This is a genomic window from Moritella sp. JT01 (assembly GCF_001574435.1).
Taxonomy (GTDB): domain Bacteria; phylum Pseudomonadota; class Gammaproteobacteria; order Enterobacterales; family Moritellaceae; genus Moritella.
The window spans coordinates 57,672-173,014 of record NZ_LOCN01000011.1 but is presented as its reverse complement, the minus strand read 5'-3'; the positions used below and the strand labels follow the sequence as shown (position 1 = coordinate 173,014).

At 41.1% G+C, this 115,343-nt stretch carries 100 protein-coding genes and 1 other RNA gene (2 of these 101 cut by a window edge); 67 read left to right on the top strand and 34 right to left on the bottom strand.

The window, feature by feature from the left end; genetic code table 11:
* From AKG98_RS11780 to tldD, 12 genes are all read left to right on the top strand, one after another.
* Positions 1-196: the final stretch of a prepilin-type N-terminal cleavage/methylation domain-containing protein gene (locus AKG98_RS11780; protein WP_228140284.1), read on the top strand. The gene continues 383 nt to the left of window position 1, outside the view; only the last 196 of its 579 coding nucleotides appear in the window; its start codon lies off the left edge, out of view; its stop codon occupies positions 194-196.
* The gene (locus tag AKG98_RS11775; RefSeq protein ID WP_067045922.1) at positions 196-1,017 is read left to right on the top strand and encodes a prepilin-type N-terminal cleavage/methylation domain-containing protein; all 822 of its coding nucleotides are present in this window, start codon (positions 196-198) and stop codon (positions 1,015-1,017) included. The genes AKG98_RS11780 and AKG98_RS11775 overlap by 1 nt, the downstream gene beginning before the upstream one ends.
* Positions 1,018-1,050: 33 nt before the next feature.
* Positions 1,051-1,464 (top strand): PilX N-terminal domain-containing pilus assembly protein, encoded by a 414-nt coding sequence (locus tag AKG98_RS11770; protein WP_228140283.1) that lies wholly within the window; start codon positions 1,051-1,053, stop codon positions 1,462-1,464.
* Entirely contained in the window at positions 1,461-4,685 is a 3,225-nt protein-coding gene (locus AKG98_RS11765; protein WP_067045920.1) for a DUF6701 domain-containing protein, read from the top strand. Before AKG98_RS11770 ends, AKG98_RS11765 begins: the two co-directional genes overlap by 4 nt.
* A gap of 101 nt (positions 4,686-4,786) precedes the next feature.
* Complete coding sequence (locus tag AKG98_RS11760) at positions 4,787-5,827, top strand: rod shape-determining protein (protein ID WP_067045918.1); 1,041 nt, start codon at positions 4,787-4,789, stop codon at positions 5,825-5,827.
* A 60-nt stretch (positions 5,828-5,887) separates the two neighbouring features.
* A complete protein-coding gene (gene mreC, locus AKG98_RS11755; RefSeq protein ID WP_067045916.1) occupies positions 5,888-6,784 on the top strand; it encodes a rod shape-determining protein MreC in 897 nt (298 codons plus the stop codon).
* Positions 6,781-7,263 (top strand): rod shape-determining protein MreD, encoded by a 483-nt coding sequence (gene mreD, locus AKG98_RS11750; protein ID WP_067045914.1) that lies wholly within the window; start codon positions 6,781-6,783, stop codon positions 7,261-7,263. The genes mreC and mreD overlap by 4 nt, the downstream gene beginning before the upstream one ends.
* A gap of 38 nt (positions 7,264-7,301) precedes the next feature.
* Positions 7,302-7,919 carry a nucleoside triphosphate pyrophosphatase gene (locus AKG98_RS11745; protein ID WP_067045912.1) on the top strand — a complete coding sequence of 206 codons (618 nt, stop codon included), beginning with the start codon at positions 7,302-7,304 and terminating at the stop codon, positions 7,917-7,919.
* Positions 7,920-7,935: 16 nt separating this feature from the next.
* Positions 7,936-9,411 carry a ribonuclease G gene (rng, locus tag AKG98_RS11740; RefSeq protein WP_198155505.1) on the top strand — a complete coding sequence of 492 codons (1,476 nt, stop codon included), beginning with the start codon at positions 7,936-7,938 and terminating at the stop codon, positions 9,409-9,411.
* Between the two features lies 1 nt (position 9,412).
* A complete protein-coding gene (locus tag AKG98_RS11735; protein ID WP_083543948.1) occupies positions 9,413-13,303 on the top strand; it encodes a YhdP family protein in 3,891 nt (1,296 codons plus the stop codon).
* Positions 13,303-14,175: a carbon-nitrogen hydrolase family protein gene (locus tag AKG98_RS11730; protein WP_067045910.1), complete on the top strand. Its 873-nt coding sequence runs from the start codon at positions 13,303-13,305 to the stop codon at positions 14,173-14,175. Before AKG98_RS11735 ends, AKG98_RS11730 begins: the two co-directional genes overlap by 1 nt.
* Before the next feature lie 8 nt (positions 14,176-14,183).
* On the top strand, positions 14,184-15,632 hold the full coding sequence (gene tldD, locus AKG98_RS11725) for a metalloprotease TldD (RefSeq protein WP_067045908.1): 1,449 nt from the start codon (positions 14,184-14,186) through the stop codon (positions 15,630-15,632).
* Between the two features lie 148 nt (positions 15,633-15,780).
* On the opposite strand, the gene yjgA is transcribed toward tldD, so the two are convergent.
* Entirely contained in the window at positions 15,781-16,332 is a 552-nt protein-coding gene (gene yjgA, locus AKG98_RS11720) for a ribosome biogenesis factor YjgA (RefSeq protein ID WP_067045906.1), read from the bottom strand.
* A gap of 125 nt (positions 16,333-16,457) precedes the next feature.
* On the opposite strand from yjgA, the gene pmbA reads away from it, so the two are divergent.
* A complete protein-coding gene (pmbA, locus tag AKG98_RS11715; protein WP_067045905.1) occupies positions 16,458-17,798 on the top strand; it encodes a metalloprotease PmbA in 1,341 nt (446 codons plus the stop codon).
* A 122-nt stretch (positions 17,799-17,920) separates the two neighbouring features.
* Here the strand turns inward: pmbA and mgtE are convergent, their stop codons facing one another.
* The 10 genes from mgtE to AKG98_RS11665 all read right to left on the bottom strand — a co-directional run bounded on the left by mgtE (position 17,921) and on the right by AKG98_RS11665 (position 26,707).
* Positions 17,921-19,279 (bottom strand): magnesium transporter, encoded by a 1,359-nt coding sequence (gene mgtE, locus AKG98_RS11710; protein ID WP_067045903.1) that lies wholly within the window; start codon positions 19,277-19,279, stop codon positions 17,921-17,923.
* A gap of 150 nt (positions 19,280-19,429) precedes the next feature.
* On the bottom strand, positions 19,430-20,290 hold the full coding sequence (gene rapZ / locus AKG98_RS11705; protein ID WP_067045901.1) for an RNase adapter RapZ: 861 nt from the start codon (positions 20,288-20,290) through the stop codon (positions 19,430-19,432).
* 202 nt (positions 20,291-20,492) lie between these two features.
* On the bottom strand, positions 20,493-20,780 hold the full coding sequence (gene hpf / locus AKG98_RS11700; protein ID WP_067045899.1) for a ribosome hibernation promoting factor: 288 nt from the start codon (positions 20,778-20,780) through the stop codon (positions 20,493-20,495).
* A gap of 31 nt (positions 20,781-20,811) precedes the next feature.
* The gene (locus AKG98_RS11695) at positions 20,812-22,329 is read right to left on the bottom strand and encodes an RNA polymerase factor sigma-54 (protein WP_067045897.1); all 1,518 of its coding nucleotides are present in this window, start codon (positions 22,327-22,329) and stop codon (positions 20,812-20,814) included.
* 49 nt (positions 22,330-22,378) lie between these two features.
* Positions 22,379-23,104 (bottom strand): LPS export ABC transporter ATP-binding protein, encoded by a 726-nt coding sequence (lptB, locus tag AKG98_RS11690; RefSeq protein WP_045112149.1) that lies wholly within the window; start codon positions 23,102-23,104, stop codon positions 22,379-22,381.
* A gap of 15 nt (positions 23,105-23,119) precedes the next feature.
* On the bottom strand, positions 23,120-23,581 hold the full coding sequence (gene lptA, locus AKG98_RS11685) for a lipopolysaccharide transport periplasmic protein LptA (RefSeq protein ID WP_228140282.1): 462 nt from the start codon (positions 23,579-23,581) through the stop codon (positions 23,120-23,122).
* A gap of 22 nt (positions 23,582-23,603) precedes the next feature.
* The gene (gene lptC, locus AKG98_RS11680; protein WP_067045893.1) at positions 23,604-24,164 is read right to left on the bottom strand and encodes an LPS export ABC transporter periplasmic protein LptC; all 561 of its coding nucleotides are present in this window, start codon (positions 24,162-24,164) and stop codon (positions 23,604-23,606) included.
* Positions 24,161-24,709, bottom strand: a complete 549-nt coding sequence (gene kdsC, locus AKG98_RS11675) for a 3-deoxy-manno-octulosonate-8-phosphatase KdsC (protein ID WP_067045891.1) — start codon at positions 24,707-24,709, stop codon at positions 24,161-24,163. The genes lptC and kdsC overlap by 4 nt, the downstream gene beginning before the upstream one ends.
* Position 24,710: 1 nt before the next feature.
* Positions 24,711-25,682 carry a KpsF/GutQ family sugar-phosphate isomerase gene (locus AKG98_RS11670; RefSeq protein WP_067045889.1) on the bottom strand — a complete coding sequence of 324 codons (972 nt, stop codon included), beginning with the start codon at positions 25,680-25,682 and terminating at the stop codon, positions 24,711-24,713.
* A gap of 56 nt (positions 25,683-25,738) precedes the next feature.
* Positions 25,739-26,707, bottom strand: coding sequence for a calcium/sodium antiporter (locus tag AKG98_RS11665; RefSeq protein WP_067045990.1), 969 nt, complete (start codon positions 26,705-26,707; stop codon positions 25,739-25,741).
* A gap of 324 nt (positions 26,708-27,031) precedes the next feature.
* Here AKG98_RS11665 and AKG98_RS11660 point away from each other — a divergent pair, with 324 nt between their 5' ends.
* Together AKG98_RS11660 and murA are read left to right on the top strand one after the other, a co-directional pair.
* Complete coding sequence (locus AKG98_RS11660) at positions 27,032-27,289, top strand: BolA family protein (RefSeq protein ID WP_067045887.1); 258 nt, start codon at positions 27,032-27,034, stop codon at positions 27,287-27,289.
* Positions 27,290-27,300: 11 nt separating this feature from the next.
* Positions 27,301-28,563 carry a UDP-N-acetylglucosamine 1-carboxyvinyltransferase gene (gene murA, locus AKG98_RS11655; RefSeq protein ID WP_067045885.1) on the top strand — a complete coding sequence of 421 codons (1,263 nt, stop codon included), beginning with the start codon at positions 27,301-27,303 and terminating at the stop codon, positions 28,561-28,563.
* Between the two features lie 111 nt (positions 28,564-28,674).
* Here the strand turns inward: murA and degS are convergent, their stop codons facing one another.
* The 3 genes from degS to AKG98_RS11640 form a co-directional block, all read right to left on the bottom strand.
* Complete coding sequence (gene degS, locus AKG98_RS11650; RefSeq protein ID WP_083543947.1) at positions 28,675-29,760, bottom strand: outer membrane-stress sensor serine endopeptidase DegS; 1,086 nt, start codon at positions 29,758-29,760, stop codon at positions 28,675-28,677.
* Between the two features lie 97 nt (positions 29,761-29,857).
* The gene (locus AKG98_RS11645; protein ID WP_067045881.1) at positions 29,858-31,219 is read right to left on the bottom strand and encodes a Do family serine endopeptidase; all 1,362 of its coding nucleotides are present in this window, start codon (positions 31,217-31,219) and stop codon (positions 29,858-29,860) included.
* A gap of 67 nt (positions 31,220-31,286) precedes the next feature.
* A complete protein-coding gene (locus tag AKG98_RS11640) occupies positions 31,287-31,658 on the bottom strand; it encodes a YhcB family protein (RefSeq protein WP_067045879.1) in 372 nt (123 codons plus the stop codon).
* Positions 31,659-31,837: 179 nt separating this feature from the next.
* Here AKG98_RS11640 and zapE point away from each other — a divergent pair, with 179 nt between their 5' ends.
* The 9 genes from zapE to sspB all read left to right on the top strand — a co-directional run bounded on the left by zapE (position 31,838) and on the right by sspB (position 39,451).
* Entirely contained in the window at positions 31,838-32,950 is a 1,113-nt protein-coding gene (gene zapE / locus AKG98_RS11635) for a cell division protein ZapE (protein ID WP_067045877.1), read from the top strand.
* A 251-nt stretch (positions 32,951-33,201) separates the two neighbouring features.
* Complete coding sequence (coaA, locus tag AKG98_RS11630; RefSeq protein ID WP_067045875.1) at positions 33,202-34,134, top strand: type I pantothenate kinase; 933 nt, start codon at positions 33,202-33,204, stop codon at positions 34,132-34,134.
* Positions 34,135-34,382: 248 nt separating this feature from the next.
* Positions 34,383-34,811: a 50S ribosomal protein L13 gene (gene rplM, locus AKG98_RS11625; RefSeq protein ID WP_067045873.1), complete on the top strand. Its 429-nt coding sequence runs from the start codon at positions 34,383-34,385 to the stop codon at positions 34,809-34,811.
* 18 nt (positions 34,812-34,829) lie between these two features.
* On the top strand, positions 34,830-35,222 hold the full coding sequence (gene rpsI, locus AKG98_RS11620) for a 30S ribosomal protein S9 (protein WP_067045872.1): 393 nt from the start codon (positions 34,830-34,832) through the stop codon (positions 35,220-35,222).
* Between the two features lie 381 nt (positions 35,223-35,603).
* Complete coding sequence (petA, locus tag AKG98_RS11615; RefSeq protein WP_067045870.1) at positions 35,604-36,194, top strand: ubiquinol-cytochrome c reductase iron-sulfur subunit; 591 nt, start codon at positions 35,604-35,606, stop codon at positions 36,192-36,194.
* On the top strand, positions 36,194-37,408 hold the full coding sequence (locus tag AKG98_RS11610) for a cytochrome bc complex cytochrome b subunit (protein ID WP_067045868.1): 1,215 nt from the start codon (positions 36,194-36,196) through the stop codon (positions 37,406-37,408). Before petA ends, AKG98_RS11610 begins: the two co-directional genes overlap by 1 nt.
* Positions 37,408-38,208 carry a cytochrome c1 gene (locus tag AKG98_RS11605; RefSeq protein ID WP_067045866.1) on the top strand — a complete coding sequence of 267 codons (801 nt, stop codon included), beginning with the start codon at positions 37,408-37,410 and terminating at the stop codon, positions 38,206-38,208. Before AKG98_RS11610 ends, AKG98_RS11605 begins: the two co-directional genes overlap by 1 nt.
* Positions 38,209-38,320: 112 nt before the next feature.
* A complete protein-coding gene (gene sspA, locus AKG98_RS11600) occupies positions 38,321-38,956 on the top strand; it encodes a stringent starvation protein SspA (RefSeq protein ID WP_006032937.1) in 636 nt (211 codons plus the stop codon).
* Between the two features lie 3 nt (positions 38,957-38,959).
* On the top strand, positions 38,960-39,451 hold the full coding sequence (sspB, locus tag AKG98_RS11595) for a ClpXP protease specificity-enhancing factor (protein WP_198155502.1): 492 nt from the start codon (positions 38,960-38,962) through the stop codon (positions 39,449-39,451).
* Between the two features lie 102 nt (positions 39,452-39,553).
* On the opposite strand, the gene AKG98_RS11590 is transcribed toward sspB, so the two are convergent.
* The 4 genes from AKG98_RS11590 to AKG98_RS11575 are packed head-to-tail and all read right to left on the bottom strand — an operon-like array spanning position 39,554 to position 42,957.
* On the bottom strand, positions 39,554-40,102 hold the full coding sequence (locus AKG98_RS11590; protein ID WP_067045861.1) for a BON domain-containing protein: 549 nt from the start codon (positions 40,100-40,102) through the stop codon (positions 39,554-39,556).
* A 2-nt stretch (positions 40,103-40,104) separates the two neighbouring features.
* A complete protein-coding gene (locus AKG98_RS11585) occupies positions 40,105-40,701 on the bottom strand; it encodes an SIS domain-containing protein (RefSeq protein WP_067045859.1) in 597 nt (198 codons plus the stop codon).
* Between the two features lie 11 nt (positions 40,702-40,712).
* Positions 40,713-41,120 carry a YraN family protein gene (locus AKG98_RS11580; RefSeq protein ID WP_083543946.1) on the bottom strand — a complete coding sequence of 136 codons (408 nt, stop codon included), beginning with the start codon at positions 41,118-41,120 and terminating at the stop codon, positions 40,713-40,715.
* Positions 41,083-42,957: a penicillin-binding protein activator gene (locus tag AKG98_RS11575; protein WP_067045858.1), complete on the bottom strand. Its 1,875-nt coding sequence runs from the start codon at positions 42,955-42,957 to the stop codon at positions 41,083-41,085. Before AKG98_RS11575 ends, AKG98_RS11580 begins: the two co-directional genes overlap by 38 nt.
* 84 nt (positions 42,958-43,041) lie before the next feature.
* Here AKG98_RS11575 and rsmI point away from each other — a divergent pair, with 84 nt between their 5' ends.
* The 20 genes from rsmI (at position 43,042) to mutT (ending at position 66,282) form a co-directional block, all read left to right on the top strand.
* On the top strand, positions 43,042-43,881 hold the full coding sequence (gene rsmI, locus AKG98_RS11570; RefSeq protein ID WP_067045856.1) for a 16S rRNA (cytidine(1402)-2'-O)-methyltransferase: 840 nt from the start codon (positions 43,042-43,044) through the stop codon (positions 43,879-43,881).
* A gap of 43 nt (positions 43,882-43,924) precedes the next feature.
* Positions 43,925-44,300, top strand: an RNA gene (rnpB, locus tag AKG98_RS11565) — RNase P RNA component class A.
* Positions 44,301-44,470: 170 nt separating this feature from the next.
* On the top strand, positions 44,471-45,412 hold the full coding sequence (rsmH, locus tag AKG98_RS11560; protein WP_067045854.1) for a 16S rRNA (cytosine(1402)-N(4))-methyltransferase RsmH: 942 nt from the start codon (positions 44,471-44,473) through the stop codon (positions 45,410-45,412).
* Between the two features lies 1 nt (position 45,413).
* A complete protein-coding gene (ftsL, locus tag AKG98_RS11555) occupies positions 45,414-45,728 on the top strand; it encodes a cell division protein FtsL (protein ID WP_067045852.1) in 315 nt (104 codons plus the stop codon).
* The gene (locus AKG98_RS11550) at positions 45,725-47,452 is read left to right on the top strand and encodes a penicillin-binding protein 2 (protein WP_067045851.1); all 1,728 of its coding nucleotides are present in this window, start codon (positions 45,725-45,727) and stop codon (positions 47,450-47,452) included. Before ftsL ends, AKG98_RS11550 begins: the two co-directional genes overlap by 4 nt.
* A gap of 87 nt (positions 47,453-47,539) precedes the next feature.
* On the top strand, positions 47,540-49,015 hold the full coding sequence (murE, locus tag AKG98_RS11545) for a UDP-N-acetylmuramoyl-L-alanyl-D-glutamate--2,6-diaminopimelate ligase (RefSeq protein WP_228140281.1): 1,476 nt from the start codon (positions 47,540-47,542) through the stop codon (positions 49,013-49,015).
* Positions 49,015-50,433, top strand: coding sequence for a UDP-N-acetylmuramoyl-tripeptide--D-alanyl-D-alanine ligase (gene murF / locus AKG98_RS11540; protein WP_067045847.1), 1,419 nt, complete (start codon positions 49,015-49,017; stop codon positions 50,431-50,433). Before murE ends, murF begins: the two co-directional genes overlap by 1 nt.
* Positions 50,427-51,509: a phospho-N-acetylmuramoyl-pentapeptide-transferase gene (gene mraY, locus AKG98_RS11535; RefSeq protein WP_067045845.1), complete on the top strand. Its 1,083-nt coding sequence runs from the start codon at positions 50,427-50,429 to the stop codon at positions 51,507-51,509. The genes murF and mraY overlap by 7 nt, the downstream gene beginning before the upstream one ends.
* Complete coding sequence (gene murD / locus AKG98_RS11530; RefSeq protein ID WP_067045844.1) at positions 51,509-52,849, top strand: UDP-N-acetylmuramoyl-L-alanine--D-glutamate ligase; 1,341 nt, start codon at positions 51,509-51,511, stop codon at positions 52,847-52,849. The genes mraY and murD overlap by 1 nt, the downstream gene beginning before the upstream one ends.
* Positions 52,849-54,030: a cell division protein FtsW gene (ftsW, locus tag AKG98_RS11525; RefSeq protein WP_067045842.1), complete on the top strand. Its 1,182-nt coding sequence runs from the start codon at positions 52,849-52,851 to the stop codon at positions 54,028-54,030. Before murD ends, ftsW begins: the two co-directional genes overlap by 1 nt.
* A gap of 68 nt (positions 54,031-54,098) precedes the next feature.
* A complete protein-coding gene (murG, locus tag AKG98_RS11520) occupies positions 54,099-55,157 on the top strand; it encodes an undecaprenyldiphospho-muramoylpentapeptide beta-N-acetylglucosaminyltransferase (RefSeq protein ID WP_067045840.1) in 1,059 nt (352 codons plus the stop codon).
* A gap of 9 nt (positions 55,158-55,166) precedes the next feature.
* On the top strand, positions 55,167-56,627 hold the full coding sequence (murC, locus tag AKG98_RS11515; protein WP_198155513.1) for a UDP-N-acetylmuramate--L-alanine ligase: 1,461 nt from the start codon (positions 55,167-55,169) through the stop codon (positions 56,625-56,627).
* Positions 56,615-57,553 (top strand): D-alanine--D-alanine ligase, encoded by a 939-nt coding sequence (locus AKG98_RS11510; protein WP_067045836.1) that lies wholly within the window; start codon positions 56,615-56,617, stop codon positions 57,551-57,553. Before murC ends, AKG98_RS11510 begins: the two co-directional genes overlap by 13 nt.
* Before the next feature lie 15 nt (positions 57,554-57,568).
* Positions 57,569-58,387: a cell division protein FtsQ/DivIB gene (locus AKG98_RS11505; RefSeq protein ID WP_067045834.1), complete on the top strand. Its 819-nt coding sequence runs from the start codon at positions 57,569-57,571 to the stop codon at positions 58,385-58,387.
* A 5-nt stretch (positions 58,388-58,392) separates the two neighbouring features.
* On the top strand, positions 58,393-59,640 hold the full coding sequence (gene ftsA, locus AKG98_RS11500; RefSeq protein WP_067045832.1) for a cell division protein FtsA: 1,248 nt from the start codon (positions 58,393-58,395) through the stop codon (positions 59,638-59,640).
* Positions 59,641-59,669: 29 nt separating this feature from the next.
* A complete protein-coding gene (gene ftsZ / locus AKG98_RS11495; protein WP_067045830.1) occupies positions 59,670-60,851 on the top strand; it encodes a cell division protein FtsZ in 1,182 nt (393 codons plus the stop codon).
* A 167-nt stretch (positions 60,852-61,018) separates the two neighbouring features.
* On the top strand, positions 61,019-61,942 hold the full coding sequence (gene lpxC / locus AKG98_RS11490) for a UDP-3-O-acyl-N-acetylglucosamine deacetylase (protein ID WP_067045828.1): 924 nt from the start codon (positions 61,019-61,021) through the stop codon (positions 61,940-61,942).
* Positions 61,943-62,080: 138 nt separating this feature from the next.
* Complete coding sequence (locus AKG98_RS11485) at positions 62,081-62,983, top strand: M23 family metallopeptidase (protein ID WP_228140280.1); 903 nt, start codon at positions 62,081-62,083, stop codon at positions 62,981-62,983.
* A gap of 46 nt (positions 62,984-63,029) precedes the next feature.
* A complete protein-coding gene (gene secA, locus AKG98_RS11480; protein WP_067045824.1) occupies positions 63,030-65,747 on the top strand; it encodes a preprotein translocase subunit SecA in 2,718 nt (905 codons plus the stop codon).
* A 142-nt stretch (positions 65,748-65,889) separates the two neighbouring features.
* On the top strand, positions 65,890-66,282 hold the full coding sequence (mutT, locus tag AKG98_RS11475; protein ID WP_067045822.1) for an 8-oxo-dGTP diphosphatase MutT: 393 nt from the start codon (positions 65,890-65,892) through the stop codon (positions 66,280-66,282).
* A 22-nt stretch (positions 66,283-66,304) separates the two neighbouring features.
* Here mutT and yacG read toward each other — a convergent pair whose 3' ends face one another.
* The 8 genes from yacG to AKG98_RS11435 form a co-directional block, all read right to left on the bottom strand.
* A complete protein-coding gene (yacG, locus tag AKG98_RS11470; RefSeq protein WP_198155511.1) occupies positions 66,305-66,496 on the bottom strand; it encodes a DNA gyrase inhibitor YacG in 192 nt (63 codons plus the stop codon).
* 26 nt (positions 66,497-66,522) lie between these two features.
* Positions 66,523-67,128 carry a dephospho-CoA kinase gene (gene coaE / locus AKG98_RS11465; RefSeq protein WP_067045818.1) on the bottom strand — a complete coding sequence of 202 codons (606 nt, stop codon included), beginning with the start codon at positions 67,126-67,128 and terminating at the stop codon, positions 66,523-66,525.
* 11 nt (positions 67,129-67,139) lie between these two features.
* On the bottom strand, positions 67,140-68,027 hold the full coding sequence (locus AKG98_RS11460; protein WP_067045816.1) for an A24 family peptidase: 888 nt from the start codon (positions 68,025-68,027) through the stop codon (positions 67,140-67,142).
* Between the two features lie 119 nt (positions 68,028-68,146).
* On the bottom strand, positions 68,147-69,397 hold the full coding sequence (locus AKG98_RS11455; RefSeq protein WP_067045815.1) for a type II secretion system F family protein: 1,251 nt from the start codon (positions 69,395-69,397) through the stop codon (positions 68,147-68,149).
* 85 nt (positions 69,398-69,482) lie between these two features.
* Positions 69,483-71,186: a type IV-A pilus assembly ATPase PilB gene (pilB, locus tag AKG98_RS11450; RefSeq protein ID WP_067045813.1), complete on the bottom strand. Its 1,704-nt coding sequence runs from the start codon at positions 71,184-71,186 to the stop codon at positions 69,483-69,485.
* Positions 71,187-71,190: 4 nt separating this feature from the next.
* Positions 71,191-71,640, bottom strand: a complete 450-nt coding sequence (locus AKG98_RS22925; protein ID WP_067045811.1) for a prepilin-type N-terminal cleavage/methylation domain-containing protein — start codon at positions 71,638-71,640, stop codon at positions 71,191-71,193.
* A 391-nt stretch (positions 71,641-72,031) separates the two neighbouring features.
* The gene (gene nadC, locus AKG98_RS11440) at positions 72,032-72,874 is read right to left on the bottom strand and encodes a carboxylating nicotinate-nucleotide diphosphorylase (RefSeq protein WP_067045809.1); all 843 of its coding nucleotides are present in this window, start codon (positions 72,872-72,874) and stop codon (positions 72,032-72,034) included.
* A 24-nt stretch (positions 72,875-72,898) separates the two neighbouring features.
* Positions 72,899-73,405, bottom strand: a complete 507-nt coding sequence (locus tag AKG98_RS11435) for a TIGR02281 family clan AA aspartic protease (RefSeq protein ID WP_067045808.1) — start codon at positions 73,403-73,405, stop codon at positions 72,899-72,901.
* Between the two features lie 144 nt (positions 73,406-73,549).
* Here AKG98_RS11435 and ampD point away from each other — a divergent pair, with 144 nt between their 5' ends.
* The 10 genes from ampD to AKG98_RS11385 all read left to right on the top strand — a co-directional run bounded on the left by ampD (position 73,550) and on the right by AKG98_RS11385 (position 88,977).
* Positions 73,550-74,122 (top strand): 1,6-anhydro-N-acetylmuramyl-L-alanine amidase AmpD, encoded by a 573-nt coding sequence (ampD, locus tag AKG98_RS11430; protein ID WP_198155499.1) that lies wholly within the window; start codon positions 73,550-73,552, stop codon positions 74,120-74,122.
* Position 74,123: 1 nt separating this feature from the next.
* The gene (gene ampE, locus AKG98_RS11425; protein ID WP_067045804.1) at positions 74,124-74,972 is read left to right on the top strand and encodes a regulatory signaling modulator protein AmpE; all 849 of its coding nucleotides are present in this window, start codon (positions 74,124-74,126) and stop codon (positions 74,970-74,972) included.
* A 541-nt stretch (positions 74,973-75,513) separates the two neighbouring features.
* Positions 75,514-76,275 (top strand): pyruvate dehydrogenase complex transcriptional repressor PdhR, encoded by a 762-nt coding sequence (pdhR, locus tag AKG98_RS11420; RefSeq protein ID WP_067045802.1) that lies wholly within the window; start codon positions 75,514-75,516, stop codon positions 76,273-76,275.
* An 85-nt stretch (positions 76,276-76,360) separates the two neighbouring features.
* Positions 76,361-79,021 carry a pyruvate dehydrogenase (acetyl-transferring), homodimeric type gene (gene aceE / locus AKG98_RS11415; RefSeq protein ID WP_067045800.1) on the top strand — a complete coding sequence of 887 codons (2,661 nt, stop codon included), beginning with the start codon at positions 76,361-76,363 and terminating at the stop codon, positions 79,019-79,021.
* A gap of 10 nt (positions 79,022-79,031) precedes the next feature.
* A complete protein-coding gene (gene aceF / locus AKG98_RS11410) occupies positions 79,032-80,612 on the top strand; it encodes a pyruvate dehydrogenase complex dihydrolipoyllysine-residue acetyltransferase (RefSeq protein ID WP_083543945.1) in 1,581 nt (526 codons plus the stop codon).
* 233 nt (positions 80,613-80,845) lie between these two features.
* Entirely contained in the window at positions 80,846-82,276 is a 1,431-nt protein-coding gene (lpdA, locus tag AKG98_RS11405; protein ID WP_067045798.1) for a dihydrolipoyl dehydrogenase, read from the top strand.
* A 166-nt stretch (positions 82,277-82,442) separates the two neighbouring features.
* Positions 82,443-84,749: a patatin-like phospholipase family protein gene (locus AKG98_RS11400; protein ID WP_067045796.1), complete on the top strand. Its 2,307-nt coding sequence runs from the start codon at positions 82,443-82,445 to the stop codon at positions 84,747-84,749.
* A 277-nt stretch (positions 84,750-85,026) separates the two neighbouring features.
* On the top strand, positions 85,027-87,606 hold the full coding sequence (acnB, locus tag AKG98_RS11395; protein WP_067045794.1) for a bifunctional aconitate hydratase 2/2-methylisocitrate dehydratase: 2,580 nt from the start codon (positions 85,027-85,029) through the stop codon (positions 87,604-87,606).
* Positions 87,607-87,816: 210 nt separating this feature from the next.
* Entirely contained in the window at positions 87,817-88,437 is a 621-nt protein-coding gene (locus AKG98_RS11390; protein WP_157534118.1) for a toxin-antitoxin system YwqK family antitoxin, read from the top strand.
* Positions 88,438-88,605: 168 nt separating this feature from the next.
* Entirely contained in the window at positions 88,606-88,977 is a 372-nt protein-coding gene (locus AKG98_RS11385) for a YacL family protein (RefSeq protein ID WP_083543944.1), read from the top strand.
* Here the strand turns inward: AKG98_RS11385 and AKG98_RS11380 are convergent.
* Complete coding sequence (locus AKG98_RS11380) at positions 88,974-89,591, bottom strand: trimeric intracellular cation channel family protein (protein WP_067045790.1); 618 nt, start codon at positions 89,589-89,591, stop codon at positions 88,974-88,976. The two genes, AKG98_RS11385 and AKG98_RS11380, sit on opposite strands and share 4 nt — an antisense overlap.
* A gap of 333 nt (positions 89,592-89,924) precedes the next feature.
* On the opposite strand from AKG98_RS11380, the gene metA reads away from it, so the two are divergent.
* Together metA and metH are read left to right on the top strand one after the other, a co-directional pair.
* Positions 89,925-90,836: a homoserine O-succinyltransferase gene (gene metA, locus AKG98_RS11375; RefSeq protein ID WP_067045788.1), complete on the top strand. Its 912-nt coding sequence runs from the start codon at positions 89,925-89,927 to the stop codon at positions 90,834-90,836.
* A gap of 95 nt (positions 90,837-90,931) precedes the next feature.
* Complete coding sequence (gene metH / locus AKG98_RS11370; protein ID WP_067045784.1) at positions 90,932-94,651, top strand: methionine synthase; 3,720 nt, start codon at positions 90,932-90,934, stop codon at positions 94,649-94,651.
* A gap of 92 nt (positions 94,652-94,743) precedes the next feature.
* Here metH and AKG98_RS11365 read toward each other — a convergent pair whose 3' ends face one another.
* Complete coding sequence (locus AKG98_RS11365) at positions 94,744-95,652, bottom strand: DMT family transporter (protein WP_067045782.1); 909 nt, start codon at positions 95,650-95,652, stop codon at positions 94,744-94,746.
* Positions 95,653-95,819: 167 nt separating this feature from the next.
* Here AKG98_RS11365 and AKG98_RS11360 point away from each other — a divergent pair, with 167 nt between their 5' ends.
* On the top strand, positions 95,820-96,734 hold the full coding sequence (locus AKG98_RS11360) for a helix-turn-helix domain-containing protein (protein ID WP_067045780.1): 915 nt from the start codon (positions 95,820-95,822) through the stop codon (positions 96,732-96,734).
* 34 nt (positions 96,735-96,768) lie between these two features.
* Here AKG98_RS11360 and rsmD read toward each other — a convergent pair whose 3' ends face one another.
* Positions 96,769-97,362, bottom strand: a complete 594-nt coding sequence (gene rsmD, locus AKG98_RS11355; protein WP_067045778.1) for a 16S rRNA (guanine(966)-N(2))-methyltransferase RsmD — start codon at positions 97,360-97,362, stop codon at positions 96,769-96,771.
* Positions 97,363-97,535: 173 nt separating this feature from the next.
* Between rsmD and ftsY the strand changes: the two genes are divergently transcribed.
* The 3 genes from ftsY (at position 97,536) to ftsX (ending at position 100,756) form a co-directional block, all read left to right on the top strand.
* Entirely contained in the window at positions 97,536-99,005 is a 1,470-nt protein-coding gene (gene ftsY / locus AKG98_RS11350) for a signal recognition particle-docking protein FtsY (protein WP_067045776.1), read from the top strand.
* Between the two features lie 118 nt (positions 99,006-99,123).
* The gene (ftsE, locus tag AKG98_RS11345) at positions 99,124-99,795 is read left to right on the top strand and encodes a cell division ATP-binding protein FtsE (RefSeq protein WP_067045774.1); all 672 of its coding nucleotides are present in this window, start codon (positions 99,124-99,126) and stop codon (positions 99,793-99,795) included.
* A gap of 1 nt (position 99,796) precedes the next feature.
* A complete protein-coding gene (ftsX, locus tag AKG98_RS11340; protein WP_067045772.1) occupies positions 99,797-100,756 on the top strand; it encodes a permease-like cell division protein FtsX in 960 nt (319 codons plus the stop codon).
* Between the two features lie 109 nt (positions 100,757-100,865).
* Here ftsX and AKG98_RS11335 read toward each other — a convergent pair whose 3' ends face one another.
* Positions 100,866-101,465 carry a LysM-like peptidoglycan-binding domain-containing protein gene (locus tag AKG98_RS11335; protein WP_067045771.1) on the bottom strand — a complete coding sequence of 200 codons (600 nt, stop codon included), beginning with the start codon at positions 101,463-101,465 and terminating at the stop codon, positions 100,866-100,868.
* 249 nt (positions 101,466-101,714) lie between these two features.
* Here AKG98_RS11335 and parC point away from each other — a divergent pair, with 249 nt between their 5' ends.
* Both parC and AKG98_RS11325 read left to right on the top strand, forming a co-directional pair.
* Positions 101,715-103,970, top strand: coding sequence for a DNA topoisomerase IV subunit A (gene parC / locus AKG98_RS11330; protein WP_067045769.1), 2,256 nt, complete (start codon positions 101,715-101,717; stop codon positions 103,968-103,970).
* Between the two features lie 68 nt (positions 103,971-104,038).
* On the top strand, positions 104,039-104,758 hold the full coding sequence (locus tag AKG98_RS11325; protein ID WP_067045767.1) for a 1-acylglycerol-3-phosphate O-acyltransferase: 720 nt from the start codon (positions 104,039-104,041) through the stop codon (positions 104,756-104,758).
* Positions 104,759-104,887: 129 nt separating this feature from the next.
* Here the strand turns inward: AKG98_RS11325 and rsmC are convergent, their stop codons facing one another.
* Entirely contained in the window at positions 104,888-105,922 is a 1,035-nt protein-coding gene (rsmC, locus tag AKG98_RS11320; protein WP_067045765.1) for a 16S rRNA (guanine(1207)-N(2))-methyltransferase RsmC, read from the bottom strand.
* A gap of 396 nt (positions 105,923-106,318) precedes the next feature.
* Here rsmC and dapA point away from each other — a divergent pair, with 396 nt between their 5' ends.
* Positions 106,319-107,236: a 4-hydroxy-tetrahydrodipicolinate synthase gene (dapA, locus tag AKG98_RS11315; RefSeq protein WP_067045763.1), complete on the top strand. Its 918-nt coding sequence runs from the start codon at positions 106,319-106,321 to the stop codon at positions 107,234-107,236.
* A 78-nt stretch (positions 107,237-107,314) separates the two neighbouring features.
* Here the strand turns inward: dapA and AKG98_RS11310 are convergent, their stop codons facing one another.
* The gene (locus tag AKG98_RS11310; protein ID WP_067045761.1) at positions 107,315-107,890 is read right to left on the bottom strand and encodes a DUF1566 domain-containing protein; all 576 of its coding nucleotides are present in this window, start codon (positions 107,888-107,890) and stop codon (positions 107,315-107,317) included.
* A gap of 11 nt (positions 107,891-107,901) precedes the next feature.
* Entirely contained in the window at positions 107,902-109,530 is a 1,629-nt protein-coding gene (locus AKG98_RS11305; protein WP_067045759.1) for a DUF1566 domain-containing protein, read from the bottom strand.
* A 298-nt stretch (positions 109,531-109,828) separates the two neighbouring features.
* Here AKG98_RS11305 and oxyR point away from each other — a divergent pair, with 298 nt between their 5' ends.
* Entirely contained in the window at positions 109,829-110,725 is an 897-nt protein-coding gene (oxyR, locus tag AKG98_RS11300) for a DNA-binding transcriptional regulator OxyR (protein WP_067045757.1), read from the top strand.
* 109 nt (positions 110,726-110,834) lie between these two features.
* On the opposite strand, the gene AKG98_RS11295 is transcribed toward oxyR, so the two are convergent.
* A complete protein-coding gene (locus tag AKG98_RS11295) occupies positions 110,835-113,408 on the bottom strand; it encodes a penicillin-binding protein 1A (protein ID WP_067045755.1) in 2,574 nt (857 codons plus the stop codon).
* 190 nt (positions 113,409-113,598) lie between these two features.
* Between AKG98_RS11295 and pilM the strand changes: the two genes are divergently transcribed.
* The 3 genes in view from pilM to AKG98_RS11280 are tightly spaced (at most 1 nt apart) and all read left to right on the top strand, a layout consistent with a single transcriptional unit that may run on beyond the window.
* Positions 113,599-114,630 (top strand): type IV pilus assembly protein PilM, encoded by a 1,032-nt coding sequence (pilM, locus tag AKG98_RS11290; protein WP_228140285.1) that lies wholly within the window; start codon positions 113,599-113,601, stop codon positions 114,628-114,630.
* The gene (locus AKG98_RS11285; protein WP_067045751.1) at positions 114,630-115,184 is read left to right on the top strand and encodes a PilN domain-containing protein; all 555 of its coding nucleotides are present in this window, start codon (positions 114,630-114,632) and stop codon (positions 115,182-115,184) included. The genes pilM and AKG98_RS11285 overlap by 1 nt, the downstream gene beginning before the upstream one ends.
* 1 nt (position 115,185) lies before the next feature.
* Positions 115,186-115,343, top strand: partial view of a type 4a pilus biogenesis protein PilO gene (locus AKG98_RS11280; RefSeq protein WP_067045749.1) — the 5' portion only. Its footprint extends 421 nt past the window's final position; 158 of the gene's 579 nt are visible here — the first part of the coding sequence; its start codon is at positions 115,186-115,188; the stop codon falls past the right edge of the window.

Genomic DNA, 115,343 nt, shown 5'->3' with positions numbered 1-115,343 from the left:
CCCTGGCGCTGCATTGGCAGCTTTTACGAATAAATACCCTGGCTACGGTTTACGAATTTGTGTGTCGTTCGCGGCAGATAAATTTGATGGGGCTCTCGCTCCGGGTGTGATTGACGTAGCGAAAAGAATCCGAGTTACGATATTAATGCCTAATGATGAAACTATTGAGTTAACGGCATTTAAGGGGAACTACTGATGATTAGGCTTAAATCGCCACAAGGTAATCATGCAGGGTTCACCTTAATCGAACTGACAATCGTGATCCTGCTATTGGGCATTGTCGGTATGTTCAGTAGCCGTTTTATCAGTTCCAATGTTGTGCTGTATCAAACATCGATTAATCAGAATGAACGCTTAAACGATGCGCGATTTATCTTTAACCGACTGGATAAAGAGCTTAACTCTGCCGTCGCGTTTAGTTTAAGAATTAATACCACAGGTAATTATTCTTGCATCGACTTTGTGCCTTTTACCGCCGCAGGACTGTATATTGGTCACGTTAGCGGTGAGTCTACTATGTCATTAATCATGGACCGTCGAACAAGGGAAAATGCAGGCAGCAATGCAAATGACTTTAGAAGTCAATATGTCAGTGTATTGACCACTAATGCGGATGATTTTTATTTATTTCCCTCGAGTACGGTTGCTGAAATAACAAGTTATGTCCCGGAAACTGGTGCTAACCCAACCCAAGCTGATTTAACGTTTGGCAGTAATTTAAGCAGAGACTCCGCTGTCTCACGGTATTTCATTGCCGAGAATAAAGTGCAATATTGCTTAATTGCTATAGGTGATTCAATGCGTTTGTTCCGAAATCAAGCGCCATTATCAGCACAAAATTATACTTTAAATAATCGAGTCTTGATGGCTGATGATCTGAGTGTTGATAGTACGGTGAGCTTGTCATCGGCCAGTCAATTTAGTCATGCAATTTTAAATCTTAATTTTGGTTTTAAATTGCGCGACGACAGTGTGCTTCGATTCGATCATCAATTGGTTATAAGCAATGTTCCATAATGATATGCCCTATAAAACAGTGAAGTTAACACTATGCAGATAAGTATCAAGCAACAACAAGGTAGTATGCTCGTTATCGCCTTATTTATTATTGTGGTTATGTCTTTATTAGCTGCAACCTTAAGTCGTGTCCTGAGCTCAACCGCTGATAGTGTCGCGAACGAAGTGTATAGCGCTAAAGCCTATTATGCGGCTGAAAGCGGAATGGATTATGGAATTTATCAGGTCTTGAGACGTAATCAAGTATGTGCCGATTTTCCTAATGTCCCCACTAATTTACAGTTTGATATCAGTAATGAAGTTGGATTGGAAAACTGCAGTGTTGCGATTACTTGCCAAAGTATTCCTGTGGATAGCAATAGCCTATTTTATCTTACCTCCACTGGCACTTGTGATGGTGGAAAAATTATTGCTGAGCATAATATTGAAGCGGAAGTGAAATTATGAAATTGAGTTTGTATTTACAAGAAAGACCAGGCTCTAAGCTGCGATTCGTTATTGCTTTTATTATTAGTTTATTATCCCCTCAATTTGTTTTTGCCGACGTAGTATTGAAAGGCAGAATGAATATTGGTGATTATACCTATAAGGCGATGGGACCTGAATATCTTGTAACGGCGGACCGTACTTGGTACGGGAACTTGAGGAACCCTAAACCTAATAATCCTGTACATTTCAACTTAACTGAAGCTATAACCCTTACCGAAATTAAGATTCATAGTGCTTCAGGTATCGGAGGACAATTATACTTTGTAATTTGGAAGGCTGGAAGTAATACACCTGTAGTCAATACTCGATCAGAACTGTATCGTTATAGTTCATCATTAGGATTATCTGTAAATTTGCCTAAAGGTGATTATGAACTCGCTATTGTTGGACAATGCTATAATAGAGATGACGACCTTATAGGTTGGAATCAATATTGTAGGGACTTTGATGATTTTAGTTTTAAGGATATAACTTTAAAGACATCTTTTGGTAATACGGATAGTTTTTCTTTTATTCAACGACGTCATATTGGTGATAATAATGGGAGCCGAGTTGGTTATGCTGGTCGTTGGTATCCAAACAAGAATGAAGGTGAACGTGTGGTATATAAATTCACACCAAGTAAAGGTTCAACCTTAAAGGACATTACGATGTATAATTATCGTGATGTGTATACACGCTACAATTCGATTCAGCTAACTTTACTTAAAAATAATCAGTATATCGATTCTACTATTTTATACACCTCGCGTTCTAATGGTGACTTCACTTGGCGTTTAAATAAAGTACTAACAGCAAATACTGAATATGAGTTACAAATAGACACAACATCTTATGGTGATTCTGATGATATGTCTTGGGATGATATTGTTATCAAGTTTGCTCCATATTCCCCACCACCAGATCCGATTAAACATTATCGGTTAACTTTCAGTGATCGCGCATTAACCTGTGAACCTGCAATTGTTAGCGTTCAAGCCTGTACCAATAATTTCCAATCAGGTAGTGCCTGTGCTGAATCGACGCGTTCGACAAGTGTCACCTTAGTCGGTAATGCAAAGCTTGGTTCTGGTTATATCTCTAAGCCAAGTGGTACTTTTACGGGTACAACCAATATTAATTTAGGTTACTTAAAAGAAGATGATTTAACTCTATCGTTAACAGGTACTAATAAGACTTATAAATGTAATGGTACGAGTAACTGCGATATTAACTTTGCTGATACCGGTTTTTTCTTTAGCTATGATAATGCTGATGGCAGTGACGATATTGCCAATCAAGTGGCGGGTGTTAACTTTTCTAAACCCATTAAACTGGATGCTTTTTATAATAAAAATGGCCAATGTAAGAACATTTTCAAAAATAATGAAATAATCCCGGTTAAGCTGGGTGTTCAATGCCAAGAGCCAAATAGTTGCTCACCTTTAAACTTCGTCACTAATACCGTGAATCTCGGTAAAAATAACGGAAATGAAGAAAACCATTACAGTGCGGTTGATTTAATATTTAGTAACAATGCCGCCCAGATTAATACTACGCAGTATCAAGATGCCGGTAAAATAAATTTAATAGCCACTTATACAATCAATGATAATCGTAATGATTTGGATGGTTTAACAATTAAGGGGCAAAGTAATCAGTTTGCAGTGAGACCCTATAAATTTAAAATTAAAGCCACGGATCATAATGGCGATATGACGGCGCAGGATAACAATGTATTAGAGCATGTACATAAAGCTGGTGATATTTTCACATTTAAGATCCAAGCGTTGAATTCAGGTGGCAGCATTACGTCTAATTATGTCCCTAATTCAAACGATCACTTACGTATAAAGTTAACCCGGTCTATGCCTACAACTGGTTTGTTTGAGGGGGGATTTCGTTATGCGACGAATAAGACTTTATTAACTTCAACGTCGGCAACGTGGGTTGGAATGCCTGGCTTGCCAACCTTTGATAAAGGCGTTTATCGCTTTGCTGACTCGACTTATAGTGAAGTAGGCGCAATTCAGATAAATGTGAAAGACACCGACTACTATGGCATGGCGTTTTCTGTTGATGATAATTTTTCGGCAAATTCTAATGGTACTGAGATAGGTCGCTTTATTCCATCGCATTTTACTTTGGTATCATCAAGTGTTGAAAACTATATAAATAAAGTGAGTGATAACCCAAGCCGTTATGATTATGCTTATCCTAAAAATATTCAAGCCTATGTTGCTGGAACGAAAGTACTATCCAAAGATGGTAATATTTATCAATGTAGACCGGAATGGGACCATTCACAATGGTGTCAGGTACCCAGCTCTCTATACGAACCGGGTATCGGCAGTGATTGGAGTGATGCTTGGATTTTCTTTGCGTCCGGAAGTATGAGCTCTGGTATAACTTACATGGATCAACCCGAGCTATCATTTGACTATCAACTCGAAGCACAAAATAGTCTGGGTGCAGTGACAAAAAACTACAATGGTGATGATAAGGCGAAGGTTAGTTTTATTGCAAACTCGGATGGCTTAGATTTATCTCATCGTCTAAAGGATTATGGCGGAGCTTGGATTAATGGTGTCTATAGACCAGGTGATATGCCGGATTATGGTTATTTTTCTCGAGATTTAGCTGGACCTGATGGACCTATGATGAATACTCTTTTTGGTATCAGCATTACTGATAAAGATGGTGTTGTTCTCAATGATTTAGATATTCCAGCGGCGCAAGCAACGGCACGCCAGTTATCTCCACAAGCGACTGAACTACGCTATGGCCGTTGGACGATTGATGATGGATATGGTCCAATATCGAATGATTTTGCCACAACCATGCGACTGGAATATTTCGATGGCGTAAACTTTATTCCTCACCGTGATGATACTAAAACGAGATTTGATGCTGCCTATGCGACGCTAACTAACATTTCTTTAGGCGGAGTGCCACCTGCCGCTGGAAATCTACCTGCGTTTTCAGGAAACGGACATTTTACCAACGGTGTCACTCAGGGATTAATCATTGCAGCGCCGAATCGAAATGGTGAGGTTAAATTTGATTATACCGTTGATAATTGGTTTAAATATAAGTGGGAAGGCAGCGACACTGGAGCTGTTCAATCACCCTCTGCAAACATCGTATTTGGCTTTTTTTCTGGCAATGATCGAGTTATTTACCGAAGAAGGTTAAATTAATAGTTTGTCGGTCATAAAGTCTGATAAACTTGCCTCATTCTTTGCGCATTGGTACAGTTAACCGATCCTGCAACATTTTACTTTTAGGAATGCCCATAGCCATGTTTAAGAAGTTAAGAGGCTTATTCTCTAGCGATTTATCAATCGATTTGGGAACAGCAAACACCCTGATTTATGTTAAAGGTCAAGGTATTGTCCTTGACGAGCCTTCTGTTGTTGCGATCCGCCAAGAGCGCGGTGCGAATAAGAGTGTTGCAGCAGTCGGTACAGCTGCAAAGCAAATGCTAGGTCGTACACCGGGTAATATTGCCGCTATCCGCCCAATGAAAGACGGTGTAATTGCCGACTTTTTCGTGACAGAAAAAATGCTGCAGCACTTTATTAAACAAGTGCATGACAATAATTTTTTCCGTCCGAGTCCACGTGTTTTAGTGTGTGTACCATGTGGTTCAACACAAGTCGAACGTCGTGCTATTCGTGAATCTGCACAGGGCGCCGGTGCGCGTGAGGTATTTTTGATTGACGAGCCTATGGCGGCTGCAATCGGTGCTGGTTTACCTGTTTCTGAAGCAACTGGCTCTATGGTTGTTGATATTGGTGGTGGTACTACCGAAGTAGCAATCATTTCATTAAATGGTGTTGTTTACTCTTCATCAGTACGTATTGGTGGTGACAAACTGGATGAAGCAATCATCAGTTATGTGCGTCGCAATTATGGTAGCTTAATTGGTGAGGCTACTGCTGAACGTATTAAGAAAGAAATTGGTTCTGCATATCCACTCGACGAAGTCGTTGAAATTGAAGTGCGTGGTCGTAACCTTGCTGAAGGTGTCCCACGTAGTTTTATCCTAAACAGCACTGAAATTCTAGAAGCCTTACAAGAACCATTATCGGGTGTTGTGAGTGCTGTAATGACAGCGTTAGAACAGTCTCCACCAGAGTTAGCGTCGGATATTGCTGAACGTGGCATGGTGCTAACGGGTGGCGGCGCGTTAATCCGTGGCCTTGACCGTTTATTACTTGAAGAAACCGGTATTCCTGTTGTTATCGCTGAAGATCCACTTACCTGTGTGGCTCGTGGCGGCGGTACAGCATTAGAAATGATTGATATGCACGGTGGTGATCTGTTCACTTACGATTAAGCACCTGATTCAATAATCCTATAGGGTGGCGGGCGCGCCATCCTTTGAGAACTTCACTTAATGAAACCTATTTTTGCTACCTCTACATCGTTACAACTGCGCTTATTCTTTGCAGTTATCGCTTCTTTCTCATTAATTATTTTTGATTCTAAATTTGATTCATTTTCAAATGTACGTGTCTATTTAAATACCGCGGTATCACCACTCATCTATGCGGCCGATATACCCAGTGAAATGCTGAAAGGTGTATCCAATACTGTTGTTACTCGCCGAGATTTAAAGAAACAAGTTCAAGAACAGCGAAAAAAACTATTTATTCAACAAGTTCAGCTGCTTGAATTTAAACACTTGAAAGAAGAAAATAAACGCCTACGTGCTTTACTTAACTCACCCGTTCATGCCGATCAGCGTAAATTAGTGGCTGAAATTATCACCGTTAATTCAGATCCTTTTTCCTTGCAAGTGGTGATTAACAAGGGCGCGATAGACGGTATTTATATTGGTCAACCGATATTAAACGAACAAGGTGTTGTTGGCCAAATTGTCGATGTGTCTGCGACATACAGCCGTGTATTACTGATTGCTGATATTACTCATGGCATTCCGGTTCGAGTACAGCGTAATGACATTCGTGCGATTGCCAATGGCAGCGGTGAATTAAACAGTCTTACACTACCTTATGTTCCGCACAGTACCGATATTCAAGTTGGTGATGTGTTAGTCACCTCTGGCCTTGGTGGCGTATTCCCTGAAGGTTATCCTGTCGCTACAATCACTGATTTCACTTATCAAATGGGCCAACCTTATGCGCAAGTAGAAGCAAAACCGATTGTGGCATTAGAGCGGATCCGCTATGTATTACTTATTTGGGACGATAAAGAAAATACGGCTGACAATAGCACTGAAAATAATAATGTTGAATCGACGACAAACGCTGACAAGGAAGGGACATTATGACATATGCTAACGGTCGTTTTAAAATAATTTTGACCTTAATCATCGCGTTATTACTCACGGTATTACCTGTACCAGAGCCTTTAAATAACTTCCGTCCTGATTGGCTGTTTTTGGTATTGGGTTATTGGTGTATGGCACTGCCGTATCGCGTCAATATTGGTTATGCCTGGATCACGGGATTAGTGCTCGATCTGTTATTAGGTGCGCCGCTCGGCATTCATTCTTTAGCACTGTCGATTGTCATCTATATTATTGCCATGAATCATCGTTTGATCCGTAATCTATCATTATGGCAACAAGCATTAGTTGTCGGCTTTTTAGCAGGCTTAAACAAGCTGGTGGTATTTTGGGCTGAAAAATTACTTTTTGATATAACAATAACACCGATGTACTTATGGTCAATCCTAACCACAATGTTAATATGGCCATGGATATTCTTGATTTTACGTAAAATTCGCCGTCAGTTTGCTATTAGTTAGTGGGCATAAGATAGCTTAATCGTGCAGAAGATAATAAGATGAAACAGATAAACATGTACTTAGCATCACAGTCGCCGCGTCGCCGTGAATTACTGACGCAAATTGGTGTCGAATTTTCGGTGTTAGCCGTTGAGGTCGAAGAGCAGCAACAATCGGGCGAACTTGCTGCTGATTATGTTGCTCGATTAGCACGCGATAAAGCCCAAGCTGGTACTGTGGTTCTCGAAAATGCTAACGCCGTGCAGGCAAACACTAACGCAGCTGCTGAATATGTAGTGTTAGGTGCCGATACCATCGTGGTATATGCAGGACAAGTGTTAGAAAAACCGGTTGATGAAGCAGATTCGAAACGTATGTTGAGTTTATTATCAGGTCATGAACATGAAGTGATGACCGCCATTGCACTTGCCGATACCAGCCGTTGCTGGGTTGAAGTTGTGACTACTCTGGTACAGTTTAGAGAAATATCAGCCACTGAAATGCATGATTACTGGTGCACCGGTGAACCCACCGATAAAGCGGGTAGTTATGCGATCCAAGGTATTGCAGGTAAATTTGTTAGCCATATGAGCGGCAGCTATAGCGCTGTTGTCGGCTTACCATTAATGCAAACAGAGCAGTTAATTCAAGCCTTTAAGGCAGAACAGAATAAGTAATGAAGGGCTAAATAATATGGGTATAACGACAGAGTTATTAGTAAATGTTACCCCGAGCGAAACTCGTGTTGCCTTGATTGAAAATGGCATATTACAAGAAATACATGTAGAACGTGAAGCGAAACGTGGCATCGTGGGTAATATTTATAAAGGTAAAGTAAGTCGGGTATTACCGGGCATGCAAGCAGCATTTATTGATATTGGTCTTGATAAAGCGGCATTCTTACATGCATCGGATATTGTCCCGCATACCGAGTGTGTTGCCGCGGGTGAAAAAAAGCATTTTAAAGTCGCAGATATTTCTCAGTTAGTGCGTCAAGGCCAGGATATCACTGTACAAGTGGTGAAAGATCCGATGGGAACTAAAGGTGCACGTCTCACCACCGATATTACGTTACCCTCTCGCTATTTAGTCTTTATGCCGGGCAGTTCTCATGTGGGTGTCTCACAACGTATTGATTGTGAAGAAGAGCGTAGTCGCTTAAAACGTGTTACCGAAGCCCAGATTGATGAATTGGGTGGTTATATCATTCGTACGGCAGCAGATGGCGTCCGTGATAAAGAAATAGAACAAGACATTGCTTACTTAAAACGTTTATGGAGCAAAGTGCTACAGCGTCAGAGAAGTAATCCAAGTGCGAGTATGTTGTATCAAGATCCGTCATTAGCATTCCGTATTATTCGTGATTTTGTTGGTTCGCCATTGGATAAGATTCGTGTCGATTCTCGTCTTGCTTATACTGAGTTATGTGAATTCACGGAATCCTATGTGCCTGAATTAGTCAGCGCGTTAGAACTCTATACGGGTGAGCGTCCTATCTTTGAAATGTACGATGTTGAAAATGAATCGCAGCGTGCTTTAGAGCGAAAAGTAACTTTAAAGTCAGGTGGTTATTTAATTATTGATCAAACAGAAGCGATGACGACGATTGATATTAATACCGGTGCTTTTGTCGGACATCGTAATCTTGAAGATACTATTTTTAATACCAATGTGGAATCAACCCAAGCGATTGCACGACAACTGAGATTACGTAATCTGGGTGGCATTATCATTATCGATTTTATTGATATGCAAAGTTCTGAGCATCGCCGACGGGTGATGGAATGTTTAGAGGCCGCATTAAGTCATGATCGCGCTAAAACTAATACTCATGATTTCTCGGCGTTAGGGTTAGTCGAAATGACCCGTAAACGTACCCGCGAATCATTAGAACACGTGTTATGTTCGGATTGTCCAACGTGTGATGGCCGTGGTTCGGTGAAAACAGTTGAAACGGTATGTTATGAGATCTTCCGTGAAGTAACCCGTGTTAATCGTGCTTATGATGCGGATCAGTTTAACGTTTATGCCTCTGTCACTGTTGCTGAGTACATTGAAAAAGAAGAGTCACACAGTATTGCTGAATTGGAATTGTTTATGGGTAAACAGGTCAAGATCAAACCTGAACCGCTATATTTGCAAGAGCAATTTGATGTGGTAATGATGTAGCGTGACAGCGAAACGCAATTGGCTAAGAAGGTGTGGTAAAGCATGCCTCTATACTTTCGCCTGCTTAGCTGTTTTTTCTGCTGTCTCAATTAGCCTATTGCGGGCGAGTTTACCCTACCTGAATCAATATCATGATCAGGTGATTGATTGGTTGCTGGCGGATCAATCGGTAAGTATTGAAGTAGAAAGTATTGATGCGGGCTGGTATAAATTCGGCCCGGTATTAATTATTAATACCTTAGACGTCAAGTTTGATGAGTCATTGCCGTATGACTTTGGCTTTGACGTTGAGCGTATCAAGATCAGCATTGATTTTTGGAACAGCTTATTAGAGCGGAAATTACTACTCAATAATCTAATTTTAGATGGTGTCCAGATCAAACTTCCGATCTCTCCTTTCGAACGCTCCGCCGAACAAGACACTAAGCTTGCTACCCCTGAATTAACCCGTTTACTGGATGTTTTTTTCCGTCAGCTCAAAAATTTCGAATTAACCAACAGTAATTTACGGGTATTAACGCCTGCCGGCGAAGAAAAAGTCATTCATATCCGTGAATTTGCTTGGTTAAACCAAGGTCGTCGTCACCGTGGTGAAGGTTGGGCATACATTAATGATGATGTTGCCGATAATAATTTACGCATTATGGTCGATGTGACGAGTGCCAAAAATGATTTAACCAATGTCAGTGGTCAAGTGTATGTTCAGGCTGAGAACATGAGTTTGTCGCATTGGTTTGAAAAGGTATTATTTAAACGCGAAGGCTTAAAGCAAGGCGCATTAAGTTTTGAAAGCTGGATTGATATTGTTAATAACAAACCGACATCGGCGTTATTACAATTACAACCGTCAACCTTTACTTGGCAAAATGGAACGCGACAACAAAGTTTGAATATCTGGGGCGGCTATTTACAATGGCAATTAACTGATTCAGGCTGGCAATTAGATAGTCATGATCTGGCGTTAGTTACCAATGGTATTGTGTGGCCGCAACTTGATATACAAGTGAGGTTGCAACAAGATGAGATATTAGCCGCTGTAAATCAACTGGAACTGTCTAAGTTAGCCCCGATTGTGGCATTGTCTCGTCATGTTGATGAAGCCTTGTTCAAAGACCTTAAAACCCTATATCCACATGGTTTAGTGCATGACATCAAGGTTAAAGTACCCCTGCTAGATTGGACTCAATTAAGTTATCAATTGAAGGTTGATGGTCTACAGTTACAAAGCTGGCAGGATTTTCCTAGTATTGAGAATGTCGATATTGCACTAACGGGTAATTTAGAGGCTGGCAAGGTCAGCATTGACATGAATGATGCGGTATTAGATCTTAACCAGTACCTAGAGCATCCTATTCGGGTTAATCAATTTTCGACAGACTTTACTTGGCGTCGTTACAGCAATACTGATGCCGTTGATAACAAGAATAGCAGTGGTATTGAGATCATTGCCGATAAAATTATTCTTGATACCCCTGAGCTTGTCCTCGATAGTCAATTCTTATTAGATATCCCCACGGATGCCAATGTTTTCTTAAGCCTTGCGGGTGATCTCAAATTACGTGATGCCAGTAAAGTCTTCTATTATTACCCAAGCGAATATATGGGTGAAGCCTTAATTGATTATTTGCGGGGCGCGTTAAAGCAAGGCTATGCCGATAATGGTCAGTTATTGTGGTTTGGTGAGTTTGCTAATTATCCTTATGCTAAAAATGACGGCGTATTCCAAACTAAGCTGAATGTCGTCGATGCCGTGTTTGCATTTGATCCGCAATGGCCAAGTTTAACTGAATTACAGCTTGAGTTATTATTTCAAAACGATGATTTATTTATGTCATCTCGAAAAGGTAACTTGGATCAAGTTGCGATCTCTCGTGTGGACGTGCAACTGCCTCGTTTAGGCGATGTGAAAGCACTTGGTATTCAAGCGCAATTTAAGACAACGGGCGCACAAGCCAAATCCCTTATTGATTCTAGTCCGTTACCGGAAGTGACGAATGCGTTAAACAGCCTCCAAGTTTCTGGTGATATTAATGGGAAAATAGATATTGTTATTCCATTTACCGAAGATGATCCAGTGGTGCTAAAAGGGGACATAGACTTAGTTAATGACCGTATGTATTTACCTGCGCTTGATTTGACCTTGACTGATGTTAACGGCAGTTTCACATTTGACGATGATGGTTTGTTATCGACGCCGTTAACGGCAAAATTGCTCGGCGAACCACTTGATATTCGTTTTCGTAGTGCGCAAGACAATGCGCATTATCAGGTAAATGTTGAACTTGCTGGTCAGTGGGAAAGTAACAATATTGTGGCTCAGTTAATGCCACAGTATCAGCAATATGTCTCTGGTGGTATTGACTGGAAAGGCTCATTAAACATGGTGTTTCCTGAACAAGGATTTAACTATGAATTTGATGTGCAGAGTGACTTACAAAACCTAACGCTCGATTTACCTATGCCATTAGCAAAAAGAGCAACTCAGGATTGGCCAACTGATATTTCTGTGGTTGGTAATGATAAGCAAGCGAATATTCAATTAACCGCCAGTGATGTGATGTATTTTTCTGGGCAGGTTAATTACGCTAAGGAACAGCTAGAGCTCATTCAATCATTAGTGCAAATTGGAAATGTTGATGCACTGCTGATAAGTGATTCGGCCAATGCTATCGTTGTTAATGTTGATGAGCTTGATATCGCCGAGTGGCTATTATGGTATGGCGGTTTACCTGACAGTGAATTTGATGTGAGTAGTGCGGTAGAGCCCTTATCCTCAATTAAGGTAGCGGTAGCAAATACGACTTACTATCAACAACCCTTGAACGATTTAACTATAACGGCGACAAAAGGTTATCGTAACTGGGGTATTGAGCTTAAAGCGAGTGAGTTTAATGGTTCGGTTGTTATTCCGGATATCGGCAATATAAATATCGACTTTGATTATCTTTATTTTCCTGATCTGGTATTGCCGTCAGATGTAGCACAAGAAGCCAAATCAACAACACTCGTCTGGCAAGATGTCCCAGGTTTCAACTTCAATTGTGGAGCCTGTATTCTGGGCAAAATTAATTTAGGGAGTACGTCTGCAGAAGTGATAAAAAGCACGTCTGGCTTAACACTTAAAGCACTCGATATTGATATGGAACATTCAACGGTCGCCATGACTGGCCGTTGGTTCACTGATAAACAAGGTAACCAGTCGACCCAATTACAGGGTGAGTTAAAAACAAAGAGTGTTGAAGAATTCATGACGGGCTTAGGATTAATTAGCCCGTTAGCGGAAACGCCTGCCGATGTGGATTTTCGTCTTGCTTGGCAAGATCACCCTTTTAATATTGATGGCGACTCGTTAAGTGGTAACGCGACGATAAAAACGAAAGCAGGGCGGATCTCTAATGTCAGTGATAGAGGTACTCGTTTTTTAAGTGTATTAAGTTTGCAGTCATTAGTGAAACGACTCAGTTTAGATTTTAGTGACGTGTATAATGATGGCTTTCCGTATTCATCTATGGAAGCTTCACTACAGATTGCTGATGGCGCGATTAATAATCGCGATTTTTTGCTGAATTCAAGCAGCGGTAAGATTACCGGCAGCGGCTACCTTGATTTAGTAACTCGCACCATTAATTATAATTTAAGCTTCTTTCCAGATGTGACGTCGAGTTTACCGCTATTGACTGCGTTTGCGGTAACGCCAACAACGGGATTGGCTGTATTTGCCTTATCGAAGATTTTCGAGCCAGTGCTCGAAGTGATCACTGAGCTTAAATTTAATCTCAGCGGCGATTTTGACAATCCGGTATTTTCGGAAGTAAAACGGAATAAAAAACAGATTGCAGTACCCGATAAATTAATCAACGCTGCAGAGTCAGAAACCACAAGGAATAAGTGATGCAATTAGTGGCAATTCAAATGACCTCTGGTGCTGATATTGCAGCAAACTTAGCGTATGTAGCCTCGCAACTTAGGCTGATTAATACTGGCGTTGAACCGACCTTAATATTATTGCCGGAAAATTTTGCATTATTTTCTAATCGAGACGATTATTTCGCTCATGCAGAGCTCTTAGGCCAAGGGCCTGTACAACAGCAGCTTGCAGACTGGGCTAAGCAATATCAATGTTGGCTGGTGGCGGGTTCTTTCCCTATTCTTAGTCACAGTAACGAGCGTATTTATACCACCAGTTTAGTATTTGACCCGAATGGGGAATTGGTGCAACATTATAACAAGATCCACTTGTTTGATGCCCATGTACCTACAGTATTAACCGCCACGAGTGATAATCAAGAGAAGACCGTCATAAACGTTCAAGCGTATAAAGAGTCGGATAGTTTCATACCTGGCGACAGTGTTGCCACCTTTATCGCTGGTGATATTAAGTTTGGCATGGCTATCTGTTATGACTTACGCTTCCCTGAGCTATTTAGGGTACTCAGTGTCGCCAAGGTTGATGTGTTATTATTACCCGCCGCATTCACTTATGCGACAGGTAAAGCGCACTGGTTACCCCTGCTACAAGCCCGAGCGATAGAAAATCAATGTTATGTGTTGGCGGCGAATCAGGTGGGTGACCATGGCCAAAATCGCCATACTTGGGGGCATTCTGTTATTTTAGACCCTTGGGGTGAAATACTGGCGCAACAAACCTTTGCGTGTGGCATAAGCTGTGCAGTTTTAGACAAAAAAAAGTTAGTACAAGTACGTACTGATATACCTATTTTACAACACGCGCGCTTTACGGCGAGCTTGAAAAATAAAGAGTAACAACTCAGATGATATTTGAACAAGTCGAAAATTCAATTTTACTGCCAGCCGATTTAAATATCGATAAGCTGCAGAGTACACTGTCATTATTGATGGGCAATCAGCTTGATTATGGTGATCTTTATTTCCAAGCTTGCAAACATGAATCTTGGGGTTTAGAAGACGGCATCGTCAAAGAAGGTTCGTTTAATATCGAGAGGGGTGTTGGTGTACGTGCAGTATCCGGTGAAAAAACTGGTTTTGCTTATTCTGATGACATTAATCTACAAGCATTAATCCAGTCAGCGAAAGCGGCACGAGGTATTGCAGCTAGCGGTGGTGAAGGTAAAGTTAAAGCGTGGAGTAAACCCCAAGGCAGTGAAATATATCAGCCGTTAGATCCATTAGCGAGTATGGATAAGCAACGTAAAATTGCCTTGTTACATGAAGTAGATGTGTACGCCCGCTCATTAGATTCACATGTTACACAAGTAAGTGTGAGCTTGTCGGCTGTATATGAAGAGATCTTGGTAGCCGCAACAGATGGCACACTCGCGGCTGATATTCGTCCATTAGTACGCATGAACTGTTCGGTGTTGATTGAGAAAAATGGCAAGCGTGAACGGGGCGGGGCTGGTGGCGGTGGCCGTTATGGTTTTGATTACTTCTTAGATGATGTAGATGGTATGCAACGTGCATTTAGCTATGCCAAAGATGCAGTGCGCCAAGCATTAGTTAATATTGATGCGATCGATGCACCTGCTGGCCCTATGCCTGTGGTGCTTGGTCCGGGTTGGCCGGGTGTATTACTACACGAAGCGGTAGGTCATGGTCTCGAAGGTGATTTTAACCGCAAAGGCACGTCTGCTTATGCGGGTAAAATTGGCGAAAAAGTTGCATCTTCACTGTGCACAATTGTTGATAATGGCACGCTAGCTAATCGTCGTGGTTCATTGAATATTGATGACGAAGGCACGGTAACACAAAATACCATGTTGATTGAAAAGGGTATTTTGAAAGGTTACATGCAAGACAAACTTAACGCACGCTTGATGGGTGTGGAGTCTACGGGTAACGGTCGTCGTGAATCATTCGCACATTTACCGATGCCGCGCATGACTAATACGTACATGCTACCTGGTGAGCATACACCAGAAGAGATCATTAGCACGGTTGAGAAGGGCATTTATGCCCCTAATTTCGGTGGTGGTCAAGTTGATATTACTTCGGGTAAATTTGTATTCTCTGCATCTGAAGCGTATTTAATTGAGAACGGTAAAATCACCACGCCAATTAAAGGGGCAACCTTGATCGGTAATGGTCATGAAGCAATGCAGCACATTTCAATGGTTGGTAACGACCTAGAATTAGATAAAGGTGTGGGTATTTGTGGTAAAGAAGGTCAGAGTATCCCAGTAGGTGTTGGTCAGCCTACACTGAAACTAGATAGTATGACGGTGGGTGGTACTGGTAGCTAATTTGCTATTTGTACTGTGTTGTAGTGTATTGTAGTAATGTGCAGTGCAGTGGATAAAAATAAAGCCCTAGCAAGTGTATGAATGACTTGTTAGGGCTTTATTGTTTGTACAGGTTAAACATTAATACTGCCGAAATGGCTAATTAATATTATATACCCGCAATATCACGTAGGTGTTTAAAGATTTCTTTGCTTGGTTTTGCTGCTTTAAGCGGCTTTTCAGCTTTGATTTCTTTATTTACTTGGCGGATCAGTAGGCGTAATTTCTGACGGTCAGCATTTGGATAGGTTTCCAATAATGCTGTGATCGCTTCATCACCACCGGCAATCAAATCATCACGAACCATTTCTAGTTTCGCTAATTCAATCGTTGCTTGGTTATACTTATTGGTGATCTTATCGTATGCCATTTGGATTGGCTCAAGACCGTTGCTACGCATGATTTTGCACATGTACGATAGATGTCTGCTGTAAGCATCTGTACGTACAGCAATTTTTCTTGCTGTGACGATTGCAGCAAGCATCTCTTCTGAAAAACCCATCTTGGCAATTTCTGCTTTACTCAATAAAGAGATCGCGCCAGCGAGTTTCAGTGTCTTGGCAATTTCAATTTTGTTTTCTGCACGACTTTGATATAACTCGTCGTCTTCAGCACGTCGGTAAGACTTTTCACTGGTAATATTTCGTTCTTTTACGCTCATAATATTCTTTTTCAAAACGATTGATATGTTAATTGTATCAGTTTATTGCTAATTGCGCAGTTGCTGCAGGAATTTTTATCGCAACATGGTATGCTTAATCTAGTATAACTTATTGAAACGAGCCCATGAACTTAAAACAGCAAATTACATTAGAACAAAATAAATTGGAATTAGCCGTTACTCAAGCACTCGATTTTGCTAAAAAGGCAGGTGCGACGGATGCTGAAGTAGCTATTTCACGACAAACGGGTTTGTCTGTGAGTACACGCATGGGCGAAGTTGAAAATGTTGAATTCAACCATGATGGCGCGTTAGGTATCTGTGTATACCGCGGCCAACGTAAAGGTAATGCATCAACCTCTGATTTAAGTGAAGCGGCAATTCAAAGTACCGTTGCTGCGGCGTTAGATATTGCATTACATACTGCAGAAGATGAATTTGCTGGTCTTGCTGATCGTGACTTGATGGCGTTTGAACCAGAAGACTTGGATTTATGTCATCCAATTGAAATTGAACCTGAGTATGCGATTGAGCAAGCTTGTCTCACCGAGCGTTTAGCTTTAGCGAAAGATTCACGTATCGTCAATAGTGAAGGTTCGTTTACCAGTCATAGTAGCATTAAAGTCTATGGTAACAGTCATGGTCTTGTGAATGGCTATGCAAGTACCCGTCACAGCATGAGCTCGGTATTGATTGCAGAACTAGATGGCGCCATGGAACGTGATTATGGTTACTCAATGGCGCGTGACGTAAGTAAATTATGGACCCCTGAACAGATCGCTACCGAAGCTGTTAATCGTACTGTAGACCGTTTAGGTGCGCGTAAAATCGATACCTGTAATGTACCGGTTATTTTCCATCATGATGTAGCAAGTAGTTTAATGGGTCAGTTGGTAATGGGTATTAGCGGTGGTAGCTTATACCGTAAGTCATCATTCTTATTAGATAAGCTAGGTGAACAAATTTTCCCTGACTGGCTAAACATCCAAGAACGTCCGCATATTAAAGGTGGTTTAGCCTCATCTATGTATGATGCTGAAGGTGTGCGTACTAAAGATTTAAATGTTGTAGAGCAAGGTATTTTAAAGAGCTACCTATTAACAAGTTACAGCGGCCGTAAATTGGGTATGCAAACAACCGGTCATGCTGGTGGTATCCATAACTGGAACGTCACAGGTAAAGGCGAAACATTAGATCAACTGTGTCGTCAAATGGGCACTGGTTTATTGGTGACAGAGCTGATGGGGCAGGGTGTGAATATTGTGACGGGCGATTACAGCCGTGGCGCGTCAGGTTTCTGGGTTGAAAATGGTGAGCTGCAGTATCCAGTCCATGAGATCACGATCGCAGGTAATTTAACGGATATGTTCAAAAATATCGTTGCCGTCGGTAACGATATCGATATTCGTAGCAGTATCCTAATGGGCTCAACACTATTAGAGTCAATGCAGATCGCAGGTAATTAATTACTTCCTAACATTGAATGTTAAGTGATTAGATTTACTGAGTATCGAATATATTATCAAAAGCCTGTGTCATCAAACACAGGCTTTTGACGTTCATGAGTTATCTATTTTCGCAAAACTTGTTAACCGTAGACCAGTGTTGCCATGCCTAAGAAGGCAAATAGACCGACGACATCGGTAACAGTTGTGAGTGCCATGCCGCCAGCTAAGGCAGGATCGATATTGTATTTCCTCATTGCTAGTGGAATGACCACGCCAGCAAGTCCGCCCATCGCCATGTTGATAAACATGGCGCCACCAATGATCAGACCCAGAGATGGGTCACCTTTCCATAATGATACTATAATAGCAATAGATATTGCCCAGATAGCACCGTTCAGTGCGCCCACCATGGCTTCTTTACCAATTAACCAACGGCTATTGTCGTCATTAATATGACCAACCGCCATACCACGAATAACCAGTGCGAGGGTTTGATTACCGGCAATACCGCCCATGCTTGGCACAATGGTCATTAAAATAGCCAGTGTAGCGAGTTGTTCTAAGGTCGCTTCAAACATGTTGGAGACGGATGCAGCAGTCAGTGCGGCAATTAAATTAACGCCAAGCCAGAGTGTTCGACGTTTGGTACTTTGTATCACTGGCGCGAAGGTATCTTCATCGTCATCCATACCGGCCATACCCATCATGTCATGCTCGGCATTTTCACGAATAATATCAACCACGTCATCGATGGTAATACGTCCGAGTAGTTTGCCTGAGTCATCAAGTACTGGCGCTGAGATCCAGTCATGACGTTCAAACAGCTTGGCAACCTCTGAGGTATCCATATTGGCTGGTAAGGTTTCTGCTTCGCGATCCATAATGGTGCTAATAACACTGTTTGGATCTGTTGTTAATAACATGGCTAAGGGCACATCGCCAATTAAGCGATCATCTTTATCAACCACGTATAAAGTATCTGTGGCATCGGGTAATTCACCGCGTAAACGGATATAACGTAAGATCACATCGACAGTCACATCTGGTCTTAAAGTAATGGTATCTGTGTCCATTATACTGCCAGCAGTGTCTTCTGGATACGCCATCGCTGTTTCTAAACGTTGACGATCTTGGGTATCCATTTGGGTGATAACTTCTTGATAGATACTGTCTGGCAGGCTACGGAGAATATTGGCTAAATCATCCGTATCAAGCCCTTCTGTCGCAGCAACAAGGGATTCCGTGTCCATCAGTTTGAGAATACTGGTTTTGGCATCTTCATTAAGTTCGTCAAGGATTTCACCTTGCATTTCAGAGTCGGTCAAACGCCACAGTACTTTACGACCTGCTGGTGGCGATGATTCCAGTAATAATGCAATATCACAAGGGGGCGTTTGGTAGAGCATTCGTTTAACGTGAATAAACATACCACTATCAAGTGCTTCGTTCACTTCGCTTAAACGTAGGTGTGTGCTGTCATGCTCCATCTTTTCTGGCATATGTCGTCCCCATTCTTATTATTCTTCTGCAAAACCTTGCTCGCTGGTGCTGCGTAATTCTAGCTTAATCTGTATTTATAATCAGCATTAACAATAAAGTATAATAATTAACTGTATAGATCGTTAATGCCATTGAAAATGAGTATCTAGCTAATTTTTATGTTTGTTTTTTTCTAAGGTTTGATGGCGAGTTTGTACCACACGATTTTGTAGTTTAAAGCTCTTTGCTAATTGTTCAGCAATGAATACCGAGCGATGTTGGCCGCCTGTACAACCGATAGCAACGGTGACATAACTGCGGTTGTTCTTTTCTAACATTGGCAACCAAGTCGTGAGTAAGTTTTCAATTTGTTGTGAAAAGCTCATGACATCAGGCTGTTGGCTCAGGTATTTAATGACTGGTTCATCAAGACCTGTGTAAGGTTTTAATTCTGGGATCCAATGGGGATTTGGTAGAAAACGGACATCAAATACATAATCGGCATCCATAGGTAGGCCATGTTTAAAACCAAATGATTGAAATACTAAGACAAGTTGGTTGTTTTTCTTTCCTAAAATACGTTCTTTAATCTGTTCACTGAGTTCATGAATATTGAGTTCAGTGGTATCGATTTTTAAATCAGCAAGCAACGCTAAAGGGCTTAATCGTTTTTTTTCTATTTCAATCGCTTGAGATAGAGATAGCTCATCTTTTGTTAACGGATGAAGGCGTCTGGTTTCACTATAACGTTTGATAAGGACTGACTGGTTAGTATCAAGGAATAAACTAGTCAGGTCGGTGCTCGCTCTTAACTCTGTAATTATGTCGTTTAATTCTTTTTTTTCTGTTGGTAAGTTACGGACATCAATACTCACTGCTACTTTTTCGGTTTGGTCATTCAAGGTTTGCAGCAGTTGTGGTAGTAATTTTACAGGTAGGTTATCTACGCAATAGTAGCCTAGATCTTCAAGCACGCGTAATGCAATTGATTTACCGGATCCTGACTGGCCGCTGACTATTATTAATTTCATCTTTTATCCTCACATCTGCGCAGCAAATATATCGTGACCAGAGTTAACACTAGGTTGCTAATTTAAAACTCACAGCGATATAAAATAATGGGTTCATTATCCCGCAATTGATTTGGATATGATATGTTTTAATTATGTCAGAAGCATTAATACCTAAAGGAAAAGGTGGTTTTCCTTTAGGTTATCTGTGGCGAGGTTAAAATTAATGACGAATCAACTTCTCTTTATGCTTAATCACTTGGCGATCGAGCTTATCCAGTAAACCATCAATTGCGGCATACATGTCATTATGTTCATGCACGGCAAAGATCTCACCCCCATTTAAGTGTATTTTTGCTTCTGCAATTTGGAGTAATTTTTCGACATTTAAAATCACATGGATATTGTTTATATGATCAAAATGCCGTTCTAATTTGGAAAACTTGCTATCAACGTAATCTTTCAGTGAGTCTGTAATGTTTACATGTCTACCGGTTAAATTAATTTGCATATATGTCTCCCCTATGAAGGTTGGATTAGCCCTATAACAGGCTTTTACGCTGATTAGACGGTGGTATACTTAGAGCCTCTCGATATTTTGCAATCGTACGTCTAGCCACTTTGATACCTTGATCAGCAAGTAAATCAGCAATCTTGCTGTCACTTAATGGTTTAATGGCATTTTCTGCCGCGACCAATTTTTTTATTAATGCTCGAATAGCGGTTGATGAACATTCTCCGCCATTATCCGTACTTACATGGCTTGAAAAGAAAAATTTAAGTTCAAAAATACCACGTGGTGTATGCATAAATTTCTGCGTTGTTACCCGTGAAATAGTTGACTCGTGCATTTCCACTTCTTCGGCAATATCATTTAAAACCATAGGTTTCATGGCTTCATCGCCATATTCAAAAAAATCAATTTGTCGTTGAACAATACTTTTCGTTACTTTTAGTAAGGTTTCATTACGGCTTTCTAAGCTTTTAATAAACCATTTCGCTTCTTGTACATGCGTTCGAATAAACTGCCCATCGCTGCTATTACGATTGCCTGTCGACAAGTTTGAATATTCATTGTTCACTTTTAATCTTGGCACAATGTCAGGATTTAACTCGACTACCCACTGATTATTTTTTTTCTTTACTAAAACATCGGGAATAACATACAGACCTTCAGTCTGATCGATTACATTGCCAGGCCTGGGTTCTAGACTCTGAATTAATTGCATGATCTCTTTAAGTTGTGGCTCTTTTAATTTTGTCTTACGGCTTAATTGACGGTAGTCGCGATTGCCCAATAAATCCATGTGAGACTGAATTATTTGCTGACATTCTGTTAACCAAGGTGTGTTTTTAGGTAGATGCTGGAGTTGGATCAATAAACATTCTTGTAATGAACGCGCTGCAACGCCGATGGGATCGAAATGTTGAATACGCTTCAATACTGCTTCTATTTCGTCTAATTCAACCTGTTCTTCGCTATTTTCGCTACTGCTGTCGCTAAGTTCTTGGTGACCGCTATTGACGCTAGACAGGATATCTTCACAAGTCTGATTAAGGTAGCCATGATCATCAATGCCATCAATAATCGCGACCGCAATAGCATGATCAGTGTCAGAAAAGGGGGTTAATTCCATTTGCCACATGAGATGCTCGTATAAGCCTTCGCTGGTCTCACCTTGATAGACTTGGTCTAAACCATCAATACTGCCCCCCGCACTGCTGTGAGTCTGTATTTGAGGGGTGTAGACATCATCCCAATTACTGTCATTAGGCAGTTCATCTGGCATCGCTTCACTGGCGAGCGCATCACTCACTTCTATTTGGCTGGCATCGATAACGGCGTCGTTATTATCCGGATTATGCTCATCACTACTTTCTGCATCATTTGGCTGAGCTGTGTTGGGGTCTTCTTGTTCCAGTAGCGGATTACTGTCTAATGCTTCTTGAATCTCTAGTTGTAACTCCAAGGTCGATAATTGTAATAATCGAATCGCTTGTTGTAACTGTGGCGTCATTGCCAGAGATTGACTCATACGAAGTTGTAATGATGGCTTCATCTAACGACTACTCTCTCTTCCTTAAATGCGGTAACGTATCAATATCAAACTATAGTCGGAATTGATCTCCAAGGTATACTTCTTTTACTTTTTCGTTGGATAAAATCTCTTCAGAAGTACCAGATGCGATCAAATGTCCATGGCTCACAATATAAGAGTGTTCACATACATCGAGTGTCTCACGTACGTTATGGTCGGTAATTAATACCCCTAAACCACGATCGCGCAGATGTTGAATAATTTTTTTAATATCACCGACCGAGATTGGATCAACGCCAGCAAAAGGTTCATCTAATAAAATAAACTTTGGATCTGCCGCGAGCGCGCGGGCAATCTCAACACGGCGGCGTTCACCACCCGATAAGCTCATTCCTAAACTATCGCGAATATGGGTGATATGAAACTCTTCTAATAATTCTTCTAACTTTTCTTCACGTTCGAAACGCGTGAGTTCAGTTCGTAACTCTAAGATTGCCATGATATTTTTCGTTACAGATAAACGACGAAAAATAGACGCTTCTTGGGGTAAGTAACCAATACCTTGTTGTGCACGAATGTGCATTGGTTCATGCGTTAATTCTTGGTCATCAATGAAGATTTGTCCATGATCTCGCTTAACCAAGCCAACTACCATATAAAATGTAGTGGTTTTACCTGCGCCATTAGGCCCGAGTAAACCAACAATTTGGCCTGATTCAACTTCGAGACTCACATCTGACACAACTTTTCGCTTGTTATAACTTTTTGCTAAGTGTGATACTTTTAAACGTGCCATATGAATTCATCTACTCTAATTAGTTTTGTTGTCTTCAGGAGTGAAAGTAGTGATCACTCGATCGGATTCATGCTTGCCGCTTTCGGCTATCATTTCTTGTTTGTCAATTTGGTAGATAATCTTGTCACTTTTAACTTCGCTATCAGCTTGGCGTACCCGTGCATTTTTTGACAAAATTAAGCGTTTTTTACCTAGCTCGTAGCGGATCTCATTTGATTCGGCATTAATTTTTTTACCGTCATCAAGCTCTTGATAAAAAGTGGCTGGCGACCCTATGGCAATCATGACTTCCGTGCCTTTTCCGCCAGGGCTTAAGACCGTGAGTTTATCGGCATGAATTAATATCGTCCCTTGAGTCACCACTACACTATCATAAAATATGACTCGGTTCTCTTTAATAAACACTTCTTGACGTTTGGCATTAACGACAACATCCTCTTCAAAATCAGACTCTAATGCGAGGGCTGAATTGCTCATGAATAGTGTTAATAGTAAAACTTTATATTTTTTCATCATTAGTATAAATCGCTTCAACTTGCTTAAGGATAGTCATGTATTCTTGCTTTAAATCACCTTCAAGTCCGACACCTGTTTGATGAAATAAGTCCCCTGAAATGGTAATTAATTGATCGCTGTGCACCAAATTCTCGGCAAGTTCTAATTGTAAATAACTGGTAGTAATGACATCAATATAATCATTTTTTTTCATATTTTTGATGACAACATCGTTTCGTAGTGTTGCTACATCGTCACTACTGAAGTTACCTTCTTTCGCTTTGATCTTCCATGTCGCTTGCGCATTTTCATCATAAATAATAATAACGGGGTTCGTAAACATTGTCATGCCTAACTCACCATAATGCTCCATGCTATCTGCAAAAATGCGACGTATAATTTTTCCTTCAATACTAAACTCAACGCTACGTAGAACTTGAGCAGTGAAATCAGGCTGATATTTGGTTGACGGTGCCGTTGTAGACTCGTCATCAGGCGAAAAAAAACGCCAAATACCAAGTGCACAAAGAAAGAGAATCACAATCCCTATGTTTTGACGACTCATACAGAGGTGCCCTGTGCTTGGTCTAAGATCCCCTTGGCCAATAGGATTAGATCTGCTAATTCTCTTACTGCACCAAAGCCACCACGAATCGAGGTGCTAAAGTCGGCACTTTTTTTAACAAGCGGGTGGGCATCGGCAACGGCAACACTGAGTCCGCAAAGATTCATTACCGGTAAATCAATGACGTCATCACCAATATAAGCCACATGCTCTGGCGATATTTTTAGTTCTTCAAGCAGCATATTAAATGCGTTCACTTTGTTGTCTTGGCCTTGATAGATATGTTTAACACCTAAACCTTGCATACGGTTAGCAACAATTGTGGATTGACGGCCAGTGATCACGGCAACTTCGATATCGGCATTAAGGAGTGATTTTACGCCAAAACCATCGCGAGTGTGAAAGGCTTTTAGTTCTTCACCGTCGTTACCCATGTATACGCGGCCGTCAGAAAAAACCCCATCTATATCACAAATGAGTAGTTTTAATGTTTTTGCTTTGGTTAAGATGTCTTGTGGAATTGGACCGTATAATGTATTGATCATTTTATAGTACACCTGCGCGTAGTAAGTCATGCATGTTGAAGGCGCCGACGGGCTCTTGTTGTTCATTGACGACAATTAAGCCGTTAACTTTTTTGTTTTCCATGACGGCAAGGGCTTCTGCAGCCAAGATATGTCCATTAATAGTAACACATCTTTGTGTCATTACTTCACTGATTGGGGTTTGATGAATATCTATACGTGCATCAAGGATACGGCGTAAATCACCATCCGTGAAAATACCAACCAGCTTAGTCCCGTCATTAACAGCCGTCATACCAAGACCTTTGCGAGAGACTTCTAATAGCGCGTCAGAGATAGTCTCGGTTTGTTGTACGCTTGGTACGTCGTTACCTTTATGCATAATGTCTGAAATACGTAATAATAATTTTCTGCCTAAGCTACCGCCGGGATGAGACAGTGCAAAATCATCAGCGGTAAACCCTTTTGCTTCAAGTAAGGCTACCGCAATAGCATCACCCATCACCAGGCTTGCTGTGGTGCTCGATGTCGGTGCTAATCCCAGCGGGCAAGCTTCTTTATCAACTTTAATACATAAACTAATTTTTGCTTCGCGCGCCATGGTTGAATTAGCATTACCTGTCATCGCAATAATGGGAATACTTAAACGTTTAAGCACTGGGTATAACGCTAAAATTTCATCTGATTCACCTGAATTAGATAATGCAATAACCACATCACCACGTTCAATCATGCCAAGATCACCATGGCTTGCTTCGGCAGGATGCACAAAGAACGCAGGGGTACCAGTACTGGCTAATGTCGCGGCAATTTTATTGGCGATATGCCCTGATTTACCCATGCCTGTTACAATGACCTTGCCTTTAGATTCGATTAATAATTCACAAGTTGCGGTAAACGTGGCATCAATATATTGGCTTAATTGAGAAATTGCTGACGCTTCCGTGTTAATGACATTAAGCGCGCTTTGGCAATAGTTAAACTGACTCGACATGGTTATTCCCTAATGAAAATACTGTTTAATACTTAGCTTAAAAATATTAAGCACTGTTAAATGCTACTAAATACAATAAATTGATACGCTACAAAACCAGCGAGTAAAATGGCACCTTCAACACGAGTTATACGTCCTGGACGGCCTCTAAAGCCCATTGCCATCACCAGCATTAACACCGTTGCGCCAAGCATATAATAGAAATCACGACTAATAATCGCCGGATCAATCATGCCTGGAGCTAAAATACCGGGTAGTGATAATACAGCTAAGATGTTGAATATATTAGAACCAATGATATTACCAATAGCAAGATCATCTTCACCTTTAAGTACACCAGTTACGGATGCGGCGAGTTCAGGTAAGCTAGTACCAACTGCAATAATAGTCAGACCGATCACTAAATCACTCATACCAAAATGTTGTGCAATAACAACGGCTGAGCCAACAAGGAAATGTGAACTGACAGGCAATGCAATCATACCTACGACAAGCCACGACACCGCTTTCCAGGTTGGCACTCCTTCAGGTACTTCATCGTCATGTTCTTGGGTAAGCGGATCATTGCTTGGACGTTTTAATGCTAGGATAGTTAAGGTAAGGATAGTAATGAAGAAGAGTAATAATAAAATCACGCCTTCGTACATCTCCAATTTTAAATCCCACAGCACAACACCCGCCAATAGTGTGGTAATTAATACCATCGGGATCTCACGACGGATCGTTGCTGAGCCTACGAGCAATGGTTTTATTAACGCGGTGATACCTAATACTAAGGTGATGTTGGTAATGTTAGAACCAATCGCATTACCAATGGCAGTGTTCGGTGAACCATTAAGTGATGCCGATACCGCGACCATCATTTCTGGCGCGGACGAACCCATCGCGACAATTGTCAGACCAATAACCAGTGGTGAAATACCTAAGTTTCTTGCTAAACCTGCGGCACCATATACGAATCTATCGGCACTGATGACTAGGCCAATAAATCCAAGAATTAAAATAATAATATTTGTAGTTAACATCGACACAGTTTAAACATTGATAAGAAAGAACACTATTTTCGGTCTTTTTGCACTGAAAGAAAAGGTAAATTGTTAAATCTTGTTTAGTATTCAAGATTGAAGGGGAAAAATCCTCACACAGTTATGCTTTTATGATTGTGTATTATACAGATTACTTTTAGAATACTGGGTTATTTTAATACTTTAGTTTTAAGCGCAATTATTTCAGCTAGATCGCCATTCACTTAAAACTAAACGTGCAGTTAAGGGTCTATTACAATAACGCTAGCGGCATGTACGGTTTTAACTACGCTTAGAATGGCGACATCATAGGATTTAAGTATTATGGATATTAACGAATTACAAACATTGCTGGAGAGTGCATACACGTTCCAGGAATTACACGTTAAAGGTGAAGGCAGCCATTATGAAGTTATCGCTGTCGCCGAAATGTTTGTCGGTATGAACCGTGTAAAAAAACAACAAGCTATTTATGCGCCATTAAATGAACAAATTGCATCAAATAGTATTCATGCGTTAACCATCAAGGCATATACACCTGAAGAATGGGTTCGCGAACGTAAATTCATATTACCTTCTTAGGCTGGATTAGAATGGATAAGTTTTTAATTAAAGGTCCTTGTCAGTTAAATGGCGATGTGACTATTTCGGGTGCTAAAAATGCTGCACTACCGATTTTATTTGCCACATTGCTAAGTGATGAAACGATCACTCTTAAGAATGTTCCTGAATTAAGAGATATTAAGACCACGTTGCAATTATTACGTGAGCTTGGTGCACAGGCGGAACGCAACGCAGAAGGTGATGTTGTTATTACTGCTGGCTCTGTGAACTGTCAAAAAGCGCCTTATGAATTAGTTAAAACGATGCGTGCGTCAATTTTAGCATTAGGTCCTTTGACGGCTAAATTTTCGACTGCCGACGTTTCTTTACCGGGTGGTTGTGCAATCGGTGCTCGCCCTGTGAATCTACATATTCATGGTTTAGAAATGATGCAAGCAGACATCCGCGTTGAAGAAGGCTACATTAAAGCCCGCGTTGATGGTCGTTTAAAAGGTGCGCGTATCTTAATGGACATGGTCAGCGTAACCGGTACTGAAAATCTATTAATGGCCGCGGTACTTGCAGACGGAACAACCACGATTGAGAATGCAGCAAGAGAACCAGAAGTGGTTGATTTAGCGAATTTCTTAAATTCACTTGGTGCTAAGATTAGTGGTATTGGTTCTGACGTATTAATCATTGAAGGTGTTGAAGCGCTTCATGGTGGTACCTATAAAGTGCAACCTGATCGTATCGAAACGGGTACTTTCCTTGTTGCTGCGGCTGTCACTGGTGGTAAAATTAAATGCCACAAAACAGACCCTTCATTACTTGATGCAGTATTACTCAAGCTTGAAGAAGCAGGTGCCACGATTGAAACGGGTGATGATTGGATCACACTTGATATGCAAGGCCGTGAGTTAAAAGCGGTAAATATCAAAACGGTACCTTATCCTGGTTTCCCAACAGATATGCAAGCACAGTTCACGGTATTAAATACAGTGGCGAAAGGTACGTCGACTATCATTGAAACGATTTTTGAAAACCGTTTCATGCACGTGCCTGAATTAGCACGTATGGGCGCAGACATTGAACTGGAAGGTAATACGGCTATTTGTCGCGATACTGACCGTTTGACTGGCGCACAAGTGATGGCAACAGACTTACGCGCTTCTGCAAGTCTTGTTATTGCGGGTTTCCTCGCGACAGGCGAAACAACGGTAGAGCGTATTTATCACATTGACCGTGGTTATGAGTTTATTGAAGATAAGCTACAAGGCTTAGGCGGTAACATTACGCGTATTAAAGGTTAATATTCGTCTGACATTGTGTCGTTTGAATAACAGTTAATAACGTGTAAGTATTTGTAATAAATAAAAAGGGCGCATTGATATGCGCCCTTTTTATGTCTACGTTTTGTTATGTTATGGCTGTAGTGCTTGCAGCTCACCCAGCTTGACTGAGATGTCAAACTGCTTACCTTCACGTATTACCGTTAAGTTGATTTTTGAGCCAGGACGCTGCTCCGCTACCACATCCATTAACCAGATTACATTATCAATTTCAGTACCATTGAATTTGATTACCACATCACCCGCGATTAACCCTGCTTTCTCTGCTGGCGAGTTTGGTGCGGTATTTTGTATGACAATACCTTGATTGGCTTTCAAACCGAGTAACTTTGCCATCACGGCATTTATTGACGTACCTTCAATACCGATATAACCACGGATCACGCGACCATTGGCAATCAATGCATCCATAATTTTAACCGCGAGCGGATAGGGAATCGCAAAGCTGATACCCATGGTTTCAACATTTTCGACCAATTGAAATGATGCCGTATTAATACCGACTAATTCACCTAGACTATTTACAAGCGCACCACCCGAGTTACCTTCGTTAATTGCGGCGTCCGTTTGTAAGAAATTCTGATGGCCAGTGGTGCTCATACCAATACGACCACGGGCACTAATAATACCTTGGGTGATAGTTTGACCTAAGTTGTATGGATTACCAATGGCGAGTACCACATCACCAATATTGGTCTGCTCATGTTTACTTTGTGGGATACTGGGTAAATTTTTGGCGTCGATGTTTAACACTGCAAGGTCGGTATATTCATCAAAACCAATTAACTCTGCGGTGAAAAACCGTCCGTCTTGGAGCGCAACAATTATTTGATCTGCATTGGCAATAACGTGATAGTTTGTGAGTAAATAACCCTTCTTATTCATGATCACGCCAGAGCCAAGGCTTTGCGGACGTAATGTCGGTTTACTATTAATGGTTGATTTTTGGTAGGTACGTGTATAAATATTGACAACTGAAGGCGCTGCGCGTTTAACGGCGGCAGAAAAACTCATTTGCTCATTAAGACCGAGTGAAAATGGTTGAGTGAGTGCTAAACCTTGTTTGTTTTTTAATTGTGGTAATACTAAAAGCAATATCGTTGCGACAGCGATACCGAGTAAGATACTTTTTGAAATATATGACAACAAACCTTGCACTGAGATATCCCTACGTTACCCATCAAAAATAGCAACGTAGAGAATAGCATCTCTTTCTAGGAGAATGTAGGAAATAACTTGTAAAGTGATGTAAGTGCTAACGTAATACTAAGAACAAATGTTGGTTACTCCGCTTGATATTAAGTGCCAATGTAGATTTTTCTGCGGTGAGCAATTCACGTAACTGGGCTAAATTTGTCACTTTATCTTTATTCACCCCAATAATAATATCACCTTCCTCTAAGCCTGATGTTGCCGCTATTGAACGTGGTTCGACTTTCGCAATCAGCACACCTTGATTGTTGTCTGCACTGACTAATGCAGCGCCTTCCAGTCCTGGATGTAAATTACTGGCATTTGCTAGCTCATTATCAGTGGGTTTTAACGTTGCGATTAGACGTTCTTCTTTACCGTCTCTGATCACGCCTAAAGTGATTTTTTTATCTGCGCCTAAGGTACCAATTCTGGCTCTTAATTCACTGAAACTGCGGATGTTATTATTATTGACACTGACAATAATGTCACCGGCCATTAACCCCGCTTCTTCTGCGGCAGAATTTGCTGTGACTTGGTTAATGAATGCACCATATTGCAGATCAATATCAAACGCCTTCGCTAGATCAGCCGTTAATTCTTGGCCTGTAACACCTAATACGCCACGGCGAACTTCACCATGTTCGATAATTTGCTGTATCAGGTTATTGGCCATATTAGCGGGTATCGCAAAACCGATACCTACGTTGCCGCCGTTTGGCCCTAATATCGCCGTGTTAATACCGATTAATTCGCCACGTAAATTAATTAACGCGCCGCCGGAATTACCGCTATTAATCGCCGCATCGGTTTGGATGAAGTTTTCCAGGTTCTCTAACTGAAGCCCGGTTCGGCCTAATGCACTGACAATACCGGATGTCACGGTTTGGCCTAAGCCGAATGGGTTACCAATGGCGATCGTAAAATCGCCGACACGTAATTTATCTGAGTCGGCGAATTTAATCTCGGTTAAGTTTTTTGCTTTAATTTGTAAGAGGGCTATGTCACTACTTTTATCCGCACCGATGAGTTTGGCATCATATTCATGACCATCTTTTAACATCACCTGGATCTTGTCGGCATCAGCTATTACATGGTTGTTAGTAAGGATGTAGCCTTGTTCGGCATCGATGATCACACCAGAACCGAGACCTTGAAAAGGCCTAGTTTGTTGTTGATAACCTGGGCCTTCAGGGCCAAAAAAATAGCGAAATGCTTCTGGGATACGCTGTTGCGAAACCTTAGTACCAGACACTGATATATTTACCACGGCAGGGGTGACTTGTTCTAATATCGGCGCAAGACTGGGTAAGGCTTGTCCTGCAACAGCGGGAGGGAAAGCTGCTGTTGCAGGTAAACTTACTAACCCCATTGCTGTACTTAATGCTAAAGCAGTGAGTGTTTTGAAGTGTAATTTAGGTTTCATAACAGTTTAAGCCTTTAAAAATTAGAAGCACAAACAGTTAGGTGTGGCTGAAAGCTAAAAGTTCAAGTTATTTGTTCAGTAACCCCGAACTCGTACTTGAATAATCTTTTGGTTGCCCTTCTATTGGTTCTGCAGGGTCAACGATTTCTTTGGTCTGAAAAGGAATATCTTTAACGGCAACATTATCTAATAAATGCTTGGCGTTGCTGGCTAAATGCTGTTGCATTTCTACATAGGTATCAGACAATTTCATTAATAATGCTTCGGTGCTGGTGAAGTGTTCATTAACATCATGTTTGTATTGTTCAATTTCAGCTTCTTTGGCGAGTAGCTTACCCTTAAACTTACCTGTTTGATCTTTTGTGTTGGTTATCTTCGCAATAGCAAAACCGATAATAATACCGATAACCAAACTAATTAATATTTCAAGATAGGGCATATACACCTCGTTAAATGGTAATTTGTATTCTACTAATACGGAACACTCATTTTGATACTCTAATATAAGCTCCTTAGTTTTAAAATAGTGTATTTCAAAAGAATACAACATGGTAGCATTGATTATTATTAATGCGTGGTGAGTAAGGCGTTAGAAACAGTAAAGGATTAGCAATTATAATGACCCCAATAGAAAAATATCAGCTTGATTTAAAGCGCCCTGACTTTATGTTTGATGCGGCACAAGAGAATGCAGTAATAGCATTACAACGGCTGTTTGATGAATTATTAGCTGTACCAGACAAACCCGTAAAACGCAGTTTCTTAGCCAAGTTGAAAGGGTTAACAACAAAGCCAACACCGTTGCTAATAAATCCAGTTAAAGGTATTTATTTCTGGGGTGGGGTAGGAAGAGGTAAGACCTATTTAGTTGATACTTTCTACGATTGTCTCCCGTTTGAGAATAAAACCCGTATTCACTTTCATCGTTTTATGCATCGAATCCATAAGGAACTGAAAGGATTAGCGCAACAAAAAGATCCATTGAAAGTGATCGCAAAGAAGTTAGCTAACGAAACACGCGTCATTTGTTTTGATGAGTTTTTTGTTTCGGATATTACTGATGCGATGATTTTAGGCACATTATTTGAAGAGTTATTTTCTCATCAAGTTATCTTGGTTGCTACATCAAATATTATTCCTGATGAGCTTTACCGTAATGGCTTGCAGCGTGCGCGTTTTTTACCTGCCATTCATTTGATTAATCAAAATTGCGACATCATTAATGTGGATAGTGGCGTTGATTATCGGTTACGTACTTTAGAGCAAGCAGAAATTTATCATTGTCCATTAGATGGTGCGGCTCAGAAAAATTTAGACCAATACTTTCAACAATTATCTTGTGACCCCCGTCAGTATAATCAGTCGATAGAAATTGAAAACCGCCAGATACAAACATTAGCGGAAGCGGATAGTGTGTTGATGATTGATTTTTCGGAGTTATGTGGAGGGCCGCGTAGTCAGGTTGATTACATGGAAATTTCACGTATTTATCACACCGTATTATTAGCAAATGTGAAACAAATGGGGCGATTAAGGGATGACATTGCCCGTCGTTTTATTGCCATGGTAGATGAGTTTTATGAGCGTAACGTTACCTTAATTATTTCGGCCGAGTTTGAAATGTCAGCCTTGTATAGTACTGGTTTACTCGATTTTGAATTTCGCCGTTGTTTATCACGTTTACAAGAAATGCAATCCCATGAATATTTGGCGCGTGAACATTTACCTTAGGTTAACAACGACGAAAATACGCCTACTTTTAGCACTAAGTAGGTAGTTTTTGTGCGCGTTATTAAAATAAATACTGTAATAAACATATTTATTGATTGAGTTACGGTGAGTATATAGGCTATTGTTTCGGCGGACATGGACTGACAAAGTGACGTTAATAGTGTTATTACGTCATTAAATCCATTGCAAAGGCTTGCTTCTAGATACATGAAGTAAGTGATTATTATGGCATTAAGTAGGTTTTTAGTTTAATGAATTACTCACCATATCAAGTGTTTGACAGGGAATATTGGGCTGAACTGAGAGAGTCAGTACCTTTGACCTTATCAGCCCTAGAGTTAAAACAGTTACAAGGTATTAATGAACGTGTTTCTATTGAAGAAGTGTGTGATATTTACCTGCCGTTGTCACGTTTGCTTAACTTATATGTCACGAATCGAATTCAACGCCGTCTTGTTCGCGATCAATTCTTGGGCCGTAAAGTGGCTAAAGTACCTTACATTATTAGCCTCGCGGGCAGTGTTGCTGTCGGTAAAAGTACCACCGCCAGGATCTTGCAAGCATTATTACAATGCTGGAGCGAACATCCGAAGGTTGCGTTAATCACCACTGATGGCTTTCTTTATCCAAATGCGTATTTAAAAGAGCATGGTTTGATGAAGCGTAAAGGCTTTCCTGAAAGTTATGACATTAATACCTTAGTGAAATTTGTAGCTGATATTAAGTCGGGTCATGATCGTGTCACGGCGCCCGTTTATTCACATTTTTCTTATGATATCGAAACAGACCAAGAAATGGTCGTTGAACAACCTGATATCGTTATTCTTGAAGGCTTAAATGTCTTACAATCGGGATTAGAATACCCCAATGATCCGCATCGGGTATTTGTTTCTGATTTTGTCGATTTTTCTATTTATGTGGATGCTGACACTGAAAACCTCGAGAACTGGTATGTGCAACGTTTTTTGCAACTACGAGAAAGTGCTTTTACCGATTCAAGTTCATATTTCCATCATTACGCCAAACTGGGTGAGGATGAAGCAAAAGATGTGGCATTGAACATTTGGCGTACAATTAATGGTAAAAACTTAGTAGAAAATATCTTACCAACGCGAGAACGTGCTAACCTCATTCTAACTAAAGGCCTAAATCATCAAGTGCATCAAGTTAAATTGCGGAAATAATCTTAATTTCAGTCATTTTCTTGGTCTTATTCTGATGTTTTTTGAGATTAATCCTATTTTTTTAAAAATATAGGTGAAATTTCGCTCATTTCTCTTTATAATACGCGCTGCCCACGAACAAGGTGCTGTGGTGGTTCCTTGTCCTAATGACGCCATGTACTTATTCGAAGGGATGAGCAAGGTATATAGTTCACGTATAGATAACTGTATGTGATAGTTTAAACAAATTTTATTGGGTTCAATATAAAATGAAAACTTTTGTTGCTACACCAAGCACGATCAAACGTGAATGGTTCGTTGTTGACGCTGAAGGTAAAACTTTAGGCCGTCTTGCGACTGAAATCGCTACTCGCTTACGTGGTAAGCACAAGCCTGAGTACACTCCTCATGCTGATACTGGCGATTACATCATCGTTGTAAACTGTGAAAAAATCGTTGTAACTGGTAACAAAGCGAAAGGTAAAATTTACTACTCGCACACAGGTTACATTGGCGGCATAAAATCAATTAGCTTTGAAAAGCTTATTGAAAAAGCTCCAGAGCGCGTTATCCAGTCTGCGGTTAAAGGTATGTTGCCAAAAGGTCCTCTAGGCCGTGCAATGTTCCGTAAGATGAAAGTATACGCAGGTCCTGAGCACAATCATGCTGCTCAACAACCACAAGTTCTAGACATCTAATTTACGGAATTTAAGCAAATGGCAGAAAATCAATACTACGGCACTGGTCGTCGTAAAAGTTCAACAGCTCGTGTATTCATGAAAGCTGGTACTGGTCAACTAACTATCAATAAACGTTCTTTAGAAGTTTATTTTGGTCGTGAAACAGCTCGTATGGTTGTTCGTCAAGCACTAGAATTAGTTGAACTACAAGACAAATTCGACCTAAACATCACTGTTTCTGGTGGTGGTACTACTGGTCAAGCTGGCGCAATCCGTCACGGTATCACTCGCGCACTTATGGAATATGACGAAACTCTTCGTCCTGCTCTACGTGCAGCTGGTTTTGTTACTCGTGATGCTCGTCAAGTTGAACGTAAGAAAGTTGGTCTTAGAAAAGCACGTAAACGTCCACAGTTCTCAAAACGTTAATCCGTTTTTTGGTGGTTCGCTTTATTGCGACGAAAGCCTGGCATATGCCAGGCTTTTTTTTGTCTTTTTTTTGTCTTTTTTTATTTAACTAGGTTGCATCTTTGTTAAATATAATACTGTTTCTGACTTGCGTGACTGTACTTAACACAGAAACAGAGCGACTTGGTCTGTTTACTGGGTCATAAGCGACAGATATTGACTTAATCACTGAAAATCCATGATTAATGTCTCATTGTCCTTGTAAAAATGTAACCAATTAATTAAAATTCAACGGCATTTATGTAACTTTTTTAGCTAATAAAAAGTTATCTTTTTTGAAATGGTATTCACTGCAAGATAATAACAATAATTTGCGCTGAGTCCGAATGGGAGAATAATTGGATGAGCAATGCGCCTGTTGATTCTGGTCGTCGTCGCTTTTTGACCGCTGCTACATGTGTAGTAGGTGGTGTTGGAGCTGTCGGCGCAGCCGTACCTTTTATCAAATCTTGGAATCCGAGTGCTAAAGCTAAAGCAGCTGGCGCTCCGGTTGAAGTTGATATTAGTAAAATTGAACCTGGCCAGTTAATTCGCGTTGAATGGCGAGGCAAACCTGTATGGATTGTATCTCGTACAGAAAGCGTGTTAAACGAACTTGAACAGCATGATGGTTCGTTACGCGATCCGGCATCAGAACAAGAACAACAACCAAATTACGCACAAAACAAATATCGCTCGATTAAATCAGACTTATTTGTAGCCGTTGGTATTTGTACCCACTTAGGGTGCTCTCCAACTTATCTGCCGGATAGCTTTGGCGAACAAGTCGAAGGTGTTTCTTCTGGTTTCTTCTGTCCATGTCATGGTTCTAAATTTGATATGGCTGGTCGTGTATTCCAAGGCGTACCTGCACCGTTGAATCTAGTCATACCACCGCATTATTATATTGATAAAACGACGATTCTAATCGGTGTAGATAAGGGAGCTACCTAATGCTTGGTAAATTAGTCAATTGGATTGATGAACGTATCCCAATGACGGATACGTGGAATAAACACGCTGGTCAATATCCAGCGCCGAAAAACTTTAACTTCTGGTATTACTTTGGCATTTTAGCTACGGTTGTGTTTGTTAATCAGATCCTAACGGGTATCTGGTTAACGATGAATTATAACCCATCTGGTGACGGTGCTTTTGCTTCAATTGAATACATCATGCGTGATGTTGAATTTGGCTGGTTGTTACGTTATATGCATTCGACGGGTGCTTCAGCATTCTTTGTGGTTGTGTATCTGCACATGTTCCGTGGTTTGATGTACGGTTCATACCAAAAACCACGTGAATTATTGTGGGTCTTTGGTTGCTTAATCTTCTTAGCACTGATGGCTGAAGCTTTCATGGGTTATCTACTACCATGGGGTCAAATGTCATTCTGGGGTGCACAGGTTATTATCTCTTTATTTGGTGCAATTCCAGTAATTGGTGATGATTTAACACTTTGGATCCGTGGTGATTATGTTATCTCGGGTGCGACACTAAACCGCTTCTTTGCGCTACACGTTATTGCTGTGCCATTAGTACTTGTGGTACTGGTGTTCTTACACATCGTTGCACTGCATCACGTTGGTTCTAATAACCCAGACGGTATTGAAATCAAAGAAAACAAAGATGAAAATGGTTGGCCGAAAGATGCTATTCCATTCCATCCTTACTACTCAGTGCACGATGCTGTTGCGGTAGTCGTGATGCTTATCTTATGTAGTATTGTGATCTTCTTTATGCCTGAAGGTGGTGGTTACTTCTTAGAAGCGCCAAACTTTGAAGCGGCAAACCCATTGAAAACACCTGATCATATTGCGCCAGTGTGGTACTTCACTCCGTTTTACGCCATTTTACGTGCGGTTCCGGACAAACTTGGTGGTGTGATCATGATGGGCCTTTCTATTGTGATGCTATTCTTAGTGCCTTGGATTGATCGCGGGAAAGTGAAATCAATCCGTTACCGTAGTGTTTGGCATAAACTTAATTTATCTCAGTTTGTTATTTGTTTCATTATTCTGGGTGTATTAGGAACATTAGCACCAACACCTGGCCGTACATTATTGTCGCAAATTACCACACTAGGTTACTTTGGTTATTTCGCACTGCTGTGGTTCTACAGTAAGAATGAAACCACTAAACCATTACCAAAAAGGGTGACAATGTAATGAAAAAATTATTTATCGCGTTACTTACCCTATTGCCTATGGCTGCATTTGCATCTGGTAATGCTGCGCATTTAGATGAAGCCAATTATGATTTAAGAGACAAAGCATCACTGCAAAATGGTGCTAAAATCTTCATGAATTATTGCTCTACTTGTCACTCTACGCAATATCAACGTTATTCACGTGTTGCTGATGATCTGGGTATCGATCGTGAAATCATGTCTGAAAACCTGGTATTTACCGGGGTGAAAGTTGGCTCATTAATGAAAACCGCAATGCCTGCTGAAAGTGGTGCTAAATGGTTTGGTGCTACACCACCAGACCTAACACTTGAAGCGCGTTTACGTGGTGCAGATTGGGTTTATACTTATTTGCGTTCTTTCTATATTGACGAAACACGCCCATTTGGTGTGAATAATGTGGTATTCCCAAGCGTGGGTATGCCGCATGTACTTGAAGAACTGCAAGGTACAGCGCGTCTTTTAGAAATAAAACATAACGAAGAAGAGCTAGATCTGCCGGAAGGTGCTAGAATTGTTAAAGAAACCGCAGTTGTTGACGCTAATGGTGTTGCAACAGGTGAAATTCTGACTAGCTACCTAAGTCCCGATGGAAACGGTGAGTTATCAGCAGAAGAGTTTGATGAAGCAATGTTAGATTTGGTAAACTTCTTAGTTTACTCGGCAGAGCCTAATCAGCTTGAACGTCAAGAAATGGGCTTCTGGGTTATTGGATTCTTACTTATTCTACTTGTATTTACTTGGTTCCTGAACCGCGAATACTGGCGTGATATCCACTAATCACTGATATGTTGCCGCATTACTTGTAAAGTTGCTGGTAAAAGAATTACGTACCGCCAATGCTAGTTTAGGCTATCATTGGCGTTTGTGTTTACAATTTATTGGAGGTGGCATGGCATTAGCTGCTAATAAACGTTCAGTTATGGTGTTATATTCGGAGCCGACTGATCTATATAGTCATCAAGTCCGAATCGTCTTAGCTGAAAAAGGCGTAAGTGTTGATATTCATCAGGTTGATCGTAATAACCTACCTGAAGATCTAATTGATTTGAATCCATATCAGACAGTACCAACATTAATCGACCGTGAACTGACATTATATAACTCACGTATCATCATGGAATATCTGGATGAGCGTTTTCCGCATCCACCTTTGATGCCGGTTTATCCTGTGTCTCGTGGTAGCAGTCGTTTAATGATGCACCGTATCGAGAACGATTGGTATTCATTAGTGACGAAGATCATGAAAGGCTCTGTTGAAGAAGCTGCTGTAGCGCGCAAGCAACTACAAGAAGCATTAATGAGTATCAGCCCAATTTTTGCTGAATACCCATATTTCATGAGTGAAGAGTTCAGCTTAGTTGATTGCTATATGGCTCCGTTATTATGGCGTTTACCTGAACTCGGTATTGATCTTCCAGGTCAAGCTGCAAGTGAGTTAAAGAACTATATGCTTCGTGTATTTGATCGTGAATCATTCCAAGCATCTTTAACTGAACAAGAACGTGAAATGAGAATGTTAATGTAAGTTATGGATAAAATGACCCCAATTCGTCCCTATTTATTACGTAGCCACTATGAGTGGTTACTTGATAATGACTTAACACCACATATTGTTGTTGATGCACATATTGCTGGTGTTTATGTACCGCAGCAGTTTGTTCAAGATGGCCAAATTGTGTTGAATATTGCCCCAACAGCTGTTGTAGCTTTTGAGCTGAACAACACCGCGCTGAGCTTTAATGCTCGTTTCGGTGGTGTGCCATTTGATGTTTATGTACCGATTTCGGCTATTACAGCTATCTACGCGCGTGAGAATGGCGCAGGTAGTATGTTTGAACCGGAACAGGCATATATCGATCAAGCAGAGCAAGAGAGCGCTGACGCGGCTGTTGAGCCAAGTGAAGAGAGAAGTGCGCCGGCTCTAGTGAGTGCGCCTGCTGTTAGCTCTGATGATGAGAGCGAAACACCTGAGCGTCCAAAACCTGCTAAAGGTAGACCCTCTTTGCGGGTCATTAAGTAACATAACACTTAATTAACGAATCGATGCAGTACTTGAATTTGTCGACGGACATCATTCAGTACTGCATTTTTTTTATGTTCGATTTACAGCATAGTTCGCTGATTAGCGATAATCAAATACTTTAATTACTTTATCCACACCAACGACATAACGTGCCGCTTCGGCAACTTTATCGCCTTCTGCTTTTGTTACTCGTCCAATTAAGAATACTTCGGCATTCTCAGTGATCACTTTAATTCCCAGCGGTTCAACATTTTTTAAATTAAGAATACTGGTTTTCACTTTTGTGGTTAGCCAAGCATCCTTACTGGCTCGTTCAAATGAGATTGGTGTACCTAAACGGATCTGGTTATATACTTGCTGCACAGACGTTGTGTTTGCGGCAATATCGACGATTTGCTTGCGCTCAGCTTCGGTTCTAACTTGACCTGATAGTAATACTTTAGTGCGATTGGTTAAAATATGCAGGTTGTTATTTAACAGTAGTTGTTTGTTGGCATCATTAAGCGCTGCTGTGATATCCAAGGTAATTGTTTCATCATCAATTAACTGGCTAAAACTACCTGTGTTACTGCAGCCTTGTATCACAGCAAAGCTCAGTATTGTGATACTGATAGTCAGCCAATATTTAAGTTTTCTTGCTACTGTCATGCTCATTCTTCGTACTCTTGTTGTGGGAATAAGGTTTGATCGATAATGTCACAAAGACAGTTAATGATCAGAGCATGTACTTCTTGTATTCTTGCTTCCCGGCGTGACGGTACGCGGATTTCGGCATCGTGTGGACCTAATAACCCAGATATTTCCCCCCCGTCTTTACCGGTTAAAGCGACAATTGTCATATTGCGTGTTAGTGCTGCTTCAATCGCTTTAATGACATTACGGCTGTGGCCGCCTGCAGAGATGACCACCAGAATGTCACCGTCATTTCCCAAGGCGCGCACTTGTTTAGAATAAACCATATCAAAGCTGGTGTCGGTGCCAATGGCTGTCATTAGCGTACAGTCTGGGGTTAATGCCAATGCTGGTAAGCTTGGGCGTTCGGTTTCGTAACGGTTTAATAATGATGCAGAAAAATTTTGTGCCAAGCTAGCTGATGCACCATTACCACAAATTAATATCTTGTTACCGTTTAATAAGCATTGTGCCATCATCATGGCTGAGTTTTGAATGTATTCGGGTAACGCCTCGGCTGCGGCGATCTTGGTTTGAATACTCTCAGTAAAATTTTCTTTAATTAGCTCTAACATGGGTATCTACTCTAAAAAGCATTGGTTATCCATTGAATATTATCACTGGAACCTTCAATGGCAATCACATCGAAACGGCAAGGGGTGTAGTTTTCATTTATTCCGTGGCGCACCATATAATATTGCGCCGTATAACGCAATTTTCGTTGTTTCGCGACCGGAATTGCTGAAATAGCACCGCCGTAATGGGTGTATTGCCGATATTTTACCTCGACAAATACTAAGGTGGGTAGTGTTGTTGTAAATTTTATGTCACAGCTTGCACCGTGCTGGCAAATTAAATCTATTTCACCTTGGCGGCAAGCGAAATTTCGCGCCAAGATAATTAATCCTTGGCGCTGTAAAAAATCAGCTGCTATACCTTCAAAATATTCACCGCGTTTACGGGGTTGTTTTGGTTTCAGCGTTCGTGTCCTCAAGTCTTATCTTGCCTGAGCGATATTTAGCCCAACTAAATTCGCGTTCGATAATGCCGTTTTCATTAATATAAAGAATGCCAGTCTGGCCAGCTAGGCGTAAGTTAGGAAAATTACGTAGCTGTAGCAGGTTTGGAATTAATTTAAATGAATCGTAGCCCATCGCAAAAAGATTTTGCTGGATTTTCGACATATTTGGCCACAGTGCCAAAGTTTGCTGTTTAAGTTCGCGATCTGGGTTCAACAACCAAGGCATATCACTAAATATTAAACCATTAAGGTCACGATTTTGGCTTTTAGAAAGATTATTACCATGGGTACGTGAACTCGCATACAGGGCAACCTGTGGCGCATAAGGGTTCTGGGTTGTAATGATGTAAGGAATTGCTAACATGGCTTCGGAAGGCGTGGCAATAATATAAATGGCATCAATATCACGACGACTACGGGTTTTAGCTTTAATATTAGCACCGACTAGATTTTTCATTAAGTTAATACGCTGATTACTCGACGTCACTGAAAATAGTGAGGTTACTGTGTTTTGCATATCACTGCGGCTTTTATACTTATAAGTATCACTTGTACCCTGCGTGAGTAATAGCCATTGCTTGCTGAATTCTGTGGCTAAACGGTTACCGACCCGGTTATTTGGTGCGAGCACTAATGGTTGTTTAATCCCGTCTTTTTGCATTTTTCTAGCGGCCGCAATCGCTTCATCATTCGAACTTAATGAGAAATAAAAGATATTTTCTGTTGTTGGCGCTTCAGCCAGTTTATTTAATGAAATTATTGGTACTTCTTTTACTAGAGGCAATACTTTGGTTAAATTTGATTTTAATAATGGACCAACAACAAAGTCAGCCCCATCATCAATGGCTTGCAAGTACAGTTCATCTGCACTTGTTGCTGCCGTATCATAGAAACGTAAGTTAATTCTATCGGCTTCTTCATCTTGATAGTAAGCACTTAGCATCCCATCTCTGATTGCTTCACCTGCGACTGCGCGTTTACCCGTTAAAGGGGCCAGTACCGCGATTTGACTTGGCGCATAAGGCGTTATTGCCATTGCTTTTACCAGTTCGACAGGGAAAGCACTCAATGCAGGGTGTTGTGGGTATTCTGTTTTCCATGCTTGTAAATTTTGAATGAGTAATTGTGGTTCGGTACGATATTGTTGTGCGGCCATCGCCAAATGATACCAACCTGACAGCGTTGGGTTTTCAGTGTCAAATTGCTGTGTTAGCGGGTATAACTCTGACGCTGGTATTACCGTGACTAACTCCCATATACGCGTATTATTGGTGCTATGCAGTTTTGCATCGAGGAAGTCATTTAACGCGACGCGGTATTCAACCGCTTTCGCATTATTATTCATAAGTTCGGAAATAGTGGCGTTTAATAAATAGTAACGTTGCCAATGTGCGAGTTCCAGTGTACTTAGTGTCGAGCTAAAGTGTAACGCTGTGGCTGCATCTTGATAGCGTTTTTCTAATAGATAGGCTTCTGATTTGACTAACGCGACTTCAAATAATTGCTGTGTTGATAATGGATTTCTCTCTACCGATGATAATATATCAAGCGCAGGTTGGGGATGACCTTCTGCAATCAAAGCACGTGCGGATAATAACTGCCAAGAGATAGTTTGTGGTTTATTCGCTAATGCTATCTTATCAATGTAGTATTGCGCCGGTTGATCTATTTGCGTGAGTACGTCTGGCGCACCCATTAGCTGAGGTTTCGATGTTGCTTTTTCAGATGTTGTGGTACTTGAACACGCACTGAGCAGTAAACTCAAACTAAAAAACATAATCAAGCGGGAATAACTGTGCTTAAATTCCATTGGTGTATTATCCTGCAAAAGAGATTTATAATACCCCTATACTAAAGCATCATCGCTTAACAAAAAACTACCCATGAGAATGAAATGTCTGAACAAGCAACTTTATTTATCGTTCCAACCCCGATTGGCAACCTTTCTGATATCACAGAGCGTGGTTTAGAGATACTAAGAAGTGTTGATTTAATTGCTGCAGAAGATACCCGCCATACTGGGAAACTGCTAAGCCATTATCAAATCAAGACTAAAACATTTGCTTTGCATGATCACAATGAACAGCAAAAAGCAGAATATTTAGTATCAAAACTACAATCTGGTATCAGCATAGCGCTGGTTTCAGATGCCGGTACGCCGTTGATCAGTGATCCTGGTTACCATTTGGTAAATACCTGTCGTGCACATGGTGTTAAAGTGGTTCCACTACCCGGTCCTTGCGCTGCAGTAACAGCAATGAGTGGTTCTGGTCTCCCATCAGATCGTTTCTCGTTTGAAGGTTTTTTACCCTCGAAAGAAAAAGCCCGTAATGATAAAATCACCGAGCTGAAAGAAGAAACCCGTACGATGATTTTTTATGAATCACCACGTCGCTTGCAATATACCTTAGATGCCTTAACGGCGATCATGGGTCCTGAGCGTGAAGTGTGTGTTGCACGCGAAATAACCAAAGCATTTGAAAGTATTACTACTATGCCAGTGGGTGAGTTAGCAGTATGGGTAGCGGAAGACAGTAACCGTAGCCGTGGTGAAATTGTACTCTTAGTTGCGGGTTTCAAACCTACAGGCCTTGAGATTCCAGCTAAGGTTTTGAATACATTGAAATTATTAAATAAAGAGTTACCATTAAAAAAAGCAGCGGCATTAACGGCAGAAATTCACAGTTGCAAAAAGAACGCCTTGTATAAATGGGGTTTAGAAAATTTTAATTAATCGCTGGATTTTCTGTCTTAGATTATGTACTATCCTTCGCCTTGGAGTTGGTCAGACAATCGCCGCTTTATGACTCGGTATTTATATCGAGGTTATAGAGGGGAGGAAAGTCCGGGCTCCACAGGGCAGGGTGCCAGGTAACGCCTGGGAGGCGCAAGCCTACGACAAGTGCAGCAGAGAGAAGACCGCCGATGGCTTTTTCGGAAGCACAGGTAAGGCTGAAAGGGTGCGGTAAGAGCGCACCGGACGACTAGTAATAGTTCGTTGCAGGGTAAACTCCACCCGGAGCAAGACCAAATAGGCTTTCTATAGGCGTGGCCCACGCTGAAAGCGGGTAGGTTGCTTGAGTCTGTGAGCGATTGCAGACCTAGAGGAATGATTGTCCACGACAAAACCCGGCTTATCGACCAACTCCAAGAACTTATCTATATCTTCTTTAATTATAGATAAGTTCTTGTTTATTTTTTCCCTCAGATTATCTGCATCACTTGCAATCCGTTTTACCCCTCCCTAAACTAGACCTTTTACGTTACAATAACCATTTTAGCACTTGCTATAATTTTAAGTATTTTTAAGAGCTTTCATCGACATGACACAAGAATTTGCACACGTATCCGTTTTACTTAACGAAACCGTAGCCGGACTCGACTTAAAACCGGACGGAATTTACATTGACGGTACTTTTGGTCGCGGTGGTCACTCTCGCTTTATTTTGTCTCAACTCGGTGAAAACGGGCGTTTGATCGCAATCGATCGTGACCCTGAAGCGATTGCGGTTGGTGAAGCATTAAAATTAGAAGACCCGCGTTTTGATATTGTTCACGGTCAATTTTCTGGTATTGCTGAATACATGGAAAACAAAGGGCTAACAGGACAAATTGACGGTGTACTACTCGATCTAGGAGTTTCGTCTCCACAACTTGATGATGCATCACGTGGTTTCAGTTTTTTACGTGATGGACCGTTGGACATGCGTATGGACCCAACATCCGGTCTTACTGCGGCGAAATGGCTAGCAACAGCAGATTACGATGATATCGTGTGGGTATTGAAAGTATTTGGTGAAGAAAAATTTGCCCGTAAAATTGCCCGTGCAGTGGTATTTGATCGTGACGGTACGCCATTTGAAACCACAACTCAGTTAGCAAGTCTAATCTGTCGTGTTGTGCCAAAATCGAAAAAAGAAACCAAGCATCCGGCAACTCGCTCATTCCAAGCTATTCGTATTTACATCAACAGTGAATTAGAAGAAATAGAACGTGCATTAGCAGGCGCATTAAAATGCCTTAAATCTGGTGGTCGTTTATCTGTGATCAGCTTCCATTCGTTAGAAGATCGCATTGTTAAACAATTTATTCGTAAACAAGCGCGTGGTAAAGAAGTGCCATACGGTTTACCTATCATGCAAGAAGAAATTGATAAAACGCGTACCATGAAGGCGGTCGGTAAAATGCTCAAACCTTCGGAACAAGAATTAGAATTAAACCCTCGAGCGCGTAGTTCTGTATTACGCGTAGCGGAAAAGTTGTAATATGTTCGGCATTAAGTGGGATTTAGGTAAGGTTATCATGACTGACATCGGCCAGCATAAGCGAGTCGTTAGTTTGTTGTTTGTCATCTTAATTTCCGCTTTTGCCGTGATCATGCTAACGCATGAAACCCGTTTACTCACTAATAATAAAGAGCAGTTACTAACTCAGCGTGACTTTGCCGATATTGAATGGCGTAACTTATTGTTAGAGCAAAGTACGCTAGAAGAACACAGTAAAATTGAATACACCGCAAAACATAAACTCGGTATGTATCGACCTAGTACTGCAGAAGAGAAATTGGTGAAACAGCAGTGACAAATCGTAGAAATATTGCCCACGAAGAACCTGCCAATTTTATCCTATGGCGTTATCATTTAGTCGCGGCCACGGTCGTTATTATTTTTTTAAGCTTACTCGCCCGTACTGCTTACATCCAGGTAATCAATCCTGAACATCTGCGTAAACAAGCCGATATGCGTTCTCTACGGGTGACGTCACAGCAAGTTCAACGCGGTATTATCACCGATCGTAATGGGGTTGAATTGGCGGTGAGTGTTCCGGTGATGGCCATTCATGTTGATCCGCGCACCATTAAGAATAAAAATAGTTTTGATAACAAACGCGCATGGCAAGCTTTTGCCGAAATCTTAGATCTAAATCTTGCTGATCTGCAAGCAAAGATCATGGCATCTAATAGTCGTTTTATGTATATCAAGCGTCAAATTAGTCCTGCGGTCGCTAAGTATGTAGATGAATTAAAATTAGTCGGCGTGAGTCAGGCTCCAGAGTCGCGCCGTTTCTATCCTACGGGTGAAGTAAGCGCCCAGCTTGTCGGCATGACCAATATTGATGATAAAGGAATTGAAGGCGTTGAAAAGGCTTATGATGATTTCCTTACTGGCACCCCAGGTAAACGAATTGTCCGTAAAGACCGGTTAGGGAATGTCATTGAAGATATCTCTGTCATTCAGGAGAGTGAACAAGCCAACAATATCCAGCTCAGTATCGATCAACGGATCCAATCATTAGCTTATCAGCGCTTGAAAAAAGCGGTTAAATACAATGGTGCAGTGTCGGGTTCATTGGTCATGATTGATGTCAAAACCGGGGAAATATTAGCGATGGTAAATAGTCCATCGTTTAACCCCAATAATCGCAGTAAATATGACAGTTATAAGTTAAAGAACCGTGCGATCACGGATAGCTACGAACCCGGCTCCACCATTAAACCGTTAGTGATTGCCAGTGGTTTAGATAATGGCATTATTGCCGCCGATTCTATCATTGATACCAACCCCGGACGTATGCGTTTAGGTGGCCGTTTAGTACAAGATACCCGCAACCGTGGTGACATTACACTGGGCGATATTCTACGTTATTCATCGAACATGGGTGTGAGTAAAATAGCGTTGAAATTAGGTCATCAACGTTTGTTGGATACTTATTATCAATTTGGCTTTGGTAATGAAAGTAGCTTGATCTTAAATGGTGAAAGTAGAGGTTATATGCCACGACGTTCACGCTGGTCAGAGTTTGAGAACGCAACGTTATCCTTTGGTTATGGCTTGCAGGCAACGACATTACAGCTTGCTCATGCTTATGCCACGATTGCTTCTGGCGGCTTATATCGTCCACTGACGATCAGAAAACAAGAAACCATGCCATTGTCAGAACGGGTGTTATCTGAACATCACGCGCAAGAGCTATTACTCATGATGGAAAGCGTGGTAACAAAAGGCGGTACGGGTCAGAGAGCTAGCATTGATGGTTATCGTGTTGCAGGTAAAACTGGTACTTCTCGTAAGGCGATTGCGGGTGGTTATGGCGACGATTATGTTGCACTATTTGCTGGTGTCGCACCTGTGTCTAATCCGCGCTTTGCATTAGCGGTGGTGATTGACTCTCCAAGTGGTGATCGTTATTACGGCGGTGTGATCGCGGCGCCAGTATTTGCGGAAGTAATGGAAAGAACATTGCAAATGTTGAATGTAACACCAGATAAAAAACAATCATTAACGATAACAGCAAAAGACTCTTAAGAAGTTAAACGGCGCTCAGGCGTTTAAGGATTGTTTGATGCTAAGGATTGTTAAATGCTACGGGCTTTAAATATTAAGGGTTTGGAAATGAATTCGTCATGTCGAGTCTTATCTCTACAAACGTGGAATATTGATCTTGAATTAGCGGTTAACGCGTTGATCATTGATAGTCGGAAAGTACAAGTGGGCGACTGTTTTGTCGCGATAAATGGTCATGCCCTTGATGGTCGTCGATTTATTGGTAATGCATTACAATGTGGTGCGATATTGGTATTGAAAGATGCTGATATTCAGGCTGAACATGGTCATATTGAATATGTTGATGGCATCCCTATTGTCGCTTTTTTTGGTCTTAATCAGGCCTTATCCGCATTAGCCGATAGTTTTTATCAATTCCCTTCGCAGCAATTAAAACTTGTCGGTGTTACAGGCACTAATGGTAAAAGCACGATCACGCAGATTATTGCCAATTGGGTTACTTTATTAAACGGTAAAGCTGGCGTGATGGGGACTATCGGTAATGGCTTATTCGATCAATTAGTGCAAACAGAAAATACCACAGGTAGCGGCTTAGATGTACAAGCTGAAATAGCGAACCAAGTGCAACAAGGTGCAGAATTGTGTGCTATGGAAGTATCCTCACACGGCTTGATCCAAGGACGTGTGAATTCTCTCGATTTTGATGTGGCATTATTTACCAATCTAACCCGTGATCATCTTGATTATCATGGCGATATGGATACTTATGCCAATGCCAAAAAAATCTTATTTCAAGGTGCTGTGAAACATAAGATCCTTAACGTTGATGATGCTTATGGTAAAGCGTGGTCACAGCAATGGCCTGATGCTATTCAATTTTCAGTTCAGCAAGATTTATCAGCCTATTCTGGCGCCTTTTTATGTTGTCGTGATTTGAACTTTGATACCGGTGGTTTTAGCTGCGAGTTAAAAACCAGCTGGGGTGAAGGTACACTGCGATGTGGTTTAATTGGCGAGTTTAACGCGTCTAATGTGGTGGCCGCTTGCGCGAGCTTGTTAGCACTCGGTTATGATTTGGATGATTTATTACAGGTAGCACCAAAATTAACCGCTGTATGTGGCCGTATGGAATTATTCAAACAAGCAGGGCAAGCTGCTTGCGTTGTCGATTATGCACATACACCTGACGCATTAGAAAAAGCATTACAAGCATTACGTGTGCATTGTGAAGGCAAACTTTGGTGCATTTATGGCTGTGGTGGTGACCGAGATACAGGTAAAAGACCATTAATGGCACAAGTCGCTGAACAATTTTCAGATATGGCTGTCATTACTGATGATAACCCGCGCACAGAGTCTGCCTCTTCGATTGTAGCTGATATGCTAAAAGGTCTTGCTAACCCCGATGCGATGCAAGTTATTCACGATCGCCGTCGTGCTATTCATTGGGCGATGGAACAAAGTCGTGCTGATGATATTATTTTAGTGGCAGGTAAAGGCCATGAAGATTATCAAATTATCGGTGTAGATAAACACCATTATAGTGATCGAGAGACGATCACAGAGATGTTGGGTAACAAATAATGATTAGTTTAGCGTTAAGTGCAATTGCGACACAACTCAATGGCAAGTACCAAGGTGATGATGTCGTCATTACTCAGGTTTCAACAGATACACGCACGATTAAAGCCGGTGATTTGTTCGTCGCGTTAAGTGGTGATAATTTTGATGCCAATCGTTTTGTTGCCAAAGCGGCAGAGCAAGGTGCTATCGCGGCTATCGTTACAAAAAAGCAAGCGGTGGATATCCCGCAAATTCTGGTAAAAGATAGCCGTATTGCGTTAGGTTTGTTAGGTAAAATGGTGCGTGAACAAGTTAATCCTAAAGTTGCAGCGCTTACAGGCAGTAATGGTAAAACCACGACGAAAGAAATGTTGGCAGCGATTTTAAAGCAAGTCGCCCCAACATTAGCAACGGCAGGCAATTTTAATAACGATATTGGTGTCCCACTGACATTATTACGCTTACAGCAAGAAGACCAATTTGCGGTGATGGAGCTTGGTGCTAATCACAAAAAAGAAATTGCTTATACCACGGGATTGGTATTGCCAGATGTGGTGTTAATTAATAATGTTGATGCGGCACACTTAGAAGGCTTTGGTGATCTACAGGGCATCGCATTGGCTAAAAGTGAGATATTATCAGGGGTTAAGCAACAAGGCATGGCGGTACTAAACCGCGATGATAAGTTTTATCCATACTGGTTACGTAAAGTTGATTCACAGCGACATGTTAACTTTTCGGTTGTTGATGAGAGAGCTGATTATTTTGCAGCTAATATTGAATTTGATGGTTCGGGTAACCCGACGTTTAGATTATGTACGCCAGATAGTGACTGTACGATTAACTTAGGTGTTGCAGGTCGTCATAATGTCGCTAATGCATTAGCTGCCGCTGCAATGGCAAGTTGTTTTGGTATTGATATTAAAACCATTAAGTTAGGCCTTGAATCTATGGTTAATGTACAGGGTCGATTGAAAATATCACAATTAGTCCCACGTATTCGAATTATTGATGATAGCTATAATGCCAATATTGCCTCAGTAAAGGCGGCCATTGACGTATTAACCCATTTCAAATCAACAAATGTATTAGTCATGGGCGATATGGGTGAACTGGGCGTTAGTACTGCTGATATGCATCAACAAGTTGGGCATTATGCTCAGCAGCAACAGGTTGATCATGTTTATACTTGTGGTGTCGTTAGTCGTGAAGCTGCATTAACAGCTGGTGTTATTGGTCGTGCCTTTTTAGCTCAGCCAGCACTGGTTGATGCGTTAGTTGACTTAATCACAACTGCTCCTAAAGAGCAGATGTTTACTTTATTATTTAAAGGTTCTCGTAGTGCTAAAATGGAGCAGGCAATCAGTTTGTTAACCACAAAGCTCGCTGAGAACACTAAATTTTTAGTTGGAAATACAGTAAAGGAAATAAAATGTTAGTTTGGTTGTTCGAATCTTTAAGTGAGCATTTCTCGCTATTTAGAGTTTTTTCATATCTCACTTTTCGTGCAATTATCACGATAATTACGTCGCTATTACTGACATTATGGATGGGGCCTAAACTTATCCGCTATTTGCAAGATATGCAGATTGGTCAAGTGGTTCGTGATGATGGCCCTGAATCGCATTTCAGTAAACGTGGTACACCAACAATGGGTGGCGTGATGATCCTCGTTGCAATTTTAGTATCAACGCTATTATGGGCAAGATTAGATAATGCCTATGTTTGGATCATGATGTTTGTGTTTGTCGCATTTGGTGCGATTGGTTTTGTGGATGACTATCGCAAAGTGATCCGTAAAGATACCGATGGCCTGATTGCGCGTTGGAAATATTTCTGGCAGTCAGCGGTCGCAATTGGTATCGCTGTGTATCTCTATGCAACGGCAGGTTCGGCGGCAGAAACGACATTAGTTGTGCCTTTCTTTAAAGAGTACATGCCAGAACTTGGATTATTATTCATTGTATTAACTTATTTTGTGATTGTGGGGAGTAGTAATGCGGTTAACTTAACCGATGGTTTGGATGGTTTAGCTATCTTACCAACGGTATTAGTGGCGGGTGCATTTATGCTCGTGGCTTACTTAACAGGTAATGTTAAATTTGCTGAATATCTGTTTATTCCTTACATCCCACAAGCCAGTGAATTAGTGATTGTGTGTGCCGCGATGGTTGGTGCCGGACTTGGTTTCTTATGGTTTAACACGTATCCAGCACAAGTATTTATGGGCGATGTTGGTTCATTAGCGTTAGGTGCGGGTTTAGGTACGCTAGCGGTATTAGTTCGCCAAGAGTTCATGTTGGTGATCATGGGCGGTGTTTTTGTTATGGAAACAGTATCGGTTATCTTACAAGTTGGCTCTTATAAGTTACGTGGTCAACGCATCTTCAGAATGGCGCCGATTCATCACCATTATGAACTAAAAGGTTGGCCTGAACCCCGTGTGATTGTGCGCTTTTGGATCATTACTATTATTTTAGTGCTTATTGGCTTAGCAACGTTGAAGGTACGCTAATGACACAATTATCTGAGCAAAATATGGCTTCGCCTATCGTTATTGTTGGTTTAGGCCAAACCGGTCTGTCTTGTGTTCGTTATTTTCTAAAACAAGGTATAGTTCCTGTTGTTGTTGATAGTCGTGATGCACCGCCGGGACAAGATGAGTTGCCAGCTCAGGTAACCTTATATAAGGGTGGCTTACACCCTGAGATCTTATTACAAGCTCAACAATTAATTGTCAGTCCTGGTATTGCCATTGCAACGCCTGCGATCGCCGCTGCGCAACAAAATGGTGTTGAAGTGATTGGCGATATTGAATTGTTTGTTAGAGCTGCAAAAGCACCAATTATTGCTATCACTGGCTCAAACGGTAAATCAACCGTGACCACACTGGTTGGTGAAATGGCGAATGCGGCAGGCGTTAAAACGGCAATCGGTGGCAATATTGGCATCCCAGCATTAGACCTGCTGGATGTAGCCGATTCTTATCAGCTATATGTGCTCGAACTTTCAAGTTTTCAATTAGAAACTACCTACAGTCTTAAGGCTATCGCTGCGACCGTATTGAATGTAACTGATGACCATCTTGATCGTTATCCTGATTTTGAAGCCTATCGTCAAGCCAAATTATCAATTTATCAGCATGCGCAAACTGTGGTAACAAATCGTGATGATGTATTAACGGCTTGTCCTGCACAAGATAATACGCTCAATGCGGTTAAGTGTAGCTTTGGTGAAGATGATGCTGATTATGGCTTGATCCAACAACAAGGTAGTACTTGGCTTGCTCATCAAGGTGAGGGCATTATCAGCGCCGATGATTTACAGATCACCGGTGTACATAATTTAATGAATGCATTATCTGCCATTGCCCTGCTTGATGCAGCTGGTGTGGATAGAGCGAAAACGTTACCGGGCTTGCGCCAATTTCCGGGGTTAGCGCATCGCTGTGAGTTTATTCGTGAGCTCAATGGAGTAATGTGGATTAATGATACGAAGGCCACGAATGTCGGCGCCACGCTAGCGGCGCTGGCGGGGTTGAAAAGCAGTGTTAAAGGACGTCTATACCTGATTGCTGGCGGTGATGGCAAAGGCGCTGATTTTAGTCCTTTAGTCTCCGCATTACGTGATGACATTGCGTTGACGTATTGCTTTGGTAAAGATGGCGAACGTTTTTTTGCGTTAACGGAGAATACGAAACTGGTCCCTGACCTGGCCGTTGCGATTGCTGAAATTAGTGAGATTGTACAACCGGGCGACTGGGTTTTGTTGTCACCTGCATGTGCGAGTATCGATATGTACGCTAATTTTATGGCACGAGGTGACCACTTTAGAGCGTTAGTGAAGGCATTATAATGGAATTTCTAACACGGACGAAAGCCTATTTATTAGGTGCTGAAGAGCAGCGCGCTGCGGTTTATGATCGCCAGTTATTATTATTAGCGATTATCTTAATGATGGTTGGTTTGGTGATGGTGGCATCGGCATCCTTACCTGAAGGTATTGCGCTGGGTGATGATCCCTTCATGTTTGTGAAAAAGCATTTAGTCTTTCTGATCGTGTCCTTGTGTGCCGCAATTTGTGTGTTGAATGTACCGATTGCTTTTTTTGAGCGTAATAGCGTGCGGTTTTTATTTGTCGCTATTACTTTATTGATCGTGGTATTAGTCATTGGTCGTACGGTTAATGGCAGTACCCGTTGGCTCTCGTTTGGCCCCTTGAATATGCAGCCCGCCGAGTTTGCTAAATTTGCCCTCTTTATTTATTTTTCAGGTTATTTAGTCCGTCAAAAAAGCTTATTACAAGAAAGCTATAAAGGTTTTGTGAATGGCTTACTGGTGATCGCGGTTATCTCTATATTGCTTCTTTTTCAACCTGATTTCGGCTCTGTGATGGTTATTTTAACCACCAGTGTAGCACTGTTATTTATCGGTGGTGCAAAGTTGGTGCACTTCATGGCACTATGTGTTGTGGCTATTTTACTGGGTGTATTAGCGGTGATATTATCGCCGTATCGAATGCGACGGATAACCTCTTTTCTTGACCCTTGGGATGATCCATTTGGTAGTGGTTATCAACTTACCCAATCCTTAATGGCATTTGGCCGTGGTAGTTTTAGCGGCGAAGGGCTTGGTAACTCGATTCAAAAATTAGAGTATTTACCAGAAGCTCATACCGATTTTGTATTTGCAATTCTTGCTGAAGAATTAGGTTTTATTGGCGTGTTCATCGTCTTGATGCTACAGATGTTATTGGTATTTAAAGCGCTACAAATTGGTCGTCGTAGTCTGGAAATAGATGCGTCGTTTGCTGGATTCTTAGCAATTAGCATTGGTGTTTGGTTTTGTTTTCAAACCTTGGTTAACGTTGGTGCAGCCTCCGGATTATTACCAACGAAAGGGTTAACATTGCCCCTCGTGAGTTATGGTGGGTCGAGCTTATTAATTATGAGTTGTGCCGTGGCGGTGTTACTGCGGATCGATTATGAATATCGTGCACAAAAAGTGTCGATGTCAAATAATACAACCCCCAGTTAGTTATCATATGTATAAGCAAATTACGCCTTAATAACTGATTAAATCTTATTACAATGAAAGATAATATTATGACAAAACGTTTATTAGTGATGGCTGGTGGTACTGGCGGTCACGTATTTCCTGGTATTGCGGTAGCAAAATATTTAGAACAGCAGGGCTGGGCGATTCATTGGATTGGTACTGCGGATCGTATGGAAGCCGATTTAGTCCCACAACATGGTTTTGATATTTCATTCATTGATATTTCAGGGGTGCGTGGTAACGGGTTTAAGCGTTTATGCCTTGCTCCATTTCGAATTTTAAAATCCGTGTTACAGGCACGTAAAGTGATGAAAAACTTCAAACCTGATGTTGTTTTAGGGATGGGTGGTTTTGCTAGTGGGCCGGGTGGCGTAGCGGCTTGGTTACAAGGTATTCCTGTTGTATTGCATGAGCAAAATGCGGCGGCAGGTCTCACTAACCGCCTATTAGCTAAAATTGCTAAACGTGTACTAATGGCCTTTCCTGGTGCGTTTGCTCAGGGTCTGTTGGTTGGCAATCCAGTACGTGAAGATGTGCTGGCTTTACATGCACAACCACACGTGAGCACAGATAAGCTGACGGTATTGGTTGTTGGTGGTAGCTTAGGTGCAAAAGTATTAAATGAAACGTTACCGGCAGCACTGGCGCTATTACCCCAAGATAAAATTAGTATCCGCCATCAGGTGGGTAAAAATAATAGTACTGCGGTGAATGTTGCTTATCAGTCCGTAGGTGTTACAGCTGACATTAAAGTCACTGATTTTATTGATGACATGGCGCAAGCTTATCATCAAGCTGATGTGGTAGTGTGTCGTGCTGGCGCGTTGACGGTGTCAGAGGTGGCAGTTGCAGGGCTACCCGCTATTTTTATTCCATTACCACATGCAGTGGATGATCATCAGACTAAAAATGCCCAATCATTGGTACAAGCAGGTGGCGCGGTATTGATACCACAAAGCCAATTAAATGCCGTGGATTTAGCCAAATTATTACAGCAATGGATTGACGATGAAGTACAACTTGTTGCTATGTCAAATGCAGCCAAAAGTACTGCCATTCTAGATGCAACTGAGCAGGTCGCAAATGCCTGTTCAGCGTTAAGTTAAGAGAGATAGATAATGCCTGAACAAAAGATCGCACAACTAAGAACGATAGTGCCAGAGATGCGTCGAGTGAAAACTATTCATTTTGTTGGCATCGGTGGTGCTGGCATGGGTGGGATCGCCGAAGTATTAGCGAACGAAGGTTACCAGATCACGGGTTCTGACCTCGCGCCTAATCCAGTGACTGAACGTTTAGTAAAATTAGGTGCAAAAATTAATTTTGAGCATAAAGCGGAAAATGTACTTAATGCTAGCGTAGTGGTGGTCTCAACGGCTATCGACCTCTCTAATCCTGAAATTATGGCTGCACATGAAAATCGTATTCCTGTGATTAAACGTGCTGAAATGCTAGCTGAATTAATGCGTTTTCGTCATGGTATTGCGATTTCTGGTACGCATGGTAAAACATCGACTACAGCGTTAGTGACAGGTATTTATCATCAAGCAGGCTTAGATCCTACATTTGTTAATGGTGGATTAGTGAAGAGCACTGGCACTAATGCGGGTTTAGGAAAAAGTCGCTATCTGATTGCTGAAGCAGATGAAAGTGATGCATCATTCTTATTACTGCAGCCGATGGTTGCCGTCGTGACGAACATCGAAGCTGACCATATGGATACGTATGGTGGTGACTTTGCTAGATTAGAAAAAACCTTTATGGATTTTCTGCATAATTTGCCATTTTACGGTTTAGCTGTGATGTGCGCCGATGATGCTGTTATTGAAAAGTTGATCCCAGACATAGGTCGTCAGGTCGTGACTTATGGTTTCTCTGAAAATGCCGATGTACGTATTATTGATTATGTGCAGAAAGGCCATAAAAGTCACTTTACTATTTGTCGTAAAGATCGCAATGATTTACGTGTTAGCTTGAATTCTCCGGGTCAGCATAATGCCTTAAATGCGACAGCTGCAGTAGCCGTCGCAACTGAAGATGGCATTGATGATAGCGCTATTATTACCGCGCTCGCTAACTTTGCGGGTACTGGTCGACGTTTTGATCATCTTGGTGAATTTGATTCAGGTGCAGGTAATGTGATGTTGGTTGATGATTATGGTCATCACCCGACCGAGGTTGATGTTACTATTACTGCCGCACGTGCAGGTTGGCCTGAAAAACGTTTGGTTTCGGTATTCCAACCACATCGTTATACCCGTACCCGTGATTTGTATGAAGATTTTGCAAACGTGTTATCAAAGGTTGATCTGTTATTTTTATTAGAAGTATATCCGGCAGGTGAAGAACCCATTCCTGGTGCTGATAGTCGCTCATTATGTCGTAGTATTAGACAACGTGGCAATATTGAACCAATTTTTGTTTCTAGTCCTGATGAAATTCCAGCCATTTTAGCTGAGCATTTACAAGACGGTGACTTGGTATTAACCCAAGGTGCTGGTAATGTGGGTACGCTTGCTAAGGAACTGGCGGCAATGGAAATGAATATTAGTACGATGAAAAAATGGAAGAAGTAATCATGAGCGTAACAAGTACTAAAAAAGTAGCGGTATTATTTGGTGGACATTCTGCCGAACGTGAAGTTTCACTAAGATCGGGTATCGCAGTCACAGCAGGTTTACAACGTGCAGGTGTTGATGCGCATGCTTTAGATACCGCTGAATACGATGTTAGTCAACTGAGAGGTGATGGTTTCACCCATGCGTTTATTGCACTACATGGCCGCGGTGGCGAAGACGGTGTGATGCAAGGTGCGTTAGAGCAGCTTGCCATTCCTTATACCGGTAGCCGGGTTTTAGGCGCGGCATTAGCGATGGATAAGATCCGTACTAAACAAATTTGGCAGTCTCAAGGTTTACCGACGGCGCTTTATCGCATTGTTACACCAAATCATTTTGATAATGCGATAGCAAGCGATATTATTGCGGATCTTGGTTCTCCGGTAATGATTAAACCAGCGAAAGAAGGCTCTAGTATCGGGATGGCAAAAGTGCATAACGTAGCGGAATTAGAAACGGCAGTCATGGCTGCGTTTGAGTATGATAATGAGATCTTAATTGAGCAATGGATTGAAGGAGCTGAATTCACCGTTGCGATCTTAGGTGATGAAGTGTTGCCAGTTATTCAGCTTAAAACGCCAAATACGTTTTATGATTACCAAGCGAAGTACCAATCAAATACCACTGAATACTTGTGTCCAGCCCCCATTACAGATGAACAACGCCAGCAACTCCAAGCTTATGCATTAAAAGCATTTCGTGCAGTATCCGCAGAGGGGTGGGGTCGTGTTGATGCAATGTTGGATGCACAGGGCCAGTTTCAATTATTGGAAGTTAATACAGTACCGGGCATGACTGAAAAAAGTTTAGTGCCAATGGCAGCCAACGCTGCTGGGTATAACTTCGAGAGTTTAGTTTCTAAAGTATTAGCGCTCGCGCATTAATAAACGTATCTTGATATGACTGCTGTTATTCCAACACCGAAACATGACGCCGTAGAGGATAGTATCTACGCGCTTACCGAACTTGAGATTCAAGCGGATGAATCCTGCGCCGAAGAATTAGACCCGTCACACTTAAAACGAGGTTTAGGTCTATTTTTCTTTTTTATGGTGGTAGTATTTTTTAGTTGGATGTTTAGCAGTATGGAAGCATACCTGACCGATGCTAGTAAAATGCCAATGTCAGCACTTATTATTCAAGGTGAACGTGATTATGTCAGTGATGATGATATTCGCGTTGTATTGTTACAAAAACCGGCAATAGAAAATTATTTTTCGGTGAATGTTGATGATATTCAAAAGAAAATTGAATCTTTACCTTGGGTTTATCATGCGTCGATACGTAAAAGTTGGCCGGATTTATTACGTGTGTATATTCAAGAACAACCCGTCGTTGCAGTGTGGAATGATACGCAGTTATTGAACGAAGATGGGATAGTGTTTGATGCAGATATCAATCGTGCACCAAAATCATTAGTGAAACTTTATAGCCCGAGTGATAGAATCAAACAAGCATTGGCTAAATATAACGAATTCAATGGATTGCTGCAGCTTAATAATTATCAAATAGATGCGATGACGCTGAATTTACGTAATGCAATAACGGTTGTATTAAGTAATGGTATAATGCTGCGTTTAGGACGAGAAAATGCGATATCACGGATTCAGCGCTATATCGATTACGTTGCAGTATTAGACAAAGAAAAAATAGCCTATATAGATTTACGTTACGATACAGGTTTCTCAGTTGGCTGGAAAAATGACAAGAAAGAGTAATGATAATGACTAAGTCGATGGAACGAAGATTAATTGTAGGTTTAGATGTCGGCACATCAAAAATTGCCGTTGTTGTTGGTGAGTTATTACCTGACGGTGAACTGAACATTATCGGTTTAGGAACAAGTGCATCGAGAGGAATGGATAAAGGGGGTGTAAACGACCTAGAGTCTGTTGTTAAAGCCGTTCAACGTGCAAAACAAGAAGCCGAAATGATGGCGGATATGAAAATATCTTCTGTCTACCTGAGTATTTCAGGTAAACATATTAGCAGCCAAGATGAAATTGGCATGGTGGCAATCTCTGAAGATGAAGTCACACAAGATGATGTAGATAATGTGATCTACACCGCAAGGTCTGTGCGAATTCGTGATGAACATCGAATTCTACATGTAATTCCGCAAGAATATGCTATTGATTATCAAGAACGCATTAAAAATCCTGTTGGTTTATCCGGTGTTAGGATGAAAGCAAAGGTACATTTGATCACCTGTCACAATGATATGGCAAAAAATATTGTAAAATGTGCTGAGCGTTGTGAACTGCAAGTGGATAAATTAATTTTTTCTGCTCTAGCATCAAGTTATGCCGTTGTTACCGATGATGAAAAAGAACTCGGTGTATGTGTTGTCGATATTGGCGGTGGCACGATTGATATCGCCGTATTTTATGATGGTTCATTACGTCATACATCGGTATTTTCGTATGCAGGTAATGCAGTTACTAGTGATATTGCGTATGCATTTGGTACCCCTCCTGCAGACGCAGAAGAGATTAAAGTTAACTTTGGTTGTGCGCATGCTAAGTTGTTACAACGTGATGATACCATCGAAGTTGCAAGTGTCGGTGGACGACCATCGCGTACTTTACAGCGACAAACACTTGCAGAAGTGATCGAACCTCGATATTCTGAACTATTCGGGATGGTTGAAGCTGAATTAAAAACTATTTTAGAGACATTAAAACTGGAAAAATTGGCGGCGGGCATTGTTCTTACTGGTGGCGCGGCACAAATTGAAGGTTTAGTTGAATGTGCAGAAAGCGTATTTAACTCACAAGTTAGAATAGGTATCCCATTAAATATAAATGGATTAACTGAATATGTAAATACACCAGTGTATTCAACAGCGGTTGGCTTACTTCAGTTTGGTAAAGAACAGCAGTTCGAACCAACAACAGACGTAGTCGTAGAACGGAACAATTGTAATCAGTTACTTAAAAAAATAATGAGCTGGTTCAAAGGCGGGTTTTAAAACCCTATAAGATTTTTGGAGAAATTACCATGTTTGAACTACTAGATGATAGTCACGATGAAGCTGTCATTAAAGTCATTGGTGTTGGTGGTGGCGGCGGTAACGCTGTTGATCACATGGTCAGTGAAACAATTGAAGGTGTTGAATTCATAGTCGTCAATACGGATGCACAAGCATTACGTAATTCAGCCGCTGGATCTGTTATTCAAATCGGTAACACTATCACTAAAGGCTTAGGCGCGGGCGCAAACCCAACGGTAGGTCGTGAAGCTGCAATGGAAGATCGCGATACTATTCGTGAACACCTGCAAGGTTCTGATATGATCTTTATTGCTGCGGGTATGGGCGGTGGTACAGGTACAGGTGCAGCTCCGGTTGTTGCTGAAATTGCTAAAGAATTGGGGATTTTAACGGTAGCTGTAGTCACTAAACCTTTTTCGTTTGAAGGTAAGCGTCGCTTGAATTATGCACAAGCTGGTATCGATGCATTAAGTGAACAAGTTGATTCTTTGATTACAATACCTAACGACAAATTATTGAAAGTATTGGGTCGTGGTGTCAGTTTATTAGATGCATTTAAAGCGGCCAATAACGTATTACTTGGTGCTGTACAAGGTATTGCGGAACTCATTACGCGTCCGGGTCTAATCAACGTGGATTTCGCCGATGTTCGCACAGTCATGAGTGAAATGGGTACTGCAATGATGGGTACCGGTGTTGCTTCTGGTGAAGATCGAGCTGCAGAAGCCGCAGAAGCTGCTATCTCAAGCCCGTTACTTGATGATGTCGATTTAGCGGGTGCTCGGGGTATTCTGGTTAATATTACTGCTGGCCTCGATATCAACATCGAAGAATTCGAAACAGTGGGTAATTCAATTAAAGCGTTTGCTTCTGATAATGCAACGGTTGTTGTGGGTGCGGTAATTGACCCTGAAATGACGGATGAATTGCGTGTAACTGTAGTTGTTACGGGTATCGGCGCTGAAAACAAACCCGATATTACTTTAGTTCCAACACCAGCTAAAAAAGCAGAAGAAGCGAAAGCTGAATCGATACGCGTTGAAGAAACCGTTAAAGCGACAGTGATGTCTGCCGATAACCAAGTAGATGTGCAGAAAGTTGCTGTTGGTGAAAGTAATACGACAACCGCAATGAAAAGTGAACCGGATTATTTAGATATTCCAGCGTTCTTACGTCGCCAAGCTGACTAATACTTTATTGTATTATAGCTAGAATATGATTCAGTCTTACGGTTTTTTTAGCGTAAAGACTGAATTATATAAGAAGTGTTTGGACTGGTGATTTTGCATTTCCAGTAGGGCTGTGGTAAATTACCCGGCCTCGCGTTGGAGTGTGGGATTTAAATAGGGTAACATTAATGATTAAGCAAAGAACATTAAAACAAGCAGTACGTGGTACCGGCATCGGTCTGCATTCTGGCAACAAGGTTACCCTTAATCTTCGTCCAGCGGCAGCGAATACCGGTATTATTTATCGTCGTATCGATCTTGATCCAGTTGTTGATTTCAAAGCATCTGCAGACATGGTGAAAGACACGATGTTATGTACTTGTCTAATCAACGAAGATGGTCACCGTATTTCGACCGTAGAGCATCTAAATGCGGCCTTAGCAGGTCTCGGCATTGATAATATTATTATTGAAGTCGATGCGGCTGAAATTCCAATTATGGATGGCAGTGCAAGTCCTTTTATTTTCTTACTGCAAAGTGCGGGAATCGAAGAGCTAAACTGCGCTAAGAAATTTATTAAGATCAAACAAGCTATACGTGTTGAAGATGGTGATAAATGGGCTGAATTTTTACCGTCGAACCATGGTTTTATTATGGATTTACGTATTGAATTTGATCATCCTGTATTTGAAGGTCAAAACCAACATATTCGAGCAGATTTTTCGGGTGATTGGTTCCATCAAGAAATCAGCCGAGCACGTACTTTTGGCTTTATGAAAGACATTGAATATCTTCAATCACAAAACCTTGCACTGGGCGGTAGCCTAGAGAACGCCATTGTGATCGATGAGTTCCGTATTTTAAATGATGACGGTTTACGTTATGAAGATGAATTCGTGAAACATAAAGTACTTGATGCTGTCGGTGACCTGTACTTATCAGGTCATTCAATCCTAGGTGAGTTTAGAGCATTTAAAACTGGCCACGGCATGAATAATTTATTGCTAAGAGCATTACTTGCTAATCAAGAAGCATGGGAATTCACCACTGTAGCTGAAGCCCAAGATGCGCCAATTCGTTGGTTAGAACCAAGTTTAGAACTGGCGTTATAATCTAATCAAATCGGTTTGGTATCTCGGAACTGAGTGAGTTAGTTCGCTCTGAGATAAATACAGATAGAATTTTGGCATCAAATTGTTTATATTTAGTGTCACAAATTCATCAGTTAATAAAAGATTATGAGCGTTACAGTGACTTACTCGAATGGTAAACATAACCATTCTAAATTATTTAACATCTACTTTTTAATATTTGCATTAATAGCTGTTATTGCCATCTCGATCACGTCTTCTTGGTTTCTCTATTCAAATTTCTCTTCCCAAGCTATACAACTTAAGATTGCGAAAACGCAACAGAAATATCAGCAACAAGCAGATGAAGTTCTTGCGCTACGTCAAGAAACTGATTTGAAAATCGCCGTATTTGCGAGTAAAGTTGGCATGATGCAAGCCGAGGTTAACCGTTTGAGTTTATTAGGTGATGAATTGGCTAAAAATGCCAGTTTAACGCGTGGTGAATTTGATTTTAACCTAAAACCTGCAATCGGCGGTCCGATTGATACAGATTCAAGTTATGCTGTTGATTTACAAGCCTTGCTCGAAGAGATGGATTTATTGTCGTTTGAAGTAAATAATCGCTCCCAACAACTATCGCTACTTGAAACTATGCTATTGAATCACAATATAACTGATGAGGCTGTTTTATCTGGACGTCCAGTTATTCAACGTGGTTCTTGGTTATCGTCCAATTACGGCGTGCGTAAAGACCCTTTTACAGGGCGAGCGACTATGCATAAGGGGATTGATTTTGCAGGCAATAATGGCATGCATATTATTGCAACGGGTGCTGGAGTGGTAACCTGGTCTGGAAGACGTTCGGGTTATGGGCTATTAATCGAAATTAACCACGGAAATGGTCTGTCGTCACGTTATGCCCATGCTAAAGAGCTCATCGCAAAAGAAGGCGATGTTGTTGGCAAGGGGCAAACTATTGCTATTATGGGGAGTTCAGGGCGCTCTACTGGACCTCATGTGCACTACGAAGTGCTAAAATCGGGACGACAAGTCGATCCTAAACGCTATGTTTATCGCTAAAATGCTTTAAATTTCAAATAGATTCACAATAACTTTTGGTCATAAAATGTTAACTAATATAATTACAAAAATAGTCGGTAGCCGCAATGACCGCATTTTAAAAAAATTGCATAAAGTTGTAAAACAGGTCAATCAATTAGAAGCTGATTTTGAAGTATTATCAGATGCAGAATTAAAAGCAAAAACAGTTGATTTTCAACAGCGTGTAGCTGCCGGTGAATCACTTGATAGCATTTTAGCTGAAGCATTCGCGGTTGTTCGTGAAGGTTCTAAACGTGTATTTGGCATGCGCCATTTCGATGTGCAGTTACTTGGTGGTATGGTTTTAAATAATAATCAGATTGCCGAAATGCGTACGGGTGAAGGTAAAACTCTAACCGCTACATTACCAGCCTATTTAAATGCATTAACAGGTAAAGGTGTACATATTATTACGGTGAATGATTACCTTGCTGCACGTGATGCGGAATGGAATCGTGAACTGTTTGAATTTTTAGGTCTAACCGTTGGCCTTAACGTTTCAGGCATGGATAACATGGCTAAACGTGACGCGTATGCTGCAGATGTTACTTACGGCACCAATAATGAATTTGGGTTTGATTATCTGCGTGACAACATGGCGTTTGAACCGCAACAGCGTGTTATGCGTCCGTTATATTACGCAGTAATCGATGAAGTGGATTCAATCTTAATTGATGAAGCGCGTACCCCGCTTATCATTTCTGGTCCTGCAGACGATAGTTCAGAGCTATATACTAAGATCAACACCATCATTCCACTGCTAGAGCAGCAAGAACAAGAAGATACCGAAGAATATACCGGTGATGGTCATTTCACAGTCGATGAAAAAAACAAACAAGTATTACTGACTGAAAATGGTCAGATTAAAGTTGAAGAAATGCTTAAAGAGCGTGGCTTATTAAGCGAAGAGGACAATTTATTCTCTGCGGCAAATATTTCATTACTACATCACATTAATGCGGCATTACGTGCACATACGTTATTTGAAAAAGACGTTGATTATATTGTGAGTGATGAAGGCGAGATTGTTATTGTTGACGAACATACGGGCCGTACTATGCCTGGACGTCGCTGGTCTGAAGGTTTACATCAAGCGGTAGAAGCGCGCGAAGGTGTTAAAATTCAAAATGAAAACCAAACATTAGCCTCTATTACGTTCCAGAATTACTTCCGTATGTATGAAAAACTATCGGGTATGACTGGTACGGCTGATACTGAAGCATTTGAATTCCAATCTATCTATAGCCTCGAAACAGTGGTAGTGCCAACCAATAAACCAATGACTCGTAAAGACTTTGGTGATCTGGTTTATCTGACGGCTGGTGAGAAGCATGTTGCGATCATTGAAGATATCAAAGATTGTGTTGAAAGACAGCAACCCGTGCTAGTGGGTACTGTATCCATCGAGAGCTCTGAACTACTTTCTAAATTATTGAAAAAAGACAAAATTAAACATAACGTATTGAATGCTAAGTTCCATGAACGTGAAGCTGAAATTGTTGCAGATGCAGGCCGTTCAGGTGCCGTTACTATTGCAACGAATATGGCCGGTCGTGGTACCGATATCGTGTTAGGTGGTAACTGGCAGACAGACATTGATAAGCTGAAAAACCCAACTGAAGCGCAAATTGCACATATCAAATCGGAATGGCAAGGTCGCCATGATGCGGTATTGACTGCGGGTGGTTTACATATTATTGGTACAGAACGTCATGAATCACGTCGTATTGATAATCAATTACGTGGTCGTTCTGGTCGTCAAGGTGATGCGGGTTCTACACGTTTCTATCTGTCAATGACCGATCCGCTAATGCGTATTTTTACATCAGACCGTATTACGGGGATGATGAAAAAACTGGGTATGGAAGAAGGCGAAGCGATTGAGCATAAGTGGGTAACACGCGCGATCGAAAACGCACAACGTAAAGTTGAAGGCCGTAACTTCGATATTCGTAAATCGTTACTTGAATTCGATGACGTCGCTAATGACCAGCGTAAAGTGGTTTATGAGCAACGTAATGAATTAATGGAAGCGGAAGATATCAGCGAAACGATGGTTGTGATCCGTGAGGACGTGATCAACGCGGTAATGGATGCTTATATTCCACCACAATCATTACATGAAATGTGGGATATTTCAGGTTTAGAGCAGCGTTTACGTGCTGATTTCATGCTTGAACTGCCAATCCAGCAATGGTTAGATGATGATACTAAGTTATACGAAGAGAAGATTCGTGAACGTATCATGACTGCAGCTAAAGAAGCTTACACAGCGAAAGAAGATGCAGTTGGCGCGCAAGTGATCCGTCAGTTTGAAAAAGCAGTGATGCTACAAACGTTGGATAGCTTATGGAAAGAGCATTTAGCGGCGATGGACCATTTACGTCAAGGTATTCACTTACGTGGTTATGCACAGAAAAATCCGAAACAAGAATACAAGCGTGAATCGTTTGAACTGTTTACGGAAATGTTAGAAAATCTAAAATCAGATGTGGTGGGCGTTATTTCTAAAGTGCAGGTACAAGCACCAGAAGACGTTGAAGCCGTTGAAGCACAGCGTCGTCGTAGTGAATCATTACCACACAATATGAGTCATGCAACCGCTGAAAACCAGCTTGCTGGTGCATCGGCAACGCCAGATGCTGAAACATTTGTGCGTCAAGGCCAAAAAGTAGGCCGTAATGATCCTTGTCCTTGTGGCTCAGGCGCTAAGTTCAAACAGTGTCATGGTAAATTAACTTAATAGCGATATATTACGATTAGCTATTGTTAACACTGGTTATTAATTAAGATTGAAAGCGCTAGAGCAGTAATGTTTTAGCGCTTTTTGTTAAGTGCGATTAATTACTATTTTTTAAGTTCGCTAGAAAGAAGAGAAAACATCAATGAAAGTCGTTCATGTCGCCGCCGGTATTATCGTTCGTGGCCAACAAGTATTTATCAGTAAGCGTAGCTCAGCGCAGCACCAAGGTGATAAGTGGGAATTTCCGGGTGGTAAGGTAGAGTCTGGTGAATCTGTGCTTGAGGCGTTAACCAGAGAGCTGAAAGAAGAAGTTAACCTTGATGTGATTAATGCGCAGGCATTTCACCAGTTAGAATTTGATTATGGTGATAAAATCGTGCAATTAGATTTCTATCTTGTCGATAAGTTTGAGGGTGTAGGTAAAGGACTTGAAGGGCAACAAACGGCTTGGGTAAATATGAGTGAGTTAGCGGATTATAATTTCCCCGCGGCGAATCAAGTGATAGTTGAAATGTTAATGACTCAGTTTGCCTGAGCCATTACGGTAAGGTCACGACTTAATCGAATTCGTAACCTTTAGGCTGTAATTCTTGTGGCGCTACATCGTCACCTGGAATGGCGCGTTCTTGATTTGCCCATTCGCCAAGATCAATCAGTTTGCAGCGTTCACAACAAAACGGGCGAAATTCGCTAGTGGCAACCCATTCAACAGGCTTTTGACAGGTTGGGCAATTTACTTGCATAGTGATTTCCTAAATATACAGAGCTTAAGGCTTTAGTCTGCCATGGCTGCAGTGGCTAACTCAAGAAATTTCTGATGTAAGACGCCAACATCCTGCACAAGCTGTTGGCGATCGTTATTCACTACCACCGAATCTGCTGCTGCTAGGCGCTGCTCACGAGTAGCCTGTGATTTTAATATCGCATGCGCTTGTTGTAGTGATACCTTATCCCTCGCCATCGTACGGTCGATTTGCACTTGTTCTTCCACATCAACAACCAGAACGTGATTGCATAACGTGGTGAGGTTGTTTTCAATTAATAATGGCACCACTAACAAAGTATAAGGTGATTTACTGGCGGCTAGCTGCGCTAATAATTCAGCGCGGATCATGGGATGTAATAAGTTATTTAACCATTGCTTATTGGCGTTATCAGAAAATATTTTTTCACGTAATAAGGCGCGATTTAAACTGCCATCATCCAGTAATATCTGTTCACCAAAATGAGCGCTAATCTGTTTTAATCCATTACTGCCAATTGCCACCACTTCCCTGGCAACGATATCTGCATCGACTAAATTAATCCCTTCGCTCTCGATTAGATCGGCAACGGTTGTTTTACCTGATGCGATACCGCCTGTTAATCCAACTACATACATGAATCTCTACCTTAATAAATAAAATTGGATAGATAGAAATCAACGAGTTGATCACCCCAAATAAGATACAGCCAACCTGCAATCGCCAGATAAGGACCAAATGGAATAGGGTTACCTTGGGTATGTTTTTTTAACAGGATTTGACTAATACCTATGATAGCGCCAGCAAATGATGAGAGTAATACAATCGCTAAAATTGACTGCCAGCCGAACCATGCGCCAAAAGCGGCTAATAGTTTGAAGTCACCATAACCCATACCTTCTTTACCGGTCAGTAATTTAAATCCCCAATAAACAGTCCAGAGAGATAGATAACCAACGATAGCACCGATGATCGCATCAGAAGGGGTGACCCAAGCGTAGTTGACGTTGAGCAGTAAGCCTAACCATAACAAGGGTAATGTCATTTGATCGGGTAGTAACATTTTATCGATATCGATAAAAGTTAGCGCGACTAAACACCAAGTCAGTAATAATGCTCCCGCTAATTGGATACCGTAGGGAATGTATAAGGCCACAACAAGAGATAGCAAACCGGTTAGTAGTTCAATACTGGGATAACGCGCCGAAATGGGGTTCGCACAACTGCTGCACTTTCCGCGCAATACTAACCAGCTGATCACGGGAATGTTTTCTAATGCGGTTATTTGATGATCACATTTAGGACAAGCAGAGCGGGGTAATAATAAATTGAATTTAGTTGTTTCAGGCTCTGGTTTTGCTGTCTTGCATTCTTCATCAAAGTAAACTGTGCATTCTTGCTTCCATTCACGCTCCATCATGATAGGTAAACGGTAAATGACCACATTTAAGAAACTACCAACGAGTAGGCCAAGTAAGGTAGCGAATAACCATAATAGCCAAGGATAGAGTTGAAAGAGAAGCGCTAAGTCTTGCATGTAAATTACCTGTACCGAATCAAATTGATAGATAAATATTAATTGAAATAAGATGATAACAAACCCACCACAGAAAAGCTGTTAAAGCTTGCTATCAAAATAACACGGGTCGATATTTACTACATAATACTGCCCATTTCAAAGATAGGTAAATACATGGCAATAACGAGGCCGCCGATGACTACACCTAATACCACCATTATCATGGGTTCGATTAAACTGGTTAAGCCATCGACCGCATCATCGACTTGTTGTTCATAAATATGGGCGACTTTCGCCAACATATCATCAAGCGAGCCTGACTCTTCACCGATCATCACCATTTGCGTAACCATATCAGGAAATAAATTGGTTGAGCGCATGGCGATATGCATTTGTAATCCGGCGATCACTTCATTACGCATATTCATCACCGCATTTTTATACACAATATTACCCGATGCACCAGCTGCTGACGTTAATGAATCGACAAGTGGAATACCGGCGGCAAAGGTTGTTGAAAGGGTTCTAGCAAAACGCGCCATCGCCCCTTTGTGTATAATTGGCCCAATGGCTGGTATGTTGAGAATACTACGTTCAGTCATGTGCTTAACTTTGATTGAGCGTTTATTGGCTCTAAGGTAAATAAACGGTAATCCAAATAATATCCCGATCACCAAATACCAAAATTGGCTAACAAAGTCAGAAATAGACAAGACGAACAGTGTGAAAGGGGGAAGCTCTGCTCCAAAACCAGCGAAAATACTTTTAAATTGCGGGATCACATAGAGTAATAAAATAAGTGTCACGACAGCTGCCACGGCGAGTACCATAGTTGGATATAACATGGCTTTTTTAATCTTAGATTTGAGAGCTTCGGATTTTTCTTTATAAGTCGCGATACGATCATAAATACTGTCTAATGAACCAGATTGCTCACCGGCGCTAATAAGATCACAATATAAGTCATCAAAATAAAGAGGGTGTTTACGTAATGCATCAGAAAGCGGAGTACCCGTCGCTACTTCCGCTGCAACCTCACCAATTAACGCGCGCATGGAAGCGTTATCATTACTGCGAGCTATAATCTCTAAACTCTGTACGAGCGGTACGCCAGCGCTAAGCATGGTTGAAATTTGTCGTGAAATAACCGCAATGTCCATCGGTTTTATTTTAGCCGTGGCTTTGGAAAATAAGCCCGTTGATTTGCGATTGGCTTTTAATACATTAATGCCTTGGCGGCGTAACTCAACTTTTAAGTTACTGATGCTTTCTGCTTGCATTTCACCGCGGACTTTTTTACCTTTGCGGTTAACGCCTTGCCAGTTATAGGGATAGCGTTTTTTGACTGTCGATGTGCTGCGATTGGCTTTTTTAGTTACTGCGACCATGATGCTATCCTTAGCTGATGGTGTGAGATACGATCCTTTTTATACAGAGGACTATTTTTTATTACTGATCGTGAGTCATTGAGCTCTAATGATTAGTGATACGTTCAACCTCAAGTAAACTGGTCACGCCGTCGATCACTTTTTTCAAGGCCGATTGGCGTAATGTATTCATGCCTTCTTGCTGCGCTTGTTCGCTGAGTTCAAGCGAGTTACTGCCAGTTAATATCATACGTGCGATCTTATCTGACATTGGCATGACTTCGTAGATCCCCACACGCCCTTTATAACCTTTAGTACATTGGTTACAACCGATGGCTTTAAATGAAGTGATCCCATCATTGATTTGTTGCTGGCTAAAACCGAGTTTGGCTAATTCGATAGCGGGTATGTCTTCGGGCTGCTTACACTCACTGCAAAGGCGACGACCAAGCCGTTGGGCGATGATCAAGCTGACGGATGAGGCAATATTATAAGCGGGAACTCCCATGTTGGATAACCGTGTGAGGGTCTCTGCCGCGGAGTTGGTATGCAGTGTTGATAATACTAAATGACCCGTTTGGGCTGCCTTGATCGAAATTTCGGCTGTTTCTATATCGCGGATCTCACCAACCATGACCACATCCGGGTCTTGGCGTAAGAATGATCGCAGTGCAGTGGGGAAAGTCAGTCCTGCTTTCAGATTGATCTGGACTTGATTGATACCAGTTAAATTGATCTCGATAGGATCTTCGGCTGTGGAGATGTTGCGTTCCACGGTATTGAGAATATTGAGGCCACTGTATAAAGACACTGTTTTACCACTGCCTGTTGGGCCAGTGATCAAGATCATGCCCTGTGGTTTTTGTAAGGCTTTAAGGTAAAGTTCTTTTTGTTTATCATCATAACCGAGAATATCAATGTTAAGACTCGCTTGGTTAGAATCTAAGATCCGCATCACCACCTTTTCACCCCACATGGTGGGCAGGGTGCTAACACGTAGATCAATGGACTTGTTTTTGGATAATTTTAATTTGATACGGCCATCTTGTGGCACTCTACGCTCGGCAATATCTAATTGCGCCATGACTTTTAAGCGCGCAGAAAAACGCATGGCTAAGTTAACAGGTGGCGATACCATCTCATGTAAGATACCGTCGATACGAAAACGCACTCGGTATTTGAATTCATACGGTTCGAAATGAATATCCGATGCGCCTTTTTTAATTGCATCGAGTAAGATCTTATTGACGAATTTAACAATCGGGGCGTCGTCAGCACCGTTGTTATTTTCTTGTTCTAGGCGTGATTCGTTGTTATCAACTTCTAAATCATCAATGCTGGCATCATTCAGATCACCAAGGGCATCAATATCACTTTCGAGTACAATCTCTAAGGCTTTTTGTAATTGCACTTCATCAACTAAGAGTACTTCGGTATGCAGACTGAAGCTAAAAGAGAACTCCTCTAATGCGGTGACATTGGTTGGATCTGACATCGCCAGATATAAAGTTTGTCCCTGCACGTAGATAGGTAACGCATGGTGTTTCTCGATTAATTTGCCATTCAGCAGGTTATCGGGAATTTCTTCCAGTTTAAAGGTATCTAAATCGAGTAGGGGAACGCCGTATTCGCGCTCTAGTAATTGCGCTAAGGTTTGGCTGTCGATGATGTTATTGTCGACGAGATAGGTAGTGAAGGCTTTACCTTCCTGTTTGGCGCTTTGCAGAAGTTGTTGAATCTCTTCTGTGGCGAGGTATGAATGTGCGACCAGGCTGTGAGCCAGGCCGCTAGCGTTATGCTTGTGTGGCATTAAATTAACATAATGCAGCTGCTACACATGTAGAGCTTTCATCTAACTTCCAAGTGACAAGTCCGGTGCTAAGTTCTGTTCCAACCATAGCATGCGTTACTCCTTTGAAAACAGAACCCACAGTTGTGGTTGTGGTAACTGTTACTGTTTTCAGTGGTGTTTCAGTAAAGGTAGTTTCAACTTTATCGATTATAGCTGTATCAAATGAATTGAGTAGAATGGCATCGGCTTGGCTTGCACAGACTTCAGCTGTTCGATTTGTTGTTTGGAAGCATTCGACCACTTGATCTTTTGGTAGTCCTGTTGTACTAACAACTTCTACAAATTGCGCTTTAGCCATATATTTTTGGTAAGAGGGTATGCCTACGCCAGCTAAAATAGCCACAATCGCGACTACGATCATCAATTCAATTAACGTAAAACCTTGTTGTTGTGCTTTCTGTTGTACTCTCATTTTTTATATCCTTATAAAATTAGCTAATAGTCCTTTAGTCATCAAATGGTATGAGATACCCGATGAGTTGATTTATTTAAACCTCTATTTAACATTTTGTATACAAGTATTTAACGATCGAGATCAAGTTATAAGACAACACGTCAAAATAACCTATTGATTTATTGATATATAATTATCTTGTACTAAGGGTTTTGTAGTTGGAATTAAGTAATTTAAAAGCTATTTATAGATGAATAACTAAAATGAGGGTTATTATGCAGTGGTTAATTTTATTCTACTTGGCTCTACTAGAAAATAAAAAAGCACTACCCTAATGAGATAGTGCTTAGAGGCTTAATTGGGACTTTGTCATTAATTCTATTATTTAGTGATTATTATGTAGTAACGGCTATTTAATAAAACGCATCGACAGGTCGGTTGCTTGTACGTGTTTTGTTAGTGCCCCTACCGAGATAAAATCAACACCGGTTGCGGCAAAGCTTGCAAGCGTCGCAATGGTTACATTACCAGAGACTTCTAATTTTGCTTTACCTTGGTTTAATTCAACCGCTGCACGCATCATTGGAATATCAAAGTTATCGAGCATCACGATGTCAGCACCGGCATCTAACGCTTGTTGCAATTCCGCCAGACTTTCGGTTTCAACTTCAACAGGTTTACCTGGTTGCAACTCTTTAGCTTTAGCGATGGCGTTTTCAATACCGCCACAGGCCATGATGTGGTTTTCTTTAATCAGGTAAGCATCGAACAGACCGATACGGTGGTTTTTACCGCCGCCACACGTGACTGCGTATTTTTGAGCGAAGCGTAAACCCGGAATCGTTTTACGGGTATCGAGTAACTGGCATTGAGTACCAGCAAGTTGGTCTACATATTCTTTGGTTAATGTGGCAACACCAGATAATGTTTGTACAAAGTTGAGTGCATTACGCTCACCCGTTAATAATGTACGGGCAGGACCTTCTAGCGTAAATAGTGTTTGATCTGCAGCGACTAAGTCTCCATCAGCAACAAACCAAGTGACAGTCACTGTGTCACCCAGCTGGTGGAATACTTCATCAACCCAGGCTTTACCACAAAATACCGCTTGTTCACGGCTGATCACTTTGGCTTTAGCTTGTGTTTCTGCTGCGATTAAGTTTGCCGTGATATCACCTTCCGCCACACTTTGACCACCAAGGTCTTCTGCTAATGCAGTGCTGACTGCGCGGCGTATTTCTTGTTGTAACATAATAATTCCTAGGTCGATTAAAAACTAATACTCACTTAAGGTGAGGGTTTTGCCTTGCTGGACTAATTTAACTTGTTTTAATGCATTCATACCAAGCAGAATAGTATCACCTTGCATGTAGGGATTGATATTCGCACTGAGGTCATAGAGCGTAAGTTCACCCACAGATAAGCTGTCGAGACGTGTCGAAAATACTTCAATCACGCCATTAGCAGTATTCACTGATTGACTATAACCCGCGGTAAGCCCGATCTGTTTCGCGATTGCTGCTGGTATCGAAACCTGTGTGGCGCCCGTATCGAGTAAAAATTTTACCTGATAACCATTTATATAACCATTAGTAACATAGTGGCCAGCACGATTTTGTTGCAGCATGACGACTGCATTGCCATTTTTTTTATAGCTTTCTGGTCGGGTATTGGGATTTTCTTGCTTGGCTAAATAATTATTAAAAAATAGAGTCATAATGATTAACCCACTGATCCAGGCGATGTAAGTCATGGTTTTGGCGATTTTTTGATTTCCATCCATTGTCTTTCTCCGTGATGAGTGTGTTAATTTATTCGTTTTGTATTTTACTGGCTCTGCTATGTTATTGCTAACGATATCATTGTAAAGTGGAGCAATTGTGAAGAGTCGTCTTGAATAGCAGTCACTCGATTATAGTCAGAAGGTATGAACAGCGTGACAAACAGGCAATCAAGCTCAGGGTTATTGGCAAGTGCACATTTTTTGTCATCACCGCATTTTGATGATCGTCCGCCGAAGGCTGATATTGATTTACTGGTTATTCATTGTATCAGTTTACCACCGGAACAATACGGTGCAGAGTATGTCGAAGATTTTTTTCTTGGTAAACTCGATTGTAGCTTACACCCTTATTTTCAACAGTTAGAATCAGTGCAGGTATCGGCGCATGTATATATTAAGCGTGATGGCCAATTGATTCAGTTTGTGCCTTTGGATAAACGCGCTTGGCACGCTGGATTATCTGAGTTTGCAGGTAAATCGCGGTGTAATGATTTCTCTATTGGTATTGAACTGGAAGGGGATGTTAATCATCTTTATACACCTGCGCAGTATCAGTGTTTAGCGACCGTCACAGCGGACATCCAGCAACGTTACCCTTTAATTACCTTGGACCGCATTACTGGTCATAGCGATATAGCCCCTGTGCGTAAAGATGATCCCGGTCCGAATTTTGACTGGCAGCATTATTTTGCATGTTTAAATTCGAAGGATAATTAATATGGCTTTAATATCTTTGCTGCTCGCATTACTCATTGAACGTGTGGTGCATTTGAGTGCTAAGTTACAATTGGATAATGTCTTGCAGCGCTACCTTTATCCTTTATTACCCTCATTTATTAACCAAGGTCTGTTTGGAACCTTAGTTATTATTACGTTGCCGACAGCGGTTATGTATAGCTTATTAGATGCTATTTCAGGTTTATATTATGGTGCTTTTACGGTACTCGCTTGGCTTATACTGTTATTAATGAGCTTTGGTGGCAGTGACTATCGCCGTGATTATCGTCAGTACTTAAAAGCATTAAGTCGTAATGATTTAGAAGCGAAAGGTATGTATGCCGGATGTTTGGATGTAAATAGCGAACGTTTTTGCGCAAAATTACTGACAGAAGCGGTTGCCCAACAACTAGTCTGGATTAATTATCGTTTTTATTTTGCCGTGATCTTTTATTTTGTGGTGGCAGGTCCCGTAGGTTTAACTATGTATGTAGTGGCTCGTAGTTATCATAAATATATTATTCAGCATCATAGTAAGCAATTAAACCGTAGTGGTATTCACCGCGTTATGCGTGTCGTTGATTGGTTACCAGCACGCTTAACCATGTTTGGTTATGCAGTGGTCGCAGAAGAGCAGGCTGCTTTACCTCAGAGCTTACGTAGTTGGCGTGATTTATCAACACCGGAGTTTGATTTGCTAGGGAAAGTCGTTTGCCTAGCGAGTAAAGCGAACGTGACAACAGATAAGTGTTATGACTATACCTGTTATTTAGTGCAACTGGCCAAACGTAACATTATCTTTTTTTTGACCATCATTTCTCTCCTTACCATTAACGGTACGCTTTACTAGCTGAGGCATGGTACTTAAGCAAAGTTATTAACGAGTCTTAGTTTTGACAGATACGTTAATGACTTTGATTACACTATGTCGTTTGTTTTCTTCTTTCCTTCACATTATTTTTCATGGCATATGTATCGGCGGCGTATCAGTATTTAACTGTTTACCAAGATGCTCTTATCTCGTTTAATCCTTGTTATATCTTTATTTTTCATTTTATCCTTGGGCTTTTTTAGACCGGCTATTTAAGAGCTAAAGAGCCGTATTATGTGGTAAGACCAATGTGTCATCTGTATTACTTTTGGGGTACTGAATTACCTGCTAATATTGAGCTGGTAGTTATTTAAACTGCCTTGAATACGTATTCCCATGTCTTTATGCTTTGTTTATCCGGTTACTCAGATGGATTTATACTGCCTATTTTGATTTAAACTCTATAAATACGAACAAAACTGTCTATTTTTAATGACAATCGAACGTGGTTTTGGTAAATTGTCATGACTTAATATTAAATTGGTCAGACCAATTTACCACTGGTCATTTTGAGGTTCACATGGTCTATCGAAAAATTCAGCCGCCGAAGTTGTCCGATGCGATTGCAGAGCAACTAGAGCAAATGATTTTGGAAGGTAGTTTAGAATCCGGCCAGCGCTTATCTTCAGAGCGTGATTTAGCCCTACAGCTAGGGGTATCTCGCCCGACTGTACGCGATGCAATTTTACGGTTAGAAAGCAAAGGTTTATTGGAGCGTCGTCAAGGACGTGGTACATGGGTGAAAAAGGTCATGGACCAAACGCTGATGGAACCACTGTTTCAATTATTGACGACACACCCAGAAGCGCAATTAGACCTATTAGAATTTCGTCATGCGTTGGAAGGTATTTCAGCGTATTACGCGGCGTTGCGTGGTACTGAAACCGACTTTCAACAATTACGCGTTGCGCTTGATGCAGTGACAGCGTCTGAATTAGCACATGACCCGCAGCTACAGGCGCAAGCAGTCAGTGCGTTTAATATTGCGGTCACCGCTGCATCACACAATATAGTGTTGTTACATCTTCTGCGTGGGTTGAATCCATTATTAGAAGATAACATCTGCCAAAATTTTAGGTTGTTGGAAAAGCGTCAAGGTGTAGTTGAACAAATTAGCCAACACCGTGGTGATATGCTCACTGCAATTCTTAACCGACAACCAGAAACCGCCAGAGAAGCATGTCATGCCCATCTGGCTTATATCGAGCAAGCATTGCTCGATATTGGGCGTGAGGATAGTCGTATCAGCCGAGCGACACGCCGCATAAAACAGGCTAAATAGTATTAATAATGAATATGCTTAAACATAAAATATGTTTAAGAATATTTCTTTAATGTTGTAGAGATCTAATAGTAAGGAATCTCAAATGTCCGACATCTTAAAGCATGATATAGATCCTATCGAAACGAATGAATGGTTTGAGTCAATTGAATCAGTTATCCGTGAAGAAGGTCTTGAGCGCGCACAGTATTTGTTAGAAAAAGTAATTGCAAAAGCACATCAAGAAGGTATTGAAATAGGTCAAGGTGGTATCACTACCGATTATATCAATAGCATCCGTACTGAAGACCAGCCTGCATATCCAGGTGACGAAAAACTAGAACGTCGTATCCGTTCGATTATCCGCTGGAATGCGTTAATGATCGTACTGCGTGCGTCGAAAAAAGAATTAGATTTGGGTGGCCATATGGCGTCATTCCAATCATCTGCTGCACTTTATGATGTATGTTTCAATCACTTTTTCCGTGCACCTACTGAAAAAGATGGTGGTGATTTAATTTATTACCAAGGTCATATTTCTCCTGGTATTTACGCGCGTTCATTTGTTGAAGGTCGTCTAACTGCAGAACAGCTAGATAATTTCCGTCAAGAAGTGGATGGTAAAGGTATCCCGTCATACCCACATCCTAAGTTGATGCCTGAATACTGGCAGTTCCCTACAGTATCTATGGGTCTTGGTCCATTTTCTGCTATCTATCAAGCACGTTTCTTGAAATACCTAGATGGCCGTGGTCTAAAACAAACTGAAGATCAAACTGTATACGCTTTCCTAGGTGATGGCGAGATGGATGAACCTGAGTCACGCGGCGCATTATCATTTGCTGCTCGTGAAGGTTTAGACAACTTAGTATTCGTTATTAACTGTAACCTACAGCGCCTAGACGGTCCTGTTATGGGTAACGGTAAGATCATTCAAGAGCTTGAAGGCGTGTTTAAAGGCGCAGGCTGGAATGTGATTAAAGTTATCTGGGGTGAAGAGTGGGATGAACTTCTTGCTAAAGACACGTCTGGTAAACTTCTACAGTTAATGAATGAAACTGTGGATGGTGATTACCAAACGCTGAAAGCTAAAGGTGGCGCTTATGTACGTGAGCAATTCTTTGGTCGTTACCCTGAAACTGCTGAATTAGTTAAAGACATGACTGATGATGAGATCTACGCACTTAAGCGTGGTGGTCATTCTACCAGTAAACTTTACGCTGCATATGCACAAGCACAAGCGACAGTTGGTAAGCCTACTGTGATCCTAGCTAAAACTGTAAAAGGTTATGGTATGGGTGAAGCTGCAGAAGGTAAAAATATCGCGCACGGCGTGAAAAAAATGAAATCGGATGTACTTAAGCAGTTCCGTGATCGTTTCGATGTACCAGTTGCAGATGAAGACTTATTAAATCTTCCATATGTGACGATAGAAGAAGGTACGCCTGAGCATGAGTATCTGCATGCTCGTCGTAAAGAACTGAATGGTTATTTACCACAGCGTAAGCCAACTTTCTCTGGTGAACTAGTAATTCCTGAAGTTGATGATTTTGCAGCACTACTCGGTGCTCAAAAGCGTGAAATTTCTACAACGATGGCTTATGTTCGTGCATTGAACGTGTTACTTAAGCATAAAGGTATTGGCAAAAATGTAGTACCTATTATTGCTGATGAAGCGCGTACATTTGGTATGGAAGGTCTATTCCGTCAAGTGGGTATCTATAATCCGAAAGGCCAGATATATACACCTCAAGACAGAGACCTTGTTTCTTATTATAAAGAATCAACGAGTGGTCAAGTACTACAAGAAGGTATCAACGAACTTGGTGCAATGTCTTCTTGGGTTGCGGCTGCAACATCATACAGTACCAATGATCTACCGATGATCCCATTCTACATCTATTATTCAATGTTTGGTTTCCAACGTATCGGTGACACAGCATGGATGGCAGGTGATCAACAGTCTCGTGGTTTCCTATTAGGTGCTACAGCTGGTCGTACAACATTGAATGGTGAAGGTCTTCAACATGAAGATGGTCACAGCTTAATTCAAGCAGGTCTAGTACCTAACTGTGTGGCATATGACCCAACATTCGCTTACGAAGTAGCTATTATCTTACAAGACGGTATCCGTCGTATGTATGGTAAAGATCAAGAAAACATCTTCTACTATGTAACGCTAATGAACGAAAACTATGCGCATCCTGCTATGCCTGAAGGTGCCGAAGACGGTATCCGTAAAGGTATGTATAAGCTAGAAACTTATACTGGCGATAAAGCAAAAGTACAATTATTAAGTTCAGGTACTATCATGATACAAGTTCGCGAAGCGGCTCGTATCTTAAGTGAAGACTATGGTATTGGTTCTGATGTTTTCGCTGTAACTTCATTTAATGAACTTGCTCGTGATGGTCAAGATGTTGAACGTTTCAACATGTTACATCCGGAAGCTGAGAAAAAAGTACCTTATATCACTAGCTTAATGGGTGATGCTCCAGCGATTGCTGCGACTGACTACATGAAGAGTTATTCTGATCAAGTACGTGCTTATGTTCCAACGTCATACAAAGTACTTGGTACTGACGGTTTTGGTCGTTCAGACAGCCGTGCAAACTTACGTCGTCATTTCGAAGTTAACGCGCAATACGTAGTTGTTGCAGCATTATCTGAATTAGTGAAGAAAGGCGAACTTGAAAATCAAGTTGTTGTTGATGCAATTGCAAAATATGACATCGACGCTGATAAATTAAACCCTCTATACGCATAAGGCATAAATAATGAGTATTGAAATTTTCGTTCCAGACATTGGTGATGATGAAGTAGAAGTAACTGAGATTTCCGTTCAAATCGGCGATACAGTTGCAGAAGAAGATACTTTGCTTACTGTTGAGGGTGACAAAGCGTCTATGGAAGTACCTGCACCACAAGCAGGTGTAGTACAAGAAATTCGTGTAAACATTGGTGATACGGTTAAAACTGGCTCATTAGTATTTATCTTTGCTGCTGAAGCGAGTGCTGCAGCACCTGTTGCGGAAGCAGAAGTAGTTGTTGAAGCTGCTCCTGTTGCTGCCGCTGCTGCACAAGTACTAGACGTTAACATCCCTGATATCGGCGATGATGAAGTTGAAGTAACTGAAATTTCAGTTAACGTTGGCGACACTGTTGCAGAAGAAGACACGTTAATGACTGTTGAAGGCGATAAAGCTTCAATGGAAGTACCTGCACCGTTTGCTGGTGTAGTGAAAGAAATTAAAGTAAATGTTGGCGACAATGTTAAAACTGGTTCTTTCATCATGACATTTGAAGTTGCTGGCGCTGGCGCAGCACCTGCTGTTGTTGCTGTCGCTGCTCCTGTGGCTGCTGCAAAAGTTGAAGCACCGAAAGCTGCTCCAGCTGCTGCAAAAGCACCTGAAGTAACTGGCTTTGTTGAAAACGATGCTTACCACCATGCATCACCAGTAGTTCGTCGTCTAGCACGCGAATTCGGTGTTAACTTAGATAAAGTTGGCGCAACGGGTCGTAAAGGTCGCATTGCAAAAGAAGACGTACAAACTTACGTTAAAAATGCAGTTAAACGTTTAGAATCTGGCGCGACTGGCGGCAATGGTTCTGGTATGGACGTACTTGCATGGCCGAAAGTTGATTTTGCTAAATTCGGTGAAATCGAAGTAGTTAAGATGACTCGCATCCAGAAAATCTCTGGTCCGAATCTGCACCGTAACTGGGTTAAAATCCCACACGTTACACAGTTCGACGAAGCAGACATCACTGAACTAGAAGCGTTCCGTAAAGTTGAGAACAACAAACTTGTTAAGCAAGATAAAGGCTTCAAGATCTCTCCACTTATCTTCATCGTGAAAGCAGTAGCTAAAGCGTTAGCTGATTATCCGAAGTTCAATACTTCAATCGGCGAAGATGGCGCAACTATCATTCAGAAGAAATACATCAACATTGGTGTTGCTGTTGATACGCCAAACGGTCTAGTTGTTCCGGTTATCCGTAACGTTGACCAGAAAGGTATTTACGAGCTTAGCCAAGATCTTGCTGTTATTTCTAAGAAAGCACGTTCTGGTAAGCTAACATCTTCTGACATGCAAGGCGGTTGTTTCACAATTTCTAGCCTTGGCGGTATCGGTGGTACTCAATTTACACCAATCGTTAATGCGCCAGAAGTTGCAATTTTAGGCGTGTCACGCTCTGAAATTAAACCTAAGTGGGATGGCAAAGACTTTGCTCCTCGTCTTATGTTACCAATGGCACTTTCATATGATCACCGCGTGATCGATGGTGCTGACGGTGCTCGTTTTGTTACAGCATTAAACGGATATCTTTCAGATCTTCGTAAACTAGTACTTTAATTTTAATTAAGTAATAGTTTTAGTATTTAGTTAAAGAGAAGTTTGAGTATTTATTAAGTAGAGTTATCGCATTTTTGCAATGTTTTAACTCTTTTTACTCTTTTTACTTCTCATTTATTTAACATATATGTAAAATTATCTGGAATCGAACATCATTACTCAGAAGCGTTAAAATAGAGCCTCTGAGTGAGGTAACCCGCCATTCCAGATAATTAAATGACAACGAGGTCATAATGAGTAATGAAGTTAAAGCTCAGGTAGTAGTACTAGGTGCTGGTCCTGCAGGTTATTCTGCTGCATTCCGTGCGGCAGATCTAGGTTTAGAAACTGTAATCATCGAACGTTACAACACCCTAGGTGGTGTTTGTCTTAACGTTGGTTGTATCCCTTCAAAAGCTTTACTACATGTAGCTAAAGTAATTGAAGAAGCAAAATCATTAGCAGATCACGGTATCGTGTTCGGCGAACCACAAACTGACATCACTAAAATCCGTGCATGGAAAGAAAAAGTGGTTGGTCAATTAACTGGTGGTCTTGGCGGTATGGCTAAGATGCGTAAAGTTAAAGTGGTTGAAGGTTTAGCACAATTTACTGGCGCTAACACTATTGAAGCAACAGACAGTGACGGTAACGTTACAACTGTTACATTTGATAATGCAATCATTGCAGCGGGTTCACGTCCAGTTAAACTACCATTCATCCCGCATGAAGATCCACGCGTTTGGGATTCAACTGATGCACTAGAGCTGAAAGAAGTTCCTGGTAAATTACTTGTACTTGGTGGTGGTATCATCGGTCTAGAAATGGGTACTGTGTACTCTGCACTAGGTTCTGATATTGACGTTGTTGAGTTTGCAGATCAATTAGTACCTGCAGCGGATAAAGACATCGTTAAAATTTATGCTAAAGCAGTTAAAAACAAATTTAACGTAATGCTAAGCACAAAAGTAACCGCTGTTGACGCAAAAGAAGACGGCCTATATGTTACGTTTGAAGGCAAAAAAGCGCCTGCTGAACCAGTACGTTATGACGCTGTTCTTGTTGCTGTTGGTCGAGTACCAAACGGTCTAGGCTTAAATGCTGAAAAAGCAGGTATTACTGTAACTGAACGTGGTTTTATTGAAACAAATAAAACCATGAGCACGAACGTTCCACACATCTATGCAATCGGCGATATCGTTGGTCAACCTATGTTGGCGCATAAAGGTGTGCATGAAGGTCACGTTGCTGCAGAAAATATTGCTGGCAAGAAACACTTCTTCGACCCTAAAGTTATTCCTTCAATTGCTTACACTGAGCCAGAAATGGCGTGGGCTGGTCTAACTGAAAAAGAAGCGAAAGAGCAAGGCGTAAACTACGAAGCTGCTGTATTCCCTTGGGCTGCATCAGGTCGTGCGATCGCTTCTGACGCATCTAACGGTATGACTAAGTTATTATTCAACAAAGACACTAACCGTATTATCGGTGGTGCTATGGTTGGTACTAACGCTGGTGAATTACTAGGTGAAGTTTGTCTAGCAATTGAAATGGGTTGTGATGCAGAAGATATCGCATTAACAATTCATGCGCACCCAACGTTACACGAATCAGTTGGTATGGCTGCAGAAATTTATGAAGGTTCTATTACTGACCTTCCTAATGCTAAAGCGATAAAGAAAAAATAATTTAACGCGTTAATCGTTAATATTAGAGAGCGACCTTAGGGTCGCTTTTTTTATACCTGAAATTAGGTTTTTTAAAACAGGTGCTGCTAATATAGTTAAGTTATATGCAATATAACCAGTGTTCCACTGGATGGGATGGATTGGTTTTTAGGATCATAGTCAAGATATGGTACAGATTAAACGGATTTTTGGTTCTTTATTTAACATGCTGAATGGGTTATTACTCGCTTTCATTAGCCTGCATTTACATACTGCTATTGCCGCAGAAACAGCTTCAGATAGTGGCAATAACAATGAACAGCAACGGCCTAAAATTGGTCTTGCCTTGAGTGGCGGTGGGGCTAAAGGTGCTGCGCATTTAGGGGTCATCAAATATTTAGAAAAAAATAATATCCCTGTCGATTATATAGCGGGTACCAGTATGGGTTCGTTTATAGGTGGCATGTATGCGATGGGACGTTCAACGGAACAAATCGAAACCATATTATCGGAGTATGACTGGAGCCAAGGTTACAATGATGACGTACCACGTGATGCACTCTCGGTAAGAGAAAAGCAGCGTCAAGATTCCTTTCAATTACAAACCAATATTGGCTTTGATGGCACCAGTGTGGAATACCCATCTGGTTTTGTCCAAGGGCAAGGCATGGCAAAGTTATTACGTTTATCAACGAATAGTTTACCTTATGTACGTCATTTTGACTTATTACCGATCCCTTATCGTGCGGTCGCTACGAATATTGAAACCATGAGCGAAGTGGTATTAGAACGTGGTGATTTGTCCAAAGTGATGCAGGCTAGTATGTCTATCCCGGGTGCGTTAACCCCTGTTTTTATTGAAGGTCAGTATCTTGTTGATGGCGGCATGGTGAACAATTTACCTATATCGGTATTACAAGATATGGGTGCGGATATTATTATTGCGGTTGATATTGGCTCTCAGCTTTATCGCGAAGAGGAGATCACCAGTGCTTTCCTTATCTTTGATCAGCTATCGAGTTCGATGACACGTACGAGTGCCAATGAACAGATATTGAAACTATCCGAGCAAGATATTTTGCTCAGTCCTGAAATTGACGGTATTGGCACTGCAGATTTTGATTTGATGTTAGATGCAGTGGACCGTGGTGAAAAGTCTGCGCAGAGTGCGAGTACTAAATTAAAGGCTCTGTCATTGTCTGATGACGACTATGCATTATACCAACAACAAAAATTATATAAAAAACAACAGTTGGCACAAATTGATGTTATTCAAATCAATGATATCGACATCACCACTGATACCCGTTTAAGTCCCAAGGTGATTGAAAATAAATTAAACTTAAAGCGTGGAGATAAGATTACTGTTGCTGAATTAGAGACGCAAATTGATGTGCTTTATGCCTTAAATTTATTTCAAAAAGTCGATTACAGCATTACTGAAAAAGAGGGTGTCCATGACCTACATATCAACGTAGTAGAGAAAAGTTGGGGGCCAGGCTATGTTGATTTTAAATTCAATATTCAAGAGTCAACTACCAGTGATGATCGTCAGCAAATTGGCTTGCAATACATACTAACGGATTTAAACCGATTGGGTGCGGAATGGCGTTCTGAGTTAGTGTATGGCACGGATTCTAATATCAGTACCGAATTTTATTCACCGATTGATTATAACCAAAACTTCTTTTTTAAAGCGGGGATAAGACTAGAAGACTATGAAAGTAAGTTATACCTAAGCTCAATAAATGATCCTGAACTCAAGCCTGTTAATTCTAATTTTGAATATTTTGTTGTGACCACAGAACAAATCAATGTTTATGCAGAGCTCGGTGTTATTCCTTTTGATTGGGCGCAAATTGCGATTGGTAGTTATTATCAAACTGGTAATGCAGACATCGAGGGTTCGAGTATCAATACCAAATTTGATAGTCAGGGCTGGTATTTACAGACGCGCTTAGATTCATTCGATAATATATCTTTTCCAACTAAGGGCTTTAAGCTCGACGCTGATATATACATAGATACAAGTGACTACTTTGATAGTAGTGAAAACAATGTGTTCTTCAGCTTAGATTGGCGTAATGCAATGTCATTTAATCGCTCGACCTTTGAATTTAAGGCATCGATGGCGAGTTATGATGGCCCTCCTATTTCACCAACATTTGAAGTGGGGCTCGGTGGTTTCCAAAACCTCTCGGGTTATGGCATTAACGAGATCACCGGTAATTATAAAGCTTTGGTTGCTCTCATTTATCGACATCGTTTATTGGATAACAATTTTGGCGCATTCTCATTCCCGCTTTATCTGGGCGCGTCCATCGAACGAGGGAATGTTTGGAATGATAAAGATGACATCAGCTTTGATTCAACCATTTCTGCGGGTAGTGTATTTATCGCCTTAGATACTGGCATAGGTCCTGTGATGTTGTCTTACGGTTATGCTGAAGGTGGACATGCTTCTGGTTATCTCTTTATTGGTAATAATTTCTAAATACGCGTTAGAACTATTCATATGAATTAACTCTTCTTTTTACATCATAAGTTTGATGAATGTTGAGTATTGATGTAAAAAGCCTTCTGCACTTGCTGCTTTAATTTTAATTTTAGGTTAAAAATGTTATATTTGTGAACACTCTGCAAGAGGCCTTAACTTTTATATTGCTGAATTCACATCAATAACCGTTGAATTCACATAACAAATGAGTAGGTTAGGGTTACATATAACAAGGATGTCCACCATGGGTGGCATAAACTAAGAGGAATGAGTCGTGTTAGAAGCTTATCGTAAACATGTCGAAGAACGTGCCGCTGATGGGGTTGTACCTAAACCTCTTGATGCTGAACAAGTTGCAGGTCTAGTTGAATTGGTGAAAAGCCCAATTGCTGGCGAAGAAGAAGTTATTTTAGATCTTTTAACTAATCGCGTGCCACCAGGTGTGGATGAAGCTGCTTATGTAAAAGCAGGCTTTTTAACTGCGATTGTTAAAGGCGAAGCGACATCACCTATCTTATCTGCAGAACGTGCTACTGAACTACTTGGCACGATGCAAGGTGGTTACAACATCGAAACATTGGTTGAATTACTGGATGTTGATGCACTTGCTCCAATTGCTGCAAAAGCCTTATCTCACACATTATTAATGTTCGATGCTTTCTATACTGTTGAAGAAAAAGCAAAAGCGGGTAATAAATTCGCACAACAAGTATTGCAGTCTTGGGCAGATGCAGAATGGTTCTTAAGCAAACCAGAAGTTGCTGAGAAACTGACTGTTACTGTATTTAAAGTACCTGGCGAAACCAATACCGATGATTTATCTCCTGCACCCGATGCATGGTCTCGTCCAGATATTCCACTGCATGCACTTGCAATGCTTAAAAATGAGCGTGAAGGTGTTTCTGCAAACCCACTACAAACGATTGAAGATTTAAAACAAAAAGGTCATCAAGTTGCTTACGTTGGTGATGTTGTTGGTACGGGTTCTTCGCGTAAATCAGCAACTAACTCTGTGTTATGGTGCATGGGTGATGATATCCCATTCGTACCGAACAAACGTGGTGGTGGTATTTGTATTGGTTCTAAAATCGCCCCTATTTTCTTCAATACAATGGAAGATTCAGGTGCACTACCACTCGAATTTGATGTAACTAGCTTAAGCACTGGCGACGTTATCGATATCTTCCCATATGAAGGTGTTGTTAAAACTCACGAAACTGGTGCAGTGATCACTGAGTTCAAGATAAAAACTGATGTGATTCTTGATGAAGTGCGTGCTGGTGGTCGTATCCCACTTATTATCGGTCGTGGTTTAACGACGCGTGCGCGTACAGCATTAGGTCTTGAAGATTCAACGGTATTCCGTCTACCTGCAGATGTTGCTGCTTCAAGCAAAGGTTATACCTTAGCGCAGAAGATGGTTGGTAAAGCATGTGGTGTAGCAGGCGTTCGTCCTAACCAATATTGCGAACCAAAAATGACCACTGTTGGTTCTCAAGATACCACGGGCCCAATGACACGTGATGAGCTGAAAGATTTAGCTTGTCTTGGTTTCTCTGCTGACTTAGTGATGCAGTCTTTCTGCCATACTGCGGCTTATCCAAAACCAGTGGATGTTGAAACTCACCACACACTACCTGATTTTATCCGTAACCGTGCGGGTGTTTCTTTACGTCCAGGTGATGGTGTTATTCACTCTTGGTTAAACCGTATGTTATTACCAGATACAGTCGGTACTGGTGGTGATTCACATACCCGTTTCCCATTAGGTATTTCTTTCCCTGCGGGTTCTGGTTTAGTTGCATTCGCAGCAGCAACCGGTGTTATGCCACTGGATATGCCAGAATCTATCCTGATTCGCTTTAAAGGTGAATTACAACCGGGTATCACACTACGTGACCTCGTTAATGCTATTCCTTACTATGCGATTAAAAAAGGTCTACTGACTGTTGAGAAAGCAGGTAAAATCAATGCATTCTCTGGTCGTGTACTGGAAATTGAAGGCCTACCAGATCTTAAAGTTGAGCAAGCATTCGAATTATCTGATGCATCAGCAGAACGTTCTGCGGCAGGTTGTTCAATCAAGCTTAACGAAGCCCCAATCATTGAATATCTAGAGTCTAACATCGTGATGTTAAACTGGATGATTGCTGAAGGTTATGGCGATTCGAAGACGATTGCTCGTCGTGTTGCTGAAATGAAAGCGTGGATTGCAGATCCACAATTACTTGAAGCTGACGCGGATGCAGAATACGCTGAAATTATCGAAATCGATTTAGCTGACGTGAAAGAACCTATCCTAGCTTGTCCAAACGATCCTGATGATGTGAAACTATTATCTGATGTTGCGGGTGTTAAAATTGACGAAGTATTCGTTGGTTCATGTATGACTAATATCGGTCACTTCCGTGCAGCGGGTAAACTACTTGAGAAATTCAATGGTACGCTACCAACACGTATGTGGGTAGTACCACCAACGCGTATGGACGCTGCACAATTAAGTGACGAGGGTTATTATTCAATCTTCGGCAAAGCGGGGGCTCGTACCGAAATGCCAGGTTGTTCACTGTGTATGGGTAACCAAGCACGTGTTGGTGATAATACCACTGTTGTTTCTACTTCAACGCGTAATTTCCCGAACCGTTTAGGTAATGGTGCTAACGTTTACCTCAGTTCTGCTGAAGTTGCTGCAGTAGCGGCGATTAAAGGTAAGATCCCTACGGTTGCTGAGTACATGGAACTCGCGTCTGAGATTGATGCAACGGCGGCGGATACCTACCGTTACTTAAACTTCGATCAAATCGCGTCTTACATTGAGAAAGCGAACGAAGTTATCGTACAAGAAGCAGTTTAACCTTCATAAACAAGAGCAAACATTTACTTGTGTTTGTTCTTGTTCTTGTTTAGTCCTTCACTTATCCCCCATTCTGTTAACGCCTATATCCCCTTTACTCGTTGAACATTAAAGCAATGTAAATATATTCATAGTATTGTAAAGATAGTTATTAAGTTGGAACTCAATCGTCTATATACCGTCTTACAGTCATATTTATTTTGAAAAATAATGAGGTTTCATATGAAAAATAATCTTTCAATTGCTGTATTACTTGTTGCTTCTTCTTTTACTTCTATTGCGTATGCCTCTACGGTAGAAAAGGACAAAACGGTTGATTACTTACAATTTAGAAATGGTGTTGTTTACCAGGTTAATCACACAGATGCATATACTGGAACTTTCTTATCTAAATATTCAAATGGACAGAATAAATTAACGGTTAAATTTACTAAGGGTCAGCCCGTCGGAGTCTCTACACGTTGGTATCCTAGCGGTCAAAAAGAAAAGGTCGTTAATTATGCCGATGGTGTTAAAGCTGGCCAAGTGACTACTTGGTACCCTAATGGTCAAAAATCGAGTGAAGTTACATACAAAGAAGGCTCTGTAGACGGTAATCTAACTGAATGGTACAGCAATGGACAAGTCTCTGAAAAGACAGCATTCACCAATGACGTCCGCAATGGTCAATCAACGATGTGGTATGATAATGGACAAAAATCATATGCCGCGAATTTTAAAGAGGGTAAAAAAGTGGGCGACTTAACTGAATGGTCTGAAACCGGTCATAAATATCTCTCTACCACTTACAAAAATGGCAATCTCGTCGCTCGTACAGAGTGGTTTAACTAATACACATTATTGAAATAATTTTAATGTAGAACACAGGCGCTTCTCTTTAATGGGTAAGTGTCGGTGTTGTTTTCAAACCGGAATAATATCTTGATATTATGGTGGTGGATAACTTGTTATAATGCTCGTTCAATATTTTAAAATATAATTTGATAAAGTGAGCCATTAGTGGATTTTGAATTTCGAAAAGATACCCTTACTGATACCTACCGCGTGATAATATCAATGGAACAGACAGCGCTAGGTAATTGGATCCAAGGCACTTTAGGCACGGATAAAGCCACCATCGCATTGATTCAAGCAGAGATCGACTTATTAAAAGCACGTAAAAAACAAGAATATCGTTTAATTGGTGATGAAATGACATTAACCCTGACACAGGAAGATGTGTGTGCCTGTGCGAATTCAGAGTTGATTGATTTTGGTGAAGAGTTAGATGACGATATGAATTTTTATGATGCGGAAACCGTTGCCGTTTGTGGCTTGGAAGATTTTGAGATCATACTCCAAGCCTGGTTAGCATTTTTTAGTCAGCGTTAATCCCATTCTTCCGAGGTGTAGTTAAATGTTGGTAATGACCATTTCCAATAAATAGCACACAGGCGCAGTGAAACACCAACACAGAAGGCCACAATAAGATTGATATTGTGGTCAATCCCCAGCGTTTCCAAGCCCAGATAAAGTACCGCGACTAATAATGAAATACCCGCGTAGATCTCTTTACAGAATACCACCGGGGTACGATTGCAGAGTAGATCACGTATTACCCCGCCACAAATGCCCGTTATCATACCTGCCATAATAATCACGGTTGGGTGGTAACCGAGTGTCATCGCTACATTACAACCAATGATGGTAAATGCAATTAAGCCAAGCGCATCTAGCACCAAGAATAAACGGCGTAAATGATTCATGTGCTTAGCGATCAGAATAGTAAACAAACCTGCACATATGGTGATATAGACATAGTGGGGATGTTGGGTCCAAGAGATTGGGAAATTACCTAATAATAGATCACGCACTGTTCCACCACCAAGCGCGGTAACAAATGCGATAACAGCTACACCGAAGATGTCCATATTACGGCGACCCGCCATCAATGCACCCGACATAGCTTCGGCAGTGATCGCAATTAAATAGATATAAGTGAGCATTGTTTGCAAACCTTTAAATTAAGAGTAGGTAAGTTATATACGCAATCTACTTTAAGATGCTGACATAGAATCTTGAAGTAACTTGGGCATCAATCCATTTAAAATACGCCTCGCTCCCTGCAAGCAGGCGATACTATACATAAACACTATTTTTTTCAACAGAAACTGAATAGGAAGATAGGGTCAATATAAATTAACCCTGAGGTCAGGAAGTGCGTGAGGAAAACGTTGTAAATAGTTTTATATGAGATTAAATGAGTTTGAACACTTACAAAGGCTAGATAATTAAGGTAGACTTCTGGACGGCTAATGTATTACTTAAGGATGGGAATAATGCCAATTAGAATTAAAGACGGGCTACCGGCTGCAGAAATATTAGGTAATGAAAATATTTTTGTGATGCTAGAGTCACGCGCAACCAAGCAAGAAATTAGACCACTGCAGGTTGTTGTTCTTAACCTTATGCCGAAGAAAATTGAGACTGAAAATCAAATTTTACGGCTATTATCAAATACGCCACTGCAAGTAAATGTAGAGTTATTGCGGATTGATTATCGTGCCTCTAAAAATACCCCCCAAGAACATATTGATGAGTTCTATCACGACTTTGAACGTATTCGTCATAATAATTACGATGGTTTGATCATCACGGGTGCACCATTAGGTTTAGTCGGTCATGATGAAGTGGTGTATTGGCCACAAATCGAAGAGATTATTAACTGGTCTAAAACCCACGTGGTATCCACTCTGTTCTTATGCTGGGCTGCACAAGCGGCATTAAAAGTCTTGCATGGCATTGATAAAAAAGTCCATGAGAAGAAATTTTCCGGTGTCTATCCACAGCAAACGTTCCACCGTCATAACCCATTAGTACGCGGATTTGATGATGAATTTTCCGTGCCGATGTCGCGTTATGCAAATTTCTCTGAAGAAATTTTTGCTGGTACAGAGCTAAATATTTTAGCCGCCAATGATGAAACGGGGGTGTATTTAGCCGCCTCTAAGGACTTCCGTCAGGTATTTGTTACCGGTCATCCGGAGTACAGTGCAGATACTTTACACCAAGAATATATGCGTGATATCGCTGATGGTGTTAAGGCTGAAGTACCAGCTAATTATTATAAAGGTAATGATGCTGAAAATGCCCCTCGTGTTACTTGGCGAAGTCATGGTAATCTGCTTTATAGCAATTGGTTAAACTATTATGTTTATCAACAAACGCCATATGACTTAAACGATCTATAAATGCAATGATCTATAGACGTAGCTAACACGTGTAGATACGTATCAAAATAATAAGACTCAGGATTGAGTCTGCAGTAAATTAAACGAGGGATCTTGTGGCTACTATAAAAAATAAACAGCAACTGGAACAGCAATTAAAAAAACGTATCATGCTTATCGATGGCGGCATGGGTACGATGATCCAAGACTATAAATTAGAAGAAGCTGATTACCGTGGTGAACGCTTTGCTGACTGGCATTGCGATGTTAAAGGTAACAATGATTTATTGGTATTAAGTAAGCCACAGCTCATTGCTGATATTCATAAAGAGTACCTCGACGCGGGTGCCGATATTCTTGAAACCAATACGTTCAATGCGACTACTATCGCGATGGCTGATTATGATATGGAATCATTATCGGCAGAGATTAACCGCGAAGCTGCACGCATTGCACGTCAAGTTGCCGATGAAAAAACCGCAGAAAACCCTGACCGCCCACGTTTTGTTGCTGGTGTATTAGGACCAACCAACCGTACTTGTTCTATTTCTCCTGACGTAAACGATCCCGCTTTCCGTAATACTTCATTTGACCTTATGGTTGAAGCCTATATCGAATCAACCAAAGCGTTAATCGAAGGCGGTTCAGATATTATTCTTATCGAAACTATCTTTGATACCTTGAACGCCAAAGCGGCGGTATTTGCGGTGAAGACGGTATACGAAGAACTCGGTTACGAATTACCGATTATGATCTCAGGTACCATTACCGATGCCTCAGGTCGTACATTGACAGGGCAAACCACTGAAGCATTTTATAATTCATTACGCCATGCAGAGCCGATCACCTTCGGTCTTAACTGTGCATTAGGGCCTGATGAATTACGTCAATATGTTGATGAACTGTCACGTATCTCAGAAAGCTATGTCACTGCGCATCCAAATGCGGGTTTACCTAATGCGTTCGGTGAATATGATTTAAGCCCGGAAGACATGGCTGTGCATATTAAGGAATGGGCTGAAGCCGGTTTCTTAAATATGGTTGGTGGTTGTTGTGGTACCACGCCAGAACATATTAAGGCTATGGCTGATGCCGTTGAAGGTGTTAAACCGCGTCAATTACCTGAAATCGAAATCGCCTGTCGTTTAAGTGGACTTGAGCCATTAACGATAAATAAAGACAGCTTGTTTATTAACGTTGGTGAACGTACCAACGTTACCGGTTCGGCACGGTTCAAACGTCTGATTAAAGAAGAAAACTACGACGAAGCCCTGCATGTTGCCCAACAGCAAGTTGAATCCGGTGCGCAGATCATCGATATCAATATGGATGAAGGAATGCTGGATTCGTTGCATTGTATGCAGCGGTTTTTAAATCTAGTTGCGTCAGAACCCGACATTTCGAAAGTGCCAATCATGATCGATTCGTCGAAATGGGAAATTCTTGAAGCGGGCCTGAAATGCGTACAGGGCAAAGCGATTGTTAACTCAATCTCGCTTAAAGAGGGTGAAGATAACTTCCGCCATCAAGCTAAATTAATCCGTCGTTACGGTGCAGCTATGATTGTTATGGCCTTCGATGAAGATGGCCAAGCGGATACCCAAGAACGTAAATTTCAAATTTGTAAGCGTTCTTACGACATCCTAGTGAATGAAATTAATTTCCCGCCTGAAGATATTATTTTCGATCCAAATATTTTTGCCGTTGCGACGGGTATTGATGAGCATAATAATTATGCCGTTGATTTCATTGAAGCAGTGAAAGACATTAAACGTGAATTGCCCCATGCCATGATCTCGGGTGGTGTTTCTAACGTATCCTTCTCGTTCCGTGGTAACAATCCGTTACGTGAAGCGATCCATGCCGTGTTCTTGTACTACTGTATCCGTGAAGGCATGGATATGGGTATTGTGAATGCGGGGCAGTTGGCTATTTATGATGATCTGCCGAAAGAACTGTTGGATGGTGTGGAAGATGTGATCCTTAATCGCAATGATAATGCCACGGAAGCGTTGCTCGTTCTTGCCGAGAAGTACCGCGATTCAGGTGTTGAAGTCGAAGCTGAAACCCAAGAGTGGCGCAGCTTTGAGGTGAATAAACGTTTAGAGTACGCCTTAATTAAAGGTATTACAGAATTTATCGAAGAAGATACCGAAGAAGCACGCCAACAAGCAACCTTGCCATTAGAAGTGATTGAAGGTCCATTGATGGATGGCATGAATGCGGTTGGTGATTTATTTGGTGCCGGTAAAATGTTCTTACCCCAGGTGGTTAAATCTGCGCGGGTAATGAAACGCGCGGTATCTTACTTAAATCCTTACATTGAAGCATCAAAACAAAAAAGTTCGTCAAACGGTAGAATATTATTAGCCACCGTAAAAGGTGATGTCCACGATATTGGTAAGAATATCGTCGGTGTAGTGCTGCAGTGTAATAACTATGAGATCGTTGATATGGGCGTGATGGTCTCTTGTGATGATATTCTCAAAAAAGCAGTGGAAGAAAACTGTGACATTATCGGTCTATCCGGTTTGATCACCCCGTCACTCGATGAAATGGTGCATGTGGCGAAAGAATGTCAGCGTAAAGGTTTTAAACTGCCGATTCTGATTGGTGGTGCAACGACATCTAAAGCGCATACCGCGGTTAAGATTGAGCAAAACTATGACGAACCGGTTATCTATGTTTCCAATGCATCACGTGCAGTGGGTGTGGTTGCTGCATTATTGTCAGAAACCAAGAAACCTGAACTTGTCGCTAGAATGGCGAAAGAATACGAGGTGGCGCGTGAGCAACATGCCCGTAAACGACCTCGCAGCGCACCGGTAACACTTGACGTCGCACGTGCCAATAAAGCGCCAATTGATTGGGTTAACTATACGCCGCCAGTACCGAAAACATTAGGTGTGCAGAAATACATTAGCTACTCGATTGCGGAATTGCGTAAATACATCGATTGGACACCATTTTTCATGACCTGGACTTTGGCGGGTAAATACCCGCGTATCCTCACCGATGAAGTTGTTGGTGTAGAAGCGACGAACTTATTCAATGATGCAAACGACATGCTTGACCGTTTAGAAGAAGGTGGCGCTGGGCTTGAAGGCGTGCCTGACGATTATAAAATATCTGTAAATGGCGTGATTGGTTTATTCCCTGCAAACACAGTGAACGACGACACCATCGAAGTGTATACCGATGAAACGCGGTCACAGGTATTAACCCGACTTGAGCACTTACGTCAGCAAACCAAGAAAAAACCAGGACAGTACAATCATAGCCTTGCTGATTTTGTTGCGCCGAAAGATTCAGGTAAGTTTGATTATATTGGCGCATTTGCCGTTACTGGTGGTATTGGTGAAGATGACGTAGCGAATTACTTCAAAGGTATTGAAGATGATTACAACGCCATTCTTATCCAGTCTGTGTGTGACCGTTTGGCGGAAGCCATGGCCGAGCGTTTACATGAACTAGTGCGTAAAGAAGAATGGGGCTTCACGCCGACCGAAGAGTGGAACAACGATGATTTGATCCGTGAGAAATACCAAGGAATTCGTCCAGCGCCGGGTTATGCGGCATGTCCTGAGCATACTGAGAAAGGTACTATTTGGGAATTGCTAGATCCAGACAGTATTGGTATGAAGCTAACCTCTTCTTATGCTATGTGGCCGGGTGCCGCGGTATCAGGGTTGATATTCTCCCATCCTGAATCACGTTATTTTGCGGTTGCCTCTATTCAAGAAGACCAAGTGAAAGATTATGCGGAACGTAAAAACATGACGCTTGAAGAAGCCGAACGTTGGTTAGGGCCTAACTTAGGGTATGCGCCTGACTAACGTTACGTATTGATTAAAAAATGCCCGTATAGTTAATTAACTATACGGGCATTTTTATATCTCATTATCAATCATACACGTAGCTATACTTATTAACGCACCTGTAATAGCTGCACTTTAGTGCGTGCCAGCAAGGGAGTCTTACATTGGGTCAATACATTGCCTAATATCACAAATACCAGTCCCAGCGTTGAATACAGCGTCCAATGATAATCTTCAAATACCGCAGAAACACTCAAGGCTACAACCGGAGTGATAACTAAAATATACGCGGCGTTACTGGCACCTAAACGATCTACCAAGATAAGGTAAAACGTAAAACCAAGTACCGATGCCGGAATGGCCAGATACAATAAGCTGCCGATATATTGTGTCGACATCGTAAATTCAAACGAGATTCCACGGACTAAAATAATCAATAATAAGGCAACGCAGCCATAAACCATGGCATAGCTGGTGGCGGTGAAGGGCTGCACATTATTCTTGGTATTACGTATACTCAGCATATTGCCAATCGAGAAACACCAAGTGCCAAGTAGGGCAAATAACAGACCGTACAAAGTATCTTGTGACCAATCTGTTTGCAGTAAATCACCTGCAAACAACAAGCTAATACCAGCAAGCCCAAGTATGGCACCTAACCAGAAATTAGCATTGGTTTGGGTTTTGTAAAACAGCTTACTGTGAAAGGCATTGAATACCGGGGCGCTAGCCATAAATACCGCAACTAAGCCACTGGGAATATACAAAGTCGCACTGTAAAAGGCGAGGAAATTACAACAGAATAAACACACGCCTTGCAATGCCAAAAAAGCATGGTCTTTACGTTTTACGGGTTGTAGTTTGCCCCAAAGTTTACCGACAACAAACATGACCGCTGCCGCAATTGCAAAGCGGTAAAAGATTGAGACTTCCATTGGCACATCACCGTGTTGCCACTTGATTGATATCCACGAAAAACCCCAAATAAATATCATTGAAACATAGAGTAGTGCTGACATAGCGGATCCTTCTTTATTACGCCCACAATTAATTAGTCTGCATTATGAAAGTATTCTGATGTTGGAAATATCACGATGTCGGTAAAACTAACACAATATTGCGGTTTAATTATTAGCATGATCACGGTATCAGTTGAGCAATCTGACATTAATGGTAGTATTTTGTTATGCCTTTAATAAAGCCAACAATGGACCAGCTGGATATTGTCTTACCTCAACTTGAGGCCAGTGCAACTAGCTTTGAACAATCGCCCAGTAAGATCTGTTTACGACAAACGTCATTAACGGATGCACTGTCGTGGGCGCATTATCAAAATGAACATGACCGCTTATATTATGTGAATAATAAGCAGCATACTTTGAGTCTGTACATGTCTGGTGGTTATGAAACCCATCGTACCGATGTTGACTCGGGATTTGGTGCGCCTGGTAAATTTTGTTTAATGCCGAAAGATTCTGAAAGCCATTGGCAACTGGGGCAAACGCAGCAATTCATGCACTTATATTTCAGTGATGATTATCTTAAGCAATTAGCCTTGAAAGTGTTTGATATTGATCCGCGTATGTTACAACTGCCGGAATTAACCTTTACCGATGATGCGGCAACCGAAGCTTTGTTTCGTCATTGTATGGCAACCAGCGATTGGTTTAATGGTGATAATCACCTTGCTATGGAACAAGTGACGAACACAATTTTAGTGTCAATGTTGCAGAATATGGGCATCACTAAACTTACCGCACCGGTAAAAGGGGGCTTGTCGCCAAAGGTTGCAGTCTTAGTATGTGATTACATGCAGGCTAATTTTAATCGTCAGATCTATCTTGCTGAGTTAGCTGAACTTGCACAACTGAGTGAATATCATTTTTGCCGGATGTTTAAACAAAGCATGGCGCAAACACCCCAAGCGTATTTGTTAGCTATTCGGATAGAGCAAGCGAAGTTAAGTATACGTACTGGGCAGGCTAGTATGGCTGATATTGCGTTGCAGTGTGGCTTTGCTAACCAAAGCCACATGGGGCGCTACTTTAAAAAGCTGGTGGGTATATCACCACGCCAGTATCGACAGCTAACGGTAGGTTAACCGCGAGTTAATATTTATTCACGGTTACTGGTCGTTATTGTTGACGCTGATACAATTCAAAACAAACTTGTCCCGCTTGTTTTTCTTTTAATATTGTCCAATTAGCTGGTAGCTTAACTTGATTAAGTTCTTTTTCGCGCTCGATATAAATCACTGCATCGGCACTTAACCAATTGTTTTCTTCCAGCTTAGCACAACACTCTTCCAACAAAGCTTGACGAAAAGGCGGGTCAATAAACACGAGGTCGTAGCGCTGTGCTGGTACCTTGGTTAATAACTGCAGTGTATCACCACGTACTAACTGGGCATTCTCTGCTTTTAACAAATTAATGTTTTGTTGTAACTGTGCCGCCGCGTCAGCGTCTTTTTCAAACAGTAGACCCGTTTCAGCATAGCGGGATAAGGCTTCAAAGATTAATCCACCACTTCCAGCAAAAAGATCCAAGCAATGGCTGTCACGGACATAAGGTGATAACCAGTTAAACACGGTTTCTTTCACCCTGTCTGTGGTGGGCCGTAGACCAATAACATCTTTAACGGGGAGTTTTCGACCGCGCCATTGGCCACTGATGATCCGAATTTGTCCAGAAGGACGTTGATTTTGTTGTTTGCTGCTAGATTTTGCCATAGTAATTCTTTGTCTGGACAGAATAATGGTAATATACTCAAGCAACTTAGAAATGCAAGTTTCAGTGCTCGGGCTGATACCGGATCACACTGTCACTTGTAGGTGAAGTTTAATTATATCGATATTGAGTCATTGTAGCAGGTCAATGCTGCTGAAAGTAAGGTTTTCCGAAAATGGCAAAGAAAGGCATGAAAAATTGGTTTGGCTTCGGTAAAAAAGAAGCAGAAGACACACATGAAAATGAAGTGTTAGTAAATAATGACGATATTCAACAGGATAACGTAATTGACAGTATTCAAACTGACAGCGCTCAAGTTAACAATACTGCGATAACTGAAACAGAGGTTGAGGTGGTAGAAACTGCGACTATTGATAACGCTGAAGAACGTGTTATTGACGCGGCTAGCGCTGAAACGACAGAGACTGACAGTGTGGATGTTGACGCTCCAAAGTGGTACCAGTTTGGTAAAAAGAAACAATTAAAACAGGACACTGAACAAGCCGAGGCGCAACCGCAACAAACGATAGACGAAATCGATGAACAAGTAACAGACATTGTCGCTACGCCAGCGGCTATTGAGATTACAGATGAGGTTCAAACAACGGCAACGGTTATCGAGACAGCTCCTGTTGTCGACACTGAAAGTGCGCCTGTAACTGAAGTTCCCGGTGTTATTGATGATCGCGCAGATGATGTGGTTGATGAAGAACCAAAAGATAAATTCTTTACCCGCTTAAAACGTGGTTTATCACGTACTAAAGGTAATATCGGTAGTGGTTTTAAAAACTTCTTCCGCGGTAAGCATATCGATGATGAGTTATTCGAAGAACTTGAAGAGCTGCTATTGATTGCCGATCTTGGTGTCGCGACAACGACTCGCATCATTGATAACTTAACGCAGCAAGCCTCGCGTAAAGAATTAAAAAATGCTGAAGCCTTGTACGATATCTTGAAAAAAGATATGGCGGAAATGTTGCAAAAAGTTGAGCAGCCGTTAGAAATCGACAGTAACAACAAACCACACGTGATCTTAATGGTCGGTGTTAATGGTGTGGGTAAAACCACGACTATCGGTAAAATGGCGAAGAAATTCCAAGGCGAAGGTAAATCTGTGATGCTAGCGGCAGGTGATACATTCCGTGCCGCAGCGGTTGAGCAATTACAAGTATGGGGTGATCGTAACGGCATCCCTGTTGTTGCACAACATACTGGTGCGGATAGTGCTTCGGTACTATTTGATGCCATGCAATCGGCAACTGCAAAAGACGTAGATGTACTGATCGCGGATACCGCTGGTCGTTTGCAAAACAAAGCGCATCTAATGGAAGAGCTGAAGAAAGTTGTGCGGGTTATGAAAAAACACGACGCGACTGCGCCGCACGAGATTATGTTAACGATTGATGCTGGTACTGGTCAAAATGCCTTAAGCCAAGCGGAACTATTTAAAGAAGCCGTAGGTCTTACTGGCATTACTTTAACTAAGTTAGATGGTACTGCGAAAGGTGGTGTTATCTTTGCGGTAGCAGATAAATTCCAGATCCCAATTCGCTTTATCGGTATTGGTGAAGGTATTGATGATTTACGTACCTTTAATTCTGAAGAGTTTATTGATGCACTCTTTAGTACTGAAGGACAAAAATAATAAGGTTTATAGCAGGTGTAGTTAATCATATGCTAACCAAATACTCATCGTTCATACGATGAGTATTTGGTTTCATTATTCTAATGTTCATACAAAACATACCAAGGACACGGTCATCATGATTCGGTTTGATAATGTATCTAAAGTTTATCCAGGCAGCCTTAGTGCACTACAAAAGGTAAATTTTCATCTTGAAAAAGGTGAAATGGCTTTTTTAACGGGTCCATCGGGTGCCGGTAAAAGTACCTTATTAAAACTAATCAGCATGTTAGAACGGCCAACCGCTGGTGAGATCACCTTAAATGGTCGTAATGTCACTAAAATTAGCAAATCTGAGATCCCCTTTTTACGCCGAGATATTGGTATTATTTTTCAAGAACATCGCTTATTAGTCGATCGAACCGTGTTTGACAATGTTGCATTGCCCCTGATTATCAAAGGTTATACTGCCAAACAAGTTAAAAATAGAGTGTTGGCGGCATTAGATAAAGTAGGTCTATACAATAAAGCTAAATGTTATCCGCCCATGCTTTCTGGTGGTGAGCAACAACGTGTGGGTATTGCCCGTGCTATTATTTCTCGTCCTAAATTGTTGTTAGCCGATGAACCTACTGGTAATTTGGATCCGCAATTATCAATGGAAATTATCAAGCTGTTTGAAGAGTTCAATCGCACTGGCACTTCGGTATTGATAGCGACTCATGATTTGGGCTTGATTGCTAAAATGCGCTATCGCACCTTACGTATTAGGCGTGGTGAGATGTGTAATGACGAGTTACAAGGGATCTAACATGAATAAGCAATCCAACCGACCTGATGCATCATTTATTAAACGTATCCAAATTCGTTGCCAACAGCATATTCACCAAGCCATATCGAGTTTGACTGATGTGTGGCGCACGCCCATCGCATCCTTAATGACGATGCTGGTACTTGGCGTCAGTTTAGCCTTGCCGAGCACCTTGTACGTCGTATTAAAAAATAGTCAAACAGTCAGTGAAGGCTGGACGAGCCCGACCGATATAAATCTATTTTTGAAGAAAAATTTACCTGAATCGCGTTATAAAAATTTATTGCATCGGTTAAAAACTTACAAAGAAGTCGATACTTTTGAGTACATTTCCAAAGAACAAGGCATGGAAGAATTTAAGCGTTCTTCTGGGTTAGTTTCGGCATTGACACTATTAGATCATAACCCATTACCTGCTGTTGTAGTGGTGACTCCTAAACCTTATTACCGCACCTCAATTGCCGCTCAAGAGCTATTAGCGAAGTTAGAGCGCGAACCCGAAGTTCAACAAGGCAAGTTGGATATTATGTGGTTAGCACGCCTAGAAGGTATTATCTCGATCTTCAGTGACGCGGTATTAGTGGTATCAGTACTATTATTAAGTTCAGTGTTATTAATTACCGGTAATACCATACGGTTAAACATCTTATCTAATCGAGCCGAAATTGAAGTATTAAAATTGGTGGGTGCCACGAATGCATTTGTGCAACGGCCATTTTTATATACCGGATTTTGGTATGGTGCTATCGGAGGGATTCTAGCTTGGTTAGTGACTATATTTATGGTGTATTGGATGGAAGATACTGTCCTTAATCTTGCTCAGTTATATAACACTGAATTTACGATTGAAGGATTAGTTTTTAGCGAGGTAATGTTGTTGTTCATGACTGCTATTGGCATGGGGTTAATCTCAGCCGCTATTTCTGTTAATTATTATATTGCTAAAATTGAACCGAGCTAAGACTGAATTCAGCGCGAGTGCCAGAGGATTAAGAGGAAAGTGTAGAAGAATCAGGCGTAATCAAGTGTGTGCTTGAGTTACCCTGTTCTTTTATTATCTATATAGGATGTTACTGATAAATATAACTGCCATCTTCGCGTAACGAAAATAGCACAGCCTCACTATCTACATCACTAATGCGAAGCTGTATTAGCTTGCCAGCCGTCGAGATATAAAATGACATGATCTGTCCCGGTTTCACTTGCGTAATGTATCGCGCTGGTGTGCGCAATGCGATCAAATCATGGAGTACAGCAGAGGGAATATCATACTGACGAAAAATCCGGTAAACAGAATCGCCTTTGCGAATGACATGCGCGCGCCATTCTCCGTCGATATTTTCAGGATCGAGCACTTTAATTTGTACTGGTGGCGGGGAATCAGAGGTTTGACTCTGTCCTAGGCCCGCTTTATTTGCTACATTTTGTGTCGCTGTGATCGTTAGTTCGATTGACTTGCGTTCGTTGCTCGTATCTTCACTATTCGTCGCGTCATCTGATATTGGAATAATGAGTAACACGATTACTGCCAGTGATAAGATGGGCAGTAATTTTCGGTGAACTCTGGGTAGGGTCTGATATGTACTACGTAACGCATTCACGCGTGTTGTCAATGATGGAAATAATAATTTAGTTTTTTCGATAAGAGAATATAATGCACTGCTCCCCATGATTAATTTCCTGTCATTTTTGTTTTTAATCGGATTTTGAGCTAATTAAATCACTTTAGATAATCACAATATTGGCGCGTTATAGTTGAAATAACTATCTATAACGGCACTAAACAATACAATTTTTTGTTATTATCTAAGATAATTTTATTGCGCGTTTTATCATAGTATAAATGCTGAAAAATAGCATATGTTGTTTTCGCCTTTGAATGTGAAATTTTTACTTTATTCTAAATAACAGGAATCTTGATGACTGACGTTATTGATATGAGCTTAGAGGGTGTCGAAGAGCAACCGCTAAGGGAATTTACTGAGCAAGCATATTTGAATTATTCCATGTATGTGATTATGGATCGTGCCTTGCCTCATATTGGTGACGGGTTAAAGCCAGTACAACGACGTATTACTTACGCCATGTCAGAACTGGGGTTACACGCAGGGGCTAAATATAAGAAATCAGCACGTACTGTTGGTGACGTACTCGGTAAGTACCATCCGCATGGCGATAGTGCTTGTTATGAAGCCATGGTGCTTATGGCGCAACCTTTCTCTTATCGTTATCCATTAGTCGATGGTCAGGGGAACTGGGGTGCACCGGATGATCCGAAATCATTTGCGGCAATGCGTTATACCGAAGCTAAATTATCTAAGTTTGCGGAAGTATTACTCGGTGAAGTCGGGTTAGGTACCGTTGACTGGTCACCTAACTTTGATGGCACGATGAAAGAGCCTCAATTATTACCGGCACGTTTACCGCATATCTTACTCAATGGAGTAACGGGTATTGCGGTTGGTATGGCAACTGATATTCCACCACATAACGTGCGTGAAGTGACGAATGCATGCTTGCATTTGATTGATAATCCAAAAGCTGAACTGTCAGAATTGATGGCGTATGTGAAAGGTCCCGATTACCCGACTGAAGCAGAAATTATCACCCCAGAAAAAGATATCGCTAAGATCTACGAAACTGGTAAGGGTAGCATTAAAATGCGTGCGGTATTCAGCATTGAAAGTGGCGATATCGTGATTAGCGCGCTGCCTCATCAAGTGTCTGGTGGTAAAATTTTAGAACAAATCGCGGCGCAAATGCAGGCTAAGAAGTTGCCGATGGTGGCAGACTTACGTGATGAATCGGATCATGAAAACCCAACACGTCTCGTCATTATTCCTCGCTCTAACCGTATTGATATCGAGCAGTTAATGGCGCATTTATTTGCCAGTACTGATCTTGAGAAAAACTTCCGCGTTAACTTAAATATGATCGGTTTGAATGAGAAACCACAAGTTAAAGGCTTAAAGAAAATATTATCTGAATGGTTGGTATTCCGCCACAGCACGGTGCGTCGCCGTCTGCAATTCCGCTTGGATAAAGTACTTTCACGTTTGCACATGCTTGATGGTTTATTGATTGCATTCTTAAATATCGATGAAGTAATTGATATTATTCGTAATTATGATGATCCAAAAACGGAATTAATTAGTCGCTTTGATTTATCGGTTAAACAAGCAGAAGCGGTATTAGAACTAAAATTACGCCACTTAGCGAAACTAGAAGAAATGCGTATTCGTGGCGAACAAGGTGAGTTAAATACCGAACGTCACAAGCTTGAACAACTATTAAGTTCAGATCGCCGTTTAGCGACATTAGTGAAAAAAGAGTTAATCGCAGATGCAGAGAAATTTGGTGATGAACGTCGTTCACCGATCATCGAGCGTAAAGAAGCGAAAGCGTTAACCGAAAAAGAATTAATGCCAAATGAAGCCGTGACGGTGGTGTTATCACAACAAGGTTGGGCACGTTGTGCCAAGGGTCATGATGTGGATGCTAAAGGACTCAGCTATAAAGCCAGTGATGGTTATAAAGATGCCGCAGAAGGACGCAGTAACTGTCCTGCGGTATTTATTGATTCAAGTGGTCGTTCGTTTGCACTTGATGCACACACATTACCATCTGCGCGTAGTCAGGGAGAACCATTAACGACCCGCTTTACGTTAGCAGCCGGGAAAACCTTTGCCCACGCTATCATGGCTGAAGATAACCAACAGTTCTTACTGAGTTCTGATGCAGGTTATGGTTTCATTGGTAAGTTTAGTGACATGGTGAGTCGTAATAAAAACGGTAAAGCGTTATTAACCTTGCCTATTGGCGGTTTGGTGATTGAACCACAAGCAGTGACAGATATAACGACGGATCAATGTTTAATTATTTCTAACGAAGGGCGGATGTTGATTTTCCCTCTATCATCATTACCGCTATTATCGAAAGGTAAAGGGAATAAGTTAATGAATATTCCGTCAGCACGCGTAAAAAGTCGTGAAGAATTTGTACAAATGTTGACGATAGTTCCCGATGGGCAATCGGTAACGCTTTATGCTGGTAAGCGTAAATTAACGTTAAAACCCGCTGATTTAGAACACTATAAAGGTGAACGTGGACGTCGTGGGTTTAAGTTACCACGTGGATTACAGCGTGTTGATACGTTAGACATCGTGGATGAATGATTCAGCTAACGCTTGTACACTGAGTATCGGCTCGGTATACTCAGTGCCATGTTATAAGAGGGTTACAAATGTTATTCATTAGTCGTTTAGTCTTGGTCATGCTATTTATGATCTATTTATTGATCATGAGTGTATTGCGCTTTAGCTTACAACCTAGAAATCCAAAACACGTGGCATGTGTGGCGCGAAACTTCTCTCGTTTGGCACGACTTATGGGCGTTAAGCTGATTGTACGGAAACCTGCAGATTTGAATGATGGTGGTCCGTATGTATTTGTTGGCAACCATCAAAATAATTTTGATTTGATGACCATGACTGCTGCAGTACAACCTGGGACAGTATCAGTCGGTAAGAAAAGCTTAGTTTGGGTGCCTATTTTTGGTTTTGTGTATTGGTTATCGGGTAATATTTTGATTGACCGTAATAACAAAAGTAAAGCGGTCGGTACTATTTCTGCGGTAGCGGATCGTATTCGTAAAGGTCACTTGAGTATTTGGATGTTTGCCGAAGGTACGCGTAGCCGTGGCCGTGGTTTATTACCGTTTAAAACTGGCGCATTCCACACTGCAATTCAAGCGGAAGTACCGATTGTGCCAGTGTGTTGCTCAAATACGCATAACAAAATCAAATTAAACCGCTGGGATAATGGCGAAGTGATTATTGAGATCATGGCACCGATTCCAACGGTGGGATTAGAACGTCGTTCGGTAAGAAAATTATCAACGGACGTACACGCGATTATGAAAAAACGTATTGACGAGCTATCTGCAGAAGCAAGAGACGCTTAATTAAAGATACCTTAGCTGAATTGAAGGTTCATAATAAAAACGCCCATCACAATCGCATTGTGATGGGCGTTTTTATTTATGCTATTTATGAACGCAATGCGTTATTAGCGTAACTATTTATTCGCGGACTTATTTATTAGCGTAATACACAGCGAATTTAGATGATTTTATTTGTAGTAAGCAATGCCCAAAACTTGCTTCGATAATTTCTGGGTATTTAAGGAAGCTATTTGCCACTAAGACTAAATGGCCGCGTGGGTTGATGTAACTATTGGCTTCTTTTAAGAATGTTTCAGTGCTTGCGTAGTGCGTTTTTAAACCAGCATGGAACGGTGGGTTTGAAATAATATAATCAAACTTACCACTAATATCAGAATACACATCAGAAAGGTAAGCTTTACCCGCTAATTCATTCGCCGCTAATGTTAATTGACTTGATTTAACAGCAAGCGCGCTAACATCTGTCATTTCAACGTTACTTGCAGGGAAACGTTTCGCGATATAACTACCGATAATACCCGCACCACAACCCAGATCAAGCACACGACCTGATGGTTTTTTATGTAGGTTATTAAGTAGAATATTACTGCCTGTATCTAGTTTACCGTGGCTAAATACCCCCGGTAATGTACATACGGTTAGCTCGATCCCTTTCACTGTCATTGGGAATGTCGTGATCCAATCATCTTGCACAAATTTAGCGACAGGTTTATTTAATTGAGTTACAAACAGTGAGCTACGACGTGCTGCATCGAGTTTGTTACAAATATCGCCATACGGGGCAAAGAATTTATTGGCACTGCGAATACCTGCATTATTTTCACCAACCATGAAGATCATAGCGTCATCTTCAAGATGCTCTGTAATGTTGGCTAATAGGTATGCTACCTCAGCTTTTGATTTTGACATATAAATCAAAGCGACTTGGTGTTTTTTAACTGCTTGATATTCTGTAGAGCAATGATTATCAATATTGCTGACATTGTCATAATGTAGTTTAGCAGAGTAATCGTAGCTGAATAACGTTACTTTTTTCGCTATTTTAGCTAATTCAGTAGGGTATGTATCTTCAATGTAACCCGCAATCAACAGGTCTTTATCTTCAAAATGTGCTGTATTACGTTCGAGTAATTGACTTGCTGGGGTATAGCTATTGCTGATCATGGGTCTGGACTCTTTACTTAATTTGGTCGAAGATTTGGCCGGAGAGTATATACCCAAACTACTTCAATATCCTCTCCTTTCGGTGTGCTGATTGTCCATCCAGACGTTGCTGGGTATCGCTTTACTTCGAAGGCTAGTCAGGTTTGATTTTTCTTATGCATTATCCTGCTTGACATTTTGCGGTGAATGAAGAATTATTAAACGATAAATAATAAACGTTTGAATGTTTTTTTCATCAAAATGAGAATACCACATGCTTAATTTAAAACGAAAACAAGATAAACAAGGCAAATTAAAGCCCACGTAGCATGTGATTCGAGAACATATAAATCCCTATAGAAACCTCGACCGCAATTTATGTAATCGAGGTTTTTTTATAACCGAAATGGAGCTTCTATGAGTGTTAACTCAACGGTCACCGATAAATCAGCAATGAAAAAATTACTTAAAGGCTCAATTGTTGCTTTGGTTACCCCGTTTAAAAATAATAAAATTGATGAACCAGCATTACGTAACCTCGTTGACTGGCATGTCGAGCAGGGTACGCATGGTATTGTTGCAGTAGGCACAACGGGTGAATGCCCAACGCTGTCATTAGAAGAGCATTGCCAGATCCTGGATATCGTGGTGAGCCAAGCGGCTGGTCGTTTACCGGTTATTGCCGGCGCGGGTTCAAATAATCCAACCGACGCGATCATGTTATCTAATCATGCACAAGCTGCTGGTGCTATTGCAACTTTGCATGTTGCGGGTTATTACAACCGACCTTGCCAGGAAGGTTTATATCAACATTTTAAAGCAATTAATGATAACAATGACTTACCTATTATTGTTTATAACATTCCAGGCCGTGCAATTGTTGATATCCAACCAGAAACGTTAGCACGTATGGCGGAATTGGAAAATGTTGTCGGTATTAAAGATGCAACGGGGGATCTGTCGCGCCCTTGGTTAGAGCGTCAATTGATTAAAGGTGACTTCTCTTTCCTATCTGGCGATGATTGCACAACGGTCGCTTATAATGTGTCTGGTGGTAATGGCTTAATTTCGGTGTCTGCTAATGTGGCGCCAAAACTGTATGCAGAAGTGCAGGAATTAACGTTTGCGGGTAAATATGTAGAAGCGAGAGAACTGCAAGATCGTTTGATTACGCTACATAACTTAATGTTTAAAGAAACAAGCCCAGCAGGTGTTAAGTATGCCGTGTCATTATTAGGCTTGTGTGAACCTGAGTGCCGTTTACCTGTGATTGAACTGACCCAAGGTACCAAAGATGAAATTCGTGCCGCCATGGTCGAATTAGCGCTTATTTAACTTTGTAGACATCACTGTTAGTATTAAATGAAAACGGCGAGCTAAGCTCGCCGTTTTTGATCTTAAATAATTTAAAGTTTAGTTATAACCGCCCTTTACAGCACGCACTACATAGCTGGTGTTCGAACTTTCTGGTGTCGTTAGCGGCATTTCTGTACCATCAGAAAAATTAATGACTCGCGATACAAGATGGGCATAATTTGCATCAACACTACTGCCTTTGAATGGTGTACTTGAGTAATAAATACTGGATACAGTATTCGGAAACAGCGTTAAGTTAATTGTTGGTGCAGCGCAACTGCGATCAACCAAGGAACCTAACTCTTTAATATTGGGCATACGCCAGTCCGAAATATTATTTACTTCATAAGATGCCGCGGCTGATAGCGCATCTCCCCAGTCTAGATAATTTTCAGCACCCGCACTTGAGCAAGAGTTTGTGCTTAAAATATAAGTTTGACCAAGGGTACATTTGGCCCAGATAAGGCTGGTCCGTAAATCTGTCACTGTACCATTAAGATTATCAATGAATTCGAATGTTGAATATTCCTGATCTAATAGAGGGTCACAGTTTAAGTTAACGGGATCCGATGCAGCAAAAGTACTTGCAGCAAATAAAGTGGTACTAATAAGTAATAATTTTGACTTCTTCATATTATTTGCTCCTATTCTGCTGAATCATTAGTGGTCGTTATAGAGGTAAAGAACTCGGTTGGAACATTGCTACTGACTACTAATACTCGATGATATTCACGTTTATGACACTTGTTCACGCTACCTGTCTGTAGGTTCACACACCATGCTAGCTGCTCTGAGCTTTTGACTTGATTTGATGTCCAATAAACTGGGTCTGGATTATCACTTATTAGTGGCACACAATGAGAAGTTGGATTGCCATTTATATCTAAAACAACATCGTCATTTTCATCAATAACAAAAAAGCATTCGGTAATATAGTTTTTTTCTATAACGCAATTATTCGTGCTTTTACAATCAAAGAAAGCATTATCAAGTGCATGATTTTGTATGCCAGTAATTGCTGAGTAATCAACTACGTCATTATAATTGAGGATACTGCGTAATTGTTCGACACTCGGTATAACCCAATTTGTTTTACCACAAACGCCGAGTCGATTAACTTCGTCTGCATAGCTGCCTGTTGAGCAAGTTAAGGTAAGCCCCTCGACATCTGAACCATTACGCCCCTCATTTGGATAACCACATGCTTGGTTTGCATAATGCGCCCCTTCTTCGGCGCCTTCATCTAATGCTGCTTTATTTAGGCCCAAATACCACCCTAGTCCTTCAGTACCTAATTTTGATGCTTGCCAAGGATATTGAAAGTTAGATGCTTTATAATTTTGAACATCGGCCATTGTATAAACGTCTGGATCATCAGGAGCAGATTTTGATTCATGGGTAATAATGTTCTGAGGGCCTTTTACCTGCCAAGTTAATCCTGTTACTTCATCTGTCACACATTCATAACTCGTGCTATCTGCAACAACAGGCGTACCATTATTTGTTATTTTAACGAAGCGGAACCCAGCTTTGCCTTTATATTCTGAATCACTTGGATTTACGTCAAATGCGTTTTTATAAAGTTGTTTTTGATCATCTTTCTTATCACCTGTATCAGGTTCTGTTGCGGCTGAATTAATGATGATATCAAGACCATAAGCTGCATCTTGTTGCTTATATTTATCATTAGCTTGAGTCTGTATATCGAAAGAGCTGCCGTCAGAGTAAGTTGTAATACCAGTATCATTAAGATAAACATTACCTGAGATGAGGAGATTAATTGTTGCGGGTTCACCGGTATTACCAGTAAGCGTTAATGACAGGGTTCGCGCATCGTATATATCATCTTTTTGATAGGTGGTGATAGTGAGGCTTGTTGTAGTTGAGCCTTTAGCAAAGGTAAGGGTTGAAGCATTACTGATGGTGTAATCTTGGTTTGTACCTTGGATAGCGGTGCCGACAATGTCAATATCGTAAATAATGGCAGCATCAGGTGTTTTATCTAAGTAATAGTTGAAAGTAAATGTTTGCCCGCGTTGGATAATTTTTGGTGTGAAATTACCACTGGCAGTGTAAACACTATCTTCGTTACTACCGTTATCAGTATCGCCACCGGAGTCACCATTATCACCAGAGTCTGTATCAGTTGTATCAGTACCAGAGCTTGAATCACCAGAGCCACTTGTAACTGCGTCTAAGTTATCACTACCACAGCCTGCTAAGCCGAGAGATAGCAGTAAAATAGTTAAGAAACTTAACTTTTTTAAGTGCATATAAAATCCTTATTATTGCTACAACAGTAATCCGTTACTGAATAAGTGTGCTTTATTCTCTAAATTAACACTAAGTTGAATGTTGCCATTGTGTTAATTAAAAGTAAGTTTATGATAATACCTATAATTTTAACGCCTGAGAAGTGTCAATTGTCACAAATGGTTATAATATTTTTATTTATGATCAATTTACTGTGTGTTTTTGGTGATAAAGGGTGTGGTAATTAATATTTTATTGATAGTATATACAAATCGTTTTTAGTTATTTAATTGTTATTACCGTTCAAGTTGGATCGATATGAACTTAAGAGATTTAGAATACCTTGTCGCGTTACAAGAGTTAAAGCACTTTAGAAAAGCCGCTGAAAAATGCTTTGTTAGTCAACCTACACTCAGTGGCCAGATCCGAAAGTTAGAAGATGAGCTGGATGTTATTTTAATTGAGCGTACATCAAGAAAGGTATTGTTTACGCCTGCTGGAGATCAAATTGCGGATCAAGCTCGTACGGTATTATTAGAATCGAAAGCCATTAAAGAAATAGCGAAGAGCTACGCAAGCCCGACCGCAGGGGCCATTCATATAGGCTTAATCCCAACCGTTGCACCGTATTTATTACCGTTAATCGTACCGTCGATGAAGAAAAAATTTCCAGATCTGGATATGTTTTTACATGAAAATAAAACGAATGAATTATTAAAACAACTTGATGAAGGTGAGTTGGATTGTTTGCTATTGGCTTATTTACCGGGTATGGAAAAGTACGGTCATATTGAGTTATATAAAGAACCATTAGAGCTTATTGTTCCAAGTTCACATCGCTTTAAGGGTCGTGACCGTGTTGATTTATCGGAGTTACGTGGCGAGCATATTTTAATGTTGGAAGATGGCCATTGTTTACGTGATCAGGCTATGGACTATTGCTTTACCGCAGGCGCAAAAGAAGATCCGAGTTTTAAAGCGACAAGTTTGGAAACGCTGCGTCACATGATTGCAGCAGAAGCTGGGATTACTTTATTACCGCATCTTGCGATACCTCGCAACCGCTTTACCGAAGGTGTTGAATATATAAAATTGACTGAACCTGAGCCTATTCGACCTATTGTTTTATTATACCGTAAGGGCTCGGTAAGACGCCCTTGTTTTAACGATATTGCGCAAGTGATTAATAAACAAGTGACTGCAACCATCGTTTAATATAAACCCTGCTTATTAGTGAGCTGTGGCTAGAATTTTGATATAAAAATGGCGCTACTTTTAAAATAAAGCAGCGCCATTTTTAGTTATTTATTTAATGCAATCGGTATTAAAACAAGTCATCCAGTGATTCGTCTGCTTCATCACTGTTTTCACCGACGCGATCAAATGAAGAGTCAGCATCTTGATTGTTAACATATTCTGTTGGTTCCGTACCTTGAATAAAGTATTCAAAACGCGAAGTATAATCAGACTTATACGTTAACAAGCCTGATTTACGATCAATACGGACTTGCACAATGTTTTCAGGTAGTACATTCGGGCGCTCTGGGATCCCTTTTAGCGCAGATTTCATGAACGCAATCCAAGCTGGCTGGGCTGTTTTTGCACCCGCTTCACCACCGATAATCTGATGTTTATCCAAATTAATATTACGGCTTACACGACCTAACTCACGGCGATGATCATCAAAACCAATCCAGCTTGTTGCTGATAGATCTGGATTAAAGCCAGAGAACCAAGCATCTTTCGCTTCATTGGTTGTACCTGTTTTACCACCAAGATCATGGCGTTTTAGTGCAGCTGCTGCACGCCAACCTGTCCCATTCCAGCCTGTTTTATGACGCCAACTACCTCCGCCCCAAATCACACTCGCCATCATTTGACGCATTAAGAAGGCATTCTGTTCAGTAATAATACGCGGAGCCACTTGTAGGGCTCCGTAAGGCGCGATATCACAGAGTGCGTGTGCATCCCCTTCAATGGTTGACCAATATTCAGGATCATCAGTGTTTAACGCAATCTGTTTTTCACACGTTAGGCAGGCTTGCTTTGGTGTTGCTTGGTAAATGAGTTCACCATTGGCACTTTCAATACGGTCAATAAAGTAGGGTTCAACTTTAAAACCACCGTTAGCAAATGTTGCGAAAGCAACAGCAACTTCAAGCGGAGTTAAAGATGCTGACCCCAATGCTAATGATTCATTACGTGGTAGTTTACTTTTATCAAAACCGAATCTGGCCATGTAATTAATAGCGTTAGTCAAACCGACTTGACGGAATAAACGTACTGACATTACATTTTTTGATTGTGCTAAACCTAAGCGTAATCGCGTTGGACCATTATATGTTGGCGGCGAATTTTTTGGTCGCCATGCGGTACCAGCTCGTGGGTCCCATTGATTAATCGGTGCATCATTGATAAGACTTGCGAGTGTCGCGCCTTGTGCGAGACCGGCCGAATAAACAAATGGTTTGATGTTTGACCCAATTTGACGCTCAGCTTGCGTCACGCGGTTAAACTTGCTTTGTTGATAATTAAAGCCACCCACTAAGGCTTCAATGGCTCCGTCATTATTATTAATGGCAATGAATGCTGAACTTACATCTGGGAGCTGACCTAACATCCACTGCTCGTGCTTATTGTTCATTGACATTGGACGTAATAGTACGATGTCACCAGCGTTGACGATCGCATCTGCAGTTTGTGGTGCTGGACCTTGTTTTTTATCAGAAATGAATGGGCGAGCCCATTTTAATCCATCCCAACTCACGGTAACTTGATCACCATTGGCAAGTAAGGCTTCAACTTGTTTCTCTTTTACAACCATGATAACGGCAGGCTGTAGTGGTTTATAACTTGGCTTATCTTTAAGTAATAACAAGATATCTTCATTGCTTAGCACTTCATCATTAGTCCAAGCCTGACCAAGTGGTCCACGGTAACCATGGCGTAAATCATAATTGAGTAGGTTATTTATCAATGCAGTCGTAGCTGCTGCTTGGCGATCGCTGTGTACAGTCGTATAAACGTTCAAGCCTTGTGTATAGGCTTTTTCTTCACCATAGCGTGAAATAATTTCACTACGTACCATTTCAGCTAAATAAGGTGCCGACAAGTCAATTTCTGCACCGTGGTATTCACCTGTGATAGGGGCATTGTTAGCTTCTTCAAATTGCGTTTGAGTAATATAGTTTTCGTCTAGCATGCGTAATAAAACAGTGTGACGACGTGCTTTGGCGCGCGTTGGTGAACGGATTGGATTTAATGCAGAAGGCGCTTTTGGTAATCCGGCAATGACCGCAATTTGGGCTAGGGTTAACTCATCTAACGTTTTACCGTAATAAACTTGTGCTGCGGAACCAATACCAAACGAGCGGTAACCGAGAGGGATCTTATTAAGATATAGGGTTAGAATTTCATTTTTAGTGAGATTTTGTTCGATATGCCACGCTAAAAAAATTTCTTTAATCTTACGAATAAACGTTTTTTCTCGGGTTAAAAAGAAATTTCGAGCAACCTGTTGGGTGATGGTACTCGCCCCTTGTTTACGTTCACCCGTCATAATCATGACGCTGGCTGCACGTACGATACCAATCGGATCAATCCCTGGATGTTCATAGAAACGATTATCTTCAGTGGCGAGAAAAGCTTTGATCATTAACGGCGGGACCTCGTCAATGGTGATCGGAATTCGGCGTTTTTCACCAAATTGCGAGATCAGTTTACCATCTTGGCTATAGACCTTCATTGGTGTTTGCAGTTGTACCGTTTTTAAGCTACTAACATCAGGTAGTTCGGGTTTAATATAGAAATAAAGCGCAAAAATACTCGCTATTCCTAATAACCCACTAATCAGTATAAATACGGATAATCGTTTAGCCCATTTCACAATAATTTCCACAATAATTTACCAAGGATTAACCATTATATCTTTGTTTTGTGAAATAGTACGAGTTCTTTATGATAGACCTAATACATTTAAGACTGTATGCTTTATTTGTAACAAATAATTAACAAGTGAAATTCATTGTTATTACATAGAGTTGAAGGTCATCATGCTAAAGCTGTTTAAAAGGAATCAGACAGTGGCAATGATCGGAGTTGATTTTGGATCATCTTCCGTAAAAGCCCTAGCGCTGTCTAAGCGATCAGAGCATTATGTGGTAGATATGGTATCAGAGGTTGCAACGCCAAAAGGATGTGTCGTTGATCACCAATTGCAAGATATAGAAGCATTAACAAATGTGTTGCAACAAGTGCGTCAAGATTTTCCTTTCCGTTATAAACAAGCTGCTACTGCCGTATCTGGTACGAATGTTATTACAAAAATTATCTATGTTGATACAGACCTTTCTGGCCCAGAGCTTGAAATGCATATCGAACTGGAAGCGGAGAGTTTAATTCCTTTTCCACTTGACGAAATCAGCCTAGATTTTGAAATATTAGGAGTTAATGACAATAATCCTAGCAAGAATAATGTGTTGTTGAGCGCCACTCGTACCGAAAGCGTTACTTCATTAGCGGGCTGTTTAGAAGAAAATGACTTTATCCCTCAAATTGTCGATGTAGCTGCACATGCGTTAGCACGATCTCATGATCTGTATTTACGTTTGGCTGAATTACAAGATGATAGCAAGGTGGTTGCTGCGATAGATATTGGCACCAATATGACTATTTTTTCAATGTTGCATCAGGGGGAGTCGATTTATTCTCGTGTGCAAAATTTTGGTGGTGAAAATTATACGCGAACAATCAGCGAGCATTATAGTTTAAAGCGTGACGAAGCAGAGAAAATGAAGATCGCTCAAAACTTGCCATTGGATTACGACATTGATGTTCTCGCCCCTTATATAACGGCATGTATCCAACAAATCCGTCGTAATGTGCAATTGTTTACTAACTCAGGATCGTTACAAAAGATTGACATGATCACATTGAGTGGTGGTTCTGCATTAATCATCGAGTTGGCTCAACAAGTTGAAATCGAGCTGGGGATTACTACTCGGGTCGCGAATCCTTTTGCACAATTTGATTACTCTGAAGATGTCGAAGATAAAGCGCGTTTAATCGCCAATGGTCCTCGTTATATGGTGGCACTTGGTTTAGCGATGAGGGCTTTATAATGTCAAATATTAATCTTCTTCCGTGGCGAGAAGCCGATAAAAAGTCCCGGCAGCAGCGTTTCTTTACCTTAAGTGGGATGAGTCTAGGTGCTACTTTGTTGGTTATGATTATGTTGAATATGGTGGTTGGTGGTTACATCAGTAATCAAAAACAACGTAATGCTTTGTTGATGCAAGAGATGCAAGTTATCGATGTCAAACTCGGCAAAATTAAAGAGTTACGTGGGCGTAAAGATAAACTACAAGAGCGTATTGATTTAATTCAAAGTTTACAGCGTAGTCGCAATACTCCGACACAGTTAATGAACACCTTGCCGCAATTGGTACCAGCCGGTGTCAATCTCGCAACTCTCACGTTTAAAAATGACATAATCAAAATACATGGCACCAGTGATTCGAATACACGTCTCGCGGTATTACTGCGGAATATTGAGGAATCAACTTGGCTCAGAGATGGTAATTTAGACTCTATTATTGCTTTGTCAGAAGCAGAAGGAAATCGTTTTGAAATGCGGTTTTCGGTAACGCCAATGATGACAGACGAGGAGATCTAAAATGAATTTACAGGAACTCAATGAACTTGATCTTGAAGATCTTGGTAATTGGCCTAAGCCCGCTAAAATAGCCATTAATATTATATTTTCAGTATTAATGGCTGCGTTATTTTATTGGGTGTTTATTTCCACTTCACTACAAACGCTCGATAATATTGA

Bases quoted from the DNA above. Each gene is read 5' to 3' on its own strand.
- murF (WP_067045847.1), top strand. From the start codon at position 49,015: ATGATTAGTTTAGCGTTAAGTGCAATTGCGACACAACTCAATGGCAAG.
- sspB (WP_198155502.1), top strand. From the start codon at position 38,960: ATGGATAAAATGACCCCAATTCGTCCCTATTTATTACGTAGCCACTAT.
- mreD (WP_067045914.1), top strand. From the start codon at position 6,781: ATGACATATGCTAACGGTCGTTTTAAAATAATTTTGACCTTAATCATC.
- yjgA (WP_067045906.1), bottom strand. From the start codon at position 16,332: ATGAGCGTAAAAGAACGAAATATTACCAGTGAAAAGTCTTACCGACGT.
- tldD (WP_067045908.1), top strand. From the start codon at position 14,184: ATGATATTTGAACAAGTCGAAAATTCAATTTTACTGCCAGCCGATTTA.
- mgtE (WP_067045903.1), bottom strand. From the start codon at position 19,279: ATGCCAGAAAAGATGGAGCATGACAGCACACACCTACGTTTAAGCGAA.
- rsmH (WP_067045854.1), top strand. From the start codon at position 44,471: ATGACACAAGAATTTGCACACGTATCCGTTTTACTTAACGAAACCGTA.
- ftsA (WP_067045832.1), top strand. From the start codon at position 58,393: ATGACTAAGTCGATGGAACGAAGATTAATTGTAGGTTTAGATGTCGGC.
- rsmI (WP_067045856.1), top strand. From the start codon at position 43,042: ATGTCTGAACAAGCAACTTTATTTATCGTTCCAACCCCGATTGGCAAC.
- nadC (WP_067045809.1), bottom strand. From the start codon at position 72,874: ATGTTACAACAAGAAATACGCCGCGCAGTCAGCACTGCATTAGCAGAA.
- ampD (WP_198155499.1), top strand. From the start codon at position 73,550: ATGAACAGCGTGACAAACAGGCAATCAAGCTCAGGGTTATTGGCAAGT.
- rapZ (WP_067045901.1), bottom strand. From the start codon at position 20,290: ATGAAATTAATAATAGTCAGCGGCCAGTCAGGATCCGGTAAATCAATT.
- mreC (WP_067045916.1), top strand. From the start codon at position 5,888: ATGAAACCTATTTTTGCTACCTCTACATCGTTACAACTGCGCTTATTC.
- ftsZ (WP_067045830.1), top strand. From the start codon at position 59,670: ATGTTTGAACTACTAGATGATAGTCACGATGAAGCTGTCATTAAAGTC.
- AKG98_RS11695 (WP_067045897.1), bottom strand. From the start codon at position 22,329: ATGAAGCCATCATTACAACTTCGTATGAGTCAATCTCTGGCAATGACG.
- AKG98_RS11610 (WP_067045868.1), top strand. From the start codon at position 36,194: ATGCTTGGTAAATTAGTCAATTGGATTGATGAACGTATCCCAATGACG.
- ftsE (WP_067045774.1), top strand. From the start codon at position 99,124: ATGATTCGGTTTGATAATGTATCTAAAGTTTATCCAGGCAGCCTTAGT.
- AKG98_RS11730 (WP_067045910.1), top strand. From the start codon at position 13,303: ATGCAATTAGTGGCAATTCAAATGACCTCTGGTGCTGATATTGCAGCA.
- ftsL (WP_067045852.1), top strand. From the start codon at position 45,414: ATGTTCGGCATTAAGTGGGATTTAGGTAAGGTTATCATGACTGACATC.
- rpsI (WP_067045872.1), top strand. From the start codon at position 34,830: ATGGCAGAAAATCAATACTACGGCACTGGTCGTCGTAAAAGTTCAACA.
- AKG98_RS11335 (WP_067045771.1), bottom strand. From the start codon at position 101,465: ATGGGGAGCAGTGCATTATATTCTCTTATCGAAAAAACTAAATTATTA.
- AKG98_RS11765 (WP_067045920.1), top strand. From the start codon at position 1,461: ATGAAATTGAGTTTGTATTTACAAGAAAGACCAGGCTCTAAGCTGCGA.
- AKG98_RS11645 (WP_067045881.1), bottom strand. From the start codon at position 31,219: ATGAAACCTAAATTACACTTCAAAACACTCACTGCTTTAGCATTAAGT.
- AKG98_RS11745 (WP_067045912.1), top strand. From the start codon at position 7,302: ATGAAACAGATAAACATGTACTTAGCATCACAGTCGCCGCGTCGCCGT.
- AKG98_RS11460 (WP_067045816.1), bottom strand. From the start codon at position 68,027: ATGCAAGACTTAGCGCTTCTCTTTCAACTCTATCCTTGGCTATTATGG.
- AKG98_RS11365 (WP_067045782.1), bottom strand. From the start codon at position 95,652: ATGTCAGCACTACTCTATGTTTCAATGATATTTATTTGGGGTTTTTCG.
- metA (WP_067045788.1), top strand. From the start codon at position 89,925: ATGCCAATTAGAATTAAAGACGGGCTACCGGCTGCAGAAATATTAGGT.
- AKG98_RS11605 (WP_067045866.1), top strand. From the start codon at position 37,408: ATGAAAAAATTATTTATCGCGTTACTTACCCTATTGCCTATGGCTGCA.
- rplM (WP_067045873.1), top strand. From the start codon at position 34,383: ATGAAAACTTTTGTTGCTACACCAAGCACGATCAAACGTGAATGGTTC.
- pilM (WP_228140285.1), top strand. From the start codon at position 113,599: ATGATCGGAGTTGATTTTGGATCATCTTCCGTAAAAGCCCTAGCGCTG.
- AKG98_RS11380 (WP_067045790.1), bottom strand. From the start codon at position 89,591: ATGCTCACTTATATCTATTTAATTGCGATCACTGCCGAAGCTATGTCG.
- kdsC (WP_067045891.1), bottom strand. From the start codon at position 24,709: ATGATCAATACATTATACGGTCCAATTCCACAAGACATCTTAACCAAA.
- AKG98_RS11435 (WP_067045808.1), bottom strand. From the start codon at position 73,405: ATGGATGGAAATCAAAAAATCGCCAAAACCATGACTTACATCGCCTGG.
- rsmD (WP_067045778.1), bottom strand. From the start codon at position 97,362: ATGGCAAAATCTAGCAGCAAACAACAAAATCAACGTCCTTCTGGACAA.
- pilB (WP_067045813.1), bottom strand. From the start codon at position 71,186: ATGCCACACAAGCATAACGCTAGCGGCCTGGCTCACAGCCTGGTCGCA.
- pdhR (WP_067045802.1), top strand. From the start codon at position 75,514: ATGGTCTATCGAAAAATTCAGCCGCCGAAGTTGTCCGATGCGATTGCA.
- ftsY (WP_067045776.1), top strand. From the start codon at position 97,536: ATGGCAAAGAAAGGCATGAAAAATTGGTTTGGCTTCGGTAAAAAAGAA.
- murE (WP_228140281.1), top strand. From the start codon at position 47,540: ATGAATTCGTCATGTCGAGTCTTATCTCTACAAACGTGGAATATTGAT.
- lpdA (WP_067045798.1), top strand. From the start codon at position 80,846: ATGAGTAATGAAGTTAAAGCTCAGGTAGTAGTACTAGGTGCTGGTCCT.
- AKG98_RS11325 (WP_067045767.1), top strand. From the start codon at position 104,039: ATGTTATTCATTAGTCGTTTAGTCTTGGTCATGCTATTTATGATCTAT.
- murA (WP_067045885.1), top strand. From the start codon at position 27,301: ATGGATAAGTTTTTAATTAAAGGTCCTTGTCAGTTAAATGGCGATGTG.
- rsmC (WP_067045765.1), bottom strand. From the start codon at position 105,922: ATGATCAGCAATAGCTATACCCCAGCAAGTCAATTACTCGAACGTAAT.
- zapE (WP_067045877.1), top strand. From the start codon at position 31,838: ATGACCCCAATAGAAAAATATCAGCTTGATTTAAAGCGCCCTGACTTT.
- AKG98_RS11775 (WP_067045922.1), top strand. From the start codon at position 196: ATGATTAGGCTTAAATCGCCACAAGGTAATCATGCAGGGTTCACCTTA.
- sspA (WP_006032937.1), top strand. From the start codon at position 38,321: ATGGCATTAGCTGCTAATAAACGTTCAGTTATGGTGTTATATTCGGAG.
- pmbA (WP_067045905.1), top strand. From the start codon at position 16,458: ATGAACTTAAAACAGCAAATTACATTAGAACAAAATAAATTGGAATTA.
- AKG98_RS11285 (WP_067045751.1), top strand. From the start codon at position 114,630: ATGTCAAATATTAATCTTCTTCCGTGGCGAGAAGCCGATAAAAAGTCC.
- AKG98_RS11310 (WP_067045761.1), bottom strand. From the start codon at position 107,890: ATGAAGAAGTCAAAATTATTACTTATTAGTACCACTTTATTTGCTGCA.
- mutT (WP_067045822.1), top strand. From the start codon at position 65,890: ATGAAAGTCGTTCATGTCGCCGCCGGTATTATCGTTCGTGGCCAACAA.
- murD (WP_067045844.1), top strand. From the start codon at position 51,509: ATGACACAATTATCTGAGCAAAATATGGCTTCGCCTATCGTTATTGTT.
- hpf (WP_067045899.1), bottom strand. From the start codon at position 20,780: ATGCAAATTAATTTAACCGGTAGACATGTAAACATTACAGACTCACTG.
- AKG98_RS11660 (WP_067045887.1), top strand. From the start codon at position 27,032: ATGGATATTAACGAATTACAAACATTGCTGGAGAGTGCATACACGTTC.
- AKG98_RS11665 (WP_067045990.1), bottom strand. From the start codon at position 26,707: ATGTTAACTACAAATATTATTATTTTAATTCTTGGATTTATTGGCCTA.
- secA (WP_067045824.1), top strand. From the start codon at position 63,030: ATGTTAACTAATATAATTACAAAAATAGTCGGTAGCCGCAATGACCGC.
- lpxC (WP_067045828.1), top strand. From the start codon at position 61,019: ATGATTAAGCAAAGAACATTAAAACAAGCAGTACGTGGTACCGGCATC.
- AKG98_RS11400 (WP_067045796.1), top strand. From the start codon at position 82,443: ATGGTACAGATTAAACGGATTTTTGGTTCTTTATTTAACATGCTGAAT.
- lptA (WP_228140282.1), bottom strand. From the start codon at position 23,581: ATGAGCAATTCAGCCCTCGCATTAGAGTCTGATTTTGAAGAGGATGTT.
- AKG98_RS11770 (WP_228140283.1), top strand. From the start codon at position 1,051: ATGCAGATAAGTATCAAGCAACAACAAGGTAGTATGCTCGTTATCGCC.
- AKG98_RS11640 (WP_067045879.1), bottom strand. From the start codon at position 31,658: ATGCCCTATCTTGAAATATTAATTAGTTTGGTTATCGGTATTATTATC.
- lptC (WP_067045893.1), bottom strand. From the start codon at position 24,164: ATGAGTCGTCAAAACATAGGGATTGTGATTCTCTTTCTTTGTGCACTT.
- AKG98_RS11390 (WP_157534118.1), top strand. From the start codon at position 87,817: ATGAGGTTTCATATGAAAAATAATCTTTCAATTGCTGTATTACTTGTT.
- AKG98_RS11585 (WP_067045859.1), bottom strand. From the start codon at position 40,701: ATGTTAGAGCTAATTAAAGAAAATTTTACTGAGAGTATTCAAACCAAG.
- AKG98_RS11590 (WP_067045861.1), bottom strand. From the start codon at position 40,102: ATGACAGTAGCAAGAAAACTTAAATATTGGCTGACTATCAGTATCACA.
- AKG98_RS11760 (WP_067045918.1), top strand. From the start codon at position 4,787: ATGTTTAAGAAGTTAAGAGGCTTATTCTCTAGCGATTTATCAATCGAT.
- ftsW (WP_067045842.1), top strand. From the start codon at position 52,849: ATGGAATTTCTAACACGGACGAAAGCCTATTTATTAGGTGCTGAAGAG.
- ampE (WP_067045804.1), top strand. From the start codon at position 74,124: ATGGCTTTAATATCTTTGCTGCTCGCATTACTCATTGAACGTGTGGTG.
- AKG98_RS11510 (WP_067045836.1), top strand. From the start codon at position 56,615: ATGGAAGAAGTAATCATGAGCGTAACAAGTACTAAAAAAGTAGCGGTA.
- parC (WP_067045769.1), top strand. From the start codon at position 101,715: ATGACTGACGTTATTGATATGAGCTTAGAGGGTGTCGAAGAGCAACCG.
- rng (WP_198155505.1), top strand. From the start codon at position 7,936: ATGGGTATAACGACAGAGTTATTAGTAAATGTTACCCCGAGCGAAACT.
- AKG98_RS11670 (WP_067045889.1), bottom strand. From the start codon at position 25,682: ATGTCGAGTCAGTTTAACTATTGCCAAAGCGCGCTTAATGTCATTAAC.
- aceF (WP_083543945.1), top strand. From the start codon at position 79,032: ATGAGTATTGAAATTTTCGTTCCAGACATTGGTGATGATGAAGTAGAA.
- murG (WP_067045840.1), top strand. From the start codon at position 54,099: ATGACAAAACGTTTATTAGTGATGGCTGGTGGTACTGGCGGTCACGTA.
- dapA (WP_067045763.1), top strand. From the start codon at position 106,319: ATGAGTGTTAACTCAACGGTCACCGATAAATCAGCAATGAAAAAATTA.
- AKG98_RS11455 (WP_067045815.1), bottom strand. From the start codon at position 69,397: ATGGTCGCAGTAACTAAAAAAGCCAATCGCAGCACATCGACAGTCAAA.
- petA (WP_067045870.1), top strand. From the start codon at position 35,604: ATGAGCAATGCGCCTGTTGATTCTGGTCGTCGTCGCTTTTTGACCGCT.
- AKG98_RS11505 (WP_067045834.1), top strand. From the start codon at position 57,569: ATGACTGCTGTTATTCCAACACCGAAACATGACGCCGTAGAGGATAGT.
- mraY (WP_067045845.1), top strand. From the start codon at position 50,427: ATGTTAGTTTGGTTGTTCGAATCTTTAAGTGAGCATTTCTCGCTATTT.
- AKG98_RS11575 (WP_067045858.1), bottom strand. From the start codon at position 42,957: ATGGAATTTAAGCACAGTTATTCCCGCTTGATTATGTTTTTTAGTTTG.
- aceE (WP_067045800.1), top strand. From the start codon at position 76,361: ATGTCCGACATCTTAAAGCATGATATAGATCCTATCGAAACGAATGAA.
- coaA (WP_067045875.1), top strand. From the start codon at position 33,202: ATGAATTACTCACCATATCAAGTGTTTGACAGGGAATATTGGGCTGAA.
- AKG98_RS11305 (WP_067045759.1), bottom strand. From the start codon at position 109,530: ATGCACTTAAAAAAGTTAAGTTTCTTAACTATTTTACTGCTATCTCTC.
- oxyR (WP_067045757.1), top strand. From the start codon at position 109,829: ATGAACTTAAGAGATTTAGAATACCTTGTCGCGTTACAAGAGTTAAAG.
- lptB (WP_045112149.1), bottom strand. From the start codon at position 23,104: ATGGCACGTTTAAAAGTATCACACTTAGCAAAAAGTTATAACAAGCGA.
- coaE (WP_067045818.1), bottom strand. From the start codon at position 67,128: ATGTATGTAGTTGGATTAACAGGCGGTATCGCATCAGGTAAAACAACC.
- AKG98_RS22925 (WP_067045811.1), bottom strand. From the start codon at position 71,640: ATGAGAGTACAACAGAAAGCACAACAACAAGGTTTTACGTTAATTGAA.
- AKG98_RS11360 (WP_067045780.1), top strand. From the start codon at position 95,820: ATGCCTTTAATAAAGCCAACAATGGACCAGCTGGATATTGTCTTACCT.
- ftsX (WP_067045772.1), top strand. From the start codon at position 99,797: ATGAATAAGCAATCCAACCGACCTGATGCATCATTTATTAAACGTATC.